The organism is Trichocoleus sp. FACHB-262 (assembly GCF_014696035.1).
GTDB lineage: Bacteria > Cyanobacteriota > Cyanobacteriia > FACHB-46 > FACHB-46 > Trichocoleus.
Genome location: NZ_JACJPK010000055.1, coordinates 1 through 110452 on the forward strand (window position 1 = coordinate 1; position 110452 = coordinate 110452).

98 protein-coding genes and 1 pseudogene are annotated in these 110452 nt (G+C 48.3%); 54 read left to right on the forward strand and 45 right to left on the reverse strand.

Features of this window, described 5'->3' with window-relative positions; all coding sequences use genetic code 11:
• A pseudogene (locus H6F68_RS10675) lies at positions 1-137 on the forward strand (IS1 family transposase); the annotation flags it as partial.
• A 66-nt stretch (positions 138-203) separates the two neighbouring features.
• On the opposite strand, the gene H6F68_RS10680 reads toward H6F68_RS10675, so the two are convergent.
• The 3 genes from H6F68_RS10680 to H6F68_RS10690 all read right to left on the reverse strand — a co-directional run bounded on the left by H6F68_RS10680 (position 204) and on the right by H6F68_RS10690 (position 4578).
• Positions 204-2450 carry a tetratricopeptide repeat protein gene (locus tag H6F68_RS10680; protein ID WP_190558858.1) on the reverse strand — a complete coding sequence of 749 codons (2247 nt, stop codon included), beginning with the start codon at positions 2448-2450 and terminating at the stop codon, positions 204-206.
• Positions 2451-2602: 152 nt separating this feature from the next.
• Positions 2603-3133, reverse strand: a complete 531-nt coding sequence (locus H6F68_RS10685) for a type IV pilin-like G/H family protein (protein ID WP_190558860.1) — start codon at positions 3131-3133, stop codon at positions 2603-2605.
• 125 nt (positions 3134-3258) lie between these two features.
• A complete protein-coding gene (locus H6F68_RS10690) occupies positions 3259-4578 on the reverse strand; it encodes a class I SAM-dependent methyltransferase (protein WP_190558862.1) in 1320 nt (439 codons plus the stop codon).
• Between the two features lie 265 nt (positions 4579-4843).
• Between H6F68_RS10690 and H6F68_RS10695 the strand changes: the two genes are divergently transcribed.
• The 6 genes from H6F68_RS10695 to H6F68_RS10720 all read left to right on the forward strand — a co-directional run bounded on the left by H6F68_RS10695 (position 4844) and on the right by H6F68_RS10720 (position 11935).
• A complete protein-coding gene (locus H6F68_RS10695) occupies positions 4844-5947 on the forward strand; it encodes a glycosyltransferase family 2 protein (RefSeq protein ID WP_190558864.1) in 1104 nt (367 codons plus the stop codon).
• Between the two features lie 69 nt (positions 5948-6016).
• Entirely contained in the window at positions 6017-7882 is a 1866-nt protein-coding gene (locus tag H6F68_RS10700) for a tetratricopeptide repeat protein (protein WP_190558866.1), read from the forward strand.
• 78 nt (positions 7883-7960) lie between these two features.
• Positions 7961-9331, forward strand: coding sequence for a thioredoxin-disulfide reductase (trxB, locus tag H6F68_RS10705; RefSeq protein ID WP_190558868.1), 1371 nt, complete (start codon positions 7961-7963; stop codon positions 9329-9331).
• A gap of 91 nt (positions 9332-9422) precedes the next feature.
• Positions 9423-10325: an ABC transporter permease gene (locus H6F68_RS10710; protein WP_190553073.1), complete on the forward strand. Its 903-nt coding sequence runs from the start codon at positions 9423-9425 to the stop codon at positions 10323-10325.
• Between the two features lie 40 nt (positions 10326-10365).
• Positions 10366-10944, forward strand: a complete 579-nt coding sequence (locus H6F68_RS10715) for a hypothetical protein (protein ID WP_190558870.1) — start codon at positions 10366-10368, stop codon at positions 10942-10944.
• A 58-nt stretch (positions 10945-11002) separates the two neighbouring features.
• Positions 11003-11935 carry an ROK family protein gene (locus H6F68_RS10720; protein ID WP_190558872.1) on the forward strand — a complete coding sequence of 311 codons (933 nt, stop codon included), beginning with the start codon at positions 11003-11005 and terminating at the stop codon, positions 11933-11935.
• Positions 11936-12068: 133 nt separating this feature from the next.
• Here the strand turns inward: H6F68_RS10720 and H6F68_RS10725 are convergent, their stop codons facing one another.
• Both H6F68_RS10725 and H6F68_RS10730 read right to left on the reverse strand, forming a co-directional pair.
• On the reverse strand, positions 12069-12281 hold the full coding sequence (locus H6F68_RS10725) for a hypothetical protein (protein WP_190553070.1): 213 nt from the start codon (positions 12279-12281) through the stop codon (positions 12069-12071).
• Between the two features lie 40 nt (positions 12282-12321).
• Positions 12322-13962, reverse strand: coding sequence for a CTP synthase (locus H6F68_RS10730; protein WP_190558874.1), 1641 nt, complete (start codon positions 13960-13962; stop codon positions 12322-12324).
• A gap of 321 nt (positions 13963-14283) precedes the next feature.
• Here H6F68_RS10730 and H6F68_RS10735 point away from each other — a divergent pair, with 321 nt between their 5' ends.
• The gene (locus H6F68_RS10735; RefSeq protein ID WP_190558876.1) at positions 14284-15891 is read left to right on the forward strand and encodes a glycosyltransferase family 39 protein; all 1608 of its coding nucleotides are present in this window, start codon (positions 14284-14286) and stop codon (positions 15889-15891) included.
• A 180-nt stretch (positions 15892-16071) separates the two neighbouring features.
• Here the strand turns inward: H6F68_RS10735 and gcvP are convergent, their stop codons facing one another.
• Both gcvP and gcvH read right to left on the reverse strand, forming a co-directional pair.
• Complete coding sequence (gene gcvP / locus H6F68_RS10740; RefSeq protein ID WP_399313598.1) at positions 16072-19119, reverse strand: aminomethyl-transferring glycine dehydrogenase; 3048 nt, start codon at positions 19117-19119, stop codon at positions 16072-16074.
• 177 nt (positions 19120-19296) lie between these two features.
• The gene (gene gcvH, locus H6F68_RS10745) at positions 19297-19686 is read right to left on the reverse strand and encodes a glycine cleavage system protein GcvH (protein WP_190558878.1); all 390 of its coding nucleotides are present in this window, start codon (positions 19684-19686) and stop codon (positions 19297-19299) included.
• A 146-nt stretch (positions 19687-19832) separates the two neighbouring features.
• Between gcvH and H6F68_RS10750 the strand changes: the two genes are divergently transcribed.
• Entirely contained in the window at positions 19833-20669 is an 837-nt protein-coding gene (locus H6F68_RS10750) for an alpha/beta hydrolase (protein ID WP_190558880.1), read from the forward strand.
• Between the two features lie 71 nt (positions 20670-20740).
• Here H6F68_RS10750 and pyk read toward each other — a convergent pair whose 3' ends face one another.
• Entirely contained in the window at positions 20741-22522 is a 1782-nt protein-coding gene (pyk, locus tag H6F68_RS10755) for a pyruvate kinase (protein WP_190432821.1), read from the reverse strand.
• A gap of 393 nt (positions 22523-22915) precedes the next feature.
• Positions 22916-23782, reverse strand: coding sequence for a COP23 domain-containing protein (locus H6F68_RS10760; RefSeq protein ID WP_242065451.1), 867 nt, complete (start codon positions 23780-23782; stop codon positions 22916-22918).
• Between the two features lie 402 nt (positions 23783-24184).
• Here H6F68_RS10760 and crtR point away from each other — a divergent pair, with 402 nt between their 5' ends.
• Positions 24185-25156: a beta-carotene hydroxylase gene (crtR, locus tag H6F68_RS10765; protein WP_190553066.1), complete on the forward strand. Its 972-nt coding sequence runs from the start codon at positions 24185-24187 to the stop codon at positions 25154-25156.
• Between the two features lie 82 nt (positions 25157-25238).
• Here the strand turns inward: crtR and aroH are convergent, their stop codons facing one another.
• Positions 25239-25670, reverse strand: a complete 432-nt coding sequence (aroH, locus tag H6F68_RS10770; protein WP_190558882.1) for a chorismate mutase — start codon at positions 25668-25670, stop codon at positions 25239-25241.
• 158 nt (positions 25671-25828) lie between these two features.
• The gene (gene sppA / locus H6F68_RS10775; RefSeq protein ID WP_190558884.1) at positions 25829-26650 is read right to left on the reverse strand and encodes a signal peptide peptidase SppA; all 822 of its coding nucleotides are present in this window, start codon (positions 26648-26650) and stop codon (positions 25829-25831) included.
• Positions 26651-27123: 473 nt separating this feature from the next.
• On the opposite strand from sppA, the gene H6F68_RS10780 reads away from it, so the two are divergent.
• The 4 genes from H6F68_RS10780 to H6F68_RS10795 all read left to right on the forward strand — a co-directional run bounded on the left by H6F68_RS10780 (position 27124) and on the right by H6F68_RS10795 (position 31772).
• Entirely contained in the window at positions 27124-28236 is a 1113-nt protein-coding gene (locus tag H6F68_RS10780; protein ID WP_190558886.1) for a DMT family transporter, read from the forward strand.
• A gap of 177 nt (positions 28237-28413) precedes the next feature.
• Positions 28414-29724, forward strand: a complete 1311-nt coding sequence (locus H6F68_RS10785; RefSeq protein WP_190558888.1) for a peptidoglycan-binding protein — start codon at positions 28414-28416, stop codon at positions 29722-29724.
• 57 nt (positions 29725-29781) lie between these two features.
• Positions 29782-30885 carry a glycosyltransferase family 4 protein gene (locus tag H6F68_RS10790; protein ID WP_190558890.1) on the forward strand — a complete coding sequence of 368 codons (1104 nt, stop codon included), beginning with the start codon at positions 29782-29784 and terminating at the stop codon, positions 30883-30885.
• Positions 30882-31772 (forward strand): LD-carboxypeptidase, encoded by an 891-nt coding sequence (locus H6F68_RS10795; RefSeq protein ID WP_190558892.1) that lies wholly within the window; start codon positions 30882-30884, stop codon positions 31770-31772. Before H6F68_RS10790 ends, H6F68_RS10795 begins: the two co-directional genes overlap by 4 nt.
• Before the next feature lie 39 nt (positions 31773-31811).
• Here H6F68_RS10795 and H6F68_RS10800 read toward each other — a convergent pair whose 3' ends face one another.
• The 4 genes from H6F68_RS10800 to radA form a co-directional block, all read right to left on the reverse strand.
• Entirely contained in the window at positions 31812-32288 is a 477-nt protein-coding gene (locus H6F68_RS10800; RefSeq protein ID WP_190558894.1) for a tetratricopeptide repeat protein, read from the reverse strand.
• Between the two features lie 378 nt (positions 32289-32666).
• Positions 32667-33350: a HEAT repeat domain-containing protein gene (locus H6F68_RS10805; protein WP_190558896.1), complete on the reverse strand. Its 684-nt coding sequence runs from the start codon at positions 33348-33350 to the stop codon at positions 32667-32669.
• A gap of 322 nt (positions 33351-33672) precedes the next feature.
• Complete coding sequence (locus H6F68_RS10810) at positions 33673-34074, reverse strand: biopolymer transporter ExbD (protein ID WP_190558898.1); 402 nt, start codon at positions 34072-34074, stop codon at positions 33673-33675.
• A gap of 54 nt (positions 34075-34128) precedes the next feature.
• On the reverse strand, positions 34129-35649 hold the full coding sequence (radA, locus tag H6F68_RS10815) for a DNA repair protein RadA (protein WP_190432839.1): 1521 nt from the start codon (positions 35647-35649) through the stop codon (positions 34129-34131).
• A gap of 172 nt (positions 35650-35821) precedes the next feature.
• On the opposite strand from radA, the gene rpaB reads away from it, so the two are divergent.
• From rpaB to H6F68_RS10850, 7 genes are all read left to right on the forward strand, one after another.
• Positions 35822-36553, forward strand: a complete 732-nt coding sequence (gene rpaB / locus H6F68_RS10820) for a response regulator transcription factor RpaB (protein ID WP_190432840.1) — start codon at positions 35822-35824, stop codon at positions 36551-36553.
• Between the two features lie 320 nt (positions 36554-36873).
• Positions 36874-37908: a phosphate acyltransferase PlsX gene (gene plsX, locus H6F68_RS10825; RefSeq protein WP_190432843.1), complete on the forward strand. Its 1035-nt coding sequence runs from the start codon at positions 36874-36876 to the stop codon at positions 37906-37908.
• Positions 37909-37910: 2 nt separating this feature from the next.
• Positions 37911-38903, forward strand: coding sequence for a beta-ketoacyl-ACP synthase III (locus tag H6F68_RS10830; protein ID WP_190558900.1), 993 nt, complete (start codon positions 37911-37913; stop codon positions 38901-38903).
• A 41-nt stretch (positions 38904-38944) separates the two neighbouring features.
• Positions 38945-39826, forward strand: a complete 882-nt coding sequence (gene fabD, locus H6F68_RS10835) for an ACP S-malonyltransferase (protein WP_190558902.1) — start codon at positions 38945-38947, stop codon at positions 39824-39826.
• Entirely contained in the window at positions 39827-40486 is a 660-nt protein-coding gene (locus tag H6F68_RS10840) for a lysophospholipid acyltransferase family protein (protein WP_399313614.1), read from the forward strand. It begins immediately after the preceding gene.
• A 142-nt stretch (positions 40487-40628) separates the two neighbouring features.
• Entirely contained in the window at positions 40629-41741 is a 1113-nt protein-coding gene (locus H6F68_RS10845; protein ID WP_190432849.1) for an AI-2E family transporter, read from the forward strand.
• Between the two features lie 24 nt (positions 41742-41765).
• Positions 41766-42101, forward strand: coding sequence for a DUF2288 domain-containing protein (locus H6F68_RS10850; protein WP_190558904.1), 336 nt, complete (start codon positions 41766-41768; stop codon positions 42099-42101).
• Here H6F68_RS10850 and H6F68_RS10855 read toward each other — a convergent pair.
• Positions 42085-42732: a YdcF family protein gene (locus tag H6F68_RS10855; protein ID WP_190558906.1), complete on the reverse strand. Its 648-nt coding sequence runs from the start codon at positions 42730-42732 to the stop codon at positions 42085-42087. The genes H6F68_RS10850 and H6F68_RS10855 overlap by 17 nt on opposite strands.
• Before the next feature lie 303 nt (positions 42733-43035).
• Between H6F68_RS10855 and H6F68_RS10860 the strand changes: the two genes are divergently transcribed.
• The 3 genes from H6F68_RS10860 (at position 43036) to H6F68_RS10870 (ending at position 46043) form a co-directional block, all read left to right on the forward strand.
• On the forward strand, positions 43036-44409 hold the full coding sequence (locus tag H6F68_RS10860) for a GH1 family beta-glucosidase (RefSeq protein WP_190558908.1): 1374 nt from the start codon (positions 43036-43038) through the stop codon (positions 44407-44409).
• A gap of 26 nt (positions 44410-44435) precedes the next feature.
• Positions 44436-44798 carry a hypothetical protein gene (locus H6F68_RS10865; RefSeq protein WP_190558910.1) on the forward strand — a complete coding sequence of 121 codons (363 nt, stop codon included), beginning with the start codon at positions 44436-44438 and terminating at the stop codon, positions 44796-44798.
• 444 nt (positions 44799-45242) lie between these two features.
• Positions 45243-46043, forward strand: a complete 801-nt coding sequence (locus tag H6F68_RS10870) for a hypothetical protein (protein WP_190558912.1) — start codon at positions 45243-45245, stop codon at positions 46041-46043.
• Positions 46044-46048: 5 nt separating this feature from the next.
• Here the strand turns inward: H6F68_RS10870 and H6F68_RS10875 are convergent, their stop codons facing one another.
• A complete protein-coding gene (locus H6F68_RS10875; RefSeq protein WP_190558914.1) occupies positions 46049-46948 on the reverse strand; it encodes an alpha/beta fold hydrolase in 900 nt (299 codons plus the stop codon).
• Positions 46949-46956: 8 nt separating this feature from the next.
• Between H6F68_RS10875 and H6F68_RS10880 the strand changes: the two genes are divergently transcribed.
• The 3 genes from H6F68_RS10880 to H6F68_RS10890 all read left to right on the forward strand — a co-directional run bounded on the left by H6F68_RS10880 (position 46957) and on the right by H6F68_RS10890 (position 49220).
• Positions 46957-47382, forward strand: a complete 426-nt coding sequence (locus H6F68_RS10880) for a hypothetical protein (RefSeq protein WP_190558916.1) — start codon at positions 46957-46959, stop codon at positions 47380-47382.
• Between the two features lie 53 nt (positions 47383-47435).
• Positions 47436-48719, forward strand: a complete 1284-nt coding sequence (locus tag H6F68_RS10885; RefSeq protein ID WP_190558918.1) for a CIA30 family protein — start codon at positions 47436-47438, stop codon at positions 48717-48719.
• Positions 48720-48797: 78 nt separating this feature from the next.
• The gene (locus H6F68_RS10890; protein ID WP_190558920.1) at positions 48798-49220 is read left to right on the forward strand and encodes a DUF1824 family protein; all 423 of its coding nucleotides are present in this window, start codon (positions 48798-48800) and stop codon (positions 49218-49220) included.
• Positions 49221-49224: 4 nt separating this feature from the next.
• On the opposite strand, the gene H6F68_RS10895 is transcribed toward H6F68_RS10890, so the two are convergent.
• Together H6F68_RS10895 and H6F68_RS10900 are read right to left on the reverse strand one after the other, a co-directional pair.
• Entirely contained in the window at positions 49225-49941 is a 717-nt protein-coding gene (locus H6F68_RS10895) for a phycobilisome rod-core linker polypeptide (protein ID WP_190558922.1), read from the reverse strand.
• Between the two features lie 71 nt (positions 49942-50012).
• Entirely contained in the window at positions 50013-50489 is a 477-nt protein-coding gene (locus tag H6F68_RS10900) for a hypothetical protein (protein WP_242065452.1), read from the reverse strand.
• Between the two features lie 245 nt (positions 50490-50734).
• Here H6F68_RS10900 and H6F68_RS10905 point away from each other — a divergent pair, with 245 nt between their 5' ends.
• The 3 genes from H6F68_RS10905 (at position 50735) to H6F68_RS10915 (ending at position 53110) form a co-directional block, all read left to right on the forward strand.
• Positions 50735-51214, forward strand: a complete 480-nt coding sequence (locus H6F68_RS10905) for a hypothetical protein (protein ID WP_190558924.1) — start codon at positions 50735-50737, stop codon at positions 51212-51214.
• A gap of 339 nt (positions 51215-51553) precedes the next feature.
• On the forward strand, positions 51554-52354 hold the full coding sequence (locus H6F68_RS10910; RefSeq protein ID WP_190432875.1) for a DUF2993 domain-containing protein: 801 nt from the start codon (positions 51554-51556) through the stop codon (positions 52352-52354).
• Between the two features lie 108 nt (positions 52355-52462).
• Entirely contained in the window at positions 52463-53110 is a 648-nt protein-coding gene (locus tag H6F68_RS10915) for a MotA/TolQ/ExbB proton channel family protein (protein WP_190432878.1), read from the forward strand.
• A 73-nt stretch (positions 53111-53183) separates the two neighbouring features.
• On the opposite strand, the gene H6F68_RS10920 is transcribed toward H6F68_RS10915, so the two are convergent.
• From H6F68_RS10920 to ctpA, 3 genes are all read right to left on the reverse strand, one after another.
• Entirely contained in the window at positions 53184-56171 is a 2988-nt protein-coding gene (locus tag H6F68_RS10920) for an ATP-binding protein (protein WP_190558926.1), read from the reverse strand.
• 330 nt (positions 56172-56501) lie between these two features.
• A complete protein-coding gene (locus tag H6F68_RS10925; protein WP_190558928.1) occupies positions 56502-57809 on the reverse strand; it encodes an HD domain-containing protein in 1308 nt (435 codons plus the stop codon).
• Positions 57799-59034, reverse strand: a complete 1236-nt coding sequence (ctpA, locus tag H6F68_RS10930; RefSeq protein WP_190558930.1) for a carboxyl-terminal processing protease CtpA — start codon at positions 59032-59034, stop codon at positions 57799-57801. The genes H6F68_RS10925 and ctpA overlap by 11 nt, the downstream gene beginning before the upstream one ends.
• A gap of 421 nt (positions 59035-59455) precedes the next feature.
• On the opposite strand from ctpA, the gene petB reads away from it, so the two are divergent.
• The 4 genes from petB (at position 59456) to H6F68_RS10950 (ending at position 62766) form a co-directional block, all read left to right on the forward strand.
• Positions 59456-60124, forward strand: coding sequence for a cytochrome b6 (gene petB / locus H6F68_RS10935; protein WP_190432888.1), 669 nt, complete (start codon positions 59456-59458; stop codon positions 60122-60124).
• A 142-nt stretch (positions 60125-60266) separates the two neighbouring features.
• On the forward strand, positions 60267-60749 hold the full coding sequence (gene petD, locus H6F68_RS10940; RefSeq protein WP_190432889.1) for a cytochrome b6-f complex subunit IV: 483 nt from the start codon (positions 60267-60269) through the stop codon (positions 60747-60749).
• 332 nt (positions 60750-61081) lie between these two features.
• Positions 61082-62350 (forward strand): glycosyltransferase, encoded by a 1269-nt coding sequence (locus H6F68_RS10945; RefSeq protein ID WP_190558932.1) that lies wholly within the window; start codon positions 61082-61084, stop codon positions 62348-62350.
• Between the two features lie 35 nt (positions 62351-62385).
• Entirely contained in the window at positions 62386-62766 is a 381-nt protein-coding gene (locus H6F68_RS10950; protein WP_313930082.1) for a hypothetical protein, read from the forward strand.
• Positions 62767-62880: 114 nt separating this feature from the next.
• Here the strand turns inward: H6F68_RS10950 and H6F68_RS10955 are convergent, their stop codons facing one another.
• The gene (locus H6F68_RS10955; RefSeq protein WP_190558934.1) at positions 62881-63306 is read right to left on the reverse strand and encodes a hypothetical protein; all 426 of its coding nucleotides are present in this window, start codon (positions 63304-63306) and stop codon (positions 62881-62883) included.
• Between the two features lie 152 nt (positions 63307-63458).
• Complete coding sequence (locus tag H6F68_RS10960; RefSeq protein WP_190558936.1) at positions 63459-65324, reverse strand: lipopolysaccharide assembly protein LapB; 1866 nt, start codon at positions 65322-65324, stop codon at positions 63459-63461.
• 89 nt (positions 65325-65413) lie between these two features.
• Between H6F68_RS10960 and H6F68_RS10965 the strand changes: the two genes are divergently transcribed.
• From H6F68_RS10965 to H6F68_RS10975, 3 genes are all read left to right on the forward strand, one after another.
• Positions 65414-65680 carry a hypothetical protein gene (locus H6F68_RS10965; RefSeq protein WP_190558938.1) on the forward strand — a complete coding sequence of 89 codons (267 nt, stop codon included), beginning with the start codon at positions 65414-65416 and terminating at the stop codon, positions 65678-65680.
• A gap of 102 nt (positions 65681-65782) precedes the next feature.
• Complete coding sequence (locus H6F68_RS10970; RefSeq protein ID WP_190558940.1) at positions 65783-67963, forward strand: pentapeptide repeat-containing protein; 2181 nt, start codon at positions 65783-65785, stop codon at positions 67961-67963.
• A gap of 254 nt (positions 67964-68217) precedes the next feature.
• The gene (locus H6F68_RS10975; protein ID WP_242065453.1) at positions 68218-68769 is read left to right on the forward strand and encodes a porin family protein; all 552 of its coding nucleotides are present in this window, start codon (positions 68218-68220) and stop codon (positions 68767-68769) included.
• A gap of 107 nt (positions 68770-68876) precedes the next feature.
• On the opposite strand, the gene H6F68_RS10980 is transcribed toward H6F68_RS10975, so the two are convergent.
• Positions 68877-69134 carry a DUF6737 family protein gene (locus tag H6F68_RS10980; RefSeq protein ID WP_190558942.1) on the reverse strand — a complete coding sequence of 86 codons (258 nt, stop codon included), beginning with the start codon at positions 69132-69134 and terminating at the stop codon, positions 68877-68879.
• Between the two features lie 172 nt (positions 69135-69306).
• Here H6F68_RS10980 and H6F68_RS10985 point away from each other — a divergent pair, with 172 nt between their 5' ends.
• Positions 69307-69612 carry a hypothetical protein gene (locus H6F68_RS10985; protein ID WP_190558944.1) on the forward strand — a complete coding sequence of 102 codons (306 nt, stop codon included), beginning with the start codon at positions 69307-69309 and terminating at the stop codon, positions 69610-69612.
• Positions 69613-69673: 61 nt separating this feature from the next.
• On the opposite strand, the gene H6F68_RS10990 is transcribed toward H6F68_RS10985, so the two are convergent.
• Positions 69674-71095 (reverse strand): esterase-like activity of phytase family protein, encoded by a 1422-nt coding sequence (locus tag H6F68_RS10990; protein ID WP_190558946.1) that lies wholly within the window; start codon positions 71093-71095, stop codon positions 69674-69676.
• Between the two features lie 135 nt (positions 71096-71230).
• Complete coding sequence (locus H6F68_RS10995) at positions 71231-71575, reverse strand: NAD(P)H-quinone oxidoreductase subunit M (RefSeq protein WP_190553031.1); 345 nt, start codon at positions 71573-71575, stop codon at positions 71231-71233.
• Positions 71576-71625: 50 nt separating this feature from the next.
• Between H6F68_RS10995 and H6F68_RS11000 the strand changes: the two genes are divergently transcribed.
• Both H6F68_RS11000 and H6F68_RS11005 read left to right on the forward strand, forming a co-directional pair.
• Positions 71626-72366, forward strand: coding sequence for a histidine phosphatase family protein (locus H6F68_RS11000; protein ID WP_190558948.1), 741 nt, complete (start codon positions 71626-71628; stop codon positions 72364-72366).
• A gap of 157 nt (positions 72367-72523) precedes the next feature.
• Positions 72524-73534, forward strand: a complete 1011-nt coding sequence (locus H6F68_RS11005; protein ID WP_190558950.1) for a hypothetical protein — start codon at positions 72524-72526, stop codon at positions 73532-73534.
• A 117-nt stretch (positions 73535-73651) separates the two neighbouring features.
• Here H6F68_RS11005 and H6F68_RS11010 read toward each other — a convergent pair whose 3' ends face one another.
• From H6F68_RS11010 to map, 4 genes are all read right to left on the reverse strand, one after another.
• Positions 73652-74470: a hypothetical protein gene (locus H6F68_RS11010; protein ID WP_190558952.1), complete on the reverse strand. Its 819-nt coding sequence runs from the start codon at positions 74468-74470 to the stop codon at positions 73652-73654.
• Positions 74467-75336: a DUF488 domain-containing protein gene (locus H6F68_RS11015; protein WP_190558954.1), complete on the reverse strand. Its 870-nt coding sequence runs from the start codon at positions 75334-75336 to the stop codon at positions 74467-74469. Before H6F68_RS11015 ends, H6F68_RS11010 begins: the two co-directional genes overlap by 4 nt.
• A 161-nt stretch (positions 75337-75497) precedes the next feature.
• Positions 75498-76088, reverse strand: a complete 591-nt coding sequence (gene aat, locus H6F68_RS11020; protein WP_190558956.1) for a leucyl/phenylalanyl-tRNA--protein transferase — start codon at positions 76086-76088, stop codon at positions 75498-75500.
• A complete protein-coding gene (gene map / locus H6F68_RS11025; RefSeq protein ID WP_190558958.1) occupies positions 76063-76821 on the reverse strand; it encodes a type I methionyl aminopeptidase in 759 nt (252 codons plus the stop codon). The genes aat and map overlap by 26 nt, the downstream gene beginning before the upstream one ends.
• A gap of 257 nt (positions 76822-77078) precedes the next feature.
• Here map and H6F68_RS11030 point away from each other — a divergent pair, with 257 nt between their 5' ends.
• A complete protein-coding gene (locus tag H6F68_RS11030) occupies positions 77079-77408 on the forward strand; it encodes a hypothetical protein (RefSeq protein WP_190558960.1) in 330 nt (109 codons plus the stop codon).
• 86 nt (positions 77409-77494) lie between these two features.
• Here H6F68_RS11030 and rpsN read toward each other — a convergent pair whose 3' ends face one another.
• From rpsN to H6F68_RS29355, 9 genes are all read right to left on the reverse strand, one after another.
• Positions 77495-77797, reverse strand: a complete 303-nt coding sequence (rpsN, locus tag H6F68_RS11035) for a 30S ribosomal protein S14 (protein WP_190432916.1) — start codon at positions 77795-77797, stop codon at positions 77495-77497.
• Positions 77798-77882: 85 nt separating this feature from the next.
• Positions 77883-78590, reverse strand: coding sequence for an endonuclease III (gene nth, locus H6F68_RS11040; RefSeq protein ID WP_190558962.1), 708 nt, complete (start codon positions 78588-78590; stop codon positions 77883-77885).
• Positions 78591-78627: 37 nt separating this feature from the next.
• Entirely contained in the window at positions 78628-79722 is a 1095-nt protein-coding gene (rseP, locus tag H6F68_RS11045) for an RIP metalloprotease RseP (RefSeq protein WP_190432919.1), read from the reverse strand.
• A gap of 77 nt (positions 79723-79799) precedes the next feature.
• Positions 79800-81080 (reverse strand): serine--tRNA ligase, encoded by a 1281-nt coding sequence (gene serS, locus H6F68_RS11050; protein WP_190558964.1) that lies wholly within the window; start codon positions 81078-81080, stop codon positions 79800-79802.
• Positions 81081-81283: 203 nt separating this feature from the next.
• On the reverse strand, positions 81284-83515 hold the full coding sequence (locus H6F68_RS11055) for a glycoside hydrolase (protein WP_190558966.1): 2232 nt from the start codon (positions 83513-83515) through the stop codon (positions 81284-81286).
• A gap of 115 nt (positions 83516-83630) precedes the next feature.
• The gene (locus tag H6F68_RS11060; protein ID WP_190432922.1) at positions 83631-83873 is read right to left on the reverse strand and encodes a NifU family protein; all 243 of its coding nucleotides are present in this window, start codon (positions 83871-83873) and stop codon (positions 83631-83633) included.
• 112 nt (positions 83874-83985) lie between these two features.
• A complete protein-coding gene (locus tag H6F68_RS11065; protein ID WP_190558968.1) occupies positions 83986-85893 on the reverse strand; it encodes an ATP-binding protein in 1908 nt (635 codons plus the stop codon).
• Between the two features lie 276 nt (positions 85894-86169).
• Positions 86170-86400 carry a hypothetical protein gene (locus H6F68_RS11070; RefSeq protein WP_190558970.1) on the reverse strand — a complete coding sequence of 77 codons (231 nt, stop codon included), beginning with the start codon at positions 86398-86400 and terminating at the stop codon, positions 86170-86172.
• 292 nt (positions 86401-86692) lie between these two features.
• The gene (locus tag H6F68_RS29355; RefSeq protein ID WP_277876054.1) at positions 86693-86815 is read right to left on the reverse strand and encodes a hypothetical protein; all 123 of its coding nucleotides are present in this window, start codon (positions 86813-86815) and stop codon (positions 86693-86695) included.
• A gap of 31 nt (positions 86816-86846) precedes the next feature.
• Between H6F68_RS29355 and lepA the strand changes: the two genes are divergently transcribed.
• The 3 genes from lepA to H6F68_RS11085 all read left to right on the forward strand — a co-directional run bounded on the left by lepA (position 86847) and on the right by H6F68_RS11085 (position 91824).
• On the forward strand, positions 86847-88658 hold the full coding sequence (lepA, locus tag H6F68_RS11075; protein ID WP_190558972.1) for a translation elongation factor 4: 1812 nt from the start codon (positions 86847-86849) through the stop codon (positions 88656-88658).
• A 718-nt stretch (positions 88659-89376) separates the two neighbouring features.
• Positions 89377-90372: a UDP-glucuronic acid decarboxylase family protein gene (locus tag H6F68_RS11080; protein ID WP_190432928.1), complete on the forward strand. Its 996-nt coding sequence runs from the start codon at positions 89377-89379 to the stop codon at positions 90370-90372.
• Positions 90373-90441: 69 nt separating this feature from the next.
• Complete coding sequence (locus H6F68_RS11085; protein ID WP_190432932.1) at positions 90442-91824, forward strand: UDP-glucose/GDP-mannose dehydrogenase family protein; 1383 nt, start codon at positions 90442-90444, stop codon at positions 91822-91824.
• A 120-nt stretch (positions 91825-91944) separates the two neighbouring features.
• Here the strand turns inward: H6F68_RS11085 and H6F68_RS11090 are convergent, their stop codons facing one another.
• Complete coding sequence (locus H6F68_RS11090) at positions 91945-92640, reverse strand: MBL fold metallo-hydrolase (RefSeq protein WP_190558974.1); 696 nt, start codon at positions 92638-92640, stop codon at positions 91945-91947.
• Positions 92641-92864: 224 nt separating this feature from the next.
• Here H6F68_RS11090 and H6F68_RS11095 point away from each other — a divergent pair, with 224 nt between their 5' ends.
• Both H6F68_RS11095 and H6F68_RS11100 read left to right on the forward strand, forming a co-directional pair.
• On the forward strand, positions 92865-94382 hold the full coding sequence (locus tag H6F68_RS11095; protein WP_190558976.1) for a site-2 protease family protein: 1518 nt from the start codon (positions 92865-92867) through the stop codon (positions 94380-94382).
• A 50-nt stretch (positions 94383-94432) separates the two neighbouring features.
• Positions 94433-95029 (forward strand): hypothetical protein, encoded by a 597-nt coding sequence (locus tag H6F68_RS11100; RefSeq protein WP_199300033.1) that lies wholly within the window; start codon positions 94433-94435, stop codon positions 95027-95029.
• Here H6F68_RS11100 and thrC read toward each other — a convergent pair.
• The gene (thrC, locus tag H6F68_RS11105) at positions 94974-96083 is read right to left on the reverse strand and encodes a threonine synthase (RefSeq protein WP_190553015.1); all 1110 of its coding nucleotides are present in this window, start codon (positions 96081-96083) and stop codon (positions 94974-94976) included. The genes H6F68_RS11100 and thrC overlap by 56 nt on opposite strands.
• Positions 96084-96278: 195 nt before the next feature.
• Here thrC and H6F68_RS11110 point away from each other — a divergent pair, with 195 nt between their 5' ends.
• The 4 genes from H6F68_RS11110 (at position 96279) to H6F68_RS11125 (ending at position 99530) form a co-directional block, all read left to right on the forward strand.
• Positions 96279-96548 carry a hypothetical protein gene (locus H6F68_RS11110; protein WP_190559004.1) on the forward strand — a complete coding sequence of 90 codons (270 nt, stop codon included), beginning with the start codon at positions 96279-96281 and terminating at the stop codon, positions 96546-96548.
• Positions 96549-96981: 433 nt separating this feature from the next.
• The gene (locus H6F68_RS11115; RefSeq protein WP_190558978.1) at positions 96982-98031 is read left to right on the forward strand and encodes a fatty acid desaturase; all 1050 of its coding nucleotides are present in this window, start codon (positions 96982-96984) and stop codon (positions 98029-98031) included.
• 120 nt (positions 98032-98151) lie between these two features.
• Complete coding sequence (locus H6F68_RS11120) at positions 98152-98946, forward strand: hypothetical protein (protein ID WP_190558980.1); 795 nt, start codon at positions 98152-98154, stop codon at positions 98944-98946.
• Between the two features lie 89 nt (positions 98947-99035).
• Positions 99036-99530: a hypothetical protein gene (locus H6F68_RS11125; protein WP_190432944.1), complete on the forward strand. Its 495-nt coding sequence runs from the start codon at positions 99036-99038 to the stop codon at positions 99528-99530.
• A gap of 9 nt (positions 99531-99539) precedes the next feature.
• Here H6F68_RS11125 and H6F68_RS11130 read toward each other — a convergent pair whose 3' ends face one another.
• The 3 genes from H6F68_RS11130 to H6F68_RS11140 form a co-directional block, all read right to left on the reverse strand.
• The gene (locus H6F68_RS11130) at positions 99540-101999 is read right to left on the reverse strand and encodes a lipopolysaccharide assembly protein LapB (RefSeq protein WP_190558982.1); all 2460 of its coding nucleotides are present in this window, start codon (positions 101997-101999) and stop codon (positions 99540-99542) included.
• A 288-nt stretch (positions 102000-102287) separates the two neighbouring features.
• Positions 102288-103505, reverse strand: coding sequence for a glycosyltransferase family 4 protein (locus H6F68_RS11135; RefSeq protein ID WP_190558984.1), 1218 nt, complete (start codon positions 103503-103505; stop codon positions 102288-102290).
• A gap of 17 nt (positions 103506-103522) precedes the next feature.
• Positions 103523-104485, reverse strand: coding sequence for a glycosyltransferase family 2 protein (locus H6F68_RS11140; RefSeq protein WP_190558986.1), 963 nt, complete (start codon positions 104483-104485; stop codon positions 103523-103525).
• Positions 104486-104700: 215 nt separating this feature from the next.
• Between H6F68_RS11140 and H6F68_RS11145 the strand changes: the two genes are divergently transcribed.
• From H6F68_RS11145 to H6F68_RS11160, 4 genes are all read left to right on the forward strand, one after another.
• Positions 104701-105696, forward strand: a complete 996-nt coding sequence (locus H6F68_RS11145; protein WP_190558988.1) for a glycosyltransferase — start codon at positions 104701-104703, stop codon at positions 105694-105696.
• 300 nt (positions 105697-105996) lie between these two features.
• Entirely contained in the window at positions 105997-106680 is a 684-nt protein-coding gene (locus tag H6F68_RS11150; RefSeq protein ID WP_199300034.1) for a hypothetical protein, read from the forward strand.
• A 63-nt stretch (positions 106681-106743) separates the two neighbouring features.
• Complete coding sequence (locus H6F68_RS11155) at positions 106744-108753, forward strand: ATP-binding protein (RefSeq protein WP_190558992.1); 2010 nt, start codon at positions 106744-106746, stop codon at positions 108751-108753.
• A 43-nt stretch (positions 108754-108796) separates the two neighbouring features.
• The gene (locus tag H6F68_RS11160) at positions 108797-110383 is read left to right on the forward strand and encodes a PD-(D/E)XK nuclease family protein (protein ID WP_190558994.1); all 1587 of its coding nucleotides are present in this window, start codon (positions 108797-108799) and stop codon (positions 110381-110383) included.
• Positions 110384-110452 lie beyond the last annotated feature (69 nt).

The window sequence follows — 110452 nt, forward strand, 5'->3', positions numbered from 1 at the left end:
ATACCCGACTGAGGCATTATTTAGCACGATTGCACCGGAAGACCTTGTGCTACTCCAAATCAGTTGAGATGTTGAAGTGTTCACTTCGGTTGCTGCTGCATTATTTGAAGTATCGGACAATTCCTCTCTCAGCTTAAATCATTACCTATTCAGCAACGCCAGAATTCTTAAATCTTTACCTTCTATCTTCCTGAAGTAGGTTGTCAGCTCAGTTCAGTATAATTTGCCCACATTTGCTCATAAGCATCTTCCATCTCAGCAGCAAACTGTTTAGCATTCCAAATCGGTGATGTTTGTCGAGATGCTTTCAGCTTCCAAGCAATTTGCTGCCGTAAGGCTGCGTCTTCACCTAAGCGTATACCCCATTCCACATACTCTGCATCTGTCCAGGCGATGCCTTCTGTTACCCCTACATTCATCATCATTGTGTAGCTGTTGCGGCTAACAAACTGCTGCCCAACCCGAGTTACGAGAGGAATTCCCATCCAAAGAGTTTCTAAGGTAGTCGTCGCACCATTGTAAGGATAAGTATCTAATACTACATCTGCAATTCCTAAGTTGGCACGGTGAACTAGCTCTGAAAAGACTGTTGGTAAATACCGCAGGCGATCGCAACTAACTCCTTCTTCTTCAGCAATCTGATTAAAAAAGTTTTTAATGGAGTTTTCATCAGCCAATCCTTTAATCAGAAAATAGCTATTTGGCACCTCCTTCAAAATTTTCATTTGCAATCGCACTGTATCGGGGTGACGCTTATGTCCTTTTTGGGCACTGAGGTATATTACTGCGTTCGCAGGGATATCTAGCTGATCTCGACGTAGATTAGGGACGCCAACTTCAAACCCATCAACTGCTACATAGGTTTGAGGTAAACGCCAGATCTTTTCTGTGTAGTAGTCCTGGGCGTTTTCTGGCAACACATAAGAATCGGCAATAAAGTAATCAATTGCTGGAATGCCCGACCCATCCCACCCCAGCCAAGTAGCCTGGATAGCGGCAGGCTTCATAGACATAATTTCGCAGGTGGTATCGAGTGTGATGCTGTCCAAATCAATCAGAATATCAACATCATCCTGGTAGATTTGGTCTGCAATTTCTGGTGCATCGAAGCCAAGGTAACGAGATTGAGTGGAATTGTTAGTAAACCAGGTTTGGGTAAAACTATCTTCTTGGCTTTGGTTAATGAAATAAGTATAAATTTCATGGCGATCGCGATCATGATGCTGAAACAGCCAGCGGGCTAACCAGCCAACTGAGTGTTGCCGCAAATAGCCAGAAAGATAACCAAGTCTAAGCTTTTTAGTTATTTTTAGGTTGGGTTGTTGAATTTTTAGTTGATGTCTATGTTGATATTGACCAACCCGAGCGCTTGCATTAGATCGCACATTTGTTTGGCAAAGACTAGAAACTTGGTTATGAAAATATCGATTACTTTGTGGTTCATCTCTTAAATAAGGAAAGAAGAACGTTGAAGTGAATAGGCATGAGGTCGCCTCCCGGCTCAGGTCATGAAGCTGTTGTTCAATTAATGCTTGCAGTAAATTTTGATGCTGATCAAAAACACTATAAGCCTCCTTCCAGGAACCACCAGCACTCATCAAGCCCCTAAGTAGAAGAAAGTTGCTGTAGATTTGACCTGGTAAAGATTGAGCTACGGTACAGAATCGCCTTGCAGTTTCTATGCCTTTGTCATAATCACCAGACTTTTGATAAAAATTAGCGAGGTGACCTAAAACCTGAGTATTGTCAGGAGTTAGGCGTGAGCAAAACTCTACATACTTAGTTGCTACTTTGATGTGCCCTAAAGCATAAGCAAGTTTAATTGCAATGTGCATAAGCACGTCGATTAAACTCTGAGGGTCTTCCACAAGAGGCAGACAAGCTTCAGCAAGCTCAAGTGATTGAGGATGTAGCGGTTCATGCTCTAGAACTTCCTGAAGCGCGCCAAGCAATAAGAGCGGAGTAGCTTTTGTAATGTGTTCTAAACTAAGTAAATAAACGATGTTGAGAGAATTAAGATCCTCAGCCATGAATTTTTTTAAATGGATCGATAAGAGAATAATTTTCAGAAGGTTATCAATATTTTTTGGGTCAATTTCTCGGATATGCTGTCGAATTGCCCAGGCAACTTGATATGCCTCTATAGTTACCTGTCTCTCTGCTTCTACTTCTAAGATGTGTGTAAGTTCGCTAGACCACTCATCGATTTGCTCTGGTTCGGCTTCTGCTATTACTAGAAGCCAATTTGTTTGAGCCTCAACTTCTTGGCCCTGCAATAAGAAAACTAATCCTAGATACCAATAATTGTTTCTATTACTGGGATCTGTTTCAATTGCTTGTTCGTATAGGGTTACAGCTTCATGATAATAGCCTTGAATTAAAAATTGGTATGCTTGTTCTTGTAGATCCTCTAGATTATTAAAATGAGTAGAAGTATTTTCAATACTCATAAAATTACCTGGAAATGGACAGTATTTAGTAAGCTCTACATTAGAATTCAATCAAAAAATAGAGTGGGTAATTTGCTTAACCCACTCTATTAAGGCTGGACTCTGAGAAGTAAATTTTTTACAAACAGAGTTCTATACAATCTGCAGCCATCTTACTTAGCATCAATCACTTTCCCTGTAGTAGTGCAAGGAGTAGCACCAGCAGTTGCAGTTGGAACAAGGGCTTGAGCTGCACCTGGCTTAACAGTTTCACACAAAATAGCTAGAGTGGTTGCTTCACTGGTAGCAGTGACTGTGCCTAGCTCTACCCGTCCAGCATAAGTCTTTAACGGAGCTTTCTGAGAAACTCCCTGGTTAACAACTGAAGTTCCAGTCTTGTCAGAAATGACGTAGTTATAGTTTGTTGTTGCTGTGGCAATTCCAAGCCCTAGCAATTCAACAGAACTACCAAAATCGGTGTTTTCTAGGAAGTAAGCTTGTTGAGCGCGGTTCATAGAACCAGTGTATTGCTTAGCCTCGGATTGCTTTGCTTTGTTGGCTTGGTTCAAGAAGGAAGGCAGGGCAATAGCTGACAGAATACCGATGATGATGATAACAACAAGAAGTTCAATAAGGGTGAAACCTTGATCTTCTTTCTTTTGAGCGAGGTGCTGTAGAAATCTAGCTTGAAATTCAGTCTTCATTGATTTATCTCCTTGAGGTGCGGGGCGCAGTGGTTTCTAACTCCTGAATTTAATTTACCCAGGCAGATCAACTTTCATATCATCCACCTATAAAAACTTTTGGGCACCTATTTTCAATTCCGTGCCTAGGGCAGCTCTAAAAGAATGTATAGGTAAATTTCTAAGCTGCCGAGGAATTGCTTGACTTCCTCAAAGGCCGTTCGCACACCCACTGGTTCTAAGGTAATCGCATTTACGGGCTGTACAGTCTGCCAACGCTGAACTAAGGCCATAAAAGGTTGCGGTCCTTCCCAAAGAGGTAATAGACACGCTGCTATATGACTGTCAATCGTAATGGGGGTAAGAGCAGGTAAGGAGATCAGTTGGCTAATTTCAAAGGGTCGACGGGAGTTTACACAGTCAATTAGTTTTTCTTGGACTAGAACTGTTTTAAGTTGCGGGTGCAGGTAAACTTGAGCTTGCTGCCAATCTTGAAGACTCCATTCGCTGATGGGTGCATAGTCCTGCCCTTGGCTGGGATGAGCGCACCAGAAATCTAACAGGCGGTGAACCGGATGCAGTAGTTCAAATAGGTGCAGCCGTTCTTCTAATGGAACCTCTGGTAAACTCATAGCCAAAAATGCGGGCAGATTTTTCGGGTCTTGAAATAGATCCATCAATTCCCAGTGCCGCCAGTTCACCATGCTCACAAATTCTAGGTCCGCAGCTTCAAGAGCTGCAAAAAGCTCCTTAACGGTAAACCCTTTGTCACCTTGCATTAGGAAGTTGACCCGTACTTGCTCAGCATTTGTTTCAAAGTCGGGCTTCCAGGCGATCGTTCTCAAATAGGTATTATGCTTTAGCGATCGCATCATTTCTCGGAGCAACCCCACCTCTAGCTCGCCTGGGGCTTCGTCCATCAACCCCATCATTTTGAAGACTTTCTGGGCCCGAAAGTAAAACTCTCGCTGTAAAGAGCTATGTAAGTTCGCCCGAATGATGCCATCCGGTTTAAGTACTGAGCGCATGGCTTTTAGCCCAGCTACTGGGTCAGGCAGCAGATACAAAACCTCATCGCAGTTGATGTAGTCAAACTGAAGGTTTAAGCTTGGCAACTCTTCGGCTGCTAAAGTGTAGAACTCTGAGTTTTCAAAGCCGTGATAATGCGATCGCTGACGAGCCAAATCTAATGACTTTTCGGACATATCGACGCCGATGATTTTGGCTCCTGGATTCGCTTCCGCTAACATTAGTGAGGTATAACCAGTGCCGCAGCCCACGTCTAAAATTAATTTCTCTTTTGTATCGATAATCTGATGGTTTCTTAAATAAAACGGAGTTACCAAGTTGTGTAGGTATAAATTATTAGCATCTCCTTTGGATGAGGTTTCAGGGGGAAGTTCTGGATAGGGAGTCGTTTCCCATTGCTGGCGAACCATCTCTCGTTCAGATATGTAATTATCCATAAAAAATCCTTGTTTTTGGGTTAAGTGATCGACTGGGGCTTCGCTGTGGTTCACTCCCATTGTTCCCACCTTATTTAGAAGAGCAGCTTGGTTAACCTTCGGTAACGACACTCTAGCTTTGCCCACGCCTGTTATCTATTTATCTATATAAGAGGGGAGTTATACGAAATACAGCCCATTGCGAGGGCATCTTAAGGTCGAGCTGCTATTTGTGTATCCCATGAGCAACACCTCAGTTCCACTTCAACGTCTGGTCTCGCTGTGCATGATTGTAAAAAATGAACAGCACAACTTGCCTCGCTGCTTAGCCAGCGTGCGATCGCAGGTTGATGAAATGATTGTGATCGATACAGGCTCTGAGGACGACACAGTTGCCATTGCTCAGCAATATGGTGCCCAGGTTAAGCATTTTCAGTGGTGTGATGATTTCGCTGCGGCTCGGAATTTCGCGATCGCTCAAGCTTCTGGAGACTGGATTCTAACGCTAGATGCTGATGAAGAGTTGGTTGTTAAATCAGAACCTTGGCGGGAGCGATTAATAAATAGCAGCGCCGAATCTCTTGCTTATTGGATTCCTTTGCTTGACACCCATCAACCAATGACTGCTTTGCCAACTATAAGGCTTTTCCGGAACTTGCCTGACCTACGATACTCCGGACGGTACCACGAACAAATCACTTATCAAAATCAATATATTTCCGCCAAATTCACCCAGGCTTTAGATTGTCTAGAAATTCGGCACTATGGCTACGCTGACGATTTACTTTTACATAAGAACCTAACTCGCAACATTCCTCTGCTAGAACGACTCCGTCAGCAAGAAACGCTGAGTCTGCTGCTGCTTTTAACTTTAGGTAATGCTTACTTAAGAACTGACCAAGTAGAAAAGGCTAGAAGCTGCTGGTCAGAAGCTTTTGAGCGCCTTTCCCCTCATTTACTAACTGGCGATTTACCTAAGGACACAGTACGCTTGCCAGCTTTACTATTTATTTTGGGCCTTGATCTGCTTCATGAGCAAGCAGACTATGAAACAGCCATGCTGATTTGTCGGCGTGGGTTGGAATGGTTTGCTGATTACCCTCCAATCCATCATTTGACTGGCTCACTGATGCAAGAGTTGGGCTTTCCACTGGCTGCCGCTACTCACTTTGAGGAATGCCTGAGTATGGGCCGACAAGGCCGTTATTTTCAACGAGAACCTTTCGACCTCAACTTTTTGACTGTTTGGCCCGCTTGCGACCTTGGTCATAGCTATGTGGCACTCAAACGTTTCCGAGAGGCAGTACAAGCCTATGAGTTGGCCCTCTCCTTTCAGGCAGATTACGAGCCCGCACAAGTAGGTTTAGCAGCAGCCCAGCAGAGATTGTAGCAAATGCCGTTTTGAACTCACTTGCTCTTTGCCTTCCTCCTAAATATCATCTAGCGATTAGGCCCCTTGATGAATGCTCTACAGGTAGCTACTGAAGCCCAAAACCTTTTATCTCAAGAGAAATATGACCAAGCGATCGCACTCTTAAACCATGCAATCCAGGTAACTCCTGACAACGAGCAGCTGTATAAATTGCTGGCTACTGCTTATTTGCAACACGGACAGCTAACTGCGGCGATCGCTTGCTACCAAAAAACTGTAGAACTAAATCCACAATCGCCTGAGACTCATAAAAATCTTGGCAATGCTTGGCTCAAACAAGGTAATTTCTCTGCTGCGATTGCTTGCTACCAAAAAGCTTTAGAAATAGCTCCAGAGTACGCAACCGCTTATTACAACTTAGGTTTAGTTTACCAGCGACAAAAACAACTTGAGGCTGCGATCGCTCATTATCGACGCGCCATTGAACTCGATCCAGCTGATACAGCAGCGTACAACAATCTAGGCTTAGCTCTTCAAAGTAATGATCAGCCAGAAACTGCGATTGCCTGCTATCAAAAGCTTTTAGAAATAGACGCTTCTAGCGTAACAACCTACTACAATCTAGGCTTAATTTTTCAGGAGCAAGAGAACTGGGAAGTAGCACGCTTCTATTATGAACAAGCCCTTAATCTTGATGCCGATGACGTTGACACTTTGAACAATTTAGGGTTTGTTCTGAATGAGCTGAGGCAGCCTTCGGCAGCCATTTTAAGACTTCAAGGGGCAGTAACGCTAAACCCAAGCTATGTTGACGCTTATGTCAACTTAGGAATTGCCTACGAAAAGCAAGATCACCTTGCAGAAGCGATCGCCTGTTATCAGCAAGCGTTGGCACTAAATCCTGATCATTCCTCGGCTTTCAATAATTTAGGTATCGCTCAAGAACAACAGGGAAACTTTGACCAAGCACTAGCTTGTTACGAACGGGCGATTCAATTAGAACCTCAACGAGCTATCTATCATTGGAACCGGAGTCTACTTTTGTTAAGAAGTGGCGACTTAGATATTGGTTTTTCAGAGTTTGAGGCCCGCTGCCAAATGAAAGCGCTCGCCCCTCACTCCTTTCCTCAACCCTTATGGGATGGTACGAACCTTCAAGGCCGCAGTATCCTACTCCATTCAGAAGGAGGGTTTGGTGATACATTGCAATTCGTTCGCTATACGCCCCTAGTCGCTGAGCGGGGTGGGAGTGTTAAGATTGTGGCTCCCCAGCCGCTACTGCGTTTACTGAATACTCTGGCAGGTGTAGATCAAGTAATTTCATGGGAAGCAGATCTGCCTGATTTTGATGTTCATATACCTCTAATGAGCTTGCCGCATCTATTCAGAACCTCACTAGAGACGATCCCTGCTAGTATTCCTTACCTATCGCCTCCTGAAGTCTTGCCTTTTACCCTAGAATCACTGCCGAATACTTTTCTTAAAGTGGGGCTGACTTGGGGAGGAAATCCTGAATATGGCCGCGATCGTAGTCGCTCTTGCTTACTAGAGCAATTTCTACCACTCCTTGAGATTCCTGAGGTTACCTTTTACAGCTTACAAAAGGGGCCGAAGGCTGCCGAACTAACTAACTTTCCTGGTGAGATAGCTCTACAGAATTTGAGCGATCGCATTCACGACTTTAGTGATACTGCGGCCGCAATAGCACAGTTAGATCTCGTTATTACAACCGATACATCAGTAGCTCACCTCGCCGGTGCTTTAGGATATCCAGTTTGGGTTTTACTCAACTTTGTGCCTGACTGGCGATGGTTCACTGATAGCGATCGCACTCCTTGGTATCCAACTATGCGATTGTTCCGCCAAACAAAACTGGGTGATTGGTCAGACGTATTCGAGCGAGTTAATCAAGCCCTACAAAATTTGGCTAGTCAAGGATCATTAATTGTTTAACCAGCCTGATGTGTTTTGTAAAGAAAAAATTACGCTATACTAGTTAAAGTGTAGTCGTTATGAGTTTGTCTAGGCTCTATGACAAATCTAACTGTTGAAAATTTGGTCATTATTGGCTCTGGCCCTGCGGGATATACGGCTGCTATTTATGCTGCAAGAGCGAATCTGAAGCCGTTTGTGTTTGAAGGCTTCCAGGCAGGGGGGCTACCTGGTGGGCAGTTGATGACGACCACTGAAGTAGAGAACTTTCCTGGTTTCCCAGAAGGCATTACGGGTCCACAGTTGATGGATCGGATGAAGGCCCAAGCTGTGCGTTGGGGAGCGGAATTGGTGACTGAGGACGTAGTATCAGTTGATTTCAGCCAGCGTCCTTTTGTGGTGCGCTCGGAGGAGCAGGAAGTGAAAGCGCACAGTATTGTAATTTCGACAGGTGCGACAGCGAAGCGGTTGGGATTACCTTGCGAACATCAGTTTTGGAGCCGTGGAATTTCTGCTTGTGCCATCTGCGATGGAGCAACGCCAATTTTCCGGTCGGCAGAGTTGGCTGTTGTGGGTGGTGGTGATTCGGCGGCAGAAGAGGCTGTGTATTTGACCAAGTATGGGTCGCATGTGCATCTATTAGTACGCGGTGAAAAGATGCGTGCTAGTAAGGCTATGCAAGATCGCGTGCTGAAAAATTCCAAGATTACGGTTCACTGGAACACAGATATTCTGGATGTGTTTGGCGAAGAAAACCACATGAAAGGGGTGCACCTACGCAACAAAAAGACAGGTGAAGCCAGTGAACTGCATGTGCGTGGTTTGTTCTACGCGATCGGTCATACCCCAAATACGTCTTTGTTTAAGGGGCAGCTAGAACTTGATGATATTGGTTACGTTGTGACGAAGCCTGGTTCTGTAGAAACGAGTATTGAAGGTGTGTTTGCGGCGGGTGATGTCCAGGATCATGAGTATCGACAAGCGATCACGGCAGCGGGCACGGGTTGTATGGCAGCTATGCTGGCGGAGCGTTGGCTATCGACTCAGGGCTTGGTGCAAGAATTTCACCAAACAGAAGCCTCGGAAAAACCGGAAGCTGAGCAAGCTGCTAGAAAGTCGGAAGCTGAGCAAGAGTCTGAATTTAGCGTGGATGCAACTCGGCACGAAGGGGGGTATGCGCTACGGAAGCTTTACCACGAGAGCGATCGCCTAATTGTTGTAAAATACGCTTCCCCCAATTGTGGACCTTGCCACACCTTGAAACCCATCTTGAACAAGCTGGTGGATGAGTTTGAGGAAAAAATCCACTTTGTAGAAATTGATGTGGAGCAAGATCCAGATATTGCTGAGGCAGCGGGCGTCATGGGTACGCCAACGATTCAGTTCTTTAAGGACAAGGACAAGGTTGCTGAGCTGAAGGGCGTGAAACAGAAGAGCGAGTATCGCCAATTGATTAGTAGCAATCTGTAGTAGCAACTTCTAACTAATCCGGATCAGCAAGAGGGAACTGAGCTTGGTAGATTAGATCAGCCTATCGCGATCGCTGGCTTGCACTAATTTTATGGCCTCTACTAAGCTCTGGTTACCTCGTTTCCGATTTGCCGAACGACCCAGCCTTTCCATGCGAATGATGGGGGTTGGGCTTGTAATTACAATTCTCTTTATTCTGGTGGCGCTGCTTTCCCCTATGTTTCAGGCTTGGGGCTGGCTCCAGAATCCCACAGACTCTTTAATTAACCCGATTCACGAACCGCCTGGGCTGAGTCATTGGTTTGGCACGACTCGCCAAGGCTACGATGTTTTTTCTCGAACCTTATTTGGTAGTCAAGCGGCATTGCAAGTGGTGATCTTAGCGACCGCTTTGAGCTTAGTCATAGGAGTGCCGCTAGGTTTAGTGAGTGGATATCTAGGCGGTAGGCTCGATCGCATCCTCCTATTTTTAATGGATACGATCTATACGCTGCCAGGGCTTTTGCTTTCGGTAACGCTGGCGTTTGCGGTGGGACGAGGGGTTCTCAATGCGGCGATCGCTCTGAGTATTTCTTATGTGCCGCAATATTATCGGGTGGTGCGAAACCATACGGTTTCTGTGAAAACGGAGTTATTTATTGAAGCGGCTCAAGCAATGGGCGCTTCCACCTGGACAGTACTGTCGCGTTACTTGCTGCTAAATGTGATTCAAAGTGTGCCAGTGCTATTTACGCTGAATGCGGCAGACGCAATCTTAACCCTAGGCGGTTTGGGGTTTTTGGGGTTAGGGCTACCCGAAGAGGTGCCAGAGTGGGGGCATGACTTGCGCCAAGCTTTAGACGCGTTGCCTACCGGAATTTGGTGGACTGCCTTTTTCCCAGGCATGGCAATGACTTTGATGGTGGTGGGGTTATCTTTGCTGGGGGAAGGATTGAATGAGTTTGTCAATCCACTGCTACGGCGAGAAAACTGGAACCGGAAAGCGGCTGAGTAAGTGCGTATTGATTAACTAGTCAGCTCGCTGAATATGCCGGATGCCACTCAAGACTTCATTATTTATAACCGCTATTTGCTTCACGCTGGTTGCAGCGGTGAGTGGTAGTTTGCGAGCAAACTCTGGTTCCCTCTGGCGTTCGTCTGGTGTTGCAGTGAGTGTTGCGACTGGCTCTGGTCCTGCTGCTCAGGCTGAGGTATCTAGCGATCGCTCCCTGAATCGCGCTGCTCATTCTGATGAACCTGTTCAGGAGACCCTTGACCAAAGATTCTCGGTCGAGAAATCACGAGTAAGAATGCAGCAAATCGACGCAGCTTTGACGAGTTTTCGGCAACTAACAGAAACTAGTCAGAAAAACTTGGGACAAGCAGAGGTTGCTGGGGTTGGCAATACCGATTGGGAAACTCAGAATTTAGGCTTTCACAATTGGGTGGGTGCGGTAGAAGGAACTATTCTGAAGCAGAATGCTCGAATTGCTCAATTAGAACTAGAGCTGGCGCAGCAGCAACACGCTGATAAGAAGATTACCAAAGCCGAACTGAAGCAGAAAGCTGTGAATGCTCAAAAAGCGGCGCAAGAGTTTGATCAATTCTGGAAGTCCTTTAGCATTGCTGACTAGGGACGCTGTACGATCGTAGACCGTCACCTCGTCAGTTACCGCAGCATTAGTTAGAAGTATGGGGACAACACCCGATGTTTCAGCCCAGCCCCTAGCACCTCAGGTCTTAGGCATTGACTTAGGTGGTTCGGCGATTAAACTAGGTCGCTTTAGCCAGGATGGTACTTGTTTGCAAGCCATGACTGTGCCGACTCCTCAACCTGCTCATCCAGAGGCTGTTTTAGCGGCAATGGTTGAGGCGATCGCTCAGCTTGATCCAGACGAAACCAGTTTGGCAATTGGCGTCGGAACGCCGGGACCCGCCGATCGCCGAGGCCGTATCGCCAGGATTGCAATTAATTTACCCGGTTGGCAAGATATTCCGGTAGCAGATTGGCTAGAAGCAAAAACCGGGCGACCAACGGTAATTGCCAATGATGCCAATTGCGCTGGGCTGGGGGAAGCTTGGTTAGGGGCAGGTCAGCAGTTTCAGAACTTAATTTTACTAACCCTGGGCACAGGCGTTGGGGGGGCGATTATTTTCAACAGTCAACTCTTTACAGGTCCAGATGGGGCTGCGGGTGAGTTGGGCCTGATTACTCTAAGGCCAGACGGTCCAGCTTGTAACAGTGGCAATCACGGTTCCTTAGAGCAATACGCCTCAGTGCAAGCGATTCGGCGACAGACTGGGCTAGAACCGATTGAGCTGGGATTGAAAGCGCAAGCAGGCGATCGCGATGCTTTGGCGTTTTGGCAAGAATATGGCCGAGATTTGGGAGCGGGCTTAACCAGCCTGATCTACGTTCTAGCGCCCGAAGCAGTAGTAATTGGTGGCGGAATTAGCGCCAGCGCTGAGTTTTTCTTACCAGCAGTCCAAGCGGAAATTCAGCGACGAGTTTTGCCGAGTTCTCGGAGGAACTTGCAGTTATTAAAAGCTCAACTAGGCAATCGCGCTGGGATGGTAGGAGCGGCGAAACTAGCGTGGCAGTTAATTGGTGCTTTTAGCAGTTAGCGATTCTGAATTAATTAAGCGACACCATTTTTGTTGGGGGTAGGTCTTGTACCTGCTCACCATACGAAGGGCACCCACAAGAGATGCCGCAACCAGTGATACCCATTCATAAAAGCTAAGTGTCAACGACTACTTAAGGTAAGGTGTGCCCAGTGGATTTTTCCACGTAATCCATGACTTGCTGGAAAGCTTCGGGATGACCTTGCTGGTTCAAAATCATGTGGGTTCCCCCTTCTGGCAAGTAAAAGGACAACCTACCATTAGGGGTAAAAGCAAAAGCACTGACACGTTCGAGGTCAACTACATAAACGTTCCTCTCGTAATTAATTTTGACCCAATACCCCACAGCACTCCTCACTAAGATTGAAAGGGTTTTAGTCTGGAGCTTACGGTTGACTTAGGCTAGGCTCTAGCGATCGCGTAGCCTCACCTGCGTAGGTAGTTGCAGCTTGAATGAATCCCTTAAATAAAGGATGAGGGGTACTGGGGCGCGACTGAAATTCGGGATGGAACTGAGTGGCCAAGAAGAACGGATGACCTGGCAGTTCCACAATTTCTACCAAGCGTCCGTCGGGTGAGGCACCACTGATGATATAGCCAGTCTCTAAGAACAAATTACGGTAGGCGTTATTGAATTCATAGCGATGGCGATGCCGCTCGTAAATCACTTCTTCGCCATAGAGACTAAATGCGATCGTATTGGGCGCAATCCGGCAAGGATATAAACCTAGCCGCATTGTGCCGCCTAAATCGACCACATCTTGCTGTTCTGGCAACAAGTTAATCACGGGGTTTTTAACGTTGGGAGCAAACTCAGCACTATTCGCATCCTCAAGACCAGCCGTGTGTCGCGCCCACTCGATCACAGAACACTGCATCCCTAGACACAAGCCAAAGAAGGGAATTTTCTTTTCGCGGGCGTACTGAATGGCACTGATTTTGCCGTCTACACCCCGTACGCCAAAGCCACCGGGGACAATAATGCCGTCAATATCTTGCAGATAGCTTTCGGCTCCGTAAGCTTCGATGTCCTCGGAGTTAATCCAGCGTAGATTTAGGTCTGCTCCTTGGGCGATCGCGCCATGCCGCAGTGCTTCAACGACAGAGAGATAGGCGTCGGTAAGCCGAACATATTTACCCACGATCGCAATGTTGACCGATTGACTTGGACGATACAAGCGATCGACTAGGGTTTGCCATTGAGTTAAGTCAGGTTGCCGCTGTTCTAGATGCAAAAGATCTAGCGCTTGCTGAGCTAAGCCTTCTCGCTCCAAAATCAGTGGGACTTCGTAGATGCTTCTGGCATCTGGCGAGGTAATGACACATTCAACAGGAACGTCACAGAACTCAGATAACTTGTCCTTAAGACCAGGATGCAAGGGGCGATCGCAGCGACAAACCAAAATATCCGGTTGAATCCCAATCGAGCGGAGTTCTTTCACCGAATGTTGCGTCGGTTTGGTTTTCATTTCCCCGGCTGCTGGAATCCAAGGCATCAGCGTGACGTGCATGTACAGCACATTCTGCCGTCCCACGGCTTTACGAAATTGCCGAATTGCTTCTAGAAAAGGCAGCGACTCAATATCTCCAACTGTACCACCAATCTCCGTGATCACCACATCTGGATTGGTATTTTTTGCAACTCGTAAGATGCGCTCTTTGATCTCGTTCGTAATGTGCGGAATGACTTGGACGGTGCCGCCCATGTAGTCACCCCGGCGCTCTTTATTCAGCACGGCTTGGTAAATAGAACCAGTGGTGACACTATTGAGGCGAGACATGGAAGTGTCTGTGAAGCGCTCGTAGTGTCCCAAGTCTAAGTCGGTTTCCGCACCATCTTCGGTCACAAACACCTCACCATGCTGGAAAGGGCTCATGGTGCCAGGGTCAACGTTAATATAAGGGTCTAACTTGAGGATGGAAACGGAGTAGTCGCGAGACTTCAGCAATCGACCCAGGCTCGCTGCCACGATGCCTTTGCCAATACTAGAGACTACACCACCCGTCACGAATACAAACTTAGTCATAAAATTCTAGGAGCACAGCCTTCTGGAGAGCCACCCGTCAATTGTGCCACAGGCATGGCAGACCGCGTGGAAAGGGGAGTATTTTTTTGTACATCAAGCTAACTTTCGCGCTAAAGCTGAAAGGAGCGATCGCTGCACCCAAACCGCTCATCCTGTAATTCGACCTCGATAAAATCTCCACACCCCAATGAGTTGCCGTTAGGCTTGCTATGGAGCGAACTAGTTAAATCGTATCCAGCAGTACTGACTTTAAGTAGTAAGCCATGAAATTCTATTTCTTGGGCATAGCTTTTTCAGAGCTTACTGTTACTACGAACATTTATGAGAACAGCACTTAAAGGGCATTGGAACCTAACTTCTGAGTGGCTGAAATTATTTCTCATAACTTTATTAATACTCGGCATATTTTTCAGATTGGTTAATCTTGGCCAAAAAGTCTACTGGTATGATGAGACTTTTACTTCTCTGCGGATTTCTGGATATACAGAGGCTGAAATAGTCCAGCGATTTGCCGATGGCCGTGAAGTTAGCGCTGAAGATTTACAAAAGTATCAGCGCCCCAATTCTGAAAAAGGCTTAGTCGACACGATTAAATCTTTAGCAATAGAAGACCCTCAACATGTGCCACTGTACTATGTGATGGCACGATTCTGGATGCAGTTATTTGGGGACTCATTGGCAGTAGCACGAAGCCTGCCAACCCTGATTAGTTTACTAGCTTTTCCTACAATCTATTGGTTGTGTCTAGAACTATTTAAGGCACCCTTAACAGGCTGGATGGCGGTTGCATTAATTGCTGTCTCACCTTTTCACTTATTGTTTGCTCAAGAGTCGAGAGAGTATAGTCTATGGACAGTGGCCACATTACTCTCAAGCGCAGTTTTGTTATGGGCGAATCGAGTTGGCACTAGGAGAAGTTGGGGAGCTTATGCAGCTACAGTAGCGTTTGGGTTTTATTCACATTTATCTTTTGCGCTAGTGGCGATCGCGCATGGACTCTACATATTTGTAGTTGAAAGATTTCGATTCAGCAAAAGTTTAATTGGTTATGTGCTGGCCTCTTTATTAGGATTTTCGACTTTTTTGCCTTGGCTACCTGTCGTTATTAACAGTGCCGATCGCCTACCCCAGTTACTAGCGAAAAACGGAGCAAAACCCTTATCATTTTTCCTGGAACGCTGGACGATTAATATTAGTTCTGTTTTTGTGGACATCAACTTTCCTCATCGAGGAAAACGCTTGCTGATGGCAGCAATTTTGATTTTAATTTTATATTCAATCTACTTTCTAGGACAAAAAGCTACAAGGAAAGCTTTCTTATTTGTGCTTCTACTCATCGGTGTGACAGCGGTATTTCTAATAGCACCAGATTTTATCAATCAATCTTTTAGATCGATTACTAGTCGTTACATGATTCCTTGTTATTTGGGGATTCAAATAGCAGTTGCTCATCTATTTGCGACTCAAATTACTTCTGTCTCTAGTTCTATGACTGGTTCAATGCAGAGGCAGAAATTATGGCGATTAGGGCTGGCCGCGTTGCTGTCAGGTGGGGTTCTATCTTGTATCCTGATTGCTCAGTCGGAAACCTGGTGGAATAAGGGATCTAGCTATCATAATCCGCAGATTGCCAGAATTCTAAATCAAGCTAGTCAACCCCTGGTCATTAGCAATGCTAGGACTGGCGAAATTCTGTCGTTGAGCCATTTACTGGCTCCAGAAGTGCGACTCAGAATCCAACCTGCTTGCCACACTTGTAGCTCCAATTCTCTGCTATCTGACCCCAACCGTCTACTGAATATTCCTAAAGGCTTTAGAAGTGTGTTCCTGTTCAAACCTTCGAAAAAGTTACGGAATATTTTTGAGGAAAAGTACAAGCTGGAGTCTATTCATAAAAGTAACGATCTGTGGCGATTGGAAAAAATTTGAACTCAAGTGGAGCGATACTGCTCTGCCTTCGTACAGTTTGTCGTTGTTCCAACAAAAAGAGCGGGAGTGGTAACTGTTTTTAGGACAGCCTTTCACTCCCGCTCTCCTCACCCTGGTAATAAGGGTGAACCGAATTACATCCCAATCGCTGTAGGGAATTTGTGATTCAGGCTCAGCTCTTTAACTTGAGTAAGCGTCCATTGGTAAGCAAGAGCAAACCAAGTTGCGATCGCCGTAGGCATTATCAATTCGGGCGACTGCGGGCCAGAACTTGTTTTCGCGGGTCCAAGTGGTGGGGTAAGCGCCTTGTTCACGAGGATAAGGTTTGTCCCATTCTGCCGTCATTAGGGCAGCAGCCGTGTGAGGGGCATTCTTGAGCAAGTTGTTTTGTCGATCGACTTGACCCGCCTCAATTTCGGCAATTTCAGCTCGGATGGCAATCATGGCATCACAGAAGCGATCGAGTTCTTGCTTCGACTCGCTCTCGGTTGGCTCCACCATGATTGTTCCTGGGACTGGCCAAGAGACAGTCGGTGGGTGGAAGCCATAATCAATCAAGCGTTTGGCAATGTCATCAACTTCAATGTCAGCCGTTCTCTTGAACTGCCGCAAATCCAAAATGCACTCGTGAGCCACTAAGCCGTTTTTGCCTTTGTACAGCCCTGGGTAGTAAGGCTCCAAGCGCTTGGCAATGTAGTTGGCATTGAGAATGGCAACTTGAGTCGCTTTAGTAAGACCAGTGCCGCCCATCAAGGCAATGTACATCCAAGAAATTGGCAGAATACTAGGGCTTCCCCAGGGCGCTGAGGCGATCGCCCCAATGCCTTGCTCGCTGCCAATCGGGACGATCGCATGTCCTGGCAAGAAGGGCACCAGATGCGGCATCACCCCAATTGGTCCCATACCAGGTCCGCCGCCTCCGTGGGGAATACAGAAGGTTTTGTGCAAGTTTAGGTGACAAACATCGGCCCCATAGTCACCCGGACGACACAGGCCAACTTGAGCGTTCATGTTGGCTCCATCCAGATAAACCTGCCCGCCGTTGGCATGGACGATCGTGCAGATTTCTCGAATCGATTCTTCAAATACTCCGTGAGTGGAGGGGTAAGTGACCATGAGCGCCGCTAAGTTTTCTTGGTGCTGCTCTGCCTTGGCTTTGAGGTCAGCTACATCGATGTTGCCATCGCGATCGCAAGCCACCGGAACCACTTTCATTCCTGCCATCACCGCACTGGCGGGATTGGTGCCATGCGCCGACTGCGGAATCAAGCAAATATGACGGTGGAAGTCACCGCGTTGCTCGTGGTATTGGCGAATCACCAGTAACCCCGCATATTCTCCTTGCGAGCCCGCATTTGGTTGCAGCGAAATGCCTGCAAAGCCTGTAATTTCGGCTAGCCATTGCTCCAATTGTTGGAAAAGAGTTTGATAGCCCTGGGTTTGCTCTAGCGGCGCGAAGGGATGAATCTGACCAAACTCAGGCCAAGTCACGGGGATCATTTCTGCCGTGGCATTCAGCTTCATCGTGCAGGAACCGAGGGGAATCATAGCTGTGGTCAGCGACAAATCCTTAGATTGCAGGCGATAAATGTAGCGCAGTAGCTCAGTTTCAGAATGGTATTGACTGAAAACTGGGTGGGTGAGATAGGTGCTAGTACGAGCAAAGCGATCGCTGAATTCAAGCTTGGCTTCTGTGGCTAACTCTTCAGGGGTGAAGTGCGGAGTTTGGTCGCCTGCAAAAACTTTGAATAGCGCCAGCAAATCATCGACTGATGTCGTCTCATCTAGAGAAACACCGATCGTATGAACATCAATCAGACGTAAATTGATTCGATGGGCGCTGGCCCGTTCCACAATGTCTAAGGCTCGTTTTTCGGCTATATCCACACGTAAGGTATCGAAATAGGGTGCTGAGCCCAGTTGATACCCTAACCGACTCAATCCTTCTGCCAGAGTCACGGTTAAGTGATGAATGCGTTGAGCAATGCGCTGTAAGCCACTAGGACCATGATAAACAGCGTACATACTAGCAATGACTGCCAGCAGCACCTGGGCCGTACAGATGTTGCTGGTAGCTTTATCTCGCCGGATGTGCTGCTCTCGTGTTTGTAGCGCTAAGCGTAAAGCAGGTTGCCCTTGAGCATCCTTGGAAACCCCTACCAATCGCCCAGGAATTTGCCGCTTATAAGTGTCTTTGGTAGCGAAGTAAGCAGCGTGCGGCCCGCCGTAACCCAGAGGTACGCCAAAGCGTTGGGTGCTCCCCACCACAATGTCTGCCCCAAATTCTCCTGGTGGCTTGATGAGCGTCAAGCTGAGGAGATCCGCTGCGACAGTTACTAAGGCTTTAGCTTGGTGGGCGCGCTGAACAAAGTCCTGATAATCGTAAATTGCGCCATCGGTGGCAGGGTATTGCAGGAGTGCCCCAAAAATCGGCTGGTCGAAGGCGAAGGTTTGATGGTTGCCTACCAAAATTTCAATGCCTAGCGCCCGCGCCCTTGTCTTCACGACTTCAATAGTTTGGGGATGGCAAGCCTCTGACACCCAAAATGCCTGCTCATCTCCCTTCGCTAGCCCGTAGCTCATCGTCATTGCTTCTGCGGCTGCCGTGCCTTCATCCAGCAGTGAAGCGTTGGCAATCTCCATACCTGTCAAGTCAATCACCATCGTTTGGAAGTTGAGCAGAGCTTCCAGGCGACCTTGAGCAATTTCGGGTTGGTAAGGGGTGTATTGGGTATACCAGCCGGGATTTTCGAGAATGTTGCGCTGAATTACAGGCGGCGTGATGCAGCCGTAGTAGCCCATGCCAATAAACGAGCGAAATACTTGATTTTCTGAGGCGATCACTTTTAGCTCTTGGAGCAATTCATATTCACTGCGTCCCTCCTCGAGTTGCAGCGGTTGCTGGAGCCGAATTCCTGGGGGTACAGCTTTGTCAATCAGGGCTTCTAAGCTAGAAAAACCCAATTCGGAAAGCATTTGATCCACTTCCACCGCGCTGGGGCCAAGATGGCGGTCTACAAATTCGTCTGTTAGGGGTAGTCCCCCCTGAATTTGGGTGGGCTGAGCCGCATGAGCACCACCATTGGTTCTTGGCATCTGAGATCCATTTGCGGTTGCTTTAGAAACGGTCACGGGGTCGATCGCGGCTAGGGGGTCAGATTTAGAATGGCTCAATCCAGTTGCACCTTGCTCGTAGGTAGAAGGCTCGGACATGAAAGACTCTGGCATGGAACGTAGGGACACAAGAAGGTCATTTCTGACCATTTTGCAATAGTTTGCAATGGATAGTTGACCCTGATTTCACCAGAGTGAGCTTGTGTCTCTTCTATTCTTGCTCAGCAAACTTGACTGTGCAGGGTCCAGAAGCGATCGCTTCTGCCAAGCCTTCAGAAGTCTTCCAATAAATTATGCGCCTTCGACTTGTTGGCGGTATTCTTCAGCCGTTAGGACTTCATCTAGTTCTTCCGACTCATCAATCCGAATCTTCAGCAGCCAACCTTCACCGTAGGGATCTTCTGCAACTTGTTCCGGCGCATCCACCATTGCCGTGTTGCGCTCAATTACAGTTCCTGTCACCGGCGCATTGAGGTCTTCGACAGCCTTGACTGACTCCACCGTACCAAAGGTTTCGCCTTTGACCAGCTTGTCACCAATCTCAGGTAGCTCTAGAAATACAATGTCACCCAGTTGATCGACGGCAAAGGCGCTAATACCAATCGTAGCGATATCGCCATCTAAGCGCACGTACTCATGGCTGTCTAGGTACTTTAGATCATCGGGATATTCGAAGGCCATACCAATTCCTCACCGGATATGTCACTACACTTCCAATAAGCTTGCAAGATTTAGCCGGTTCTGACAATGTCTTGGAGCCTATTTGGGCATAGTAGGAAGTATTCTTGCGGGTCTTACCGCCTTGCATCTCTCCACGTTAGTCCTCAATGAAGTCAAAAACACTCAAACGGCTGGTATTGGGTGAGTTTTCAGTCAAGCGCTTCGTCCGCTCCACCCTGTTGATCTATACGGTTCTATGCTTTTGCGCCTTCTTTTTGACCGATCGCCAAATTTTCCAACCGCAACCCGCTAGCTACCAGGATACTCAAACGACTCTGAAGCTGAAAACCGCCGATAGTGCCTTAATTTCAGCGATTTATCTGCCCAATCCTCAGGCCCAGTACACCATTCTCTACAGTCATGGCAACGCCGAAGATTTAGCGGATATTGAAGCAACGCTGATCACGATTCACGAAGCTGGTTTTGCCGTGTTTGCTTACGATTACCGAGGCTATGGTACCAGCCAAGGTCAGCCTTCCGAGCAACATGCTTACCAAGATGCCGATGCTGCCTATACCTATCTGACCCAAAAGCTCAAAGTCCCAGCGAATCGGGTTATTGCTTTAGGTCGCTCAGTTGGAGGTGGTGTTGCTGTTGATTTAGCGGCTCGTAAACCTGTGGCTGGCCTGATTGTGGAAAGCTCTTTTGTCACTGCTTTCCGCGTGGTTACTCGCGTTCCAATTGTCCCGTTCGACAAACTTGCCAATATTGCCAAAATTCGCCGCATTCAATGCCCAGTTTTGATTGTGCATGGCACTGCCGATGAAATCATCCCGTTTCAGCATGGAGAGCAGCTATTTCAGGCAGCGCGCTCTCCTAAGCAAAGTTTTTGGGTCGAGGATGCTAACCATGACGACCTAGTAGAGGTGGCTGGCCCGAGATATGCCCAGCAGTTACAAGCATTTGCTCAATTGGTAAAAAATTCGGAGGCAACATTCAAGTAGGAGAAAGCGATCGCTCCCCAGTCCTGAGTTAAGAGAAGCGATCGCCCTGATTCTTGAATGTTTGAGACCAGTTAAACCGTAATCGCTGAGTCAGTCTGAGCGGCTCCCACGGCACCGGAGTAAACCAAACCTCGATGGGTATCAAGAGTCAGAATGGCACCATCTCGAATAATTTCGGTCGCATTCTTAACTCCGACAATCACGGGTACCCCTAGACGTAAGCCAATCACTGCGGCGTGGCTGGTTAAGCTGTCGTCTTCAGTGATGATCCCAGCGGCCTTACGAATCATCTCTACATAATCAACACTGGTACAGGAGGTGACTAAAATGTCGCCCGGATTGAAGTTGCTGACTTCATTACTCGCGTGAGCTACTCGTGCCCGCCCACTAACTGAGCCTTGACCAATACCGATCCCTTTGCCCAAGACAGCCGTTACCACTTCCACCTTAATTAGGTCGGTGGAACCAGATACCCCTTGCAGGGTACCAGCAGTCATGACTACCAAATTACCTTCAGAGAGCAGCTCTTTCTCTTGAGCGACGTTGAGCGCGGCCTGGAAGGTTTGCCCAGTAGAGGGTAAGTCCAAAACTAGCAGGGGTTTGACGCCCCAAACTAGTTGCAACTGTCGTGCCACATCGACGTGAGGGGTAACGGCCAAAATGGGGGTATGAGGCCGAAATTTAGAAACGTTCCGAGCTGTGGCTCCCGTTTTGGTCAGCGTCATAATCGCAGAGGCATTTAGCTGTTCGGCAATGCGAGCGACCGCTTGGCTAATCGCATTGGGGATCGAGCGCCCGTCACTGTCGAGGTTGCGGCGAATCTGCTCTTGCTCGGTACGAATCGCAATCCGGGCCATCGTTGCCACCGCTTCAATGGCATACTTGCCAACTGCGGTTTCGTTCGACAACATTACGGCATCTGTACCATCCAGAATGGCGTTGGCTACGTCCGAGATCTCAGCGCGAGTGGGACGTGGATTGTTCACCATGCTATCTAGCATCTGGGTAGCGGTGATCACCGGAATACCCAACCGATTCGCTGTCGCAATCAGCCGCTTTTGCAAAATGGGGACATCTTCGGCAGGTAGCTCTACGCCCAAATCACCCCGCGCCACCATCACGCCATCACAGAGGCAAAGAACATCTTCCATCTGCTCAATGGCTTCGTGCTTCTCAATCTTGGCGATTACCGGGACTTGCTTACCTGCGTTGGAAATTAATTCTTTGATCTCCAACACATCCTGAGGATTCCGGACAAAACTGAGGGCGATCCAATCAACTCCTTGATCAAGCCCAAACATCAAATCTTTACGGTCTTTATCGGTCAATGCCTTGATCGACAGATAAACTCCTGGAAAATTAACGCCCTTGTTGTTGGAAAGGACGCCACCGACTACAACTTCGCAATGCAATTCTTTGCGATCGCGGTCTACTTTCTCGACTCGCATTTCCACTTTGCCGTCGTCGAGCAGAATAGTGGCACCTTCAGGCACTTCCTCGGCTAGTGGCTCGTACGTCACAGAGCTGATTTCATGGGTGCCAGGAACAGCGTGACTAGTCAATGTGAAGCGATCGCCACGCTTAAGAGTAATAGAACCGTCTTCAAAGCGGCCTAAACGAATTTTGGGTCCTTGGAGATCTTGCAAAATTCCGACAGGTTGATTCAGCTCAAAAGAAATCTGCCGAATCAGCCGAATGCTGCGTTGATGATCTTCATGCGTCCCATGAGAAAAGTTAAGACGCAGAGTAGTTGCACCCGCTTCAATCAGGGCACGTAGAACTTCTGGGCTACTAGTGGCGGGGCCAATCGTTGCGACGATTTTTGTCCGACGCGGAGAGTTACGCAGTTGCATGGATTCCAAGAAGGTAAAAATAGACTGAAGGAGACCCTACCGCTGATGTCCTCAGGATACTGGCTTAGCGGTGACTTGCTGCACTTTCCAGCCTTGGCATGGAATGAAATCCCGAAGTGAGGTGCAACAAGAAAATAACTCTAAACTATCAATAGTCGCATGCGTTGATAGCAAAGAATTAACGGTTGAGAAAAATGCTGTTGCCTCTTGGCAAGGCGGCAACAGGGATACTACCACGTTTGACTAGTCCCTTTTGCAAAAACCTGCAAGGGCAAGCGACAGAATCTTTAGGTGCCTTCAGTCTCTAGGGTGCGTTCCATCAGGTTTAGTAGGTTAGTTGTTCGGTGCGCTAAAAATACTAATTTGCAAAACCCACCCTGTTTTAATTTTTACCTAACGAAAATTGGCTGGATTGAGGCGAGGATTGTTGCGAGTAGACATACCTTGACCTAGCTTGCTGCCTGTTCCACCATCAGCGGGATCAAGGAAGGGCCGCAAGTTGATGTTGCTAGAGCGCTCCTGCCGCCCGCCTAGAAGCGAGACACCTAAGTTAACCAATTCGTCCAGCTTGTCACCTCCCCGGCTGCTGGCGCTTACAGAACTATTGCCTACACGACTGCTACCTACAAACGTATTAGCTGCTTGAGTTTGTTGGCCACTGTCAGCAATCGTCAAGTTTTGGAAGACGCGATCGCGAGTCGTCAGCGGGTCTTGATTCGGCGGGACTGTCAGAACGATGCGACAAGTTGAATTTTTCTCGGTGGTAACACAAACTGTGTTGTAGTTATTTTCCACCGCTGTTCGCATTTCCTGTAGGCCATCAGGACGGTAGAGTTCTAAACGACGACTGATTTCTTGACAACGAGCTTGAGGAGTCCAACCACCGCCTAGTTGGCTGGGTGTCGCCCAGGGATAGGATTCGCTAGGACGGCTCTCTGGGTGATAAACCACCGTGTACTGGCCGTTGAGCATTTCACAAGTAAAGCGGGGTCTATTTGCCACGCTAGTTTGAGTAGAGCCGCTACTTGGGTTTGTCGTAGGTGTAGACTCCGAATTTTCAGCCTCTGTTTGTACTTGAATATCCTTTGATGCTGATCCGGAACTGGTAGGTGTGGCAGCGATCGCGCTACCAGTCATCCCTGCGAATAACCCACCACCTAAGAACACCACAGCTCCTGTAGCCAAACTTGTAGCCTTAAAAGTAAGAAACGTTAGCTTGAAACGACCTTGAGAATTACCTTGAGATTGCAATAACACCATAATCAAAGCCTCTTCAGAGTGAATGACAACTAATCACCGCAACACCACCCCTGATGTAACAAAGCCCTGATGCACCTAATGCGATAGAGCACTCCTACAACCCTGATAACAATTCAGACCTAGCATTTACATCGGAAGATCCGCCGACCTAGGAGGGTGATTTCACCGAGTCTTCATTGAAGTTGGGTTTCTGCTGAAGTGTTTAAAGCTGAGGTTGTCAGGCAACGTCCGTGAACTTCTGAGGTTAAATTGCTCTTGTTACTCTAAAGTTGGCTCAAATTATTTAATTTGACGCTACTGTTAGCGCAGCTCTGATTAGATGAGCTAGTTTCACAAAACTTTATTATTCCGCATTCGTATCGTATACTACGCGAGGATGACCAACAAGGAGTATTGATAACGATGTCGGAGGCAGTAAAGCCCCTGACAGTGCCGAAGGAGTTAATGGGTCCTCCGGGTCAATTTAACCCGACGCTGCTAATGTTCCTGGCAGCGGTAGCCATAGAAATCCTATCGATACTGGGTTACTGGTGTTGGGAATGGCTTGACTGGTGCTGCTTTAGCATGACTGTCATTGCTCTACATATGGTGGGGACGGTGATTCATGATGCATCCCACAATGTGGCACATCGCAATCGCATCATCAATGCCGTTATGGGACATGGCAGTGCCTTAATGCTGGGTTTTTCTTTCCCAGTCTTTACGCGCGTGCACATGCAGCATCATGCCAATGTGAATGATCCAGACAACGACCCCGATCACTTTGTTTCGACCGGGGGGCCGCTCTGGTTTATTGCGGCTCGTTTCATGTACCACGAAATTTTCTTTTTCCGCCGTCGGCTATGGCGGAAGTCCGAGTTATTGGAGTGGTTTCTCGCTCGCCTAGCCGTCGGTGCTCTAATTTACACAGCCTGCCAGCACGACTTTCTGGGCTACATTTTCAATTTTTGGTTTGTGCCTCTGGCAGTTGTAGGGTTAGCTCTGGGCTTATTCTTTGACTATTTGCCCCACCGACCTTTTCAGGAGCGCGATCGCTGGAAGAACGCTAGAGTCTACCCCAACCGGATTCTGAACCTGCTGATTATGGGTCAGAACTACCATCTGATCCATCATCTGTGGCCTTCTATTCCCTGGTACAACTATCAGCCTGCTTACTATGCCACTCAGCCTTTGTTAGACGCTAAGGGTTGCCACCAATCGCTGGGTTTATCGGAGACTAAAGACTTTTGGCACTTTGTGTACGATGTCTTCCTAGGCATTCGTTTTCATCGCCCGCGATCGCTGGAGTCTTCAGAGGTAAACACTCCTATAAGCCAAGCTAGCCCAGCCAACAGTAGCTTAGAGGTAGCTCAGGGCTTGGAAGTTCACAGTTGACCAGTCCAGTTAAACCCGGCTTAAACCACTAAAAAAGGGAGCAAGACTTAACCCTGCTCCCTTTTTTAGTGATTGAACTTAGTTAACGATGAGACTTAACGACGGGCGATGCCAAGCCTGTTTGAGCCAAGATCCAATCGGGTCTTAAGCTCTTGGCTTGACGGAGATAGGGATGATAGATTTCGACGTGCGGATTCGGAGTGTTGAAATGAATCAGGAAGCGAATGCAACGCTCCAAACTGCCTTCAACGTGCATTTGTTGCACATCTAGCAAAGGAACATTCTGCCAACGGGGACGATCACGCGCTACTGAAGCCGGAAAGATGGCGTCCAAGTCGCGGGTAACTGAGAACGTCGCACTGATAATTTCTTCTGGATCGAGTTGATTATGAGCTTCTAGCTCATCTAACAGCTCAGCGACTGCTTCTCGAATTGCCTCAGCCGTATTTTCTGAGGCAGTTGTTGCACCACGAATTGCCCGAACTCTCCATTCCACGCCATCATCCTCCGTCATGTGATTAAACCAAGGTTCATCAAGTTGAATTTTTATGGCTCAGATTATCTAACCTGAGCGATCGCAACGATAACTGAAAATCTTGACAATGCGAGCCAATGTTAACAAAATCTAGGATTTTCAAGGCATTAAATTGTCAATTCTGGGCAAGTGGTTCGCTAAGGTCGGTAAAGCCACAAAGGTAGACCACTGGTAGACAATTCAAACTCCATCCAATCGAGGCAAGCCCTGACTCCAGAGCGACTTTGACTCGTACTAGGAACAACACGACTCCAGAAGGGCTTGCGTTCTTCCAAGTTGTAGCAACGAGTTTTTTCTGGATCAAGACCTGCAAGTTCTGCCGCCCAGCGACGAGCATCTTCTTCGGTGCCTAAGCGATCTACAAGCCCTAGTTCTTGGGCTTGCTCACCTGTGAAAACTCTCCCATCTGCAAAGCTTTTAACTGTATCCACCGCTAATTTGCGGGCTTCAGCCACAGTCTGCACAAACTGTAGGTAGCTTGTGTCAATCAACGATTGCAAAATATGGGCTTCTGGCTCTGTCAGCTCTCGGTCAAAAGCCAAAATATCTTTGTAGGGACCAGATTTGATCACTTTGAAGGAAACGCCTACTTTTTCTAGAAGACGCTCTAAGTTATTGCCCCGGAGAATTACCCCAATGCTGCCAGTGATGGTACCCGGATTGGCGACAATGTAATTTGCGCCCATGCCGATGTAAACGCCACCTGATGCAGAAATATTGCCGAAGCTGGCAACAATTTTGATTTTTTCGCTCAGACGTTTGAGCGCACTGTAGATTTCTTGGGAGTCCCCGACAGTACCACCAGGGCTATCAATCCGTAGGAGCAGAGCGGGAAATTCTCTTTCTTCTACTGTCTTGAGAGCTTCTAAAACTCGCTTGCGGGTTGCTCCTGCGATCGCCCCTGAGACTTCAATACGAGCAATTTGTTTTCGAGACCGAGGCTTGAAAGGCCAAATCATGAGTAATTGAGAACCAGTACGAAATGATGTCAGTCAATTTTGAGGTAGAGACCGACTCAGACTGGTATGACAGCCTAAGTTTTCAGCTTTCCTCAAGGAGCTGAAGCTGACCAGCAGGTTAAAAGTATTGCACTGTTAGCTGGAGCGGTCTGACTCCTAGTGTGCCTTAATTCTTAGACGATTGGATTGAAAGTATTGGGGTTGCTACTGCTAGGGCACTAGGATTCTGCTGGATCCAGAAACCTGATCTGTTGCTCAGAATCAGCCGTTTGCTCAAACTTCGGTACCGCAGTAGTAAAACGAGTATGTTTAAATAAGTTACTTAACATAAGTATATAACTCAGTACAATTAATTAAAGCTGTACTGCAAGCTGTAGCTCAGTTTTCTCAATCACTCAGCATCCTAGATGAGATTAGGATGCGGGCCTAAGGTTTAGTATTTGGCACCGCCCAGTCCTTCCCGGAGTTATTGCATGCACCTAAGACTCTCTGAATCAAAGTTACCCGTAGCACCACTCCTTTTGATTGCGCCCTTTTTTCTCTGGGGCACGGCGATGGTAGCGATGAAAGGAGTCATTCCGCAGACTACCCCTATGTTTTTAGCAGGGGTGCGCTTGGTGCCTGCGGGGATGATGATTTTAGGGGTCGCAGCGATGATGCGACGACCGCAACCACGGGGTTGGACAGCTTGGCTCGGAATTTTGAGTTTTGCCTTGGTGGATGGAGCTTTATTTCAAGGCTTTTTAGCAGAAGGATTGACTCGTACCACTGCGGGTTTAGGGTCAGTCATGATTGACTCTCAACCGTTGGCTGTGGCTCTGCTGGCCTGTTGGCTGTTTGGCGAACACATTGGCTTGTGGGGTTGGCTCGGTTTAGGCTTAGGCGTGCTGGGTATTAGCTTGCTAGGGCTACCCGATGAATGGATTTGGGGATTACTGCAAGGGCATTTTGCGATCGCTTCCTTCCCTTCAGCCCCAGAACTACTACAGCAACTGTTCCAGAATGGCGAATGGTTGATGCTTTTAGCGGCTCTGTCTATGGCCGTAGGCACCGTCATGGCTCGCTTAGTCTTTCGCTATGCTGATCCGGTCACAGCCACTGGGTGGCATATGATATTGGGAGGTCTGCCACTTTTTGCGTTTTCATCGCTGTGGGAGTCTGAGCAGTGGGTGCATCTAGACTTTTCTGGGTGGATGGCATTGAGCTACTCCACTGTCTTTGGTAGTGCGATCGCTTATGGCTTGTTCTTTTACTTTGCCTCTAGCGGTAGCCTAACCAGCTTGAGCGCTTTGACATTTCTGACACCTGTGTTTGCCTTACTGTTTGGTAATTTATTCTTAGCGGAAGTGTTAAGTCCTTTGCAGTGGTTTGGGGTGGGTCTGACCTTGGTTAGCATTTATCTGATCAATCAGCGTGAGGCGATCGCCCGGAAGCTTCAGGGTGCTACTGCATCAGAACCGGTGTCCCTACTTGAGGAAACGGTCGCTGCAACTGTAGAACTATTACCTCAATCTGGCGGTAATATCAGCGATGTTACGAGGGTGCCTCTGCAAATTACCGACGCGGAATCTAAAATTTTGCAGTAATAGTGCGACTAACCCAGGTTATTTATAGATCATGTCCTGTTTTTAGAAGGCTTTTTGATTCCGTAAAACTAAGGAATCTTTTGAAGGCCCATGAGAGTCAAAGCCGCTATGTTAATTTGCAACGATCGCACTCTCACTGCTTGCCCTGGTTGTAGTCTTTAAGCCTTGGGTTTATTTATGACGCTCTACCGCTCCACTTTACTCCTGCTTACCTGTGTCACTTTCCTCGGTGTCATCCCTGAGCCAGCAAGGAGTTACACGGGAGTCCGCTCTAGGGCATCTGCACCTGAGGCTCCTAGCCCTCTCTTACTCGCCAGCTCACTTAACTTAGCCCAATCCCCACCTGTCGTGGGTGATTCAGCTACTGCACCTACAACTGCTAGCTCGTCGCCTAGCAGCATTACGCCTGGCACAACGCTGCAACCTGGTGCTCAAGGACCAGCGGTGAAACAGTTGCAAACCACCCTGAAGCTTTTAGGCTACTTTGATGGCGCTGCCGATGGAACTTACAGCCCGAGTACTGAGACTGCTGTTTTAAATTTTCAAAAAGCGATCGGTCTCAGTCCAGATGGGGTTGCAGGTCCAAGCACGCTCTCTCGCTTACAAGAGTTACAGAGCGCTAAAACTGAGGCTCCGAAAACAACTCCAACCCCCGCTCAAGAGGCTAAATCTGCTGGACCGCAACGGAGTTGGTTAGGTTGGTTGGTGGGTGTAATCGCGATCGCAGCCATTGGAACTGGAATTTTATATTCACTGCTAAGGGCGAGCGGCCAGTCGAAACAACCGAAGACTTTAGCAGGTCGTGATTCTTCCCCGCCCAGCTTATCTGGAGCAGACACTAATCCTGTAGAGCCGTCAGTTTCTAGTCCTCATACTCCTGCCGTGGAGGTGAGCAGCAATGGCCACAGTGTTCCGGCGATCGCGGTTGATGGCAATCAGTCAGAGGCATCTAGTGAAACCTCTAATTCCAAGTCGTTGCCTGTCCGAGAAACCACACGACTAGCCAAAATCAATATTGTTGAGGAATTGGTTAAGGATCTACGCAGCCCAGATCCTGCTAAGCGGCGGAAGGCCATTTGGGAACTAGGGCAACGGGGTGATACTCAGGCAGTACAGCCGTTAGTCGACTTAATGATTGACTCTGACTCTAAGCAACGCAGCTTAATTTTGGCTTCCTTGTCGGAGATTGGCGTACGGACCCTGAAGCCGATGAATCGAGCTTTAGCGATTTCCTTGCAAGATGAAAATCCAGAAGTACGGAAAAATGCGATCCGCGACATCACCCGGATTTATGATCTGGTCGGCCAAATTAGCCAACTGCTGCGTCATGCGACAGAAGATCCGGATGCAGAAGTGCAAGAGACGGCACGTTGGGCACTCAATCAAGTGAACCGGATTAAGACGATTGCCAATGTGGAAAGCGTCCCAGCGCTGAAAAATTCTGTGAGTCCACCAGAAAGCTTACCTGAGAGTCTCTCCGATCCCTAAAAACTTTCTTGACCCTGTGGTTGGTCAGGATTAATTTGTTCTTTTCATCAGTACTCAATGGGTACAATTATTTCCCTAGATAGTCCACTCAAACTTTTGTTTGTTTCTACTTCCGTGGGGCCTTTAGGGTCTGGCTTAGGCGGTGGGGTTGAGCTAACGTTGCACAACATTGCTCTAGAACTGATGAGCCGGGGCCACTCGTTGCAGATTCTTGCCCCTACAGGTTCCAGCTTGCGGACGCTGCCGATCATCGAAATTGCCGGAGAGTTGCAGACCACTGCTCAAACTCAGTTGAGAACTGACCCTATCGTGATGCCAGGTGCAGCGGTGCTGGCCAATATGTGGGATTATGCTCGTCGAGTTGCGCCAGATTACGATTTGTTGGTGAATTTTGCCTACGATTGGCTGCCCTTTTACTTAACTCGATTTTTTCCACGTCCGATCGCGCATTTGGTGAGTATGGGTTCGCTTACCGATGCAATGGACCAAATTATTGGACAAGTAGCAAGGCAATTTCCTCGCACGATCGGAGTACACAGCCAAGCTCAAGCGGCCACGTTTTCCTTTGCAAGCCACTGTCGTTGTTTGGGTAATGGATTTGATTTGTCTCTGTATCAATTCTGTGGAGAACCCCAGCCTTGGCTAGGGTGGGTTGGGCGAATTGCCCCCGAAAAAGGTTTGGAAGATGCGATCGCGGCGGCTCAGGAGACAGGTATGCCACTGAAAATCTTGGGTGCGATGCAAGATGCTGCCTATTGGCAACAACTTTGCCAAAGCTATCCCAAGGCTCCAGTTGAATACTTGGGTTTCCTCCCCACTATTGAGTTGCAGGAAGTATTACGCCAGTGTCGTGCCTTGTTAGTCACACCCCGCTGGGTGGAAGCCTTTGGCAATGTGGCGATTGAGGCTTTAGCCTGTGGCGTTCCGGTGATTGCCTATCGACGGGGTGGGCCAGCGGAAATCGTGAAAGATGGCAAGACGGGTTGGCTAGTAGAACCAGATAGTGTGTCTGGTTTAGTGGCGGCGATCGCCAAAATTGACCAAATCGATCGGGCGACCTGTCGCCAACAAGCTGAGGCGGAGTTTTCGCAAGCGGCAATGGGCGATCGCATGGAAGAATGGTTTGCAGACATTCTGGGAATAACACTGAGGCCAGCATGAACTGCCAACTTCCTCCCTTCCTCAAACCTGGCGATCGCTTGCGGGTGATTGCCCCTAGCGGCACATTGCGAGAATTGAATGCCTTTCAGCAAGGGCTAGAAATTTGGCGATCGCGTGGCTATGAGGTAGAACTTACCCCTGGTTTTGATGCTCGGTGGGGATATTTGGCAGGAGATGATCTGAGCCGTCGCCAGCAGCTAGAAACTGCATTAAAAGATCCAGATTGCCAAGGAATTCTTTGTGCCAGAGGCGGTTATGGCGGGGCGCGCCTGCTAGAGGATTGGCATTGGCCGCCGACACCACCTAAATGGTTGATCGGTTTTTCTGATATCACTAGCTTGCTGTGGAGCCTAAGCCAGCAAGAAGTTTCTGGGGTTCATGGCCCTTTGTTGACCACTTTAGCCGCTGAGCCAGATTGGTCGGTTGAGCGTTTATTTGGCTGGGTGGAAGGACGTAACTCCCTAGCTCCTCTGTCAGGACAAGGTTGGGGAGGCGGGCAAGCCAGGGGAATTTTGCTACCTGCTAACTTGACGGTTGCAACTCACTTGCTGCATACACCGCATCAACCGCAGCTAGCAGGTGTCATCTTAGCCTTCGAGGATGTTTCGGAAGCGCCCTACCGAATTGACCGAATGCTGACACAATGGCGCTTGAGCGGGGCGTTTCAAGCCGTGCGCGCGATCGCATTGGGGCGCTTTAGCCAATGCCAACCCCCTGCTAATGTGCCCAGCTTTAGCATCGAAGAGGTGTTGCGCGATCGCCTCAGCGACCTTAACATTCCCATTGTTTCTGACCTGCCTTTCGGTCACGATGGCCCCAATGCTGCATTGCCAGTCGGTAGACTCGTCACCTTAGATGGTGATCAAGGACAGTTAGAGTTTGAGTAAAGTTAGGGTTTGAGTAAAGATTGAGGCTAGCTGGATCGCCTAGAAGCTGGACATTAAGTGATTAACCACTCCAGTTTGCTGAGTGTCACTTTGTTGTTTAAGGGTGCTGCGGGCTTGACTTAGCACTACCTTGGCTTCCATAAACTTGCCCTGCTGAATCAACACTTGGCTCCAGCCTAGATAAGGAGCGGCTAACTGCGGATCGGCTTCAATCGCTTGGCCAAAGGCAGCGATCGCTTCGGAATTTTTGCCTTGTTTTGCTAGTAAAGCTCCTTTGGCTGTGTAGGCTTCAGCGTAGTTCGGCTTGGTCTCAATGGCTTGCTCAAAAGCCGCTAGAGCTTCAGGCAGTTGACCTGCGGCTCGGAAGGAGAAGCCTTGCTCTAACAGATCAGCTGCTTGAAGTTTGTTAGCAGGCGCTTTATTGGCGATCCCAAAGCCGTAAGCAGAGGCGGCGATCGCTGCGGTTAAACCAATGGCGATCGGAAACTTAAACCACCATGAATTAGAAACTGGCATTGCTTTTACTCAGTGTTTTTGCGATTATTTATGTTAAAAAAATTACTTAAGATGCCCCTTGGCCGTAATTTGACTCTATCAAAGCCAGAAACACTGAAGAGACCCAAGAACCAATCTTTTTGGAGTCTTTATAGACAGAGGAGTAAAAGCATTAAAAGCATCAAGGAAGTGTAATCTAACCAAGATTCGGCCTCTGTACACTGAGCTGATAGGTTATTTGTAACCCGGTTTTGGCACTGGGCAAACCCAAGCCCCGCTTTCGCGAAATAGTTGGGTTAACGAATCGAAAATTGTTGTAAACCTACAGGTAACAAAAAACCTGCCTGATACTAGAACCAGACAGGTTATTGAGTTGGTTAACGAATCGATTAACAATTTCTATTCGGCGGTTTCAGTTTGCTCGGATAAACGTTGCAGCGAGATCCTAGCCGACTCTGAAACATGGGGATGACCGTCTTTCTCTAGAAACTTCAAAGCTGAGACACTTTTAGGACTTGGGAGATGACCTAACGCTTCAGCGAGGCGTTGGCGAACTAGCCAGTCTTCGGATTGAGCAAACCGCAGAATCTTGTCTACTGCCTCTACGGCTTTAATTTCACCTAGGGCCGCGATCGCCGCTTGTTGCACCACAATCTCACGGCTGTCTAGCGCTTGAACTAACACATCATAAGCTCGGTGATCCTTCAAGTTGCCTAGAGAGACCGCTGCACTGAAACGCACGAGCCAATCTGTATCTTCATAAAAAGCGCGAGACAACGGCTCTAACGCCCGAGGATCGGCTAAATAACCTAAGGCTCCAGCCGCATCAGCCCGAATGCCATAATCTGGGTCGTTCTCTAGCAGGCGGATCAAAATGGGGTAGCACTCTTCGGTGGGTTTGATGCCTAAGGCAAACACAGCCATTGAGCGGATTTGTAAGTTTTCATCGTCCAGGACTTTTTTAATCAGGGGTACTGCCTCAGCCGCTGAAACTCCCCGTAAAGAAGCCAAAGCCAACATGCGATCGCGTGAGTTTTCGCTTTCTAGCTGGCTGGCAATTTGTTCTAGATGAGAATGAGTCATATACTTTAATCTTGCTATATTACAAATTTTTACACTTTCTCCCTTGCACAGGGGAGTGTTGATTTCACTCCATCCAGTTAAACAAAAGTAGAAAATGCTGAAAAGCTTCTGAGGTAGTAGTTCGCAGAAACTTTAGAGGCCAACCATGACAATATTATTCTTATTAAGATTCATAAAGAATATAAAAATCAACTATAAAAACTTAAATATTTTTTCAGTAATCAAAAAACTTGAGACCACTAATAAAGATTGCCTCGCTTTTCCCAACTGCTGGAGTTGGAAAGGCGAGGCAACGACATGAGCGGAGATGGAACCAATATCGCTAGGGTCTTTGAGTCGCGATCGCCAAACGTGCTCCCGGAACGCGACGCAAGCGATCCATCACCTGCACAACTTGGCCATGCCTGACGTTTTCGTCTGCGTTCAAAACTACGATCGACTCTTGGCCAGAGGGAATCAGGTTGCGTACCCCTACCTCTAAAGCATCTAGTGGAATCGCTTGGCGGTTGAGGGCAATTTGGCCTTGCGGGTCAATCGTGATTGTGATGCGAGTCGAGCTTTGGGACTGAGCAGTTGCCGCTTTGGGAAGATTGACAGGTAACCCTTGAGAACTGGTCAGATAGAGCGATGAGAGGATAAAAAAGGTCAAAATGGCAAAGATTACATCGATCATCGGCACGATGTTAATCTGTGGCGGCACATCCGGTTCAGAGGGTAGACGCATCAGTTCCTCTCGCTGGTAACGACGTTAGAGCCATTGTAGCGGTGCTGCCGCGGTCTACGAGGCTTCGACTGCATCCGGTACTGCCTCTACAGTATGTCGGGGTTGGCCTGGTAAGGCGGCGATCATGGCATCTAATACTTTGGCCACTGGAATAATTTCTAGATCAATATCAGGAACGGTTTGCCCTTTAGGAATGATGGCGCGTTTGAATCCCAGTTTGGCGGCTTCCTTCAGGCGCAGCTCAATCTGCGAGACTGGGCGAATTTGTCCGCCTAAGCCTACTTCCCCAATTAAGACAGTTTTGGCATCGACGACGCGATCGCGGAAACTAGCAGCGACAGCAACAGCCACACCCAAATCAGCCGCAGGTTCGCCGACATTAAGGCCACCCGACGAAGCGACGTAAGCATCTAGTTTAGAGAGGGGAATGCCGACCCGCTTTTCTAAAACTGCCAAAATTTGCAACAAGCGATTGTACTCAATCCCTGTGGTGGAGCGACGAGGGGAGCTATAGCTGGTAGGACTAACCAGCGCTTGGAGTTCTACGACGATGGGACGGGTGCCTTCGCAAGCCACAATCGTTGCCGTGCCAGGCGCAACCTCTTCTCGATTGCCTAAAAACAGCTCGGATGGATTAGAAACTTCTGCTAATCCACGATCGGCCATTTCAAAGACACCTAGCTCATGAGTTGCCCCAAAACGATTTTTCACTGAGCGCAATAGGCGGTGGCTAGCAAAGCGATCGCCCTCAAAATACAACACCGTATCAACTAAGTGCTCCAGTACCTTAGGCCCCGCGATCGCCCCCTCTTTCGTGACGTGCCCCACAATAAACAGCGTAATGTGCTCGCGCTTAGCCACATGCATCAAAGCTGAGGTGCATTCGCGCACCTGGGATACAGACCCAGGAGCAGAGCCTAGAGCTGAATAGTAGAGCGCTTGAATGCTATCAATCACTGCCACTGTCGGTTTTAAGGATTCCAACTCTGCCAGAACGGTTTCTAGATCTGTTTCTGGCAAAACATATAAGTTTGGCCCCGGATCTCCCGTCGCTGCGGCAGCCTCTTCCGCTGAACGTTGCTGCAACTGCACAGGGGGCTGCTTGCCAATGCCCAATCGATGCGATCGCAGCTTCACTTGCTGCCCAGACTCCTCTGCACAAACATAGAGCACCCGATGCTGAGAACCTAGCTGATTAGCGACCTGTAGTAACAAGGTGGATTTACCAATCCCTGGATCTCCGCCAATTAAGACCAAAGAACCAGGCACAATCCCGCCTCCTAAGACGCGATCTAACTCTGTATAGCCAGAAGAAACACGCGCTTGCGGATGATCAGAAATTTGCTCGAAGGTGAGAGATGAGCGAGCCTGCACAGAGGTAGTTGATGAGGCACGTTTTTTACCATTGAGGCGAGCGGTAGCAGTCAAACCAATCGGAGTGGCAGCAGCAGGGTTAGATTTAACGATCTGCTCTTCTAAAGAGTTCCAAGCATGACACGATGGGCACTTCCCAAAATACTGCGGGGATTCGGCAGCACATTGGTTGCAAACATAGTGGGATCGAGTTTTGGGCATTACTTAACTATTCTTAAATACTCTCAAAGACGGATTAATTGTTAAGAAAAACCGAAAGGCAATAATGATGAGAGTTTCAGCGGCATTCAACCGTCTAAATAGGGTACTATCTTAATGATAAAGTACTAAAAATTAACTATCAGAAATCCTACTTACAGGAGCGTTGGATAAGTTGGAAAATCACAAAGAAAAGATACTAGTAGTTGATGACGAAGCCAGTATCCGCCGCATCTTAGAAACTCGGCTTTCGATGATTGGCTACGATGTCGTCACGGCTGCTGATGGTGAAGAAGCCTTAGACACATTTCGCAATGCTTCACCTGATCTGGTTGTTTTAGATGTAATGATGCCGAAGCTAGATGGCTACGGTGTATGTCAGGAGCTTCGTAAGGAGTCCGATGTGCCGATCATCATGCTAACAGCCTTAGGTGATGTCGCCGATCGCATTACTGGGCTAGAGCTGGGTGCGGATGATTATGTGGTGAAGCCCTTCTCACCCAAAGAGTTAGAAGCTCGAATTCGCTCGGTGCTGCGTCGGGTAGAGAAGACGGGCACTTCAGGGATTCCTAGCTCTGGCGTGATCCATGTCAATGCTCTGCGCATCGATACTAACAAGCGCCAAGTTTACAAAGGTGACGAGCGGATTCGGCTGACTGGAATGGAATTCAGTCTCTTGGAACTACTGGTGAGCCGTTCCGGAGAACCCTTCTCTCGCTCAGAAATTTTGCAGGAAGTTTGGGGCTACACACCTGAGCGCCACGTAGATACCAGGGTTGTAGATGTTCACATTTCTCGCCTGCGGGCCAAGTTGGAAGATGATCCCAGCAATCCTGAATTGATCCTGACTGCACGCGGCACTGGCTATCTATTCCAGCGGATTGTTGAGCCTGGTGCAGATGAGTAAGGCTCAGTTCATCGCTGTTGATCAGAGCTAACTACGCCCGCTTACTTTTCTACTCTTTCTTGCTGCATCGGTTTCACTCACTGTGGCTGATTGGATGCGTACCAACTACTTTTCGGCTAGGCTCCAAGCAAGGGCTTAGCCGCCTGGTAAAGCAGTAGACGCGATCGCTCAGCCTTGACAGCTACAGCTTGAGTGGCATAATTTTGGCGAATCTTTGCACTTCCGCAAAATTTGTTGAAGTGACTGAGTAGACTGTTAGTAATTGAAGATGGCGTAGAAGCCATCTGATAAAATTTGTAAGGTTTCTATAACTTTGATCAATGGGACCAACTCGGGCACGGATCGCAATCGATGCTATGGGCGGGGACCACGCCCCTGCTGAAATAGTCGCTGGAGCGCTGCGAGCGCAAGAAGAACTCGGTATTGAAGCTTTGCTAGTGGGAGACCCTGACCAAATCCAGGCTTACCTCAAGCAACATAATAGCTCTGCTCATCTCGAAATCATTCCATCCGAAGGCACAATCGAGATGAATGAGGAGCCACTGGGTGCCCTAAAGCGGAAGCCTAAGGCATCTATTAATGTGGCAATGGATTTGGTTAAGCAGAAGCGAGCTGACGCAGTGGTTTCTGCGGGGCACTCAGGGGCAGCAATGGCGGCAGCATTACTGCGCTTGGGGCGGTTGCGTGGCATTGATCGACCTGCGATCGGAGCTGTGTTGCCAACCCTAGTGGCTGGAAAGCCAGTGCTAATTCTAGATGTTGGTGCCAATGTTGATTGTCGCCCGAAGTTCTTAGAGCAGTTTGCCCAGATGGGTACTATCTACAGCCAGTATGTTCTGGGTGTTTCAACTCCCAAAGTTGGCTTGCTCAATATTGGTGAAGAACCTTGCAAGGGCAATGACCAAGCTGTTCGCACCCATCAAATGTTGCAAGATAACCCCAAAATCCCATTTGTCGGCAACGCTGAGGGCCGCGATGTTCTATCAGGTCAGTTTGATGTGATCGTCTGCGATGGTTTTGTCGGTAACATTCTGCTGAAATTTGCTGAGGCAGTGGGTGAAGTTGCTTTGCAAATTCTGCGAGAGGAATTGCCGCAAGGTCTGAATGGCAAGTTGGGGGTCACGCTATTAAAGCCGAATCTGAAGCGCATTAAGCAGCGGATGGACCACGCAGAGCATGGGGGCGGTCTGCTTCTAGGTGTGGATGGTGTTTGCATTATCAGTCATGGTAGCTCTCAAGCACCTTCTATCTTTAATGCGGTGCGACTAGCGAAGGAAGCTGTTGATCATCAAGTTTTAGATCGGATTCAGTCGTGTTATGGAAGAAAGACGGCTCCTGCAAGTGAGGGAGAGTAGTCGTGTTGCCATCTGGAATTGCGATTACTGGGAGTGGGTCAGCTGCTCCCAAAACTGTGTTAGACAATGCAGGGTTGAGCCAGGTCGTAGAAACCTCAGATGAGTGGATTGCCACTCGAACGGGAATTCGGGAACGAAAACTGGCCAGTCCACAGGTTTCTCTGGCGGCGATCGCGACTGAGGCGGCTCAAAACGCGATCGCCATGGCAGGAATTACAACGGCTGACCTCGACCTGATCATTCTGGCGACTTCGACTCCAGACGACTTATTTGGCACCGCTAGCAAAATTCAAGCGGAACTGGGCGCTACCAAAGCAGTCGCTTTTGATTTGACTGCGGCTTGCTCTGGTTTCGTGTTTGGCTTGGTGACTGCGGCCCAATTTATTCGTACTGGCGTTTACAAAAACGTCTTGTTGATTGGGGCAGATATGTTGTCCCGCTGGGTCGATTGGTCCGATCGCCGCACTTGTGTGCTGTTTGGGGATGGCGCAGGTGCGGTAGTCATCCAAGCCAATGAGAGCGATCGCCTGCTGGGATTTGAAATTTGTAGCGATGGCACCCAGAATAGTTCACTCAATTTGAGTTACCAACCTCAGCCTCAAGAACTCCTGCCTGGCGTGACAGTGGGTCTAGGCTCCTATCAACCCGTGACTATGAACGGGCAGGAAGTGTACCGCTTTGCGGTCAAGCGAGTTCCAGAAGTCATCGAAAAAGCCCTCTACCGAGCAGAACTCAGCGTTGATCGAATTGACTGGTTGCTATTGCATCAGGCGAATCAACGCATTCTTGATGCCGTGTCCCAACGGTTAAAGGTGCCTGCCGAGAAAGTGATTAGCAACTTAGCCCGGTACGGGAATACTTCTGCTGCTTCTATTCCCATTGCCCTAGATGAAGTAGTGCGACAAGGTCAAATTAAACCTGGAGATGTAATTGCAGCTTCCGGCTTTGGGGCTGGGCTGACCTGGGGAGCGGCAATTTTCCAGTGGGGCCGATAAGTGATAAAGTTTGAATCTTGATCTGCTGATATCAACTAGACATGACAAAGACGGCATGGGTGTTTCCTGGACAGGGGTCTCAGGCAATTGGGATGGGGGTAGATCTGCTAGAGCTACCCGAAACAAAAACCAAGTTTGAGCAAGCAGAGCAGATCTTGGGTTGGTCGGTTCTGGCAGTCTGTCAAAGTGAAGAAGACAAGCTATCGCGTACCCTCTATACCCAGCCTTGTCTTTATGTTGTGGAAAGCATTTTAGTTGACTTGATGCAAGCCAAAGGGCAACAGGCTGATTTGGTAGCAGGTCATAGCTTAGGCGAGTATGTAGCACTTTATGCAGCTAAAGCTTTTGATTTTGAGTCTGGGCTGCGCTTGGTGAAGCGTCGGGCTGAACTGATGGATAGTGCCTCTGATGGCATGATGGCGGCTGTGATCGGCTTCGATCGCGAGCAACTAGAGCAACAGATTGCTCAAACTGCTGATGTGGTCTTAGCCAATGACAACAATGCAGGCCAAGTGGTGATTTCTGGCACTCCAACTGGGGTTGAAGCCGTTCTATCTCAAATTAAAGCGAAACGCATGGTTCGCCTCAATGTGTCAGGCGCATTTCACTCGCCCTTGATGGCCGACGCGGCGGCAGAATTCCAGCAAGTCTTAGAAACTGTGAGTTTTGCTGATGCTCAGATCCCAGTCTTGTCGAATGTAGAACCTACCCCAGCGATCGCGGCTGCCGAACTGAAGCAGCGTTTAGTGCAACAAATGACCGGATCGGTACGTTGGCGAGAAATTTCTCTGCGCTTACCGGAAGAAGGAATTGGCCGAGTTGTAGAAATCGGACCCGGTAAAGTCCTAACTGGTTTAATTAAACGCACCGCTCCTGATTTAGCCCTAGAGAACGTCAGCACTGCTGCTGATCTTCCCAGCTAAGTGAGTAGCAAACTAACACTGATGGGCAAAAGCCGCGAACCTCGAATTAGCCTCTTCCTCTACCACCTATTCAAGTGGTCGGTGGTCAGCCCTATGCTGCATAGCTATTTCCGAGGACGAATTTATGGGGCAGAGCATGTACCCCACCAAGGACCACTCGTGATCGTCAGCAATCATGCTAGCGACTTCGACCCGCCCATTGTTTCCTGCTGTGTCCGCCGACCCGTGGCTTACATGGCGAAAGAGGAACTATTTCAGGTGCCCGTGCTTAAGCAAGCGATTCGGCTCTACGGAGCTTACCCAGTCAAACGCGGCTCGGCAGATCGGAGTGCCATTCGAGAGGCTATGGCTGCTTTAGATCAGGGCTGGGCCGCAGGTATTTTTCTGCAAGGTACGCGCACCGTGGACGGTCGTATCCCTGGTCCTAAACTGGGAGCGGCATTGATTGCGGCTAAAACTCAAGCTCCATTGCTGCCCGTAAGCTTATGGGGTACCCAAGCTATTATCCGTAAAGGCTCAGCAACGCCTCGACCTGTACCGTTGACAATTCGGATTGGACAGCCAATTCCACCGCCGCGATCGACAGAGCGAGAAGAACTAGAAGCTGTGACTCAGCAGTGTGTTGAGGTGATTCATGCCATGCACGATTTAGGGCGATAAATCCCAATACCCTTTAGAGCAACGAACTACCACCAAAGAGAGTTTGCGAGTAGCTAAGGACACCATGAAAATAGGCATGGTTCTAAGCTTCCTCACCGAATAACACCTATCACAAACTCTTGGCTTGTTGCCTGTTGTAAATATGAATGAACGACCTGCCAGAGATTTCTGGGACCGACTGAATAATGTGGCACTCGTTCGCTTTTTATTATTATTTGCATCTGGCTGGGCTTTAGTACAGCTACTAGCGTATTTCGAGACTGTAATTGTCACATTTACCCTAGCAGCAGTTTTGGCATTGTTACTTAACTATCCAGTGCGGTGGTTACAACGGTTTTTGCCGCGCGGTTTAGCTATTGGTTTGGTGTTTATTTCTAGTTTGGTCCTGTTTAGCGGGCTGGCAGTAACGGTAGGTTTTACTTTAGCGTCTCAGGCTCAAGAGTTAGTTGACAGAATTTCGGAAGTCCTCAACTCTTTAATTCCCTTGACTGAACGCATCGAACGATTTCTGCGCGATCGCAATATTCCAATTCAGCTCAATGAGATTCAAAGACAGTTTCAAACCCAGTTCTTGTCAGAAGTTGGAACAAGTATTGGTTTGGGACTGGCGGCATTAGGCGTATTTTTTTCTAATTTTATTAATTTCATCCTAATTACAGTCGTTGCCTTTTTCATGTTGCTAGATGGCAGACGGCTTTGGCAATTATTAATGAAACTGGTGCCTGTTCATCTGCGCTCTCGGTTTACGCTAGTTGTACAACGTAAGTTCTTAGGTTTTTTTCGTGGGCAGTTTTTGCTCACTGTATTTCTGACCACCACTAGCTTTTTAGTATTTTTAATTTTACAGGTTCCGTTTGCTTTGCTCTTAGCCATGATGGTCGGGATTCTGGATACGATTCCGGGGATCGGAGCGACCTTAGGCGTGGCGTTGGTTTCGCTAATTGTTTTGTCTCAGAGTGCCTGGTTGGCGCTACAAGTCTTAGTGGCTTCAGTTGTTTTGCAACAAGTCCAAGATAACTTTATTGCCCCACGAGTAATGCAAGAATCACTCAATATCAATCCTGTGATCGTCTTTTTTGCATTGCTAGTAGGAGCAAGAGTGGCAGGTCTGTTAGGAATTTTTTTGGCGATTCCTATTGCTGCTGTCTTAGTAAGCTTATTTGAAATTGATGAAATGAAAGCGGAACCCGCTGAAAAAGTGTTACAGGAGCAAGTGCTCCAAGAAGACACGTTACAAGAAGACACGCTAAAATGAGCCGAGTTTAAGAGGTCGTGGTCAATGTCAGGTTTGGACAGTGTTAGAGCGGATTTAGCAGAGATGCTGGATGAGGCGGAGTGGAACTGGTTGATGCCTCATGCTCAGCGAGATGTACTGCTGGTTGTGGCTCCAGGATTGAGCTTGTTAGATGTAGGAGTGGCGATCGCCAGTGATAATGTAGCCGAAGTGCAGAGCTGGATTCAGCAGAACTTATTAGCTAAGCCGACTGCAACTCAATTGTCTGACTGGAACAGCGACCAGGAGAAACGCTTTAGTGCCTTGATTGTGCGGCCCTACGTTTTAGTTCAAGAGCTATCTGTCCCTTCTGATACTCCTGAAGTTAAGGGAACTTATTAACCGCTGGCTCAGGAGCCTCAGATGTATTGAGGAGCTGACTGAGACGCGAGCCTGTCCGACCTGTCGCAACCCAAAGTATGGCTCTAGCTCCATCTCGCACAGCTTTTTCCAGCGATTCTGGCGATCGCCCAGAGGGGACAGATACCGGCTTAAAATCAATTCCCCGACTACCTAAAACAATTTCACCAATCACTTGGGCTCGGCGCATATGGTAGTCAGAGGTAATTAGGTAAACGCTGTCAATTCCTTCCGCCTTGAATTTATCGACTAAGGTTGTGAAATTGGTGACAGTATCAACGGCTTCGCGATCGATAATTACGCGATCGGGTGCAATTCCTGCCTCAGCGAAGGCCCACTCTGTATATTCTGGATTGCTGCCACTTGAAATCCAAACTGATATTTGAGGATGTTCCCGCGCAAATTCAGCTGCAAATACTTCCCGCTCCGGAGCACCACCTAGGACTAGCACTGCTTGGGGCTGCCGGAAGTAACTTCTAATTTCTCGGTACCCTAACCACAAGACAGCAGGAAGTAACAGCATCAACCACGGAAATGACTTGCGGCGAGACTGAGACTTTTTTGAGCGTTTGCCTTGCTGTGCTCTAGGATAGATAGCTTCCCTCGACTGCATACTTAAAATCGTAAATAGTGTAACCTGGAGCCCCTAGGTCGTTCCTAGCACGACAGCAAGTGATTCCCCAGTAAAAGAGTACCCTCAAATTTAAGCAAACTTGTGGAGAATCGCTCTTTTATGGTGAAATTCTATGCTTTCTGCTAACCTTGACGCACCACTCCTTAGCATGGTTCACCCCCACTAACGAATAGTCAGGAAAAGTAGCGCAATTTCATGGGCGATCGCTGACTGAGACTAGTACCCTGAAGAGACAGTACCCGACAGATTCAGTGGCAGGAATTTAGCCGCATTGGAGGTTCTATGGCCAGCTACTCATTCCCAGATGATTTTACTTGGGGCGTAGCCACTGCCTCCTACCAAATTGAGGGGGCAGTTGCAGAAGATGGCCGAAAGCCCAGTGTTTGGGATACCTTCAGTGCGACTCCGGGACGCGTTCTAAACGGAGATACAGGCGAAAGTGCCTGTGAGCATTACCATCACTACAAAGAAGATATCGCCTTAATGGCCCAATTGGGAATTAAGCATTACCGCTTCAGCATCGCTTGGCCTCGGATTGTGCCGACTGGTATAGGTCCAGTGAACGAAGCAGGTATCGATTTTTACAAGCGTTTAGTTGATTGTCTCCAGGAACATGGCATCACACCTCACGCCACCCTGTTTCATTGGGATAGCCCCCAAGCTTTAGAAGACCGCTTTGGATCTTGGCAAAGCCGAGACATGGCCCACGCCTATGCTGACTATGTGAGCGCAGTAGTCAGTCGTTTAGGCGATCGCATTACCCACTGGATGACGATCAACGAGATTTCTTGCTTTACCCACATGGGCTACGCAGTTAACCAAATCCCGGTTCATGCCCCAGGAACTACCGTTAAGACGCTGAAAGAAGTGTGGCAAACCTCTCACCATGCCATCTTGGGTCATGGGTTGGGTTGTCAAGCGATTCGGGCAGCTTCTCCTGGGCCTTGCTCCGTGGCTTTGGTAGACAACTTTACTACCACAGTGCCATTGATCGAGTCGCCAGAGCACATTGTTGCTGCCCAAAAAGCGTTTGGCTCTCTTATGTCCAACGGTGGAATTATTTTTCCAGTTTTAACTGGAGCCTATAACCCAGATTTACTGGAAAAACTGGGTGCTAATGCCCCAGACATTCAAGATGGCGACCTAGAAAATATTCACCAACCTTTAGATGCCATTGGCCTCAACATCTACTTCGGTAGCTACGTCCAAGCGGCCGACAATCAACAAGGATACGAAGTCCTCGAATTCCCTGCTGGTTATCCTCGCATGCACATGCCTTGGCTACATATCGTACCGGAAAGTATTTATTGGAGCATTCGCCACATCAGCGAAACTCTAGGCAGACCTGACTTGCCCGTTTTTATTACCGAGAATGGGTGTGCCGCTCAAGACGAATTGCGACCCGATGGCACTGTGATCGATAGCGATCGCATTATGTATCTGCGGCAACACCTCAAGTCGGCTCAGAGAGCGATTAGTGAAGGTTACCCACTTAAAGGTTATTTTCTCTGGACGTTTATGGATAACTTTGAGTGGGCTTGGGGCTACGATCGCCGCTTCGGGATTGTTTACACCGACTACCCCACCCAAGCCCGGATTCCTAAGGCTAGCTACCATTGGTATAACGAGTGTATTCGGCAAAACCGCGTTGTGTAGTCTTCAACCAGGGAAGCAAAACTTCAATGCATGTGACTATTAACAGCAACAAACTTTGCATTGAACTTAACTTCTGGGAAAAACTCTGGGCTTTGCAGTTCAATTACACTTGGCAAATCCCTCTTGATCACATCGAGCGAGTTACCACAACCGCGCTTTCAAGTAATTGGAAAACACTCATCTGGAAAGAAGTAAAGCTACCTGGAACCTTTGTGCCAGGTGTAATTAAAGCTGGGACTTATTACACAGATCAGGGTCGGGAGTTTTGGTATGTCACAGATGACAAAAACTATTTAATTCTCGACCTAAAAAATGAGTTTTACCAAAAAGTGATTTTGACTGTAGAACAAAATCAACTTTTGGCAGAGCAATTGAATTTAGAGCGCTAACGGTTGAGCTTATTTCTCCTAAGTCTTTGATGAGTTCGTTGGCATCGAGCAAGGCAGTAATAGTACAGAGATTACCAATCATGCCTTGGTAATATTTAGCACATGAAAGCTTTAGAGCTTGTTCTAGCTTGAGTTTGGTTCTCAGCCTCTGGCAGTTTTTGCTTTACACAAACTTCATCAAATATCGCTAAAAATACATCGTTAGTTTAAACAGAGATTAAATAAGTCAAGCCAAATTAAGTAGAGATTAAATTAAAATTAACCTTTGCTTAACCGTTTCTAAGGCTGGAATTTCTGATTAAAGGTTGCTCTTCTACCATGTCTTCTCCTGCATTAGCTTCTATCTAAAGCAGGAAAATATACCTGTTTTGTCCTTGTCTCATTAGGGTGGATGACTTTTTCTGCTAACTTGCTGAGTCCACGCTTCGAAGGTACCGAGCAACCATGATTTCTATCTCCTCTAGAAAAGTTGTTAAATTTCTAGCGTTCGTTGTCCTAGGCTTGCTTTCCTTTAGTCTGTTAGGGCAACTTTCCAAGGTTCTATGGGGTGGCGATCGCCAGTGGATTACGTCGTTGGCTCATGTCTTTGATCTAGATCGAGAAAAAAATCTGCCTAGTTTGTATTCGGCGGCAACGCTATTTATTTGCGCTCTTCTGCTAGCGTTCATTACTTGGGTTAAGCGTCAAAATCGCGATCGCTATGTTTGGCATTGGGGATTTCTGTCTTGTATTTTTCTCTTCCTCGGTGCTGACGAATGGACTAGTATTCATGAAAAAACCATTGAACCGCTTAGAGCTTTGCTCGGTAGCAATGGTGGTGGAGTTCTACACTTTGCCTGGGTAGTTCCCGGTGCCGTTTTTGTGGGCGTTGTCGCGATCGCCTATCTCAAGTTTTTGACTGATTTGCCTCCCCGCACCAAGCGACTGGTTTTGCTCGCAGGCACGCTCTACGTTGCTGGGACTTTAGGCATGGAAATGATAGACGGGGCCTATGCCAACCAGTATGGGACGCGCATTTGGGGGACGCAAGGCTTAAGACTTAGCCTGGAGGCAGGAGTCTATACGCTAATGATGACCTGCGAAGAAGCTCTAGAGATGGTGGGGGTACTAATTTTTATCTATACACTGCTCTCTTACCTGGGGGATTGCATTCAGGAAGTCCGCATCCGGATCGATGCTGACAGAAATCCAGTTTTGTCTGATCTGGTTGTTGGTGCAGCAATGCCGAATAGAGAACGGGCTTAAAGAATCTAGAGGCTTTGTAGGTATCGGTATAGCAACCCAATCACAATTGCGGGTTGTTCCAACTGTGGCAATACGCCTGCGTCTGGAATCACTTGAAAAGCTTGCACTGCCTCGGGGTTCAGTTGAGCCAAACGCTGCCCTAGACTAACACTCGTAAATTGGGCTTGCTCCCCCCATACCATACAAGTTGGTACAGTGAGCTGTCCTAAATATTGAGCTAAGTCAAAGTAGAGATCACCGCGTAAAAAAGCCAGTGCCGCATATTCAGCATTGGGTTGCTGAGCGGAAGCTAAGTAAGCAGCCACCATTTCTGTAGAAACCCGCTCTGGCCGAGCGAAAAGAAATCGCTCCAGAAAGTTCCGTACTGCCACTTCATTTGTCGCTCCTACTGTGTAAATGAGGCTATCCAGTAGGGGCGTGCGGATTAATTGCAGAGGGAGGCGACGGCCTGCGCTTTGCCCAAAGTCGTCAAATCCAGCGGGGCAGACCAGAAAGAGCGATCGCAAGAGATGGGGCTGTTGAATGGCTAAGCGAATCGCGATCGCCCCTGTAAGAGAAGCCGCAACGACACAGACAGGTTGCTCAGATACCTGTTGCAGAAACTCCCCTAAAGTTGTTAAATAATCAGCCACTTGGTAATCGCGCACCGGATGGGCGGATTGTCCCCAACCTATTAAGTCTGGCGCAATAATCCGGTGAGTAGTGGCAAAAGCAGCATAAACCTTAGACCACTCATAAGCGGAAGCTCCACCTCCAAAGCTGTGTAAAAAAACGAGTGGAGGTAACTCATCGCTATTGGCTGGAAACCAAGATTCTGGCCTGTGGGATTGAGTGTAGTAGGCGATCGAACCTAAAGAGGTTTGAACTACACTTTGCCGAAAACCTGGAGGTTGAAACTGGAGCATATCTTGTCATGCTTAGTACCTTCACTCCTAAGGATATGAAACAAACTCTCACTCTGATAACGGCGATCGCGCTTTCTCTAGCTAGCATTGTTCCTGTTCGTGCTGCTTTGCCCGATCAAGAAACCTACGATTTTGTTACCGAGCGCTACAGCTTATTGCTAGAAGACACAAGAAGCGGCTGTAGCAACTATGCCAATCCTGCCACTCTGTCTCAAGCATCAGACAACTCACCCCTGCTGACTGTGAGAGTTCTTCAAATGCGCGGAGAAGTTGGCGGTTCCCTGTGTAACGGGGTCTTTGAGTTCAAGCAGTTGAATGTGAATTGCCAAACAGCAGAGGTCATGTACCGTGACCTAATCGGCTCACCTGCTAATTGGACCGAGCAACCCTACCAAAATGAAGATCTGGCGAATAAGGTTTGTTCGCTACTTTAATGAGTGGAGACAAAATTGCTCCATACACTTGAGAGAATTGTTGAAAAAGCAGTATGGCCCCTAGAAACTCCACTTCATGGGATGCAGGCCGATTTCTAAAAACGTTGGCCTACTTTGATGTCATTCCTCTTTTCAGTTGCTTACAACGACTGTTCAAAGGCCAAACTCAGCATCCGATCAATTCCCCAACTGGAGCAAAGCGCATGGGTGTGGTTTTAGTAGCAGGCGCAACCAGCGCTCTGGGGCAGCAAGTCGTTCAGCGGTTACTCGCGCAAGGGTATCAAGTGCGATCGCTCGTACCCAATTTATCGCAAGGGCAAGAAATTTTGGGTGGGGAGGCAGACTTGATCGTGGCAGACGTCACCCAACCCGACACGCTAACTTCGAAGACTTTGGGTAGTATTGACGCGATCCTTTATTGTCCTGATACTGCCCTACTATCTGCTGGCATCAATGCCCAGAGCCCAACCGCATTTTTTGATGTACAAAATTTGGCACAAGCTGCTGCTCCTGTCCTAAGCCAGCCTGGAGAAACAACCTTTTTTGATTTCACTTACCCCTCTACAAGTCTAAAAGAGCTTTGGGGCGCGGTTGATGATGTGGTGATGGGCGGAGTGAGCCAAAGCGAGGTGCACCTCAGCGACAGCAGTGCCTTATTTGTAGGCAATGTCTCAACTGCCAACTCCGGTGGATTTGCTTCCATCCGCACTCGTAACTTCTCATCCGCGATCGCTCTAGGCAATTACCAAGGCATCAAGCTACGAGTCAAGGGCGACGGCAACCGCTATAAGTTTCTGCTGCGAACTGAGGAAAAATGGGATGGTGTCGCTTATTCCCATTCCTTTGCTACCGTTTCTGATCAATGGATGGATATCGAAATCCCCTTCAGTGCTTTAGTGCCAGTCTTCCGGGCTAAAACTGTACCTAACGATGGCCCGATCGATCCCAACCGGATCTGTTCCTGCCAATTTATGTTGAGCAAATTTGAGTACGACGGAGCGCTGAACCCTCAGTTCACTCCTGGCCCTTTTCAGCTCGAAATTGCCTCTGTCAAAGCTTACGGCGGACCCACCCTACCTCAGTTTGTCTTGTTTAGCGTCGCTACCTCTCCCCAGTCAGATCACTCAGAGAGTGATTCAACCTCGTTTTCAGAGGACGAAGAATGGGTGCGATCGAGTGGGATTCCACACACGATCATTCGTCTCCACCAATCAACAGAAATAACAGGCGATCGCTCCTTGGAAGTAGCTAGCCTAGAAGACATTGCTGAATTGTCTGTACAGGTTTTGGCACAACCTGAGGTTTACAATCGTACCTTGGCAAGAGCGATAAATTGAGGGTGATATTGAGAGAGCGATCGCCCTAACAGGTAAGGTAAGGATCAGAATCCGTTAATTAAAGCATCCTGAACCCTAATGCAACCCCTGCCAGAGCTGACAGTTGAAGCAGCGCACAAAATCCTTCAAACCTTTACTTGTATCGAGCAAGGCGCTACTGAGCCCCCACCCTCAAATGCTCTAGTTCGGCAAGCACTCCTATTCGTGACGAATCTTTGCGACTATCAGATGTTCGGTATTTGTGCTGATACCCTGACTCAGGGTTTAGCCGCTCTCAAGAGTTATTTGCCAGCCTTGGGCTACAACGCAGACGAAGTAACAGTGGACTCGATCGAGGGGCCAACTTACATCAAATTCAACTCTAAAACAGGCTTATGCTATGCCAGCCCTTACCCAGGCTCTCATCTTGGAGTTTTGGTTTCCTGCCAGTCGGCTCTGAGTAATGGCATCAATGAAACCTATGGGCACTTACCCCTAGATTTATTCCTAGAAGCTGCGTGAGTTTCTAAAGCATCGCTTTGCGCAAAGCCCGACGCTGCTCCATTGAAAGCGCTGCTACCACCTGCCCAGGGTCAGAAGATTCAAACAACTTCACTAAATCCCAGAGTTCTCCATCTTCATCTTGAGAACTAAGGGGAGCTAAGACTTCATCAGCTTCAGGATGGCGACACACGCCTCCATCGCAATTAAGCCCTAACTGATGCCAGTAATGAGTCGGAACGCCCCAACCCCGCTGACCAAAATGCTCGTGATTCAACAATTGAGATTCTAAATATGCCTTGGGAGACGCATAATACTTCTGCTCCCGTGGGTAAGGCACAGTGAAGCAGCCAAAAGCCTTCCGATACTCTTCTGAATCAAGTATGGTGGTCACGAACTGACCCACTCCTTGCTTCATCAAAATATCGCAATAAAGTTGGATTTCTTCTTGATTCATGGGAGCGCGGCCCATGAACTTTTTGAAGCACCAATCTAAGAACTTGAGATTAGAAGCGTGGTGGTAAAAAGCTTGCAGAAAAACTTCTGAATGACCTAATTCTTTGAGAAACCGTCTCACTCCAATTTTATCTTTCAAGAAATTTTTCTCAATTTGAGCCAGACTCTGACGCTCGTAGGTATAGGGTTGTCGCTCTAGCACTTGGCGATAAATTTGAGTCAAAGCAAAGCGACGCTCTTCTTGGGAAGAGTGGCGGCTGACTGTAATCGGCTGAACTTGGTTCATTGTGGGTTTCCCGTAAAGGTATTGAGGTGAAATACCTGAATCGGGCATATGGAGTTAGGAAAGCTTTGTGGTTAAGCGTGGGACTGAAGTGATTGCAGCACAATATCGAGGTAGGGGCGTACCAAACTACCACTAGCAGGAGACAAACCGCTAGTAATGGCTTCTTGTAAAGCGCGATAGGCGATCATGCATTGGCTGGTTTTGCGGTGGGCCTGCAAAATTGTGTCGAGCCAAGACATCATTTGTTCTTTAAAGAAAACTTCATCGTCTCGCAGAATTGAGACAGCAATATAGCGCAAAACCTCGGTCATGTCGTACTTACAGCGCTGACCATGTTGCTGAATAATTTCTGGGTAAGCTTGAGCTAACTTACGCAGGGATTGTAGAACCAGCTTGTCGCTTTGATCGCGCAACTGCTGATAGGTTTCTAAACGGACTTTGTAACTTTGGAGATATTGTTCTAGCGGATCCAACTCGCGAGAGCTGAGATAGCGACCATCCGCTTCCAAAATATTTTTTTCAAGCGTGTGATTGAGAGTATGCATCATGGTTCGGCGCTGAACTAAGTCACTTTAGAAGCACTGCTTCTTCAGACTGCCCTGCCACAATAACTAGCTCAACAGATTGCAGTGATTCTTAATACAATCTTTTTGCCGCTTGTACATAGTGCAAGAATTGCGGGTTGAGAGGTTGGCCTGCATCAAGAGACCATGCAGGTTTACTGAAGAACAAGTTAGCCTAGGGGTAGGTAAGTGCTTGGAATCAACCATCAACAGACAGGTCAGCCAAAGCAATGAATTGGATTTTAAGTTTAGTTGGAAAGGCCCTGGGAATCGCATTGCTCTTTAGCGGTGGCACCGTTTCTACTGCCATCTTGCTAGGTATTGCTGCGAGTCATGCTACAGGGGGGATTCTAGCGTTGCTCTCTATGTTGCTGGTTTTCTTTGGCTTAGCACCTGCCTTGATTGGCGCTGGCTTGCTGTTTCTAGGGGCATCGGCGAAACGACGGCTGATCCGAGAGCGATTTTTTCAAACTTTGCACATTAAGCAAGGCCGATTATCTTTGTTAGATTTTTCAGCGGCAGCTCGTTTGGAACCTGCGATCGCTCGTCGGCATTTAGACGGCTGGGCTAGAGAGTTTGATGCGACGTTTGAAGTGAGTGATGAAGGCGAAATCTACTATGTATTTGCTGGCGTTTCACCCTCGTTCTATAACCGTGACCCACTCCCTTCGCTCAATTACTGGGTTCGGCGGCTAGAAGAAATTTTCTAGACCTAAAATTGGCCTAACGCTGGCTCAGAAGTTTTAGTGCTTGGGTTCGTGGCCGCATCTCTGACAGGCCACTACGCATTGAAATATCCTGGGCTAGCAATTAGATAAACTTATCTAGTCACTACCTAAAAGAAAAGTATTTTTCTAGGCTGTAAGTTGCTTGGGATCATTTACTTGTAAGCCTTTCAGGTAAACCTACTTGTGGATTTTCAAGTCGGCGATCGCATCTTTGGGCCTTATGGGTTAATATCTTTAACTAAGCCCAAGGTTACAAATTGATTGCTGTGTTCTTCATATTTTGTTACAAAAGGTGAAGAGCTGTTTCAATTGAGAACCTGCATGTTTGGCGGTCTTTCTGGTTTGACAACTCCTCCCGGCTCAGGCACCGACTTTGGTGAGCGTATGCTCAACACGGTTGCCAGCCAAAGTATTCGTCATCTGTTTACCCAGAGCGAATCAGTGGAGGTTGCTGTCCGTTGCTTCCCTTCCAGCAAACTCCTCCAGGGCAGCATTGACAGCTTCAAGATGAGCGGTCGTGGCCTCATCATCCGCAAGGATTTTTGGGTCGAGGAAATGTCATTTGAGACGGATGCAGTTTCAATTGATTTTGGGTCAATTTTGGGTGGCAAAATTCGTTTAAAGCAGTCAACCCAAGCTGTGGCTCAAGTCACCTTGACCGAAGACGGCATCAACCAAGCGTTTCAGTCTGAGCTGGTACAAAAGCGTCTGCAAAATCTCACCATGCCGGAACTAACCAACCTGTCTGGGGGAGAGCCAGTTTCATTTCGCGAAGTGCAGCTACAATTGCTGCCCGATAATCAAGTCAAAATCTTGGCTAAAACTGATTTACCTAACTGTGATGCTGTTCCAGTTAGTATGACTGCAACCCTTGACGTGGAAAGACGGCGACGGATTTTGTTTCAAAATTCTCAGTTTGAGCCAGAGGCGGTGGATGAATCTTTACGCGCTATCTCTGAAATTTTGACTAAAGCTTTTGCTCAAGTTTTGAATGAAATGGTTGATCTCGATCGCTTCAACTTAGATGGGGTGATGATGCGGATCAATCGTTTGGAGACTCAAGGCAAAAAGCTGATTTTTAGTGGTTATGCTCAGATCGATCGCTTCCCAGGCAACGGTTAGTGGCTTTTGAGTTGGGAGTCTAAAGGCGAGCGATCGCGTCTCGAACTCAAGTCTGAACTGGTAAGCTGTTCAAGGTGAACTTGTTTCTCTTCTTGAAGCTGATCTAGCATGGCATTCGCGAACTTATTTATCTTAGGCGGCGTTGTAATGTGGCCATTGTTGGGATTTTCGATCCTGGCAGTGGCTTTGATTTTGGAGCGAGCTGCCTTTTGGTTCCGGATTACCCAACGGCAAGACCGTGTAGTGCGCGAAGCGCTGAGCTTATACAAGCGCAGTCCTCAAGCGGCATTTCAGAGACTAGAGCAGAATGCTGATCTGCCCATCACTCGCATTTTTTTGACTGCGATGGAACTAGAGCAGCCCTCACCAGAGGAATTTCGCTTGGCTTTAGAAAGTGCGGCCCAAGCGGAGCTGCCCTTGCTCAAGCGCTTTAATACCATCTTTGAGACCATCATTAGCATTGCACCCCTCCTAGGTCTGCTGGGGACCATTTTGGGCTTGATTGGCTCTTTTGCCTCATTGCGGGTCGGAGATTTGGGGGGTACTAATGCCACTGGGGTAACGGCTGGCATTAGTGAAGCCTTGATTTCTACTGCCTCTGGATTAATTGTGGCTATCTTTACGCTGCTATTTGCCAATACCTTCCGAGGGTTATATCAACGGCAAATTGCGCTCATTCAAGAATACGGCGGGCAGTTGGAATTGTTGTATCGCCGCCGCTATGAGCGCGATGACTTGCCCTATGCTTCTTCTTGAGCTGCGATCGCTCTACTGTTGAAGCTTGAGAACAGGATTTAGCGGGAGTAGGGGGTATTCACCCTGGAGACGGCTAAACTTCCGTGGCCTTAGAGCTGGGTGGCCAACTGATCTCTCCTTTCGGTAACTGGGCTTGCAGATGTACGGTGAAAACGGTGCCTACTCCGACTTGAGATTTGAAGCTGATGCTGCCGTCATGCATTTCAACGAGCTGGCGTGTCAAAGCTAGTCCTAACCCAGTTCCTTCGTGCTTACGGTTTAAGGCGCTGTCAATTTGCTGAAAAGCTTCAAACAGCAAGTGATGCTTGTCTGCCGCAATGCCAATGCCTGTATCTTCTACCTCGATGGTGACTATATTGCCATCGCACCGCAGCCGCAACCAAACTTGGCCGCCTGAGGGGGTGAACTTGATAGCATTTGATAACAAATTCAAGAGAATTTGTTTAACTCTGCGCTGATCTCCTACAAAGCGATCGCATTTTTGTAGACCTACTAAATCAGTTGTCAAAACTAATTTTTGACCCTGTGCCTTTTCACTTAAAGAGGCAACACTTTGTTCGGCCACTTCTTGCAGGGAAAAGCGACTGATTTGTAGAGAAGCTTTGCCCGCTTCAATTTTGGATAAATCTAAAATATCGTTAATTAATTGCAGTAAGTGAGTACCGCTGTTGTGAATAATGCCTAGATACTCACTTTGCTTAGGAGTTAACGAACCAAAGAGCCGATTCAGTAGTGCAGAAGACATGCCAATCACTGAAGTGAGAGGCGTACGCAGCTCGTGGCTCATGGTCGCCAAAAACTCACTTTTAGCCTGACTGGCTTTACAAGCAGCAGCTAAAGCGTCTTGAAGTTGTTCGGTTCGCTCTGATAGCGCTTGGCGAGTTTCAATCAGCTCGGTGATGTCCCGTGAAGTGCCAAGTAGGCCATAAACTTCGCCATCTGGTTTTTTGAGGGGCACTTTGAAGGTGTCTAGATGACGCATTCCGCTCGGAAAGACAATGGTTTCTTGCGTGTGCAACGTCTGACCCGATTGAAATACTTGCAAATTTTGTTCAGCAAAATGGTTGAGCAAGTTGCTAGGTAGACAACCAAAAATTGATTGGCCCTGAATATTTTGGCGGTCTTCGTAACCAATGGACTTGGCAAATGCATGATTGCAAAACGATAAAGTCATGCCCTCCCGGTGCATGACAAAAATGTGATCGGGTAGAGCATCAAAGAAGTATTCTAGCTCTGCGGTTCGTTGGGCAACCTGCGCTTCTAAGGTTTGGTTGTGTTGCTGAATCTGTTGGTAAAGGGTGGCTTGGTGAATGGCGATCGCTAGTTGATCCGCCACGGTCGTTAGCAGTTCCACTTCTGACTCATGCCAGTAGCGTGGGTAGTGGTCCTGGCGGAACGAAATGCAGCCCCAGAGCTTTTGGTGATAATGAATCGGCACCATTAACCAAGCTCCGGAAACCTGAGTCGGTGGCTTTTCTGGATGCCAGGGGCGGAGAGTACGAGCATCGCTGACTTGTACCGTTTGCAGGTTACGTAGGCGAGCGGAGTGAGGATGAATGGGGGCAAAAACCGTGGCATCCACGGTGGAGGATGCTTCTGGCTGCAACCGATACTCCGTTTGGACTTGCCAGTCTTGAGGGTCTTCAAGATATTGAAAAATGCTACAGCAATCAACTACCACCAGTTGCCCCAACTCCATCACTACTGTTTCAAAAATATGAGACAGGTCTAGTGAGGCTCGAATTTGGGCTACGAGGCGATTGACCAGAGCCGCTCGTTGTACACGTTCTTCGGCTTGTTGGTAAACCAAAGCTTGATAGAGCACTTGCTCAATTTGGTGAATCACCATGTGGAGCAAATACATTTCTTCGGGTTGCCAAATGCGATCGCGCTCCCATTGCTCAATGCAAAGAAACCCTCCTACCCATTTATCGGCGTGCTTCGGGTGAGATTGGGTCCAACTGGAGAGCGCCGCCCTAGCAACCCCAGACTCGCGAACTTCCGTATGCTCCGCTAGCAGAGGAAATTCATCAGATACCCAAGTGCTCAGGTGGTGATGCTTGTGGATGAGCTGCTCTACGGTTGCCCAAGCAGGATAATGGGTATGGCGGTCCCCAGTCAGCAGTTCGGGCGATCGCGCGATCGCACCCCAGATGACACGCTGATCTTTAGCGCTATAAAAAGCAATCAGGCAACGACTAACATTAAAAATTGTCCGAATCACTTCAGCAGAGCGGCGCAGAATCGTTTGCGGCTCTAAGGAACTGCTACTGACATGCAACAGTTCGTGCAGAAGTTTTTCCTGCTGCAACCAATGAGGTTGTTGATAGATAGTTTTGGTACTGGGCCGAGCCGCCACAGCTTGGGAGTTTGGACTCATGCTGTGATTGGTTGAGGTTAGTGCTTGCGTTGCACCATTGGCTTCTAGGGCCATCAGCAGCTTTAATGTAATCTCACTTTGCAGCTCTGGGACATTGCTCTGGGCTACCCAGCTAGCAATCGCTGTCTCAAAAGCAGGGGCGATCGCCACTACAGTCGAGACCTGGAGTTGTAGATGGGCACAAAACTTGCTGATTTCGGTTGAGTCGTAAATCAGCTCAATTTGATACAAAGGCTCTAAGTTTGCGTGGTTAGGCTCTAAAGGTAGGGGGCACCCTGCTTGAAACAAAATGCTGAAGCGATCGCTGATACCCAAGATGAAAACTAACGGGGTCTGAGAGAGCGAGTGATGAGTTTCGAGGTGAGTTGGAAAGTGCTCTAGGTCTAAGTGGCAGGCAAGCCAACCATTTAAGCTTTCCTCTCCACTGACCCAGGTTGATTGAGGTTGACTTCTGCCTTCTGGCTGGAACTTAAAATAGCTATTGGGGTGGGTTGCAGGAAGTTGTAGCGAGCTTAGCTCAGCGCCAGTTTTTAGATCCAACCCTAGCTGACAGGGCGTTACTTGAGGATTTTGAGAACTAAAAAGTACTAGGTGCAGATCCGGTAACGCTGTTAAAAACTCCAGCAATGCGGAGCCCAGGGCCACACAGGAAGACTGCTTCAACGCATACTTATTATTCATTGTAAAAACAACATAGCCTGTGTCTAAAATGGGCAACTTGATGGAGATGCTGACGATAAAGATGACTCATAAAATCTTGCGCTTAGAGTAGCAGGGAGATAAAACTCACTGGTTGGGCTACTCTAAACTCGGTAGATTCTTAAACTTAATCAATAGCGTTATAGGGTAGGCAGGCTCAGCTTTTTAATCTAAAGTTTTCCTGCCATAGGTGATGTATCAATTTATATCAAGCTCTAACCCAATGCTGTTTGTAACTTTTTTGACCTGCATTCCTCCTGTAGAAATTGTTCCCTATAGCTAGAGAGATACAACGGCTACCAGTAGAAAGACTCAAGCTGAATTGAGTTTAGGGTAAAAGTTTGAGAGCGAAGACTCGATCTCTGAAGGATAGATAAGCCAGGCTCGTTTCACAGGTTGGATCAGAGTTTTTACTAGAGGCGACAATTCACTAATTTCTTGCAATCCAGCGGCGGTTTGTAACCTAATGCCCCGTTGGTAGATAGTGTAACCACGGCTACAGGCAACACGAATTCCAGCATAGTGAGTTGCGCTAAAACCGACTTGAGCTAGCCAAATCGATACTTGCTGCATCAAATGTTCTTGCTCATTTACATTCAAGCTAGAAATATCTAGAGCTTTCAAGAGATCGCGATCGAGAAAACGGCGACACAAATCTGCCAACACTGGATCGGCGCAGTGCTGCCAGCGCTGCAAGTGGTAAGTTAGCACACCATCATCGGCTGCCAGGTAATGGGCCAGCGGTAACAGCTTCACTGGAGCCCCTAAGAGAGAACTACCTTCTCCAGGAAGCTTTGATTGAGTTAGCCAAGCTGTGACCGTATCATCTGCTTCAATACCACCTAAAGCAAATTGCTCACAGGCGCGTCTAAAAGCTTGCTCCAATACCCAAGTTGCGGCAATATTTTTGGGATGGTTGTAAACCTGGGCGTACATGAAATAGCGCACGATCAAATAATGCTCGATCGCAGCCATACCTTTACGAGCGACCACCAACTGCTGACTTACCGGGTCGTAGCTCAGCGCCATTAAAATCCGATCGAGGTCGAGCTTGCCGTAGGAAGCGCCTGTGAAGTAACTATCTCGCATTAGGTAGTCGAGGCGATCGCAGTCAAGCTGACTGGACACTAACTGCCAGACAAAGGGAACCGGATATTTCTTCAAATAGACCTGCTCCAAGCTGTCCACCAAGCTAGGGTCAAAGTAGTCTAAAAGTTGACGAACGGGAGTAGATTCTCGCAGAATCCGCTTGGTCCAAGCTTCATGATGATTACCAAAAATCTCTTCGCTCGTATGGCTAAATGGTCCATGCCCAATGTCATGTAGCAGCGCCGCACACAAAACAATGGGACGGTGCGGCTGTACTTGGGGGTAGCGCTTGGCAATGCGATCGAACACCCGCCGCGCGATCGCCATCACGCCCAAAGAATGGGTAAAGCGAGAACCTTCTGCTCCGTGAAAGGTGAGGCTGGCAGGACCAAGCTGACGAATGCGCCGCAACCGCTGAAAGGCAGGCGTATCGATTAGGCGAATCAGTAAAGCTTCGGTTGGATCACTGTTATCCAACGCGATCGCCCCATGCAAGGGGTCATGATACGTGCGACTGGAATTAGGCAGCACCCGCTAGCACAGAAGGCTGGGTGAGTAATTCGACCGCTGCTTGATATTGTTGGTCCTGCTCCGTAGCAACTTGCTCGCGGGTAATTGCTTCTAAAGGTACCAGGCGATCGGGCGTAATGCCTAGCTTATTGATGTCATGGTGGTTGGGAGTTTCATACTTCGCCACCGTTACCGCTAAGCCAGAACCATCTGAGAGTTCAAAGAGTGACTGAATTAAACCTTTGCCAAACGTTTTTTCGCCGACTAACTCAGCGCGACCATTGTCCTGCAACGCCCCTGCTAGAATCTCACTTGCGCTCGCGGTACCTTGATTCACCAACACGACCAGTGGGTCTTGCGTCAGGGCAGGGCCGTTCGCCTCAAAACTGTCTTGAATGCCTTGGCGATTCACGGTGTAGACAATAGTCCCGGAGTCTAGCCACAAGCGGGCAATTTCCACCCCAGCTTGTAGCAGGCCCCCAGGATTATTGCGGAGGTCGAGAATGTAGCCCTCGGCTCCTTGATTCTCTAGGCGATGCACAGCTTTGGCTAGCTCAACGGTGGCGTTGGCATTGAACTGATTCAGGCGAATATAACCAATGGTGGGGCGGTCACGAAACTCACGCAACTGGGCATAAACCGGATTAATCGCAATGCGATCGCGCACCACCTGAATATCTAATTCAGGCTCCCCTTCTCTGGCCACAGTCAAAACCACACGACTGCCAATGGGACCGCGCATTTTCTCGGCAGCTTCATCCAAAGTCAACTTAGCTGTAGGAACGCCATCAATGCGCGAGATGCGGTCGGCAGGGCGGATGCCAGCTTGCTCGGCTGGAGAACTTTCAAGCGGCGCAATAACTTTTAACTCACTCGTCTCTGGATCGAGCGCAATTTGCAAGCCGACTCCAGTTAACTCGCCAGAAGTATTGGTTTGTAAGCTGCGGTATTGATCGGGTCGCAACAACCGAGTGAAGGGGTCGTTCAAGCTAGCCAGCATTTGCTGAATCGTTTCATATGCAGCTTCTCGGTTGTTGAGTGGACGGCTGAGGACTTGCTGACGCAGCGATCGCCAGTTTTGATGATTGAAAGACTCATCGACATAAGAGCGATTGACGATTCGCCAAACTTCATTCACCAACCGCTGCTCCTCTGTGAAAGCCCACGCTGGAGTAGACCAGCTCAAAGCTACCACAATCGGCAATATCAGCCATAACCCAACCCTAGCGATCCACTTTTTTTGCATGACACCGAATCTTAGTTCACTAGATCCCTAACTTCTTGAGTTGCCTCAGCATGAAATCCTCTTCTGGTCTATGTTACATTTTTTGTAGACTCCTGTGAGTTAGCCCATCCATTTAGCCCAAACTAGCTCAAAGAATTGCCGTCTGAGTCCCTGTTGGAGAAGCTTCACTCAAGCAACGAGCTAATAGAAGTTCAGTAGGTAATCTGCAAGCTTTTTGACAGCGTACTAGGATGGATAGAACATTTGAACTCAATAAGCTCAGACTAGATCAGACCAGAATCTAGCTCTCCAAACTTGTTGAGAGTCTCTTAGAGAACTCTTTGGATCAGTAGCTTACTCCAGCCGACCCCCCAAGATTCTCCTTCTTCTGAGAGACTAGAAAGGTCACAAACAGCAATACATTTTCAGGAATTCTTGCTTCATGTTTACCAAGCAGGTAACCGACTCAAAAGTCTACAACTGGTTTGAGGAACGTCTGGAAATCCAGGGACTCGCTGATGATGTCAGCAGCAAATATGTGCCTCCCCACGTCAACATCTTCTATTGTCTAGGTGGCATTACCCTGACTTGCTTCCTAATCCAGTTTGCAACTGGGTTTGCAATGACGTTTTACTACAAGCCAACCGTAACTGATGCTTTTGCGTCAGTTCAGTACCTGATGACAGAGGTCAACTTTGGTTGGCTCATCCGTTCCATCCACCGCTGGTCTGCCAGCATGATGGTGCTGATGATGATTTTGCACGTCTTCCGGGTTTACCTCACCGGTGGTTTCAAAAAGCCTCGTGAGTTGACTTGGGTAACAGGTGTAATTTTGGCCGTAATCACCGTTTCCTTTGGTGTAACTGGCTACTCACTGCCTTGGGACCAAGTCGGTTATTGGGCTGTCAAGATCGTTTCTGGTGTTCCTGAAGCAATCCCAGTCGTAGGCCCCTTTATCGTTGAATTACTTCGCGGTAGTAGCAGTGTGGGTCAAGCAACTTTGACTCGCTATTATAGCTTGCACACCTTCGTTCTGCCTTGGTTGATTGCAGTCTTTATGCTGCTGCACTTCCTCATGATCCGTAAGCAAGGCATTTCCGGTCCTTTGTAAGCAATTCCCTGTAAGCAGCCCATAGGCAGTCTTCAGAGTTTGCTCAGAGCACTTATACTAGGCTATTACATATAGCTCAAGTCTAATTGCTGTCTCGTTCTCTACCTGCTGACTTCAGAATAAAGGAGAGCACTTTTACATCATGGCAACGATTAAAAAACCGGATCTCAGCGATCCACAGCTTCGCGCCAAACTTGCCAAGGGGATGGGCCATAACTACTATGGTGAACCCGCTTGGCCTAATGACCTGCTTTACATCTTCCCAGTTGTAATTGCGGGCACGATCGCTCTTTGCGTCGGTTTGGCAGTTCTAGACCCAGCTTTGGTGGGTGAGCCTGCTAATCCCTTTGCCACTCCCTTGGAAATTTTGCCTGAGTGGTATCTCTACCCTGTCTTCCAAATCCTGCGCATTCTTCCTAACAAGTTGTTGGGGATTGTGTGCATGGGTGCAATTCCTCTAGGTCTAATGCTTGTTCCTTTCATTGAGAACGTGAACAAGTTCCAAAACCCCTTCCGTCGTCCAGTGGCTACCACCCTCTTTTTGTTTGGGACTCTGGTAACTTTGTGGTTGGGAATTGGTGCAACTTTCCCTATCGACAAGTCCCTAACTTTAGGTCTGTTCTAAGAAAGCTGAAGAGTTCAACTCAACGCCTGCTTGTGCTTCCGTAGTGCCAATTGTTGTACTACTGAAGCACTTAAGCAGGCGTTAGTCTTTATGTGAAGCTCTGGGCTGAGTCCTGCCCCCGATTCGCAAAGATTAGATTAATCTACTGGCTGTCGTTCCCATTCCAACCTGTTATTTGTTAGGATTTGGCAGCAATCTTAAGTTATTACAAAATACTAAGCGAACTGATTATTAATCACTATCAATTGTTCTAGGCTCCTAGCCCTAAAAATTTGGGTGCAAAAACTGCAAATATTTCTGGGGGGCGGAGTAATTTGCTCCGGTAATAATCGATGACTGGAACTTACCATTCACCTGATGTACTAGCAGTCAAGCGTGAAGTTAGAGCTACAAAATTGGACCCTATTACGACTAAAAGTGCCCGTCACGTATTTGTATTCTTAGAGATTTTTGCCTGCGAAGGTGGCATCCAATCCTACGTCAAAGATGTATTGAAATCTTACGTAACTTTGGTGGAACCAGTAGCCCGAGAAATCGCTGTCCCTTACAAAGCGGATGTATTTTTACTACGGGATGGGCCAGAATGCCACAATCCCTTAGAATCTAGTCCGGTCAATTTTCACTATTTCAAAATTCGTCCCCCTGCTCTAGGACGCCTTAAATTAGCTGCTCAGTTGTTGGCTTCTCTACTGCGTGATCGCCCTGAGCGAGTTTTTTGCGGCCATATCAATCTCGCCCCCATGATCCAGGCGCTATGTCAACCGCTAGGGATTCCCTATACTGTCTTGACCTATGGCAAAGAATTTTGGGTCAAGTTGCCACAGCATGAGCAAAAGGCTCTACAGCAGGCAGCCAGTATTTGGACGATTAGCCGCTATAGCCGCGATCGTGCCTGTGAGGTCAATGAACTAGACCCACAGCGAGTCAAGTTGCTTCCCTGTATTGTTGATGGCGATGCCTTTACCCCTGGCCCTAAAAACCCAGCTTTAGTCGAAAAGTATGGTTTGGCTGGAGCCAAAGTGCTGATGACTGTGGCTCGACTTTGGGCAGGGGACCGATATAAAGGGGTGGATGTAACGATTCAAGCTCTGCCTGCGATCGCTCAAGCTTTTCCGCAGGTGAAGTATTTAGTGATTGGTCGAGGTGATGACCAGCCCCGATTGGCCCAATTGGCTCAGGATTTAGGGATGGCGGATCGGGTCGTGTTTGCGGGCTTTGTCCCGACTGAAGAGCTAGTTGAGCATTACCGCTTAGCTGATGCCTACGTCATGCCGTCCCAGGAAGGCTTTGGCATAGTCTACCTAGAGGCGATGGCTTGTGGCGTGCCTGTGGTGGCAGGAGATGCAGACGGTTCCGCCGATCCGCTGCAAGATGGCAAACTCGGCTGGCAAGTGCCCCGGCGCGACTCAGAGGCAATAGCAGCGGCCTGTATTGAAATTTTACGCAACACTGAGGATCCTGTGGGTCAACCAAGCGATCGCCGCTGTGACGGAGCTTGGTTGCGCCAAGAAGCTTTATCTTTGTTTGGCGCTGAGGCGCTGACTCAGCAATTAAAACAATTACTGAGTTCGACAATAGGGGAGTCAACAAAGCTATCCTAAAAAAAGCAAGAATTTGTTGCCTCTAGGAGCTTGCTGTGAATCAAGACAGCCTCAGAAGTTTTCAGTTAACCCTCGCTGGTGCAAGTCGCTGGCTTATGTTCCTAGCTTTGCTCTGGCTGCTAGGATTAGCGGGTTTGGGCTGGCTGGTCAAGTCATTTCTGCTTGTGGTTGGTTTTATTTGCTTAGCGCCAGTCATTGCATTTTTAGGCTTTCGCTGGTGGCTGAAGCGCAACTTAGTCCAAGCTCAATGCCCCGTTTGTGGCTCTGAGGTGGCGGGCATCAACCAGACCCAGATTGAGTGTGCTAGTTGTGGGGAAGCACTTAAGGTAGAGAAAGGCCATTTAAGCCGTCTAACGCCACCGGGAACCATTGATGTGCAAGCTATTGAAGTGCCAGCCCAACCCATTGACCGTTAGCTGGACTTTTTTCAACGCGATCGCCTAACTACCCATCTCAATTAAAAAAGTGGACAGTTCTGAAAGAAGAACCATCCACTTTTTTGTTTAAGTTACTAGCGGTTTAGGCTTTTGTTAGTTGGGAGCCTGAGAAATGGAAAGTCGGTAAGCATGCTGTCCTTGGCCGCGATCGCCAACGTAAACAGAGTAGGTGCCAGGAGACCAAAAACCTGAGATTTGCGCTGGCTTCTGGGAATAAGTATCTGCTAAAGAACAGAATCGTCCCCCCGGACCATCAATCAACAAGGTGGGTTGCCCTTCACTTTGCACTGCAAAACGCAGGTAAGGAACAGCCTGGGTCACTTGAATTACCTGACTGGGGGCATTACTGACATAGCCACAATCGCTACTTTTAGCTCCGCCCGATGTGCCTGTTAGCACTTGAGGGTCAGGCTGAAACCCTGGAGCAACAGGTAAAGGTTTACTCTGAGCTGAACCAGCAACTGTCAAAGCCACCACCAGGGCTGTAGGAACAGCAAGCCAATATTTGTACGTCTTCATCTTGCTCACCCCTCAAAAAGTGCGGAGTGCTCCTAATTCCAGTATCCGCAATTTCCGGCGAATTGCGGAACTGTATGTTCATGTTTCTAGATTGTCACAGAACTTTTTATTGCTGAGGCAGCTAAAGCCCTACACAACCAATTACCAATTAATTAGGTGGAGTGGCGATACTGTTCTAGTAGCTGCGGGATGTGGTCATAGCCATCGACCCCGATCACGGAAGCAATTTGACGGCGGTATTGTTCTAAAGCTGCTTGAAACCCTGCTTCCCCCAGTTGCCCCTGCAAAATCATTAGTAGCCCTGCGGGTTGCCGCCACTCACTAGAGGCAATTTGCTCTAGAAGATACATGCCCAAACAGCCACTATAAACAGATTTTTCTAAGTTTTGCAGACGGTAGTAGGCTTCGGCTAAGTGAGCTAAGTTGCGAGCTTGTAAATAGACATCACCAGAAAACTGCGCCGCTTGAATCCCGCCTTCTAAATAAGCGATCGCTATTTGTGATTGATCTAAGACAATATGAGCGATCCCCAAACTGCTGAGACAGAGGGCTTGGCTTTGGCGATCGCCTAACCGTTCAGATAATTTCAAGCCTTGCTGTAAATAATCAATCGCACTTTCGTAGGTTTCAGGTTCAACTTGTTCTAGCTGCTGCGCTTGTAGCACTTCGCTGTAACCCAAGTTAGCTAAAGCATTCGCCTCACCCAAGCGATCCCCAGCCTGACGACTCAGAATCAAGGCCCGCTGACTGTAGTTGATCGCTTCGGCATAATTTTTCTCCGATACACAAGCCCGACTGAGGTGGTTGAAGTTGGCGATTTCACAGGGGCGATCGCCTGCTGTCCGCGCTAGCTCCAAAGCTTGTTGATGAAAATTTTGCGCCCGGTCATATTGGCCTTGCGCCCGGAAAGAATAGCCGAGTAGGGTCAGGATTCTGGCTTTTTCCTGAGTGCCTTCCGCTCGCCGTAATGGTTCATCCAGGTAGTTCAGGGCATCTCGTAAATAGTTGCCCGCAAAGGAAGCAAAAATGCCACCGTAAAGTGGAAAGTACTCACGTTGCGCAAAGGTTCGCAGGATTTGCAGTGTGCTCTGAAAGGCTGCATTGGCAAAGCGATCGCCTAAACCCACGCCCATTTGGGACCACAGTACAGCAAACGCTAGAAACGTCGAGATGGAGAGCTTAGAGCCGACTTTGGAATCGTAGACCAACTTATCAAACCAGGTCACCAAACCTTGCTGTAAACCGCGCAGAATCACCGTGAGTTCAACCCAATCTTCGAGGTCCACGGTTTGATGTCTCCCCCACTCAGCCGCCGATTGCTCATGAGCGAGGGCTTGGAATAAAGATTGAGGCATGGGACTGCCAACTTGTTTAGCCCACAGTGCCCAAGGACCACGCTGACCTGGCACACCTTCAAACCCTAACTGCCCTTGGTTTTGGTCGTAAATCCATCCCACCAAATGGTCTTCTAAACGACGCCAAGCGGCGATTCCGCGCCCAATGCCTGTCGCTAGTTGCTCAATCTGCTGCTGAGAGTCAGTCTCGGTGATGGTAGCGGCTTGCTGCTGTAACGCTTTAGCAAGCTGTTGCCACTGCTGTAGCGTCACGATTTGCCCTCGATTGGGATCGGTGACTTGAATCAAGGTTGTTAAGCGCTGCTCAGGCTCAGCCGCTACGACTTGACGCAGTGCGGTCGTGAGCATTTCTGTCGCTTGGTTTTGCTCTTGCCAACGTTCCCACTCGCCTTGGATCGTCTGTAAGGCTCTCAGGACACGGTTGGCCTTAGCGAGTTTTAGCTCATCGGTTTGGATTTCGACTTGGCGTTGAGCGGCAGTGAGGCGATCGCCCAAACAACGCTCAAAGAGCTCCCCCGTCCCGGCACTCACCTCTTGCAATAGCATTTGGTAAACCTGCTCTTTAGAGCGGATTTTGCCCTTGAGTGTGGTTTCGACAATGCGATCGATGAGTTCTAGATAGCGACTAGCTAGTGGAGTAGCACCCCTCACAGGATCAGCCATAGAATTTAAACGCTTTTAGAGAATTTTCAGTTACCTTACCGAGAGTCTAGCTAAGCACAATCTTTTTTATTTTTTCTTATAAACTGAGCGTGCTTGGGCGACTTCTCTTCGCTACAATCGCAGACACAACAGTAGATTTACTGAGCCCGCTGCTGTTCCTCACCATTGTCGCGATCGCTGCTGAAATTCAGCATGGGAATTTAGCTGAACTTCTACGGCATGAGTTGGTTTTAGGACAAGGATTTGTCCTACTTTACCAGGGTAGCTTTTTTGGTAGGGCTGCTTGCGCAAGTCTATTCACTAGTTGGTGGATCGCACTGATGAGCTATGACTTAACACCGCGATCGCCTTCATAACCTAATCTCAGCTTGACGCAGTCTCTACGCGGGTAGAGACCTCCTACCCAAGAATTACAAGAACTAATAGACTGCATAACTAGTGACGGGGAGTTTTTGAAGATGGCGAGCCCAACTGTGAGGAGAAGCACCAATCGCTCTCAATCGACGTTCCCTAGTTGGCGCTTCAAACGGTTGCCCTTACTACCTCGACGCTGTGGAGCTTGGCTCATTGAGGTTTCTCTAGTTGTGGCCAGTGCTTGGGTGCCGTTCAGTTTAGGGGAATACGCCAGGCTCCACTCTGCCAGTGAGCCAGTGCCACTCAATCCCTTCGTCGCTCAAGCTGAAGCAGCGATCGCCCGAACCCTAGCGATTCCGGTGGGTGATCGCGATCGCACAGTTCCTCCCCTGACAAATTTGCTGTGGTCTGGTGCTGTGGTGGCTCCATTTGTGGTGGCGGGGCTAAACCTGTACTCACTCACTAAGACGGGTAAAACTCAACCCAAGCGATGGTTTGCCGTCAAGGTAGTGACGGCTACGGGAGCGCCTCCCGGTTTGGTGCGAGCGATAGTACGAGAAGGCATTGGGCGCTGGGGCTTGCCGCTGGGGCTTGCTTACACGATCTGGCGCTACAGTGGGGCGTTTCCAGATCTCAGCATTTTGTTGGGGTTAGCTAGTTTTCTAGTATTAAGTGAAAACTTTAGTGCCCGCTTCAACTCGCGGCGGCGGGCTTGGCACGATCGCTTAAGCGGTACCACTGTAATCAACGCAGCCCAACCCACTTCGATCTATAGCGACCATGTACAGGTATTGCGACGTGACCGCCAAGCTTGGTCAGAGCAGTCATCTCAGTGGAGTGAGGAAGATGCGGCGATCGCGGCCATTGTGCTGACACCAGAAAAAGGCTGGCGGGGGCAAGGGTTGTGGTACTGGATGCGTCAACATCCTGGCATGACCCTGCTGATCGTGTCGCTCTCTAGCATAGCCTTGGTACTTGGCACCTTCGTGGGCACCCAAGTCTATGTGCAAAGCCAAGCCAATCGCCGGGAGTTTAAGCAGCAGGATAATCAAGTCTTTCTAGCGTTGGTCAGTAAGCTGACCCCCACCTCTCCTGGTGCACCAGACGAGCGGCAAGGAGCAATCCTGGCGCTAGGTACGGTGAATGACTCACGGGCAGTGCCGCTCTTAGTGGATTTGTTGGGACAAGAAGACAAACCCGCCCTGATTGATGCGATTCAGCAAGCTTTAGTCAGTAGTGGTCCCGATGCTCTGCCTTACCTGCAACGACTGAATCAATCTTTGAAGACTGATTTGGAGTTGCTGCGCTACGGCAATAACGAGAAGGAGTACAAGTTATTGGCGTTGAGACGACGGGCGACTCAACGAGCGATCGCTAAATTGCTGACAATCTATAGCGGTCAAGTGCATGCTGCCGATTTGAACCGAGTAGACCTAGGCCGCGTCGCTGAAGGGGCAGCTCAATTTACACTCGTGTTGGATCAAATCGATTTATCAGGGGTCCAACTGAAAAGTGCCATTTTGGCGGGCGCGAGTTTGCAAGGCAGTCGATTCTATGGAGCGGGCGAAGATGAGCGCTGGGGAACCTTTGATGATTGGGTTACCGACTTAAGTGGGGCTGAACTCAAAGATGCCAACTTAACCGGAGCCTTGCTAGGGAATGCTTTGATGGAGCGCACGAATTTAATTCGGGCCATTCTCAACAAAGCGGATCTCTCAAAGGCTCGTCTGTCAAAATCGAACCTCAGTAGTGCCAAACTGGTTGCTGCTAATTTTCGCCAAGCTATCTTGAATCATGCCAGCCTTACAGGTGCGGATCTAGGAAATGCTGACTTCTCCGAAGCAAATTTGCAAGCCGCTCGATTGGGTCAAGCTAGTGCGACTGCCACAAAATTTCAGTTGGCTAACTTAGTGCGATCGGAGTGGCAAGGAGCCGATTTGACTGGGTCAGACTTTAGCCAAGCTAACCTCCAGTATGCGGATCTAAGCTCGACCCAACTGGCAGAGGCTAATTTCAAAAATGCGCAATTGCAGCATGTCAGTTTCCGCAACGCAGATCTCAGTCAGGCAGATTTACGCGGGGCCAATGTTACGGGAGCAGACTTCCAAGGGGCGATTTTTACACCTTCCTCCTCTAAGCCTTCTAGCCAGTTCATTCAATTAGCACCTATTGCTTCGCAGTCTGGTCTGTTCAAGGGTGTTAACTTTGTCGATGCTAAAAATTTGAATCCTACTCAGATTGCCTATATTTGCGCTCAAGGGGGTCGTCATCCTCAGTGCCAATAGGGTGTGTCTCTGTTTTGTAAATGGCGCGGGCGAAACCCGTGTCCTACAAAACAAAATGCAAAACCTGTGCTAATCAGTCAATCAGCTAGATTATTGCGCTGCTTGGGTGAAAATAAGTAACAAGATGCCTGGTTTAAAACTAGGAATTTGCTTGAATAGACCTGAGGGTGAATCAGCCTAGATGAAGGGCTGAGGGCTGAAGTTGAATTGAGCGAGACAAATCAATCAATGCTACTGGTAGTGAGGAGTTGGCAATGAAGAGTCTTAAGCGCCTGTCGCAAAGTAAAAGTTGGGCTGGGTTGGCTACGGCGATCGCTCTAGGGGGCGCTGTCATAGCGGCAGGAGTTGAAGGTCTCGCCCCATCCGCAGCATCGGCACAGGCTGCCTATGGGAGTTATGTTGGCGTTGGTCCCTCGATTGGTCTCACCGATGGCTCTATCAATGAAGATAGCGAAAACGCTTTGGTCATTGCCGCTCGTTACAAGCTGCTGAAGTTGCCAATTTCTCTCAGAGCCCAAGCCTTGATTCTGAATGACAACACGGCGATCGTGCCCACTGTGTCTTACGACATCCCACTGAGCTGGCAAGCGGATGCCTATATTGGGGCAGGATATTCTTTCTCAGAGGGCGACTCTACTTCGCCTCTAGGCAATCAAGACGCCTTTGCTATTCAACCCGGAATTGACTACGCTCTGCCCAACAGCAAACTCGTAGTGTTTGGCAACGCCATTATTGCCTTTGATGCCTACCGGGAGAGTGGTGGGACAGCGGTCTCTGTGCAAGGTGGAGTCGGATATCGATTTTAATTCCAGAGACTAGAAGTTAAAAGTCGGAAGCCAGGAGCCAGAATTTAGGTGGTTCTTGGCTTCTTCATTCAGGTAGTCATGGTGGCCAAAGAGATTTAGAAATAAAGCTATTCTTCGGCGATCGCACTCTCTACTGAAGATGACTCGGCTTCTAAAATGCCACTCCGAATCACAAGTTGGGGCCAGACCAAGATAAAGAAACCCATCCAAGTTAGAATTGGCACTGCAACGAGGCAGGCAAACCAAACAGTGTGGGCAAGCAACCAACTGCCAGTAATGATGGTGATACCTGTAAGCAAAATGGACCAAGGTTGGCACCACCAAGGCTTATAAGACCAAGGGCTGATTTGAGAAGATTCAGACAAAATCTGACGCGATCGCTCCAGAACTCAACAGGGGTTATACAAAGAAACTGTGTTTTAGAAGGCACATCACTTTGAGTACAATGCTAAAACAAACATGACTAGAGTGTGGCTACTGCTCTAGTGATGGAAGGGGTACTGGATCATTCTGCAACTGTGTCTTCTGGCGATCGCCATGCCTCACCGCAACTTTGATTCTTTCCGAACTCAGCATTTGTCTGACCTGGAGTGGCCTGCCAATCCTGAACTGCAAAGCCAAATTACAGAATTACAAAACTCCTATAGCTCCCACTATAAGTTGCTAAATGTAAATGCTTGGGCGATCGCGAAAACAATGGACAAGTTCTATCCAGGTTTTTGGAATCGCTTCATGGCAAATCGGCAAGTAGCGTTGCAGCAATTTCTGGAGCAGAAGCGCCAGCAAGCAGCTCAGGATGCAGCTGCTACACCGTCTTCTGCCAGCTTAGAAATTCCAGAATAAATAGGTAAGGTGAGCATTGCCCACCCTACAAAACGATTCGAATAGCTTCTAAAAGCTGGCTCTAAGAGCGAGAAGCTGCCAAATTTAAGGGCTGATCCAGCTTGATTAAGATGAACTCGCTATCATCCGGTTTGCCTGGAGTCCGACCCGCACTAAAGGGATAGTTGTTGTCGTTGATCACCAAAAGAGTATTGGCGTCAATTGGTAACACGTCCTCGATCGTCACGAACGGGAAAGTAAACCGACCGTTCACAGTGCCATTACCACCCAGGCCTTGAGGGTCAGAAATATTGAGCAAATCTACGAGTAAGTCTTTTTTGACAAAGCCAGCCTCGTCTTGCTGCCGCAAATCTACTTTGTAGAGACGCTTGAACTGGGCAGGATCACTAAAGTTGGGATTGTTGGGATCGCCTTGACGATTGTCCCGTTCAATCACAATAAACTCGGAGTCATTAATGGCTGTAAAGTCGCCAATCGCATGACTGGGGTCTTCTAGCCGATAACCAAAAACTTTTCCGGTATAGCGCTTGGTTGCCAGATCAAACTCGTTAATCAGGAGGCGATCGCGCTGGAGGTCGCTGACCACAGGTTTTTCTAGCAAAGCGTAGAGCTTGGTGCCACTGGTATTCAGGGCCATGCCCTCAAAACCACCAGAACGGGGCAAATTTGCCGCCGTAACCCGTTCTTGATCGGTAAGTAGGTTGGCGAAGGCAGGATTGTCAGGCGATTGAATGAAGGGGCGATCGCCGAGTTTGAGGAAGTTGGGTAGGGGAATGGGTGGTTCTAAAAGTTGACCATTGGCGCTGGTATGCAACAAATAAGGCCCAAATTCATCCCCAAACCAATAAGTACCGTCACTCACCCGACGAAATGCCTCCAAATCAAAATCAGCCCCCGTTAATAGGCGGCGCGATTTGATCGTTGCTGCAACTGGAATTCCTTGCGGTTGTCTGGGGGAGATGCTGCCCGGATAAATGTTTTGCTCCGCCACAATAGGGAAGCCAGTTTGGTTGCGGCGATCGCTGAGCGAGATAAAGCTTTGACGACTAAACTGGCTCAACCGCCCGCCACTTTTTACGTTTACTGGAAAAATACGCCCAGAGGCAAAGTCGGGTTCAACGGCATAAAAGCGCAGGGGGTAATCTGGAGAATTAGCCTTGGCCCCATAACCGTTATCTGACAGAACCAAAAAGGTGCCTGGTTTCGGTCCGGGCAGCACCGCAGAAAAACCTTGGACAGGTAGTTTCTCTACAAACGGCACCGAAACTTCATTCGTCGCGCTAATTAGCTGCCCAGAAGTGGGGCCAGGCGCAAAGGTATTGGCTGGCAGAACGGCGCGTCCTACCAACTCTACGGCGATCGCAGGCGCATATAGTCCTAAAGCGTAGAGGGTGCTGACGACCGAAAAAATTGCCGTCAGTCCTGCAACGGAGACTCGTAACTTGGAATGGTGGGTTGAGCTTACAGCCTTGTTTGCGTTCATCGTCAGCAGTTGAGGTGTGGATAGTGCAACCATTAGCACTCAAAACTTACTGATGATGGGTTAAGGGAACCCTTGCCTAGCCGTTAAGATGTCCTTAAAAAAATCTGATTTCATGAAATCTTGCTGGGAAAATTGCTACTCGCTGTCTTTAGCAACTACTTGAGGCAAGCCCATACTGTAGTTAAGCACACGGCTCTCTAGGTTGTAGCTGATTTCTCCCTTCTTCACGAGCGATCGCACAAAGTGCTCCAAGTCTGACCCAATGCGACGCAGGTTATAGTCGGTTAAGTCTTCCCCTTCATTCGCAGCAACCAGCTCATCAAACTTGCGATATACCTGTTGCAAGGCAGCGTCATTCCATACAAACTCGTTGTCTGGGTCAACATCCAAGGTCAAAACGCCATCAGCAGGATTCAGTTCAGTGCCTTTCACTTCCGCAGTAAAGATGTGGATATGGCGGGTTGTAGACTTGAGTAGCATAGGAAATGTTACGGTCTATTGAGTGTATTGACTCATTCTAAACTACGACCATGAAACTCCTGTTTATTCGTCATGCTCAGTCTGTGGGAAACATAGAACGGCGGATGCAGGGGCATGGTGAGTTTGAGCTTTCGGCCAACGGCAAAATCCAAGCGGGGAAGCTGGCTCAGCGCTTACTAGAGGAGTCTTGGTGGCCTTCCGCAGTCTATAGCAGTCCGCTGAAGCGAGCAGTACAGACAACAGAAATTTTGGTGAATCACTTTGTTACGGCTCCTTTGCCTGCTGCCGTTAGTGATCTAATCGATAGTGAAGATACTTCCCAAGTGAGTGTAGCCACAGGCTCTCAAAAACCCTGTACCTTCCAAGTCTCTTATGCCGATGAGCTAGCAGAGTTTCAAAATGGCGTTTTTCAGGGCTTAACTTGGATGGAAGCGAAGGCGCGATACCCAGAGTTTTGCCGCACCTTAGAAACCTCGCCCGACTGGATTCAAATTCCTGAAGCCGAATCGCTGCAAGAAGCACGCGATCGCGCCCATCAATTCATCCAAAAGTTACTGGCCCAACATCAGGACTCTGACCAGATTTGGATTGTGACTCACAGTTGGATTTTGCAGCATTTGATCGCGGAGTTGATGGGTTGCGATCGCTCCTGGCGCTTACATGCCCGCAATACTGCCTTATTTGAATTTTGGCTCGATCGCTCGCGTTGGCACCTGCAAGACCAAAACCGTTTTAATACCGATCTCTGGCAGGTGCGCCGCTTTAATGATTGCCGTCATTTGGCCTCTTGAAACCTCAGCAGTGACACGATAAAGTCTCTGTCAAGACAGATTTCTACCTGGGTGTTTTGAACAGTTTCAATCCACCTCAAGGTACAGTATTGTGAGCAGGGAACCTGGATGACTGCGGCTAAAGTTCAGGATTTTTATTTAGACCGCTGAGCGCACAATGGTAGATTCAATTGAAAATATTACCAAGCAAGCCCGCCAAGGCAGCGTGGCAGCTATTATTCAAGTTTTGAATGATAAGCTGGCGGATTCTGGTGTTAGGACCAGAGCCATTTTTGAGGATGGCGTGCTACAGCTTTTGTGCGAAGCAGCGGATGTCGACCAACTAGAGCAATCTACCTTAGTTGAACGGGTGCGGCAGATTTTAGAGTCGATTTCACCGCGTAATATTCGCCGGGTCAAAATTAACAGCCGCATTGTGCGAGAGCAACAACTCTTGTGGCTAGAAGAAATTAATCGCGATCCAGAAAATCAATTACTTTGGTCGCAGGAAATTACTCTAACTCGACCTAACCTGTTCAAGCAGTTCATGGAGGATTTGCAGAGCCAGCAAGCAGAACAAGCGGCTGGTATGCCAAAAACTCCTTCTCCTCGCCAAGTCCGGGAGCAACGCCAATTTAAGCGAGGTGTGGTGGGTGGTACCTTAGCGAGTTTACTCTTGTTGCTGCTGGGTTGGGGTGCCTACAGTTGGTTTGGGCCGAAGTTGCAGGACAATAGCCAAGCAACTACAACTCCATCCCCTGAACCCGCCAAATCTCCTGAATCTAGCTCCGCTTCACCAACCCCAGCTAGTTCACCCGCACCTGCTACTAACTCTGCTGCTGCGATCGCCCCTAGCCCGTCTCCAGTTGCCTCGGCTAGTCCTAGCCCTAGTCCTCAAGCTGCGATCGCTCCTACTACTACCTCAACTTCTGCTGATCCCTTCGCAGATGCAGTCAGACTTGCCGAACAAACCGCCAGCGATGGCAAAGCAGCCCAATCCTCAGCAGATTGGTTAGCTCTAGCCGCCAAATGGCAACAAGCCTCCGACCTAATGGGACAAGTACCAGCCCAAGATAAGCGCTACAGCATCGCCCAAGACCGCACTGCTGTATATCAACGCTTTAGCGAAGCTGCTTTACTAGAAGCCAAAAAAAAACAAGGTCAAGCAGCTAGCAAATCTGAGAATTAGTAACAGTTAAATTAGAAAATACATCTGGTAAATTCTGTTTTGATGGCAGGGCAACTCTAAACAATTCAGTAGCTTAGTTTCTCAGTGAAAAAATAAAGATTTTATCGGTTTGCTTGCTTAAAACAAAGTGCCTTGAACTATTTGTGCTTGTGGATTGGTTGGTTTAGGGGGCCAGAAAATACCGAGTACAACCCAAGTGTTGTATGGAAATACCGTACCCATGAAGAAGCGAGTGTCCTTGCTCTCATTACACAACTCGTCAAGGAACTTGCGACGAACGCTCAGTGCTGCTTGCTCCTCATTGCCCAATCGTGCTACTTCGTTTAACCAAAGTACTCCTAGCTCCCAATCCTCAATCATGGCGTTGTGAGGCTTACTACTATCCTCGCATTCAAAGATGTAACTGAACTTGTACGGTATTTTGCGAAGGGGCTTTTGCACAGGTCCAAAGAGAGTTAGCTGATCAAACAGAGCCTGCCATTCCGGTTTCCACTCAGGATCAGCAGGCTCAATCTTTAAGTCAAGTACCCGCGTTGGCTTGACGATACCAAGAGAGGCATGCTCAGAATCATGCAGTATTCGCAGTTGCTTGACTGTGTAGATTGGTATTTGATCGATGATTTGACGACGTTCTCCCCATCCGTTTTTTGTTGAGAGTGGTTCTCCTAATACGCGAATCGTGTCTAGAAGCGGCTTTCTGCTTTCTTTCCGTCGATCATTACCTGAGCCATGTGGTAGTAAATCAACTTCTATCCACTGATATTTGCGAAATTGCTGATTTCTTGGTCTATAACGATAGTCAATCGGATAAAGCCGAATCCACTCTCCCTGCTCTGTGACACCAGCAGTGCATACAAGCTCTTGATAGCCTCTTGACGGATGGGGGTACGTCATTACAGTTATAAGAACTTTAGTTTTTACTGCTTGGTTGCTCATTTTGGTGCTCCCAAGTGCTGGATTGACATACCAGTCAAAGTTGTTAGGTGCTGAGCAAGAACATTGCGATGACAAAAGGCTGGATCGGCTTCCATACAAACAAGAACACTGGGCTTAGACTTTAATAGGTCAATTACATCAATCAGGTCATCTTTTCGTGAAGGAAGACTGCAACAATACTTTTCAAACAGAGATGTATATTGAGCATCAGAGCTTAAATTATCCCGTTCTGAGCCCGGTATTCCTAATCCAGGAAGATGTTGATAATCAATTTTCAAAGAGTTACATAAACGTCCTAGCGTGCTTTTATGAAAGCCATATCGACGTGAAATAGGATTATAACGAACATCAATTAAGCAGGAAATACCAGATTCTAAGAGGAGGTTTAAGAATTCATCAACCGTTTTTCCTTCGTATCCAGCGGTGTAGATAGCCTTCTCTGCGCTCGGTCGTTTTTCTTTTCTTCTCCCTCGAAGATCACTATTCACTGTAAACCAAAAATACTGGTTATAGATTAAATCTATGAGTTCTTCCCCAGACAACTTGCCATACTTTGCAGTAATACTCTGAATGTCTTGTACGACGGTTTTAGGTAAATTTATATCTAATTCTTTACCTAATGATGTAAGACTCCAAGAACTATTCTCTTTCTCTAAGAAACCATTACGAATAAGGGAATCTGTTTCTTGGGCGAGAGTAAAAGAGTACGGCCCATAACGATATGGGATGAACTGATAAAAGGTTTTACCTCCCTGAGAAAGTGTTTCATGTGATAGTAGGAATGCCCACTTCATCATCTGTAAACTGGATGCTGCACCTCCAACCTGCTGAAGAATTAACAGTAAAGCTTTTTGCCGATGTAGCACTTTCTTGTTAACCTTGAATTAGATCATTTGTTCTACTTATCTTCTCATGAAGTAGCTACTGTATACAGCTTTCTTAAGTCAATATTATTAAATGAAAGTTCATTTTTTTCTAACACAACTCTAAAAAATAATTAACAGAGACAATATGTCTTAATGCTCTATTACTCCAAGCCACACTGGCGCTGGAGCGCTTGATTTAGTAAAACGCGGTATTCTTTTTGCTTGATGATGTAAGCTCCGAACCGCTCTAGGTGGGGGTTCATCATTTGGGCATCGAAGAAGACGAATTGGCGCGATCGCAGGTGTTCTACCAGCTTCACCAGCGCCACCTTCGAGCCATCGGGGATGCGGAAAAACATTGACTCGCCAATGAACGCGCCACCGATGACGATGCCTAAAATTCCACCTGCTAAGCGATCGCCCTGCCAAGTTTCAAAGCTGTGTGCCCAACCTGCGGCGTGGAGGGCTTGGTAAATTTCTTTGAGCTGCGGAGAAATCCAAGTGGTTTCGCGATCGGCGCAGCCCTCTACCACTGCGGTAAAGTCCCGATCTACGGCGACAGTAAAGCGCTCTTGATTCAGGACTCGTTGCAGCGATCGCGGATACCGAAACCGTTCATCTAGAGGAATCAGCGTGCGTTGACGGCTAGAATACCAATCCAACGCGCCCGACTCATCGGCCATCAAGAAATAGCCCTGAGCGTATCCCTGAACAATAGTGGGAACGTCAAAGGGTAAGGATTTCGACGCCATCCTCAGTTACAACTATGGTGTGCTCAAATTGGGCGGATAGCTTGCGGTCTTTGGTCACTGCCGTCCAATTGTCATCCAATACTTCGACTTCCCAAGTGCCTTCGTTGATCATGGGTTCAATCGTAAACACCATGCCTGACCGTAGCTTTTTACCTGTGCCCCGCTTACCGTAGTGAGGAATGAAAGGCTCAGTATGGAAGACGCGGTGGACTCCATGCCCTGTGAAGTCTTGGACCACCGAAAAACCTTCTGCTTCGGCATACTCCTGAATCGCGGCCCCAATGTCTCCGACTCGCGCATCTGGCTTAACTTCAGCAATGCCTCTTCTTAAAGATTCCTCGGTCACTTCAACCAACTTTTTCGCTAGAGGTGACGGTTGACCCACAAAGTAGGTTCTAGAAGTATCTCCATAGAAACCATCCACGATTGGCGTGACATCAATGTTGATAATGTCGCCTTCCTTCAAAATTTGCTTGGCGTTGGGGATACCGTGACAAACCACATGGTTAACGCTGGTACAGATTGACTTAGGAAAGCCATGATAACCCAGGGGAGCACTCTTAGCTCCGTGTGCTTGGGTCCAACGTTCTGCTTCGTCATTAATCTCTAAAGTACTAATGCCTGGTCGTACCAGCGGTTCTAAATGGCTCAGCAACTCAGATGCAAAGCGTCCAGCCTGACGCATTTTGTCTATTTCGCGATGCGAAAGCAGTACCAGTGGTTCTTTCCCCATTATCTTGAATCCCCCTTGTGTCTTGGCCGTACTATTTCACCGCATTAATTTTGCTAGTTGGGTTAAACATAACCTCGCAAATCTAGTTTGGTGAAGCCGATCTGAATGGTTGTTGCAGTTTGTTCAGAGGCTCTAATCCGGCGTTGGGGTAGCGGTATAGTGGTTAGAGAAACCCTCTGTTTCCAAGAAGCATCCTAGTTAAGCTGAGCTAGCTTTCCTTTAGGCTGCCTTCAAACAGTTGTCAATTTGCTAGGTCAATGGCCGAACCAATTCCCCCCATCACCCTGCCTCCTGCCGAAAACCCCCAGCAGGAAGGAGAATGGCTAAAAAGCGTTTTATGTCAGTGGCTAGACCACGAATTTATTCCTGAAGCAATTAACCAGCAGATCGCTGAGAGAGCCACTCAAGTTTTTGTTCGCCAACGGATGGAAGGCGAAAATGACTTAGGATCACTCGTGATTGCCATCGTTACCGAAATGCAAGCCTTTGATTTTTCTAAAAGCTTTTTCAGCGAGTTTGCTGTAGCCAATGCAGTCAGCGACCTGCTCTTAGATAGCTTGGGAATCGATCGCTGCTGTGGTCAGTGATCGGAATAGTTATTGGGTAGATTTTGGATTTCGGATTCTGGATCGCAAATGATTGACTAATCCAAAACCTAAAATCCAAAATCTGTTTACCAGCTAGACTTAACCACTCCGGGCAGCAGACCTTGGTGGGCCATTTCCCGGAATACGTGACGAGACAAGCCAAAATCACTGTAGTAGCCTCTAGGACGACCGGTCACCCAGCAGCGATTCCGCAAGCGAGTGGGTGCGCTGTTACGAGGCAACTGTTGGATTTGACGGTGAATTTCAAGCTTTGCTTGTTGGGAAGTTGCTTGGGCAAATTGTTCCTGTAGCTCTTCCCGTTTTTGAGCGTACTTGTCAACCAACTTCTGGCGACGCTTTTCCCGCTCAATCATGCTTTTCTTAGCCATGAATTGCCTGGTTTCTCTCAAATAAAGACAGCATTTTCTATTCTATCTGATTCGACAGACCCTGATCTACCCCCATGTCGATTAATCAGATTTGTGGGGCTGTGAGTAAGGGCGGTTGCAAAGCTGCTATATCCACCTTGTTTGGATCAGCGGAGGGGCAGAGGTCGGCTAGAAGGCAGCGATCGCAAGCAGGGTTACGAGCATTGCAAACCGCCCGCCCGTGATAAATGATCCGAATCGACCAATTTTCCCAATCTGGTTGTGACAGCAGCTTAATCAAGTCCCGCTCAATATGAATGGGGTCGGTGTGCTTGGTGAGGCCTAAGCGTTGAGTCAGCCGCTTGACATGAGTATCGACCGTCACCCCAACATGAATCCCGTAGGCATGGGCTAACACCACATTCGCTGTTTTACGAGCCACACCTGGAAGTTTCAGCAAATCTTCCATCAACTTGGGCACTTGACCATTAAATTCAGTCTGAATCAAATAGCAAGCTGCCCGAATATTTTTGGCTTTGTTGCGGTAGAACCCGGTCGATCGCACTAAAGTTTCCAAGTCCAATGGATCAGCAGCAGCTAGGGCAGCAGCATCTGGAAAGCGGCGAAACAATTCTGGAGTGACTTGGTTAACTCGTTCATCGGTGCATTGGGCCGAAAGAATTGTCGCCACCAGGAGTTGGACAGGAGTTTCGTAGTTAAGGGTGCAAGGGGCTTCTGGATAGAGTCGCTTCAAACGAATCAATATTTCCAGAGCCCGTTGCTTTTTAGCAGACAGTTTTCGCGTAATGCTCATGGCATAGCCGAAGGAGAATTAGATTCAGCCTGCTGATCTAAGGTTGAAATAACTTTTGCACAGGTTCTAGGTTGACCGTATCGCGAATAATCAAGAAAATGCCCAAGCCTAACAAGAGCATCAAACCCGTTTGCATCACGCCATCTTGAATTTTGGTCGGTAGAGGTTTACCCCGTAGCCCTTCGATTGCGAGAAAGGCTAACTGGCCACCATCCAAAGCAGGTAAGGGCAAAATGTTGATAATGGCCAGGTTAACGCTGATCAGCGCCGCAAACTGGAATAAGCTAGCGGCATCAGAACGAGCAATATTAGCTCCTAGAGCTACGATCGCCACTGGACCAGAAACCTGCTCAGCCGTTTCACCAAAGTTACTGATTAACTGACCAAAGCCTTGGACTGTCAGAACCACGATGCGCTGAAATTCATTGGCACCCGTGCTAAAGGCTTCCAAAATATTGCTAGCTCGACGGCGCTTTACCTCAGCGTTTTGAGCCAGTTGCACGCCAATACGGCCTTTGCCTTCTGGGCCTAAGTCAGGCTTGACGCTGAGAGACAACGTTTCATCACCGCGTTGCACGGTAAGGGGCAGCGCTTCATTCGGGTGAGTCTGAATCTCTTCCATCAAGATCTGGATGGCTTGTTTGGAAGCGCCTAATTCCCGATTGTTAACACTCAGGACGATGTCTCCAGATTTGATGCCTGCCTTCGTTGCGGCTGAGCTAACTTCGGCGGCAACCTTGGGCACAATGACACCAGGTTGATAGTTAAACTCTGGAGTGCCAACTGCGGCGACCTGACCAACAAGCAGGAAGTAGGCAAAAATTAAATTAGCAATCACGCCAGCGCTAATCACGATCGCCCGATCGAGCACGGGACGATTTCGCAGTAGATTCGGATCTTCAGGGGGAATTTCGCTTTCTGGATCATCATCAGGAAAGCCAACGAACCCCCCTAATGGGAAAGCGCGAATGGCATATTCAGTTTCTGGCCCTTGATATTTCCACAGAACGGGGCCAAACCCTAGGGAAAAGCGATTCACATGGATACCTTGAGCCCGCGCTGCGGTGAAGTGACCCAGCTCATGGACCACAATCAAGAGTGCTAAGACTGCGATCGCCGCCAAAACTGACATAGATTTAAGATCCGAAAAACGTCTGTTAGATATCTTTACTATTCTAAGATGCCTGAATCGTTGACGCCGACTCCATCTTAGAGAACCTCTCGCCGGAGGTAGGGTTGTAACACTTCCGGTAGACGGACTGTACCGTCTGGTTGCTGATAATTTTCCAGAACCGCGGCCATCGTCCGACCGACTGCTAAGCCAGAACCATTCAAGGTGTGAACCAGTTGGGTGCCTTTTTGCCCAGCTTCTTTAAAGCGAATATTGCCGCGTCGGGCTTGGAAATCTAGGAAGTTAGAACAGCTAGAGATTTCGCGATATTTACCCGAAGCTGGCAACCAGACTTCTAGGTCGTAGCACTTGGCTGCGCCAAACCCTAAGTCCCCAGTGCAAAGCTCAATCACTCGATAAGGCAATTTCAGAGCTTGCAAGATTGCCTCGGCATTTTGCACCAAAGCTTGGTGTTCTTGCTCTGAGGTGCTGGGATGCACCAGTTTGACCAATTCTACTTTGTTAAATTGGTGCAGACGAATTAAGCCGCGTGTGTCCCGACCATAGCTGCCTGCTTCCCGGCGAAAACAAGGCGTATAAGCACAGTGATGAATCGGTAACTGTTCTGCAGCCAGAATTTCATCCCGATAAAGATTGGTCACGGGAACCTCGGCTGTAGGAGCTAGCCAAAGATCATCTGACTCACACTTAAAACTTTCTTCAGCAAATTTGGGCAGTTGTCCTGTAGCAGTCAGCGATTCGCTATTGATCAAGAACGGCGGAATCACTTCCAGATAACCTGCCTCAGTTTGGCGATCGAGCATGAACTGAATCAAAGCTCGCTCTAGCGCTGCTCCAGCCCCAATTAAGGTAACAAATCGACTTTGCGCTACTTTAGTCGATCGCTCGGTGTTGAGAATGCCGAGTTTTTCACCAATTTCCCAGTGGGGCAAAATATCGGGGTTTTGCGGCTTGTATTCATCACCCCAACGCCGCACTTCGACATTTTCTTCTTCGCTCTGGCCCACGGGGGTAGAATCGCTGGGCAAGTTGGGCAAAGTCAGGAGCAACCCTTCAATCTGAGCTTTCAGTTCTTTTTCCTGCGGCTCTAAATTACTGAGCTTGGCCTTGATTTGGTTGCCCTCTTCCCGCAATTCTTGAATTTCTGAACCTTTGGGGTCGCTACCTGCCTTAATTTTCTGTCCGACGAGTTTACCAATTTCGTTGCCACGGGCCTGAAACTGCGATCGCTCCTTCTCAATTTCCCGCTGTTGTTGATCCAATTGCAGAATCGGCTGAATGTCAAAATTGCCCGATCGGTGGTTCAGGCGTTCTTGGACTGCTTGTGGATTTTCCCGGATCTGCTTCAGATCAAGCACAAATCTTCCTCAAAATCTTGATTAATACTTTGGCAATAGATCAAGATATACCGTTTATTGGGCTTCTCTTTAAGTTTTGTGGGGCTTGACGGTTCCCTTATCTCACAGCAAACCTCTCCCCAAACCCCTCTCCTCAAGGAGAGGGGCTCTGAATCTTGCTCCCCTTCCCTAGCAGGCAAGGGGTTGGGGGTTAGGTCTCAAGATTAAGGCACGTCAAAGGGAATCAACGCTTCTTCGGGGACATAGCTGTGGTAGCGGCCTCCATCTGAAAGCACTAGCACCACCCGCAGAGACCAGTCTGGTTTGGCGGGTAGGTCGGCCCAGGGCACTGCTAACTCTAAGCACTTGTCAATCCTGACTTGGGCGCGGCTGGGACGGGGATGCCATTGGTAATGCTCTCCCGCTTGCTGAAACCAAATGGATTCGGTTGCTAAGTTGATGCTGAGATGGTCGTGAAATAGATAATTCAAGGGCGCTTCGTCGGGCAGGTCCGCTATCGGCGCTGGGCTGTTGTGCATGGTTTGGTTGGTGTAGAACCACAATAAATTCAGTTCTGGCGATCGCCCAATCCCAGCCTGCATGCCTGCTTGAAAGTCTAGACGTAGGTAAAAGTTTAAGTGATCAACTCCGTACCAAAGGCGTTGCATGGGACTACTGCGGTGCATGGTGCCTCTGGCTCCCCCCACTTCAATGCGACCTGCTTTATCCCAATCCTGCTCATCCCCACGTCCATCAATCACTGGGTGGATAAACCCTTGAGGACGGTGGTCTCCCTTCGCTTCATGAACCTCGATCGGACGGTACAGGTGGGACGGTACTGGCTCGTTCAGGGCTTGATAGATAGCGCACAAGTGTTCGCGGAAGAGTTGGTCAAAAATGGCATCTTGGTTGGAAGAGTGCCCTTCACCAAACCACCAAAACCAATCGGAACCTTCAGCGGCGTAAAGCGCTTCCCAAGCGGCAGGATTGCTTTCTTCAGTGGCTTCGGGGTGGTTGGCTAGTACTTGGCGGGCTTCAGTAAGCAGATCCCAAGCCCGATTTTTCGCTGGATCGCCAATCCAAGTTGTGAAGCTACCGTCTACCCAAGAACCGCTGTGGAGTTGAGCCGCTGGTATGGTCTCCGTCGGCGGGAATTTCTCAACAAACTCAGAAACCGTGACCAACTTAATATCTTGGTCGTTACTGAGGGTTTGATAGAAAGCTTCTAAGAACGGTTTGCCATCTTGTTGATAGAACTCCCAGCAGTTTTCGCCGTCTAACGCAATCGTGACAAGCCAAGGCTGTTCCAGAGCGGTGCTGCCACTGGATTGGCGTTTCTTCAGCGATCGCGCGATCGCCTCCAAGTGCCCCACCAAATCAGCGGCGGCCCGCTTCGGCTCCATAGCGCTGTAAGTAAACCCAATCAAGTCAGACAAACGGTGATCTCTGAATACGATTGCCAAGTCACCATTTGGAGTTTCTAGGCGATACGGTCGGTACAAGAGTTCTGGCTCATGGACATTACCCAGACCGTCGCGATGGAAGAAATGCTTCAGCGTCCAGCCCAACACCGCTTCATCGGAACATAACCAGTTAAATCCTTGTTTCGCCACATGCGGCAAAATTTCTGGACTGACCGACTGCTCCGAAGGCCATAACCCACGGGGGGCTTGCCCAAAGCGATCGAGATACATATCCCAGGATTTCTGTAAATGGCGCGGAATGTCCTCTGCCCACTGAAACCGCTGTTCTGGCAATTTCATATTGGGAATCGCCACTCGCCCAGCGTTGGTATCAGCCAGCAGCGGCAAAATCGGGTGAGTGTAGGGCGAAGTCGTCACTTCTAGCTGCCCTGTTTCCTGCATGGCCCGGTGCTGCGGAATAATGCGGCTGAGAATTTCGCGCTGCTTGGAGTAAATGCGCTGGCGATCGCCAATCGTAAAGTTGCGGCCCTGCTTTAGCCACTGCTCAATCTCGGGGTCATCCCAGAACAGGGGGTCTATCCAGGCTAAGTTGTGCCAAGCTAGCAGGTCGCTATAGTCTTGCAAGTTCCAATTTTCTAAGCACCATGCCTCCCCTCGGTCCTGCCGCTGACCGTATAGCTCAGCATAGCGAGGATGTGGATCGATCAAGGTATGGTGGTTGGCATCAAAGAAATGCCCCACAATAAATTCTTTTTGCTCTCGCGTCAGTTGCTCTGTGGGCAACAAAGCAACTGAAAGATAAGGGTCGAATGCTTGTCCCGCTACGTAGTCTTCAATTTGCAGGATCAAAGACGGCACCAAATTGACCGTTTGATGCAGCTTGGGGTAACGCTCTAGTAACAGCACCAGATCCAAATAATCTTTTGTACCGTGCAATCGCACCCAAGGCAGACGGTACTGACCCGCCACGCGCGATTTGTACAACGGCTGGTGCTGATGCCAGATAAAAGCGACGTAGAGAGGATAAGTCATAGGAATTGTGAAGGAGCTCTTACCATAAAAAATAAACAGGAAAGATGGACTTACCTTCCCTGTTTAATCACTTTATGCACAGTGTAAAAAAACGGTTGATGTCAGTAACGTTTCCTTACATGACCTGTTCAACGTCAGCAATTTCTGGAATAAATTCCCGCAAGCGCCGCTCAATGCCCATGCGAAGCGTCATGGTAGAACTGGGGCAGGAGCCACAAGCGCCTTGGAGCCGTAGTTTGACTACTGGTCCATCAATATCTACAAGTTCGACGTTGCCGCCATCCGAGATCAAGTAGGGACGCAGTTCATCCAGTACTTTTTCTACGTTTTCTGAGGTTAACGCTAGAGTTTCAGCCATAGTTTCCCTTTCGCAGTCTGTCAATTGCAGCGATATTGATCCTAGGTTTATCCTAACGCTACAAAGGTAAAGACCGCACGGGAGCTTCTGGCTCCAGAAGAGAATGTTTAGTTTATTGCGGTAATCGCTCTACCAAGAGGTCTACCGACTCATTTAATGAAGTAGTAGTGCTCATAATCGGCTCTTGAAATAGGGGCACGTCAAAAGTGACCGTTGAGCCTAATCCTTCACCCAAACTGTAGAAGTTGACTACGCCACCCATTGCCTCGACCAAGCGTTGCGAGATGGCAAGCCCTAAACCTGTACCGCCATATTGACGAGTTCGGGAACCATCTACCTGGCTAAAGGATTGGAACAATTTATCTTGTTTGTCGAGAGAAACGCCAATGCCTGTGTCGGCCACTCGGATTTTCACCATTCCAGGCCGCTCATTGTTCTGTACAGTAACTTTCTTCTTCACCACTTCAGCGCTGATGGTGATGCCGCCTTCATGGGTGAATTTAATTGCATTTCCCACTAAATTCAGCATCACTTGCAGCAAGCGCTGATAGTTACCCTCCAGAATAATTTGGTCGTAAGTAGGGGGTAAATTGATTTCAAAATTCAAGTTTTTCTGTTGGGCTTGAATTTGTCTTTGGGAGAAGTTTTCCACTGCGGACAAGAGTTCGTTGAGGTTGACAGGGCTTAACTCTAGCTGCATCTTGCCAGCCTCGATTCTGGCAATGTCAAGGATGTCATTGATCAGCTGCATGAGGTGAATAGCACAGTCGTAAGCTTCTTCGATAAACTCGTGCTGCTCTTCTGGGCTATCGACCATGTCATCCATCACCAGCTTGAGGAAGCCGATCATGCCATTCAGCGGAGTGCGGAGTTCGTGGGATGTATTGGCCAAGAACTCACTTTTAAGACGCGATGCTTCTTCAGCTTGCTGGCTAGCTTCTTCTAACTCGCGATGCTTCTGGACTAAATCTTCGTTGACTTTTTGAAGTTGGTTGGCTAAGGTCTGACTCGCGGTAAATAGAGTGGCGTGGGCGATCGCGGTTCCCACTTGGTCGGCCAACTCTCGCACTAGGTCAATTTCAGCTTCGCTCCACATCCGAGGGCGATCGCACTGGTACAAGCAAATCAAGCCATTGGGTTGATCTTGGTAGCAGGTAGCAACCATCAAAATTGATTGCTTCGGCCCCTCCAGAACTTGCGCCGTGGAACCGTTACTTGAGTGATTTCCTTCCTGACCGCTGTAAGCGCCATTGAAAATATGCATCGTATTGGCGCTTTGCTCGAGCAAAATCGGCTCCAGTAGAGTCAGCGCCTGTCTGACATGGACTTCCTCAGCAATTTTTAGGGTCTGCCCTTGCATGGAGGGAGCCTGATCCTGACAAAATTCTGCCACCACCTTGACAGCAGAATTGCCACTTTCGTAGGGACAGATGATGCAGCGGCTGACGCCTAAAGCTTTACCCAAACCATTAACGGTTTGCTGCCAAATCGTCTCTAAGTCAAGGGTACGCCGGATGTTCCAGGCAATTTGGGTGAGTAGTTTTTGATAACGATCTGAATTAGGGGCTTCATGGCGGGGGAAATCTGCTTCAACGGTAACTCCTTGATCCCGACCAGAGGTGGATAGTCGTCTACCCATGACCAAGGCTGTTGTAGCGATGCCGCTGGGAGTGAGGATAGGACTAACAATCAAGTCGAAGAGTAGGTATTGATCGCCGAAGCGAAAGGGATAGGTAAAGCGATCGGGAGTTAAATAGTCTAAGACTCGTCGCACCCGCCCTAGATAAGGATTGAGCGCTGCTGGGCCAAACCCTTCTCCAAGGCCATGACCTACCAGTTGATCCGGTGTGAGCCCAAAGTGTTCAGCTTCCTGCCAATAAAACGAAAGGTATTCCCCTGTAACCGTTTGGGTAAATACCAACTCAGACCCTAATCCCTGCAAGTATTCAGGGTTATCAGTAGCAGGTACTAATTCTGTCAGTTCCGTTAATGAAAATTTAGAGTCGGCGGAAGAGGTCATTAGTATAGGATGCGAAACTGCGAAGGGTGCGAATAGAGAAGCACTACTTTAGGCTTAATTTCTTCAAGCTTAGTGAGGCTTCGCGATCGTCTAGAAGAACAGAGTAGATGCAACCAAGCAAATGTCTAGAACCCAAGAAACCGTTCGCTATCTTTAGGAAAACTGCTATGAGTAGTAGAACTTGGCTGGCCCTGACTGGCCTAGGCACTGATATACAAGCAGTTATCCCAGTTCGGCAGTTTAATTAACCTTCAAGGTTTGAGGTGAGCTGCTAGATCAATCATTCCACTCGCCTCTGGGGGGCACCGGAGGATTTCTAGGCAGGGTTCGAGATAGTTCGTAGTCTGAGGAAAATTCTCCCCTCAACCACTGCCGTACTGCTGTCTCAATCACCTTACTAGGATCGCTGGTGAGATGTTGAATTTGATCAAGCAATTCTGGGTCTAAATGAATTGCAATCTCAACCTTATCCGATGGTCGTGGGGAAGGGCTAGCCTGCTCACTCATAAGTAATGACAGAGATCTTCAGTGGATCAAATGCAAAGAGACTGGGAAGGCGGCAACGGTTTTTAAGTAGTTTCGCCCTCAAGTAACACCCAAAACGTTCTTTGAAGGATCAAAAATACATCTGAGTTATAAAAAATTCTAGACACAGGAATTGAGTTCCTACGTGCATTGTACATGCTGCCCTCTAATCCCGCGGCATATCTGCGTTCAACCTCAGCGATCTAGCTCTATTTGACTCTGGGTCGAGCTAAGCTAGCCTTGTAAGAGCTGTGCCTGTCGTGGCTGTTTGAGCCTAGAGTCCTTGCGCTTGCAGACCGAGGATTGTGTCAAAATGCATTACAGAGCCTTCTAAATCCGCCCCTAATTTGCCCTGGCTTTGGGCTAATTCACAAAGCTGAAATTGTTTCTTAGTCATCTTCATCCTGCCTGTTAATTGAGCCAGCTATATGACCGACGTGCCCGTTTCTCGCATTCGTAATTTTTCGATCATTGCCCATATTGACCACGGAAAATCTACCCTCGCGGATCGCCTGCTACAAACAACTGGCACTGTTAGTGATCGGGATATGAAGGCCCAATTTCTAGACAATATGGATCTAGAGCGCGAGCGGGGGATTACTATCAAGCTCCAGGCAGCGCGGATGAACTACAAAGCCCGTGATGGCGAGCAGTACGTCCTGAACTTGATTGATACACCAGGGCACGTAGATTTCTCTTATGAGGTGTCGCGATCGCTCGCAGCTTGTGAAGGCGCGTTGTTGGTAGTCGATGCCTCACAGGGTGTAGAAGCGCAAACGCTAGCCAACGTCTATTTAGCTTTAGAACATAATCTAGAAATTATTCCAGTCCTGAACAAAATTGATTTGCCTGGTGCCGACCCGGAGCGAGTCAAGCAGGAAATTGAAGAGGTCGTTGGTCTCGACTGTAGTGGGGCTATCTTGGCCTCGGCTAAAGAAGGTCTGGGCATTAATGAAATTTTGGAGTCGATCGTCCACTTAGTGCCCCCGCCGAAGGACACGATTAACGATCGCTTGCGAGCCTTGATTTTTGACAGTTACTACGATAGCTACCGAGGTGTGGTCGTTTATTTCCGAGTCATGGATGGCACGGTGAAAAAAGGCGATCGCGTTCGGCTGATGGCCTCGAAAAAAGAGTACCAAATTGACGAACTAGGCGTACTTTCGCCCACCCAAGTCCAAGTGGATGAGCTGCATGCTGGCGAGGTAGGCTACCTAGCAGCGGCAATCAAAGCGGTTGAAGATGCGCGGGTTGGTGACACAATTACCCAAGCCAATGCCTCGGCAGCCGAGCCGCTCCCAGGCTATACAGAAGCCAAGCCGATGGTGTTCTGTGGCATGTTTCCGGTAGACGCTGATCAGTACGAGGATTTGCGGGAAGCATTAGAAAAACTCAAGCTCAATGACGCAGCGCTTTACTACGAACCGGAAACCTCTAGCGCGATGGGGTTTGGGTTTCGTTGTGGCTTCCTCGGCTTGTTGCACATGGAAATTGTGCAAGAACGCTTGGAGCGAGAATACAACCTGAATTTGATTATTACGGCTCCCTCGGTGATCTATCGAGTCACGACTATGAAAGGCGAAGTGACTCTCGTAGATAATCCGAGTCGTTTACCGGGCCCTCAAGAGCGTGAGAAAATTGAAGAGCCTTACGTCCAAGTAGACATGATTACGCCGGAGGAGTACGTCGGTACCCTGATGGAGTTGAGTCAGACCCGACGGGGGGTATTCAAAGATATGAAATACCTCACTAAAGGCCGTACAACGCTGATTTATGAGCTGCCTTTGGCTGAGGTAGTGACCGACTTCTTTGATCAGATGAAGTCGCGATCGCGCGGTTACGCCAGCATGGAATACCACTTAATTGACTATCAGGAAAATCCGCTGGTGCGCCTAGACATCATGATTAACGGCGATCCAGTAGACTCATTGGCTACGATTGTCCACCGCGACAAAGCTTATGGAGTGGGTCGCGTGTTGGTCGAAAAGCTCAAAGAACTAATTCCTCGCCACCAGTTCAAGATTCCTCTACAGGCAGCAATTGGCTCCAAAGTCATTGCCAGCGAAAGTATCCCAGCGTTACGCAAGGACGTACTGGCTAAATGCTATGGCGGTGACATTAGCCGGAAGAAGAAGCTGCTGCAAAAGCAAGCCAAGGGTAAAAAGCGCATGAAGGCCATCGGTACCGTAGATGTGCCCCAAGAGGCGTTTATGGCTGTCTTGCGCCTGGATCAGTCCTAATTTGGGCTTTGGGCGGCATTACTGAGGTTAGTTCGCCTCGCAAATAAATTTACTTGCATTTGTACTTGCCGTTGGCAGCACTCCCACTCGAAAGCACCTTGCGGGGAAACTACTGAGTGGGAGTATTTTTTGCAAGCCACAAGTAACTCGTGACTGATGTAACGCTTACTGGCAGAATTTTCATCAGCGTCAGCAGGCTCAGGAATTCAAGTTAAAGTCTGATTACATCTGAGCTGTGCTCAAGACTCCTATTTTGGTCAATTCAGCATCTTCCAATTGACATATTTGATATTAAATTTATTCTGATTCTTAGATTATTTACTGGCTAATGTTGATGCTCTTCAAGCCTAGAGGGCACTAGAGCGATCGCTCCTGAACAGACATTCTCAGCATTTTGGCATTGACTTACTTGGTCTCCGGTAAGGCTAAACTAGGCTAATTTTCATCAATTCAGGGTTGCTATTAAGTTTTGGTGAATTCTACGGTTTTAGATCTGACTCCACCCAAAATTTCTGTTAGTTTTCTAAACAAATCAGTACAAATACGGCAACGCTAGACAGTCCAAAAATCAGAGGTTAACTTAGAGGACAGCTTTCCTCCAAAGAGCTAATCCAACAGCTTAGAAACCTTGAATCGGCCCTAACGTCTGTTTTCCAGTTGACTCAGGATTGGGTTGTAAAATAATTCAACCCTCTTCAAATATCTGTAGCTTCAAACTATGAGAATTTTAGTCACAGGTGGTGCTGGATTTATTGGTTCACATCTCATAGATCGATTGATGACAGAGGGACACGAAGTCCTTTGCATCGATAACTTCTATACGGGACATAAACGGAATTTGCTGAAATGGCTAAATCATCCCTATTTTGAGTTGATTCGCCATGACATCACCGAACCTATTTCCCTAGAAGTGGACCAGATTTATCACCTAGCCTGTCCAGCCTCGCCAGTGCACTATCAGTACAATCCAGTCAAAACCATCAAAACTAATGTGATGGGCACTTTGAATATGCTGGGCTTGGCTAAACGAGTCAAAGCGAGATTTTTCCTCGCTTCTACTTCTGAGGTTTATGGTGATCCAGAGCAGCATCCTCAAACTGAGGAATACCGAGGAAATGTCAACCCTATTGGTATTCGTAGCTGCTATGACGAGGGTAAACGGGTTGCAGAAACCCTAGCTTTTGATTACCACCGCCAAAATGATGTTGAAGTTCGCGTGGCTCGAATCTTCAATACCTACGGCCCCAGAATGCTAGAAAACGACGGTCGGGTTGTCAGTAACTTTGTTGTTCAAGCTCTGCGAGGAGTTCCCCTGACTGTTTACGGGGATGGCTCTCAGACTCGAAGCTTTTGCTACGTCTCAGATTTAGTAGACGGTTTCATCCGTTTAATGAACGGTGAGCATACTGGTCCTGTAAATTTGGGGAATCCTGATGAGTACACCATCTTGCAACTGGCTCAAGCCGTGCAGCAAATGGTAGCTCCAGATGTGGCAATTCGATTTGAACCATTACCCCAGGACGATCCCCGTCGCCGTAAGCCCGACATCACCAAAGCTAAAACTTGGCTGGGATGGCAACCGACTGTTCCTTTACAGGATGGCTTGCGGTTAACTGTGGAAGATTTTCGGACTCGGATTACAAGCCCAAATCCAGATAGTAATCCGTCCGTCAACGATTTAACTGGCTCTCCTGCCATGTTGAAAACGTTCTAAAGCGTTCCCTGCCTCGTTCTGATTTCCTGACCTTTCACCTTCATTTGCCCCTTTTCGAGGACTCACCCTATGCGCGTTTGTGTCATTGGTACTGGATACGTTGGCCTAGTAACTGGAGTCTGCTTGGCTCACATTGGACATGATGTGATCTGCGTTGATAACAACGAAGAGAAAGTCAAACTGATGCAGGCTGGTCAATCTCCCATCTTTGAACCGGGGCTGTCAGAGTTGATGCAGTCTTCAATTCAGCGTGGAAAAATTCAATTCACCACTGACTTGGGTGCAGGTGTTAACCACGGCGAAGTACTCTTCATTGCAGTGGGTACACCTCCACTACCAACCGGCGAAAGTGATACTCGCTATGTAGAAGCAGTAGCTCGCGGCATCGGTAGCCATCTCAACGGCGGCTACAAGGTGATTGTGAACAAGTCCACCGTACCGATCGGCTCAGGTGACTGGGTCAGAATGATTGTGCTCGATGGGATTGCTGAGCGTCAGCAAACTTTGGTCGGCGCTGGCGGTGCAATAGCTGAAGAGAGCCTCGGTGCTCAGTTTGACGTGGTCAGTAACCCCGAATTCTTGCGGGAAGGTTCGGCTGTATACGACACCTTCAACCCTGACCGGATTGTTTTGGGCAGCAACAGCTCCAAAGCGATCGCAATGATGCAAGAGCTCTACACACCAATTACAGAGCGGCAGTTTGCGGAAGATAAGTCTTTGCCCCCAGTGCCAGTGGTTAGCACCGACATCAGCTCGGCAGAAATGGTGAAGTATGCTTCCAATGCCTTCCTAGCTACCAAAATCAGCTTTATTAACGAAGTTGCCAACATTTGCGATCGCGTCGGTGCCGATGTGGTGCAAGTGGCGAAAGGAATTGGTCTAGACTCTCGGATTGGTAGCAAGTTTTTACAAGCTGGAATTGGCTGGGGTGGTTCCTGCTTCCCCAAAGACGTTTCAGCACTGATTCACACCGCTGACGACTATGGCTACGAAGCTCACTTGCTCAAAGCTGCGGTCAGCGTCAACCAGCGCCAACGCTTGATTGCGCTCGAAAAACTCCAGCAAGTCCTCAAAATTTTGAAAGGCAAAACGGTTGGTTTGTTGGGTCTGACCTTCAAGCCCGACACAGACGATATGCGGGATGCGCCTGCTCTAGACTTGATTGAGCATCTAACTCGTTTGGGCACCAAGGTGAAGGCTTACGACCCCATCGTTTCCCAAACTGGTTTGCGTCATGGCTTGTCCAACGTACTAGTAGAAACTGACCCTGAGCGCTTGGCTGATGGTTGCGATGCCTTGGTGTTAGTGACCGACTGGCAGCAATTCCGCACCCTCGACTACGCGAAGATGGCGAAGTTGATGAACAACCCCGTCATGATCGATGGCCGTAACTTCCTCGAAGAAGAAATCCTAGAGCGGGCTGGCTTCCGTTATCTAGGTGTGGGTCGATAGACTCTTAGCTGAAGCTTGGTCTGAACTAGACTCACTGACTTTCAGTATCTAAACACGCTCTAGAAAATGCGCCCTTTCCTATAAGAGGGGCGCATTTTTTTCGGGGGTTTTTGATTGCGATTACAGCAAAGGTTTCGCTTCAGCGTAAGCAGCCAAATCTAGCTGAGCTAGGCGATCGTACGCTTGGGCAATGGCGCGATCGCCCCGCAAAAATCCTGTATTGGCCCCCGGACAGATAAAGCTGAGGGTTTGGGGTGTAAAGCGCTCCAGTAGTTTTTGAATGCTCCGTAACTGGCGGGGCCAATGGAAAGTTTTGGCAATTCGCAACGGCACAGGCTCCCCTTGAGTGCTGGGGATTAAGTGACGCCCAGAAAATAGCACCCCACCATAGGCTTGGTGATAAAGACAAGCGGAGCCCGGAGAATGTCCTGGGGTCCATAGAGCTTGAGCTTCTGGATAAAACGAGAAGGTTTCATGAAATTGAATCGAATTTAACCCTGGCAGCAAATAGGCTTCCTGCTCTTGGACCACGATTTGGCAGCCGAGGGTTTGTTGTATTTCACTGACATATTTGCTAATGCCGCCGCGATGAGTGATAAACAGCCAGCGGACACCACCCTGAGCTTGTAAAAACTGTAGGTTGGCTTCGTTCCAAGCAGGACAATCGACCAGGATATTGGCATCGTTTCCTACAATGAAATAAGCAGTACCACCCAAAATATCTCGGTTGGGTGGGAAAGCGTACAGGGTGTAAGAAGGTTGTCCATCCAAGACAACACGAGGCTGCTTTGATAGTGAGCTTTGTGGCTCCGGCATAGTCTTAGTTTGGCTTTGGAGTTCTTGTAAATTGAGAATACGCTGGCAACAGCTCGTGAGACATGTCTACCAGGCTAGTGGGCTTCTTGCATAGTAGTTTGGCTAGGGCTTGGCCCTACTCAAACTAATCACGAAATCTAATTTGCAGCAGGCTAGTGATAATGTTGCTTACTGGTCATGAAAGTGTTTAAGACATCCTCTGAAGGCCACTTGAGATTAATAGCATGACTTTTTGGTTGCTCTCACTCGTATTCTTGCTTGGCTTCATTACCTACCTGGTTGTGCAGCGCAATGTTGCTAGCATTACCCGCACTCCAGTCTGGATTCTATGGCTGGTAATGATGACGCCTGCGCTAATTTGGAGTACCTGGACCCTAGTTTACGGTGAGAATAATCCGCCACCACCTATTTTAGTGATTGGGCCTTTTGTCACCTGTACCCTCTTATATTGGTTGTTAATTCGGGTAGGGCGCATCCCTAATTCTGCTAGCAAGACTGCTGAGGCGACTAGCCCACCTACATCGCCGGAAACGAAGCATTCTTTATTAGCTGAGCCAACGGCGGCGGAAGCAAAAACTGTAGTTAAGCCTCTCAATAAAGAGGAAGAGGCTAGCTTGCAAAGCTGCTTTCCTTGGTCAGTCTACTATGTTCAGAACTTTGAGTACCGACCTCAAGCGGTGATTTGTCGGGGACAGCTGCGCACTACACCCGACGCAGCTTATCAGACGATTCGGGACAATATTGAAGCTCAATTTGGCGATCGCTTCTTGGTGATGCTGCAAGAAGGAGCAAATGGCAAACCTTTTTTCGCCTTAGTGCCCAATCCCCAAAGTCAGCAAGCCGATCAATCGAAGCAAGAGCCTTTGACTCGACCCGGATTGGCACTGGGATTATTAGTTGCCACGCTTTTCACTACTACCCTAGCGGGGATTGAAATTGCGGGCGTAACGGTGACTTCGCTTTCGCAGTTGTTTGCAGAACCGCAGCTATTTTCGGCTGGGTTGCCCTATGCCTTGGCTTTAATGACAATTTTGGGAATTCATGAGTCGGGTCACTATTGGACGGCTCGCTTTTATAAAGTGCGGGCGACGTTGCCCTATTTCATTCCCATTCCTTTCTTCCTGGGAACATTTGGCGCATTCATTCAAATCCGTTCACCGATCCCTAATCGTAAAGCGCTGTTCGATCTAGGCATTTCAGGTCCCATGACTGGGCTGATCATTACATTGCCCATCTTGCTGTGGGGGTTAATGCACTCTACGACTGTGCCTGCGACTGATAAGCTTGGCCTCAATTTCAATGCCTTGAATCCTAGTACCTCGTTTTTACTGGCGCTATTAAGTAAATTGGCTTTGGGTGCTGCCTTGACGGCTGAAACTGCGATTAAATTGCATCCAGTGGCGATCGCAGGTTGCTTGGGCCTCATTGTGACAGCGCTTAATTTAATGCCTGTGGGACAACTCGATGGCGGCCATGTGGTGCATGCGATGTATGGGCAGCGAGCTGGAGCCTTAATTGGTCAAGTGACCCGGCTGCTGGTACTAGGTCTGTCGCTGGTGCAACCGGATTTCTTTCTCTGGGCAGTGCTGCTATTTTTTATGCCAGTGGTAGATGCACCCGCACTCAACGACGTGAGCGAACTCGACAATCGGCGAGATTTACTGGGATTGTTTACTTTGGGCTTACTCTTGATGATTATTTTGCCTGCCCCCAAGGTTGTGACTCAAATCCTAGGTTTTTAAGACATACTGCTGAAGGCCTGACTTGATGGAAGCAGGAAGGAACGTTGCCGATGACTCAAGACGTTAGACAGTGGCTATCTGAAATCAAAGCTTTGCAACAGCAATTGGCTGAAGCGGAGCGAGAACGAGACGCAGCTTATACTAGTGCGACTAACTGGCGGCGGCTCTACGAAACCGAGGCCCAACAGCGCCGCACGGAGACGAGCCTAGCGCAACAGGCGATCGCGGATTTGCAAACGGAGATTCAGCAGTTGCGAGGCGGCATCATCTTTGGTGACAATGCCAGCCACTCTGCCGCAGAAATGACTCAAGCCTTAGACCAGCTCCAAACGCCCACTGAACTGCGCGAGAAGTTGGGGCAAATCTTGCAAGAGCAAAGTCGCCTCCAAGGTGAAGTGGAGCGATTGGTACAGGCGTTGCAGCTAGAGCAGGCCAACCATGCCCAAACTCGTAAAAGCTTAACCACTGCCTTAGGCGATACGATTGACCTGCTGACGAAAGAGCGAGCCATCAAACAAGTAGAAAAAAGCACCAGTAATATAACTACTACTGGTGCTGATTCAGCTTCTGAGAATCTAGATTTAGAGGCAACTAAAAGCCCATTGCTTGAGCTACCGCCGTTAAATCAGGCGCAATTCCCTGTTTAAACTGGTTGGCGCTGTGTTTGATGGCTGAGTCTGGATCTTTCAAGCCATTGCCTGTCAGGACACAGACCACTGTAGCTCCCGTGGGAATTTGATCTTTCACCTTTAGCATGCCTGCTACTGATGCGGCGCTGGCAGGTTCACAGAAAACTCCTTCTTGGGAGGCTAAGAGGCGATAAGCTTCGAGGATTTCTTCATCGGTGACAGGATTGAAAGCGCCTTGACTGGCATCTTTAACGGCGATCGCTTTTTCCCAATTCGCCGGATTGCCGATGCGAATAGCAGTTGCCAGTGTTTCAGGATGCTCAACCGGAACGCCGGAAATTAGAGGGGCAGCACCTGCGGCCTGGAAGCCCATCATCCGGGGTAGGCGATCGCAACGACCCTCTTGGTGATACTGGCAAAAGCCCATCCAGTAAGCAGAAATATTACCCGCATTACCCACAGGAATGCAGAGCCAATCGGGGGCGTTACCTAGCACATCCACGATTTCAAAGGCGGCGGTTTTCTGTCCTTCCAAACGGTAGGGGTTGACCGAGTTCACCAAAGTAACGGGGTGAGTTTCGGCCATTTCCCGCACAATTTCTAAGGCGCGGTCAAAGTTGCCTTGAATTGCTAGGACTTCAGCGCCATACAGTAAAGCTTGAGCGAGTTTGCCCAAGGCGACATAGCCTTCGGGAATTAAGACAAAGGCACGCATGCCACCCCGACGGGCATAAGCTGCGGCGGCGGCAGAAGTGTTACCCGTACTGGCACAAATGACAGCTTGCGCTCCCGCTTCTTTGGCTTTGGAAATTGCCAAAGTCATGCCTCGATCTTTGAAACTTCCAGTAGGGTTAAGGCCGTCATATTTTACGAACACCCGCACCTGTCTACCAATCTGCTCTGCGATCGCAGGAACCGGAATCAGGGGGGTGTTGCCCTCATGCAGCGTTACTACAGGAGTCTGATCAGTAACGGGTAGATAGGGTCGGTAAGCTTCAATCAGACCTGGCCAACTTATGGCCTTTGGTGCAGATCCAACAGAGGAATTAGCGGAGGACAGGCTTAGAGTCACAGTGTCAGCTAGGTGGGTTCCAAAAAAATTGAAGTAAACCTTAGTGTATCGCGATCGGCAAACTTCTCTAAACTTTCAGTGTGCCCACCCTGAGCTTGCGCCTGAACTTATCAGCGTCACGCTCAAATATCGATACATTCCTTCACCTTAGTTCATTAATCCAGTAAAATAAGCAAATGGTGTGAGTAAGCAAAAATGACTAGTCAACTACTGATCTCGACAAGTGCATCCAGCTCATCTAGTGCTGCCAGCGGTCTAGAACCCGGTGAACCTGCCAGTAGTAGCACAGCCGTCTCGGAAGCCAGAAATCGTTTAATAGAATCCATGAAAAAATCTGCTTATCAAGTTGATCACCAAGTTAGAGTCCTAACCTTGCAAGCAGAGGCAGAGGCTTTACTTCAGCAACTGCAAGCTTTAAAACAGCAACGTTCGATCTCAGAACTAGCTTTAACTCATCGCTCCTAGGCGGCAGTCAGCCCCGCACCCGCTAATCCCTGCTTTCAAGTCTGGGAGCAGGGACACGGAACTTTAGTTTTCTCAGCGAATGCTATGGGGTGAGATGATTTTTCTCTGCGATCGCCAGCTACGAACTCGCTACGAACCGGAGTGATGCTCAATGGTGGGGGGCCGCTGCGGCTTGCGGATAACCAATATGAGAAATTTTCATCCCTATCTCTAAAAAACTTAATACTTAAATTCAATCTTGTGGTAAAAAGGACTGGTTACTGAGCTTGCAGCTAGAGTGGCACTTTGGTTTGCAGCACTCATTTATGCTGCCAAGTTTTTCTACATATCAATTGACGCAACTACTTGAAAAGCAGAACCTGCTACCTTGCATTAGCAGGTTTTTAATTGTGCACCCAGATATCACTGCTCATTGGAGAAAGTTCATTTCTTTATGACCGTATCGACAGTAAAGCCTGAAAACCTAGAGTTTGATGCACCTGCTTCAGCTCTACGTCTCAAAGACATTTTGAAGACCTTACCGAAAGAATGTTTTCAAAAAAATAGCCGCAAGGCGTGGTCTGCTGCATTATTCAGCGTCGCTGTCGTGGCTCTAGGTTATTGGGGTTTAGCGGTTGCCCCTTGGTTTCTTCTACCTGTGCTCTGGATTTTTACAGGGACTGCGTTAACTGGTTTTTTTGTGATTGGTCATGACTGCGGCCATCGCTCTTTTGCCAAACGCCGCTGGGTGAATGATTTGGTGGGTCACTTGTTCATGATGCCCCTGATTTACCCCTTCCACAGTTGGCGCATTCTTCATAACTTCCACCACACCCATACCAACAAGCTGGATATTGATAACGCTTGGCAACCGTTCCAGACAGAGTATTACGATAGTTTGCCACGCTCACTCCAGAACGGCTATGAGGGGCTGCGGGGACGCTTCTGGTGGGTCGGTTCGATCGTGCATTGGGCAGGGATACACTTCACTCTGGTGGAGTTTCAACCCAAGGACCATTCCAAAGTTAAGTTGTCTGTGGCGGTTGTGTTGATTTTTGCCGCGATCGCTTTTCCCACTTTAATTGTGACAACAGGCATTTGGGGCTTTGTGAAGTTCTGGCTGATGCCTTGGCTGGTCTACCATTTCTGGATGAGCACGTTCACTTTAGTTCATCACACCGCACCAGACATTGCGTTTTATCCTGAAGAGCAATGGAATGCGGCTGATTCTCAGCTTTCCGGCACGGTGCATTGCAATTACCCAGGTTGGGTGGAGTCTTTGTGCCATGACATTAATGTGCATGTGCCGCACCACATCTCCACCGCAATTCCTTCGTACAACTTACGGATGGCTTACCAAAGCTTGCAGCAAAACTGGGGCGATCGCTTATACAAAGAGTGCAACTTCTCTTGGGCATTGATGAAAGAAATTACAGACCAATGCCACTTGTATCATCCTGAGGCTTGCTACCGCTCGTTTACGGACTATCGTCAAGGTCAATAGGCATCACTTGCGGCTGAAATTTACGTTTTTTTATCTAACGGGAGTTTCAGCCGCTAGAATTAAGGCTATTCTGTGTAATCAGATTGCACGAATTTCAGCAATGTTGGTGAGGGAGTGGGCATGAACAGATTGCAGCAACTGGTAAGTTTCACGGCCACGGCTCTGGTCCTGGTTGGTTGTGCTGGGGGCGATCGCACGGCCCAGCAAAATCCCACTCCTGCTTCTCCGTCTGTGGCTAGTTCCACCCAAACTGTTAAAACTCAGTCGATCGCCCAACAAAATTTTTCTAAGCCCATCGTCCCACCCGTACCCGTGGTCAAAACGGTTCCCGTACCAGGTTTAGTGCAGCCCACTAATGCCACAGCTCGATTGCCGCAAATCGCTTCAGGTCGTCGTGACCCCTTTGCCGCTGTCGTGACCTCTCCAGTCGTGGTGCCTGGACCTGTGACTAGTACTAGCACTGCTGCAAGACCAATCCCTCAAGTTGCTCCGGTGCCGAGAGTGGTGAGAACGGCTCCAGCTAGACCCGCTCCTAGTCAGCCTGCTCCCGCCCCAGTCTTTGCAGCGGCTCCTTTACCGCAGTTGCAACCTAGTTCTCCTAACTTCGCAACAGTTCCCTTACCTCCGCCTGCTCCGTTCCCGGGTGTGGTGCCTCTGCCGCCTACCAGCGTTGCTAATGTGATCGAGGTGACTGGTGTGGTGCAAGTGGGCCAAAAGGTAAGCGCCATTATCAAAGTGCCAGCAGAGTCCACGAGCCGCTATGTCAGTGAAGGCGAGTATTTAGCGGGTGGCATTTTAGTCAAGCGAATTGAGTTGGGCACCCGCGAAGAGCCTTTGGTTGTGCTAGAGCAAAACGGCGTTGAAATTGTTAAAGCTGTAGGTAGCGCAGGCAATACAGTTGCTCGCGCCTTCTAAGCGCTGAGGCGGAGGCTGGAACGAATTCTGATGTCTAGAATGGGAAGGAGCTTTGCTTGAACCCAGTCTCTAGGTAGGTGTGCGTAGCTATGAAGCGATCGCCTCAGTCAACGATTTCCCGGAATTTGAGTTATCAAGAGGTTTATACCTGCCCCATCTGCCGTCATGGTGAGATTGCAGGCATGACCTTGATGGATGCGTTTGCTTGTAATTTTTGCCGCCATATTTTCACGGCTAACTTGCGTGAGCAATCGGTTCAAGTGGTAGATAACTCTCATCCCTTAGCTTGGCGCTGGAATGGGCAAACTTGGCGAGGTCTGCACCAAGTAGATGGTGACCAAACTGTTTTAATTTGGTTGATCGGGTTGATTTTGGTCGTCTTGCCATCGGCTTTGGTGGGGCTGGCTTCTTATATGTTTCCGCCCCTTGATGACAGTCCTTCTAGCTCTGTCCCTTTGCTGTGGACGAGCTTAACTTTCTGTTTGCACTTTATTTTGGTGGCGTGGTTGGTGGCAGAGCATCACCAGTTCCCGCTGTATGTAGCTTGTAAGGTGCGATTGCAAGGACTTACCAATCGGCCTTAAGGGGTTAGCCTACTCGAATTGCTGTTTCTTGCTAGACCAGCGTTGCAGACGGTAGCCCGCCGATCCGTCCACGACGAGGACGGGGATACCCCCATCGCCTAAGTCTGCGATCGCTAACAGTGACTGTTGGGCCGTTCCATCAAATTCGTTATAGAGCACAGCGCCCGTATCTGACACAATCAAGGTCCGCGATCGCCCAGCAGGACGTTTCTGGGAGTCTGGCTGGTCAAGTTGCAAGGTCGCAAGCGTCTCTGGGTCGAGGGTAAACACGGCTTCGAGTTGCTGGTTGCCAGTCAAGTCAATTTGTTGCACTTGCCAACTACCAATTTCGCTTTGTTGGAGTAGGCCCGCAGGGGTCGCTGTCACTCCAGCGGGTAATTGATTGCTTTGTTGTAGTTCTGTCGCTAGTGCTTGCAGGATCGGATCGGCCAGCTTAGGTTGCTGTTGATTCAGATCTGCCAAAGTAGTGACTGCGGGGGTCGTCCATTGCAAGGCCGTAGTCGTCAGGGCCAAAGGACGGGGTAGGGGTTGTGCAGCCGTAGGAGCGGGAAGGGGGTCGCCAGCCGCCAAAATCCGTATGGTGCCGCCTTGTAGTTGTACTGCTTTGGCTGTGGCGAAGACAGTGTCTTGTTGGCCCGCATCGGTCCAGACCAAAATCTGTAGTTGTGGATCGGTGGTGAGGCCCAGTAAATTCCACAACGGTTCGGCCCCATCAGCCTTGGAAAACTTAAGGTCAGAAAAGTTAGAGCGTTGCCAGCGCTTGCCATCGTAAAAAGCCGTCACCTCCACTTCGTACCAAGTTTGTCCAGCCTCTAACTTCAAACTTGAGTTCTTTAGTTGCCACCAATCCGCAGGGTTGATTTGCTTCAGTGGCTCTGCCGTGCCGACAACTTGGCTCAGGTGGGTACTGGGAGGAATGACATCCGAGAAGTTGGGGTCGAGGCGATCGAGGAGTTTGCTAATCCGAGCGATCGCGGCTGGGTTGGTTTGGGGTTGTTTCTTTAACCAAGCGATCGCCGCAGGTTTGTCTTTTTTAGCGCCAACAATTAAAGCGCCCCACGCTTTGGCATCTGTTTGCATTGGGTCAACTTTGAGGGCTGCCTCGACCCGATTCCACAAGCGATCGGCATCTCCCTTCAACAGAGAGGCGACCTCCTGGCTGTTATCCACGGACGCTTGAAACACGGATAAGGCTCTGGCCCAACGACCATCAATTAAATTCGTGAGCACTTGTTGGCTAGGGCTAGCCCAAGACTTTTCTGCTTGAGCTTGGGTCGCTTCTGCATGCAGCCGCACAAAATCCATCTCAGCTTGGGCTGCGTTGGACCACAGGTCCGGATTGGCTTCACTGGCTTGGCGGAGCGATTTGAACCAGGCTAAAGCTGGAGACCATAAGCCACTCCGGGCTAGGGTCATAATTTTGCCGTAGGTTTCTGTATCAAAGGCTGGATCACTGAGTGAAATAGCTTCTAGCTGAATCGGGTCCGGTAAAAACTGCCGTGGCTGGACCTGATAAACTTCAAATTGCGGCTCTAAGCCAACGGTTTGGTCTACGACTAGTTCTGGGGTGGCTCCGCTAGTAATTGCTTTCCAGGCAGGAGCTTGTCCTGTAGAACTTGTCCACTCCAGCATCCAACCTAGGTAGTCTCGGTCGGGATTGTAGTGAGCCACGCGGCCATAAGCAATAGTGTCGTCGCCTCGTACCAACTCGCCGCTCAGCAGTAACCATACGCCTGAGGTGGGGGCTTTGCCCTCAAAGCGCTGAATGGTGGTGAGCGGGAGCGATCGCGCGGACCCTTGGTTCTCCGAATTGGCATCGACCAGCGGAGCGATCGCAAAAGATTCTTCTGGCCCCGCTACGGCAATTTGGCTAGCTAGCCAGTAAGACTGCTCTTGCTTAATCTGCCGCCGCGCATCCTCAACGGGTCGATAAACCTGGAGTTCAACAATTTGCTCACAGTTATTCTTGGCTGAATCTAGAGTGCTAGTGGCTTGACAGAGGGGGCGTCGAGCCAAAACCGGAATTAAAAGATCGGTGGCAGTTGCGCTTTTGTTGGCTCCCTTGACTTCATTACCAAGAGAAATGGGTTCACCTGGAATTCGACCTGCTTGGCGAATGCTGGCGCGAATTTCTGAGAGGGTTTGAAAAGTCTCCTGGTTGGCAACTGGGATGCGAGTCCAAGTGGGTAAATATTGATTTAACCCCACGATCGCATCAGGATCAACAATCAGTAGAATGGCTATCCAAGCTCCGCCAACTGTCAGCCCCGCCGCACCACATAACAGTGCCAGTGCCCCCAACAGCGAGAGCCAAGAATTAGCCTGAGCCTTAGCGGGTGCTTGGGGAGGACTCGGAACTTTGGGTGGGGCAGCACTCGCAGGTAGCTTTGGAGTCGCTGGCTTGCGCGATGGCAAAAGCTTCGGTTTCTTCTGGGGTTGGAGCGCAGTCTTATCCGGTTTAATTCCCATTCCAGCTTTCAGTTAGCAATCAAAAATCTTTGGCGATCGCAGGGTTTGCAGCTGAGCTGACTGCGTACTGATCCATACAAGGTGTAGTGACCTCTTCCGGTCAACCCATAAATTCTTGGGAGCGAGTTGGAGTCTCAAACTCCCCTTCCCTCATAGGGAAGGGGCTGGGGTTTAGGTCTCATAATGCCTAGCGATCGCGCCATCAACTCAGCAAAGTTGGAACTAACTGTACCCCTAATTCTCAATAGTTCAGCAGGAATTTCAGACTTTTGCCAAAATCTACAGAATTTAAGCTTCTAATAAGGCTTGTTCGTAAAGTTGGCCCGCCCGCTCCCAAGTGTAATTGGTTTCGATCATCGATCGCGCGTTGTGGGATAGCTCTGCCCGCAAGTCAGGGTTTTCAAACAACTGACTAATAGCGCTGACGTACTCAGCCACAGAATTCGCTCGCAATGCCCGCAGAGGCACATTGGCTCCATCCACAGTTAAGCCTTCCAAGCCGCGATCGCTAGCCACAATTGGTGCGCCTGCTGCCATTGATTCCAAGGTTTTGGTTTTAATGCCCAAACCAACGCGGAGGGGCACCACACAAACTGTCGCCTGGTGCATATATTCCACCATTGACGGGACTTTGCCCGTGACCACCACACCAGGCTCCTCTTTGAGGGCTAAAACTTCCACGACGGGACGCGCCCCCACCAAACTAAAGGTAGCTTCTGGGTAACGCTGCCTGACTTGGGGAAACACCTCTAAGGCAAAGAAGCGAGCCGCATCAATGTTGTGGGAAGAGTCCATCGCGCCCACAAACACCAATCGCTGTCCCCCTGGGTCACCAGGGCGATAAGGAAACATCTCTAAGTCCACGCCGTTAGAAACGACGGTAATGGGAGAGCCTGGTGAAATAGCCGCTAGTTTTTGGCGATCGTCTTCCGTAGTGGCAATGAGACTCGAAAACTTGGCGCAGTAGCGTTTCTCGTAGCGATAGAGCAAGGGCAGATAGAGGCGATCGCGCAATGGATTTTCCGAAGCCCCATGCTCTAGATGGTTTAGCACCCAACCGTACACCGAGCTATGCACATCGACGACGGTGTGGACAGATTGGCGAAACTCCGGGCGAATATAAACTTCATTGACGCTGTGCTCACAGGCGATCGCGTCACATTTCCCAGCGGCGACAAAGGTGTCTACCCAAGCTTGCACTTCTGGAGAATATCGCTTTAGGACGTTGGGGGGTGTGGTTTTGGCGACAGACTCAACAAAGCGACCGACTTTACTCAGCAAGCCAGGTTTGGCTTGAGACTGCTCCCCAGGAAATACCATTAGGTGGCTGACCCATTGCCGCAGCGCTTCCACATCTTCATCGGAGGTCCAGCGTTGCCGCTCAGTCACTAGCGTCACTTCATGGCGCTGATGCAAGTATTTCAATAAATTAAAAGTCCTGCCCTCCGCTGCTCCTCGACTAGGGGGATAGGGGAACGTATTACAGGAGAGCACGAGAATTTTCATAAGAGTCGTTGAAAAAACTATAACCATTCAATCTCTGTGGCTTGCTCAGATAGCTTGGCAGCTTGCTGACCCGCTGTTCTGGCTCTGGCGCAATAGACGCTAATGGGCGTACTGATCAGCTCGATCGCGGGAGTTTTGCCAAGCAGCGTTTTGCCTGTCTGGATCGGTAGTTCCTTCAAGAACCAGCGGCTAAGCAGATAGGCCGATTCCTGCCAGGTGTGTTTGCGGGTTAAGCCTACGCCATAGAGTTCGTGTAAGTAACGATTGGAGCGACCATAGCGTTGCCACTGGCTTTTGAGGTCTTTGAGGGTAGCGCGATGACGATGTTGCACGATCGCCTCTTCGGCAAAATGTAGCTGCCATTCCGTTTGTTTCTGGATGCGCCAACAAATGTCAGCGTCTCCCCCGGTGGTCATGTAGGGTCGAAATAATCCTACTTGCTCTAAGGCTTGGCGTCTAATGGCTAAGTTAGCGGTTTGGCCGTAGGGACAGAATGAGTGAGCGAGAGTATCTTTTTGGCTCAAGAGGTTGCGGCTGTCAGCGTAGCGCTCTAGCAAGGTTGTGCCAGGCAGAGCAATAATTTCACCTACAACCAACCCAATAATGGGGTCGGCAAAGGGTGGCATTAGCAGTTCTAACCAGTTGGGTTGGGGGCGGCAGTCAGCATCAGTAAAGACAAAAATTTCTCCGATCGCAGCTCGAATGGCCGTATTGCGGGCGGCATAAGCACTTTGAATCTTGACTTCGGTGAGATGGTGCAGGTTCCACCCTTCTGCTTGGGCGGACTCAGCGGCTTGCTGCAAAATTTCAGCTGTGCGGTCTTGGCTAGCATTATCGACTAAGAGATATTCCACTCGGTCTCTAGTGTAGGTCTGAGCCCGAAGGCAATCCAAAAGTTCAGGTAAATCGGTTTCGCCGTTGTAGATTGGAATGACAACGGAAACCTGAGGCAAGAAGGTATCTGGCTGAGGGCTATCCATCGCTTGATTTCTCTAAAATCTTTATACAGCCGTCCCTAATCTTTATGAAATTCATATAGCGGGCTCGATCCAGATTCTAAACGGAGCGATACCATCAATATCGAAGTGGCAGTTTGGAACTGTATCTTCACTCCAGTTTTAATGCTCTAGGGATGCGAATTTAAGACATTTTGAGGGACGCTTTCCCGGTCACAGCATTTTCTAGTAATCAACCCATGCCTAAAGTTAGTATTTGCATTCCTACTTATAACCGAGCCAATCTGCTCCCCTACGCGGTCAATAGCGTTCTTCATCAAACTTACACAGATTTTGAGTTGCTGATTTGTGACGATGGCTCGACCGATGCGACCCCCAAGGTGGTGAGCCAGTGGGACGATTCGCGCATCCGCTACATTCGCCATCCCGTCAATATTAAGCGCAGCAAGAACATGCGCTCTGGTTTTGAGGCGGCTAGCGGCGACTATTTCATCAAGTTTGACGACGATGATGCGCTAACGCCAGAGTTTTTAGAGAAAACGGTTGCTGTGTTGGACGCTAACCCGGATGTGGATTTTGTCTGCACGAATCATTGGATTATTAATCCAGCGGGAGAGCGAGAGGAAGCAGCGACATTGGCCAATGCTGCTAAGTGGGGCAAAGATAAGTTGCCAGCAGGTGTGATTCCCAATTTGGTTCACGAAACGTTTGTGCGCCAGAGCTTGCAGGTGGGTTCAACGCTATTTCGCAAAGCTTGCTTGGATGAAGTAGATTTCATGCGCTTTGAAGCGGATGGCTGTGAGGATTTTGATTTGTTGGTGCGGTTGGCGATCGCGGGTAAGCAGGGCTACTTTTTACCAGAGTATTTGATGGAATACCGCATGCACGGAGGCCAGAATAGCCTGCGACAGAGTATCCACTTTTTGAGGGCCAAGCTGTTCTGCCTCAACAGCTACCACTTTGATGAGAGCGATGTGGAGCGGCAGCGGATCAAAAAAGCGGCAGGCTTGAAGCAAGATCTGGCTTTGAGGTTAATTGAGAAAGGCGACACAGCGGAAGGCCGTCAACTTTTGCAAGAAGCAAATCAAGTTTTGGGCACTTCTAACCGCGCTAAGGCAGGTCTGGTTCTCTCATACCTACCAGAAAGTTTGCGCCAAGTCGCGTTTAATTTATTCCGCCAAATGCGAACCAAGGACTACGCGGAGCAGGTACGCCAAGTACAAACTTCTAGCTAAGTTTGGGTGCTAGCAAAAGTGGGTGATTCAGGGGTAATTAAGAGCGATCGCTGCAAGCTAAGTTAGGATTCCGGGGAATATATAAATTCTGAACCCCAAAAAGTAAAGGTCATGAAATCGACGGCTCAATTATCAACGCCTGAATTGAAGTTTCTCCTGACCCTCTTAGATTGTCCCGATTACCGATCAGGTCTGAGCGCCAAACGATTTGCCAGCTTCAAGGGCAAAAATACACTTTGTAAGGACTTGGGCGATCGCGGTCTAGTCGATTTTTCCCAGGAAGTTAGCACTGTCAAAATCTTGCCACCAGGCCATGCTCTCTTAAAGGTTGATCCAGCGCAACTACCTGTTAAGGACAAAGAGCTTAAAGTACTACAAAAGCTCGCTGATTTAGTTGGAAAAGTGGCCCCCAGCAAAATCACGTTGCTTAAAGCCTCTGAAAGAGAAGTGATTTTGTTAGCTTTGAGTGAGAAAGGATTAGTCGAGGCTGAAACGAGTATTAAAAGAACTAAAGCGGAAGTATGGCTGACTGAACGAGGTATTGAATATTTACGAGATGACTATAACCCTAAGGGAGCTGCAACCATTAATTTGGAATTGCTAAATCACTATATCCAATTCTTGCGGAAGTCTTTGCGTATAACAGCAGACTCAGCAGATGTAGAGACTTTTACTACACCCAAACATGAGCCCTCGTCTGCCGCAAAAATTAATGATTTGAACGATGAAGCCATTCTTAAGATAATTCAGCAGTTAGATCAAGAACTTGGTACTGACAACTACTTGCCACTCTTTCATTTGCGACAAAAATTACAGCCGCCTCTCTCTCGTGAACAATTGGATCAAACGCTTTATCGCTTGCAGCGCAATGACACAATTGAACTAAGTTCATTGGTCGATCCTACTTCCTATACATCTGAGCAAGTTGCTGCTGGAATTCCTCAGGATGTAGGTGGTGCACTCTTTTTTATTACTGCGAATTAAATTTTGATTTTCGATTTGATTGGTTAGTTAGCAACTTACTCATTCGCCCACTAAAGCTTGAGCATGACATCGATTGATGAGATCATTAAGCGTGAAGTCAACCCCTTTGACTTGGTTAATCTGAAGCCTGGTAACTTTTGGGGTGAACAGCAAGATGCAGCCCAAACGGTTGATTCTATTCATCAAGAGGCGATTACTGAGATCGAAGCACTGGTCGATTTAGTTGCTAAAGATCACGTTAGTCGTACTGTTTTGCTAGCAGGTGATTCTGGTTCTGGCAAAAGCTATCTTTTGGGTCGGCTCAAGCGCACCCTGAATCCTAAAGCCTTTTTTACCTATATTGGCCCTTGGGCAGACAGTGACCATATCTGGCGGCACATTCTCCGCTATACCGTCGATAGCTTAATGCATAACCCAGAGGGCCAGCAAGACTCTCAGTTACTACTCTGGCTGAAGAGCTTATCTGCTTTTACCAAACGGAATCTTAAGCAGCGTGTACTCAATGATAGTGTTTGGCAATTGTTGCAGAGCGATCGCAAAAAATTTATCAAACACTTAAAAAACACCTACAAAAGTGCAGGAATTTATAGTCCCGATATCTTCTTTGGTATTCTTCACGATCTCACCAATCCTGAGCTTTATGATTCGGCTTGTGAATGGCTGCGCGGTGATGATTTAAGCGAAGAATCCATGCAAGCTCTTAAAGTTAGAAACTGCATTGATACAGAAGATGCAGCTAAAAATATTTTGGCAAATTTTGGTAGAATTTCTACCGAAACTCAACCCATTGTAATTTGCTTTGATAACTTAGAAACTTGTCTATTTAATCAAAATGGTATTCTCAACCCACAACCACTCTTTAATGTTAATACCATAATTCATAATGATTACCTAAGAAACTTTGTCATCATAATTAGTGTTGTTACAGATATCTGGAAGCGCAGCTCAGTTCGAATTCAACAAGCTGATAAAGCTCGTCTTGAGACAACTATTCAGCTTAAAAGAATTAACTTAGAGCAGGCAGAAGCATTATGGACTTATAGACTAGGGGCTTTGCATCATCAGGCGAAACCAAAACCAGAATCCAGGATTTATCCACTTACTAAGCAGCTTCTAGAGCAAAGCTTTCCTGGTACTAAAACTGACCCTAGAAATGTCTTGATTTTAGGTAGACAGGAGTATCGAAAGCACAAAGATTCTATAGGTGAATATCTTCCTGATCCTGATCCAGAACCAGACTTACAATCTGAGTTTCAGCTGTTATGGCAGCAGGAACATCAAAAAATAGAGCAAAAAATTACCAAAATAGCTCTTTTATCTGCACCTGAACTAGTTCGGATGCTGCAAGAGGCTTGCATTGCTTTAGGCGTGAAAGAAGCTAGGCCGAAGCTTCTAGGCGGGAAGTATGCCAGCTACTCCCTGAGCTATAAGCACCCTCAAGAGAAAAAGCAAGTAGGAGTTATTTGGACAGAGGACTCAAATATGACTAGCTTCTATACGGTGATGAATGCTTGTCAGACTCTCCTGAATAAACGAACCGATCATGCTTTATATCTAATTCGTGCTGCTAGCGTAGGGACTCCCAAGCTTGTAGGTCAGCGCATATACCAGCAGATTTTTACAGGAAATCCTCATCAGCACCTTAAGCCTAATTTGCCTTCTGTTCATACCTTGGCAACATACTATAGCTTTGTTAAATCTGCATTGGCAGGTGATCTAGTAGTTGCAGGTACAACAAGTACCTTGGAACAATTGCGAACCTTAGTTCGAGAATCAAAAGTTTTAGAAGGTTGTGCGCTATTAAAGGAGTTAAAGATTATGCCGGAAGGGATAAAGCCTCCCCTAGACCCAATTAAAAAATATTTACTGAACTTAATCAAAAATCAGCATTTTATAGGGCGAAAGATTTTAGTTGATAATACTCATGTTCAGTTTTCTGATACAGATATATCTCACATTGGTCAACTAATCGAGCAGTTCTATAGAGACAACATAATCCAGATTATTAATCCTCAAGAAGAGCTAGATAATCAACTGGTCTGTTGGATTCCAGAAAAAAATATTCCTATTTAGAAAGTTATTGTTTCACTAAATATTTGCAAGTCAAATTTTTCTCATGCCTTATGTAACGAAGATTGAGGATATTCAAGCATACATCACTAAGTTTTCTTTGGCGAAGACCTTGTGGTTAGATACAGAAGTTGCAGATTGGAGTACTTCAAAACCTCGCCTTTCTTTAATTCAGGTTTTGGTTGAGCCAAATAATGCAACTCATGAATCAACTTGCATTCTTGATGTACTAGATAGACCTGATTTAGCGGCAGACTTTATTGCCAAAGTTATGGTTCAGTCTCATATTGAAAAAGTTTTTCATAATGCTTGCTATGACTTGAAGTATTTGGGAGGCCAACAAGCTCAGAATGTCACCTGCACTTTGAAGTTAGCTAAAAAGATTGGCAAACAAGTACTAGGCACTACTAACTTAAAGCTAAAAACCCTTGCTACTGAACTCTGCCAGTTTCCTGATGTAGATGCGGAAGAACAAGGTAGTGATTGGGGCAGGCGATCGCTCACGCCTAAGCAACTACACTATGCTGCGATGGATACCGTTTATCTTGCCGCTGTCCATCGTTGTTTGTTAGAGAAAACTGATCCAGAAGCTGTGACGAGAATTTTCGATATGGCATCTAACGGCACTCAGAAATTTAAACCGAAGGCTGATCCTGCTTCCTTAACTGCTACTAAGGTTCGGGTCGCGTTTGAGTGTCCGCGCCTTTTTTATCTGCATCAGAAGTTTGGTGGCAATACCCTTTTTATTCCCACGGATGGAAATATAAGTTTTGGGGTAGGTAATGCTTTTCACAGTTTGGCTGATGCGTTTGTTCAGCTAGCGCTACGAGAGCCTCAATTTCAAGCGCTCATGCAATCTAATGCAGATCAGCTTCAAGTTGAAGAAGTAGCCTCCCAAATGCAATCGTTGTTTTATCAGCTGAAATTTTTTCCCTATTTGCAAGAAGTGTCTCAAAAAGACCCGCGCCAATCTCCTGGGTTACTAAAGGTATGGACGGGTTTACAAGGACTAATCAAAAAATTTGCTGAGCTATTAATCAAGAATCGACTATCCTGTGATGCAAAAACTGTTATTCAGAAAACTTTCGTTACTGGCGATCGCAAACTTGAGTACGTTTTTACATTGCCGGATGGTACACAACAACGAGTTGCTGGTGAATTTGACTGCTTAGTTTACAACTTTGAACTTCAGCAACAGTGTGTTATTGAATTCAAAACTTATCGGCCTATTGACCCTTCAGCTCAGTTAGCGCAAGTAGCACTATATAGCTATATGCTCTGGGCCAAGAATAAAATTGCTGTAGACTCTGCTGTTTACTGCGTTCTACCAGAGTTTCAAGAATATTCTTATTCTTGGAAGCAGCTAGAGAGCACTGTACACCAGCTCATTCCGCATAAGTTACAACAGATGCAGCAATGGCTGATGTGGGAGCAAAATCGGCTTGAACCCCCGCCATCCACTCTTGAGGCTCAACGTTGCAACATCTGCCCCCAATACGAAAAATGCCAAACTTACTTTGCAGTTGGCGATCGCTCTACTACTTCGGATGGGGGAGCTAAGGTGATTAAGCCACCTATTGTCAAAAAAACTAGAGTGGCAAAGATAGCTGGAGAAATTTCTGCTCCAGAGTAGCTAAGTAAGTTGCTGGAGAACGTCGAAATTGTCGCTGTTGATTGCGCTTGTGTTGGAGGTGATGAAGGT

Coding starts and splice junctions, on each gene's coding strand:
- H6F68_RS10680 (WP_190558858.1), bottom strand. CDS start 2,450: ATGAGTATTGAAAATACTTCTACTCATTTTAATAATCTAGAGGATCTA.
- H6F68_RS10685 (WP_190558860.1), bottom strand. CDS start 3,133: ATGAAGACTGAATTTCAAGCTAGATTTCTACAGCACCTCGCTCAAAAG.
- H6F68_RS10690 (WP_190558862.1), bottom strand. CDS start 4,578: ATGGATAATTACATATCTGAACGAGAGATGGTTCGCCAGCAATGGGAA.
- H6F68_RS10695 (WP_190558864.1), top strand. CDS start 4,844: ATGATTGTAAAAAATGAACAGCACAACTTGCCTCGCTGCTTAGCCAGC.
- H6F68_RS10700 (WP_190558866.1), top strand. CDS start 6,017: ATGAATGCTCTACAGGTAGCTACTGAAGCCCAAAACCTTTTATCTCAA.
- trxB (WP_190558868.1), top strand. CDS start 7,961: ATGACAAATCTAACTGTTGAAAATTTGGTCATTATTGGCTCTGGCCCT.
- H6F68_RS10710 (WP_190553073.1), top strand. CDS start 9,423: ATGGCCTCTACTAAGCTCTGGTTACCTCGTTTCCGATTTGCCGAACGA.
- H6F68_RS10715 (WP_190558870.1), top strand. CDS start 10,366: ATGCCACTCAAGACTTCATTATTTATAACCGCTATTTGCTTCACGCTG.
- H6F68_RS10720 (WP_190558872.1), top strand. CDS start 11,003: ATGGGGACAACACCCGATGTTTCAGCCCAGCCCCTAGCACCTCAGGTC.
- H6F68_RS10730 (WP_190558874.1), bottom strand. CDS start 13,962: ATGACTAAGTTTGTATTCGTGACGGGTGGTGTAGTCTCTAGTATTGGC.
- H6F68_RS10735 (WP_190558876.1), top strand. CDS start 14,284: ATGAGAACAGCACTTAAAGGGCATTGGAACCTAACTTCTGAGTGGCTG.
- gcvP (WP_399313598.1), bottom strand. CDS start 19,119: ATGCCAGAGTCTTTCATGTCCGAGCCTTCTACCTACGAGCAAGGTGCA.
- gcvH (WP_190558878.1), bottom strand. CDS start 19,686: ATGGCCTTCGAATATCCCGATGATCTAAAGTACCTAGACAGCCATGAG.
- H6F68_RS10750 (WP_190558880.1), top strand. CDS start 19,833: ATGAAGTCAAAAACACTCAAACGGCTGGTATTGGGTGAGTTTTCAGTC.
- pyk (WP_190432821.1), bottom strand. CDS start 22,522: ATGCAACTGCGTAACTCTCCGCGTCGGACAAAAATCGTCGCAACGATT.
- H6F68_RS10760 (WP_242065451.1), bottom strand. CDS start 23,782: ATGGTGTTATTGCAATCTCAAGGTAATTCTCAAGGTCGTTTCAAGCTA.
- crtR (WP_190553066.1), top strand. CDS start 24,185: ATGTCGGAGGCAGTAAAGCCCCTGACAGTGCCGAAGGAGTTAATGGGT.
- aroH (WP_190558882.1), bottom strand. CDS start 25,670: ATGACGGAGGATGATGGCGTGGAATGGAGAGTTCGGGCAATTCGTGGT.
- sppA (WP_190558884.1), bottom strand. CDS start 26,650: ATGATTTGGCCTTTCAAGCCTCGGTCTCGAAAACAAATTGCTCGTATT.
- H6F68_RS10780 (WP_190558886.1), top strand. CDS start 27,124: ATGCACCTAAGACTCTCTGAATCAAAGTTACCCGTAGCACCACTCCTT.
- H6F68_RS10785 (WP_190558888.1), top strand. CDS start 28,414: ATGACGCTCTACCGCTCCACTTTACTCCTGCTTACCTGTGTCACTTTC.
- H6F68_RS10790 (WP_190558890.1), top strand. CDS start 29,782: ATGGGTACAATTATTTCCCTAGATAGTCCACTCAAACTTTTGTTTGTT.
- H6F68_RS10795 (WP_190558892.1), top strand. CDS start 30,882: ATGAACTGCCAACTTCCTCCCTTCCTCAAACCTGGCGATCGCTTGCGG.
- H6F68_RS10800 (WP_190558894.1), bottom strand. CDS start 32,288: ATGCCAGTTTCTAATTCATGGTGGTTTAAGTTTCCGATCGCCATTGGT.
- H6F68_RS10805 (WP_190558896.1), bottom strand. CDS start 33,350: ATGACTCATTCTCATCTAGAACAAATTGCCAGCCAGCTAGAAAGCGAA.
- H6F68_RS10810 (WP_190558898.1), bottom strand. CDS start 34,074: ATGCGTCTACCCTCTGAACCGGATGTGCCGCCACAGATTAACATCGTG.
- radA (WP_190432839.1), bottom strand. CDS start 35,649: ATGCCCAAAACTCGATCCCACTATGTTTGCAACCAATGTGCTGCCGAA.
- plsX (WP_190432843.1), top strand. CDS start 36,874: ATGGGACCAACTCGGGCACGGATCGCAATCGATGCTATGGGCGGGGAC.
- fabD (WP_190558902.1), top strand. CDS start 38,945: ATGACAAAGACGGCATGGGTGTTTCCTGGACAGGGGTCTCAGGCAATT.
- H6F68_RS10845 (WP_190432849.1), top strand. CDS start 40,629: ATGAATGAACGACCTGCCAGAGATTTCTGGGACCGACTGAATAATGTG.
- H6F68_RS10850 (WP_190558904.1), top strand. CDS start 41,766: ATGTCAGGTTTGGACAGTGTTAGAGCGGATTTAGCAGAGATGCTGGAT.
- H6F68_RS10855 (WP_190558906.1), bottom strand. CDS start 42,732: ATGCAGTCGAGGGAAGCTATCTATCCTAGAGCACAGCAAGGCAAACGC.
- H6F68_RS10860 (WP_190558908.1), top strand. CDS start 43,036: ATGGCCAGCTACTCATTCCCAGATGATTTTACTTGGGGCGTAGCCACT.
- H6F68_RS10865 (WP_190558910.1), top strand. CDS start 44,436: ATGCATGTGACTATTAACAGCAACAAACTTTGCATTGAACTTAACTTC.
- H6F68_RS10870 (WP_190558912.1), top strand. CDS start 45,243: ATGATTTCTATCTCCTCTAGAAAAGTTGTTAAATTTCTAGCGTTCGTT.
- H6F68_RS10875 (WP_190558914.1), bottom strand. CDS start 46,948: ATGCTCCAGTTTCAACCTCCAGGTTTTCGGCAAAGTGTAGTTCAAACC.
- H6F68_RS10880 (WP_190558916.1), top strand. CDS start 46,957: ATGCTTAGTACCTTCACTCCTAAGGATATGAAACAAACTCTCACTCTG.
- H6F68_RS10885 (WP_190558918.1), top strand. CDS start 47,436: ATGGCCCCTAGAAACTCCACTTCATGGGATGCAGGCCGATTTCTAAAA.
- H6F68_RS10890 (WP_190558920.1), top strand. CDS start 48,798: ATGCAACCCCTGCCAGAGCTGACAGTTGAAGCAGCGCACAAAATCCTT.
- H6F68_RS10895 (WP_190558922.1), bottom strand. CDS start 49,941: ATGAACCAAGTTCAGCCGATTACAGTCAGCCGCCACTCTTCCCAAGAA.
- H6F68_RS10900 (WP_242065452.1), bottom strand. CDS start 50,489: ATGATGCATACTCTCAATCACACGCTTGAAAAAAATATTTTGGAAGCG.
- H6F68_RS10905 (WP_190558924.1), top strand. CDS start 50,735: ATGAATTGGATTTTAAGTTTAGTTGGAAAGGCCCTGGGAATCGCATTG.
- H6F68_RS10910 (WP_190432875.1), top strand. CDS start 51,554: ATGTTTGGCGGTCTTTCTGGTTTGACAACTCCTCCCGGCTCAGGCACC.
- H6F68_RS10915 (WP_190432878.1), top strand. CDS start 52,463: ATGGCATTCGCGAACTTATTTATCTTAGGCGGCGTTGTAATGTGGCCA.
- H6F68_RS10920 (WP_190558926.1), bottom strand. CDS start 56,171: ATGAATAATAAGTATGCGTTGAAGCAGTCTTCCTGTGTGGCCCTGGGC.
- ctpA (WP_190558930.1), bottom strand. CDS start 59,034: ATGCAAAAAAAGTGGATCGCTAGGGTTGGGTTATGGCTGATATTGCCG.
- petB (WP_190432888.1), top strand. CDS start 59,456: ATGTTTACCAAGCAGGTAACCGACTCAAAAGTCTACAACTGGTTTGAG.
- petD (WP_190432889.1), top strand. CDS start 60,267: ATGGCAACGATTAAAAAACCGGATCTCAGCGATCCACAGCTTCGCGCC.
- H6F68_RS10945 (WP_190558932.1), top strand. CDS start 61,082: ATGACTGGAACTTACCATTCACCTGATGTACTAGCAGTCAAGCGTGAA.
- H6F68_RS10955 (WP_190558934.1), bottom strand. CDS start 63,306: ATGAAGACGTACAAATATTGGCTTGCTGTTCCTACAGCCCTGGTGGTG.
- H6F68_RS10960 (WP_190558936.1), bottom strand. CDS start 65,324: ATGGCTGATCCTGTGAGGGGTGCTACTCCACTAGCTAGTCGCTATCTA.
- H6F68_RS10970 (WP_190558940.1), top strand. CDS start 65,783: ATGGCGAGCCCAACTGTGAGGAGAAGCACCAATCGCTCTCAATCGACG.
- H6F68_RS10975 (WP_242065453.1), top strand. CDS start 68,218: ATGAAGAGTCTTAAGCGCCTGTCGCAAAGTAAAAGTTGGGCTGGGTTG.
- H6F68_RS10985 (WP_190558944.1), top strand. CDS start 69,307: ATGCCTCACCGCAACTTTGATTCTTTCCGAACTCAGCATTTGTCTGAC.
- H6F68_RS10990 (WP_190558946.1), bottom strand. CDS start 71,095: ATGAACGCAAACAAGGCTGTAAGCTCAACCCACCATTCCAAGTTACGA.
- H6F68_RS10995 (WP_190553031.1), bottom strand. CDS start 71,575: ATGCTACTCAAGTCTACAACCCGCCATATCCACATCTTTACTGCGGAA.
- H6F68_RS11000 (WP_190558948.1), top strand. CDS start 71,626: ATGAAACTCCTGTTTATTCGTCATGCTCAGTCTGTGGGAAACATAGAA.
- H6F68_RS11005 (WP_190558950.1), top strand. CDS start 72,524: ATGGTAGATTCAATTGAAAATATTACCAAGCAAGCCCGCCAAGGCAGC.
- H6F68_RS11010 (WP_190558952.1), bottom strand. CDS start 74,470: ATGAGCAACCAAGCAGTAAAAACTAAAGTTCTTATAACTGTAATGACG.
- aat (WP_190558956.1), bottom strand. CDS start 76,088: ATGGCGTCGAAATCCTTACCCTTTGACGTTCCCACTATTGTTCAGGGA.
- map (WP_190558958.1), bottom strand. CDS start 76,821: ATGGGGAAAGAACCACTGGTACTGCTTTCGCATCGCGAAATAGACAAA.
- H6F68_RS11030 (WP_190558960.1), top strand. CDS start 77,079: ATGGCCGAACCAATTCCCCCCATCACCCTGCCTCCTGCCGAAAACCCC.
- rpsN (WP_190432916.1), bottom strand. CDS start 77,797: ATGGCTAAGAAAAGCATGATTGAGCGGGAAAAGCGTCGCCAGAAGTTG.
- nth (WP_190558962.1), bottom strand. CDS start 78,590: ATGAGCATTACGCGAAAACTGTCTGCTAAAAAGCAACGGGCTCTGGAA.
- rseP (WP_190432919.1), bottom strand. CDS start 79,722: ATGTCAGTTTTGGCGGCGATCGCAGTCTTAGCACTCTTGATTGTGGTC.
- H6F68_RS11055 (WP_190558966.1), bottom strand. CDS start 83,515: ATGACTTATCCTCTCTACGTCGCTTTTATCTGGCATCAGCACCAGCCG.
- H6F68_RS11060 (WP_190432922.1), bottom strand. CDS start 83,873: ATGGCTGAAACTCTAGCGTTAACCTCAGAAAACGTAGAAAAAGTACTG.
- H6F68_RS11065 (WP_190558968.1), bottom strand. CDS start 85,893: ATGACCTCTTCCGCCGACTCTAAATTTTCATTAACGGAACTGACAGAA.
- H6F68_RS11070 (WP_190558970.1), bottom strand. CDS start 86,400: ATGAGTGAGCAGGCTAGCCCTTCCCCACGACCATCGGATAAGGTTGAG.
- H6F68_RS29355 (WP_277876054.1), bottom strand. CDS start 86,815: ATGACTAAGAAACAATTTCAGCTTTGTGAATTAGCCCAAAGCCAGGGC.
- lepA (WP_190558972.1), top strand. CDS start 86,847: ATGACCGACGTGCCCGTTTCTCGCATTCGTAATTTTTCGATCATTGCC.
- H6F68_RS11080 (WP_190432928.1), top strand. CDS start 89,377: ATGAGAATTTTAGTCACAGGTGGTGCTGGATTTATTGGTTCACATCTC.
- H6F68_RS11085 (WP_190432932.1), top strand. CDS start 90,442: ATGCGCGTTTGTGTCATTGGTACTGGATACGTTGGCCTAGTAACTGGA.
- H6F68_RS11090 (WP_190558974.1), bottom strand. CDS start 92,640: ATGCCGGAGCCACAAAGCTCACTATCAAAGCAGCCTCGTGTTGTCTTG.
- H6F68_RS11095 (WP_190558976.1), top strand. CDS start 92,865: ATGACTTTTTGGTTGCTCTCACTCGTATTCTTGCTTGGCTTCATTACC.
- H6F68_RS11100 (WP_199300033.1), top strand. CDS start 94,433: ATGACTCAAGACGTTAGACAGTGGCTATCTGAAATCAAAGCTTTGCAA.
- H6F68_RS11110 (WP_190559004.1), top strand. CDS start 96,279: ATGACTAGTCAACTACTGATCTCGACAAGTGCATCCAGCTCATCTAGT.
- H6F68_RS11115 (WP_190558978.1), top strand. CDS start 96,982: ATGACCGTATCGACAGTAAAGCCTGAAAACCTAGAGTTTGATGCACCT.
- H6F68_RS11120 (WP_190558980.1), top strand. CDS start 98,152: ATGAACAGATTGCAGCAACTGGTAAGTTTCACGGCCACGGCTCTGGTC.
- H6F68_RS11125 (WP_190432944.1), top strand. CDS start 99,036: ATGAAGCGATCGCCTCAGTCAACGATTTCCCGGAATTTGAGTTATCAA.
- H6F68_RS11130 (WP_190558982.1), bottom strand. CDS start 101,999: ATGGGAATTAAACCGGATAAGACTGCGCTCCAACCCCAGAAGAAACCG.
- H6F68_RS11135 (WP_190558984.1), bottom strand. CDS start 103,505: ATGAAAATTCTCGTGCTCTCCTGTAATACGTTCCCCTATCCCCCTAGT.
- H6F68_RS11140 (WP_190558986.1), bottom strand. CDS start 104,485: ATGGATAGCCCTCAGCCAGATACCTTCTTGCCTCAGGTTTCCGTTGTC.
- H6F68_RS11145 (WP_190558988.1), top strand. CDS start 104,701: ATGCCTAAAGTTAGTATTTGCATTCCTACTTATAACCGAGCCAATCTG.
- H6F68_RS11155 (WP_190558992.1), top strand. CDS start 106,744: ATGACATCGATTGATGAGATCATTAAGCGTGAAGTCAACCCCTTTGAC.
- H6F68_RS11160 (WP_190558994.1), top strand. CDS start 108,797: ATGCCTTATGTAACGAAGATTGAGGATATTCAAGCATACATCACTAAG.